Source organism: Orbaceae bacterium BiB (assembly GCA_036251205.1).
GTDB classification, from domain to species: domain Bacteria; phylum Pseudomonadota; class Gammaproteobacteria; order Enterobacterales; family Orbaceae; genus Orbus; species Orbus mooreae.
This window is the reverse complement of sequence record CP133958.1, coordinates 1,499,460-1,614,802: the sequence shown is the minus strand read 5'-3', so window position 1 is coordinate 1,614,802 and position 115,343 is coordinate 1,499,460. Positions and strand designations below refer to the sequence as shown.

Annotated in this window: 106 protein-coding genes, 3 tRNA genes and 1 pseudogene (2 of these 110 cut by a window edge); 64 read left to right on the top strand and 46 right to left on the bottom strand. The window is 35.5% G+C overall.

The window, feature by feature from the left end; all coding sequences use genetic code 11:
- The 13 genes from RHO11_07580 to RHO11_07520 form a co-directional block, all read left to right on the top strand.
- A protein-coding gene (locus RHO11_07580; GenBank protein ID WVD60365.1) for an oligosaccharide flippase family protein crosses the window boundary here: on the top strand, positions 1–85 show its 3' end. Its footprint begins 1,163 nt before the window's first position; 85 of the gene's 1,248 nt are visible here — the last part of the coding sequence; its start codon lies off the left edge, out of view; the stop codon is at positions 83–85.
- The gene (locus RHO11_07575) at positions 66–1,262 is read left to right on the top strand and encodes a hypothetical protein (GenBank protein ID WVD60364.1); all 1,197 of its coding nucleotides are present in this window, start codon (positions 66–68) and stop codon (positions 1,260–1,262) included. The genes RHO11_07580 and RHO11_07575 overlap by 20 nt, the downstream gene beginning before the upstream one ends.
- A gap of 533 nt (positions 1,263–1,795) precedes the next feature.
- Entirely contained in the window at positions 1,796–2,569 is a 774-nt protein-coding gene (locus RHO11_07570; protein WVD60363.1) for a hypothetical protein, read from the top strand.
- 5 nt (positions 2,570–2,574) lie between these two features.
- Entirely contained in the window at positions 2,575–3,636 is a 1,062-nt protein-coding gene (locus tag RHO11_07565) for a glycosyltransferase family 1 protein (GenBank protein ID WVD60362.1), read from the top strand.
- The gene (locus tag RHO11_07560) at positions 3,633–4,715 is read left to right on the top strand and encodes a glycosyltransferase (GenBank protein WVD60361.1); all 1,083 of its coding nucleotides are present in this window, start codon (positions 3,633–3,635) and stop codon (positions 4,713–4,715) included. The genes RHO11_07565 and RHO11_07560 overlap by 4 nt, the downstream gene beginning before the upstream one ends.
- A gap of 3 nt (positions 4,716–4,718) precedes the next feature.
- Positions 4,719–6,140 (top strand): mannose-1-phosphate guanylyltransferase/mannose-6-phosphate isomerase, encoded by a 1,422-nt coding sequence (locus RHO11_07555; protein WVD60360.1) that lies wholly within the window; start codon positions 4,719–4,721, stop codon positions 6,138–6,140.
- A gap of 4 nt (positions 6,141–6,144) precedes the next feature.
- Entirely contained in the window at positions 6,145–7,521 is a 1,377-nt protein-coding gene (cpsG, locus tag RHO11_07550) for a phosphomannomutase CpsG (GenBank protein WVD60359.1), read from the top strand.
- Positions 7,522–7,542: 21 nt separating this feature from the next.
- Positions 7,543–8,631, top strand: coding sequence for a dTDP-glucose 4,6-dehydratase (gene rfbB, locus RHO11_07545; GenBank protein ID WVD60358.1), 1,089 nt, complete (start codon positions 7,543–7,545; stop codon positions 8,629–8,631).
- Entirely contained in the window at positions 8,628–9,494 is an 867-nt protein-coding gene (gene rfbA / locus RHO11_07540; protein ID WVD60357.1) for a glucose-1-phosphate thymidylyltransferase RfbA, read from the top strand. The genes rfbB and rfbA overlap by 4 nt, the downstream gene beginning before the upstream one ends.
- 1 nt (position 9,495) lies before the next feature.
- Entirely contained in the window at positions 9,496–10,026 is a 531-nt protein-coding gene (gene rfbC / locus RHO11_07535) for a dTDP-4-dehydrorhamnose 3,5-epimerase (GenBank protein WVD60356.1), read from the top strand.
- Positions 10,026–10,883, top strand: coding sequence for a dTDP-4-dehydrorhamnose reductase (gene rfbD, locus RHO11_07530; protein ID WVD60355.1), 858 nt, complete (start codon positions 10,026–10,028; stop codon positions 10,881–10,883). Before rfbC ends, rfbD begins: the two co-directional genes overlap by 1 nt.
- Positions 10,884–10,941: 58 nt before the next feature.
- Positions 10,942–12,321, top strand: a complete 1,380-nt coding sequence (locus RHO11_07525) for an undecaprenyl-phosphate glucose phosphotransferase (protein ID WVD60354.1) — start codon at positions 10,942–10,944, stop codon at positions 12,319–12,321.
- 27 nt (positions 12,322–12,348) lie between these two features.
- A complete protein-coding gene (locus tag RHO11_07520) occupies positions 12,349–12,924 on the top strand; it encodes a DJ-1/PfpI family protein (protein ID WVD60353.1) in 576 nt (191 codons plus the stop codon).
- Positions 12,925–13,055: 131 nt separating this feature from the next.
- Here RHO11_07520 and thiI read toward each other — a convergent pair whose 3' ends face one another.
- Positions 13,056–14,510 carry a tRNA uracil 4-sulfurtransferase ThiI gene (thiI, locus tag RHO11_07515; protein WVD60352.1) on the bottom strand — a complete coding sequence of 485 codons (1,455 nt, stop codon included), beginning with the start codon at positions 14,508–14,510 and terminating at the stop codon, positions 13,056–13,058.
- A 224-nt stretch (positions 14,511–14,734) separates the two neighbouring features.
- On the opposite strand from thiI, the gene secG reads away from it, so the two are divergent.
- Both secG and RHO11_07505 read left to right on the top strand, forming a co-directional pair.
- On the top strand, positions 14,735–15,112 hold the full coding sequence (gene secG / locus RHO11_07510) for a preprotein translocase subunit SecG (GenBank protein ID WVD60351.1): 378 nt from the start codon (positions 14,735–14,737) through the stop codon (positions 15,110–15,112).
- An 11-nt stretch (positions 15,113–15,123) separates the two neighbouring features.
- Positions 15,124–15,208: transfer RNA gene (locus RHO11_07505), tRNA-Leu, on the top strand.
- Positions 15,209–15,958: 750 nt separating this feature from the next.
- Here the strand turns inward: RHO11_07505 and RHO11_07500 are convergent.
- Positions 15,959–16,798, bottom strand: coding sequence for an IS3 family transposase (locus RHO11_07500; GenBank protein ID WVD62866.1), 840 nt, complete (start codon positions 16,796–16,798; stop codon positions 15,959–15,961).
- Between the two features lie 14 nt (positions 16,799–16,812).
- On the bottom strand, positions 16,813–17,106 hold the full coding sequence (locus tag RHO11_07495; protein ID WVD60350.1) for a transposase: 294 nt from the start codon (positions 17,104–17,106) through the stop codon (positions 16,813–16,815).
- Positions 17,107–17,166: 60 nt separating this feature from the next.
- Between RHO11_07495 and RHO11_07490 the strand changes: the two genes are divergently transcribed.
- From RHO11_07490 to RHO11_07460, 7 genes are read left to right on the top strand one after another with little or no spacing between them, the layout of a single operon-like run.
- Complete coding sequence (locus tag RHO11_07490; protein WVD60349.1) at positions 17,167–19,953, top strand: invasin domain 3-containing protein; 2,787 nt, start codon at positions 17,167–17,169, stop codon at positions 19,951–19,953.
- Between the two features lie 35 nt (positions 19,954–19,988).
- A complete protein-coding gene (locus RHO11_07485; GenBank protein WVD60348.1) occupies positions 19,989–20,288 on the top strand; it encodes a transposase in 300 nt (99 codons plus the stop codon).
- Positions 20,234–21,133 carry an IS3 family transposase gene (locus tag RHO11_07480; GenBank protein WVD62865.1) on the top strand — a complete coding sequence of 300 codons (900 nt, stop codon included), beginning with the start codon at positions 20,234–20,236 and terminating at the stop codon, positions 21,131–21,133. Before RHO11_07485 ends, RHO11_07480 begins: the two co-directional genes overlap by 55 nt.
- 48 nt (positions 21,134–21,181) lie before the next feature.
- Complete coding sequence (locus tag RHO11_07475; GenBank protein WVD60347.1) at positions 21,182–21,436, top strand: hypothetical protein; 255 nt, start codon at positions 21,182–21,184, stop codon at positions 21,434–21,436.
- A complete protein-coding gene (locus tag RHO11_07470; GenBank protein ID WVD60346.1) occupies positions 21,417–21,800 on the top strand; it encodes a hypothetical protein in 384 nt (127 codons plus the stop codon). The genes RHO11_07475 and RHO11_07470 overlap by 20 nt, the downstream gene beginning before the upstream one ends.
- Before the next feature lie 47 nt (positions 21,801–21,847).
- Entirely contained in the window at positions 21,848–22,180 is a 333-nt protein-coding gene (locus RHO11_07465; GenBank protein ID WVD60345.1) for a hypothetical protein, read from the top strand.
- The gene (locus RHO11_07460) at positions 22,161–22,553 is read left to right on the top strand and encodes a hypothetical protein (GenBank protein ID WVD60344.1); all 393 of its coding nucleotides are present in this window, start codon (positions 22,161–22,163) and stop codon (positions 22,551–22,553) included. The genes RHO11_07465 and RHO11_07460 overlap by 20 nt, the downstream gene beginning before the upstream one ends.
- 293 nt (positions 22,554–22,846) lie before the next feature.
- Here RHO11_07460 and RHO11_07455 read toward each other — a convergent pair whose 3' ends face one another.
- Positions 22,847–23,035 carry a hypothetical protein gene (locus tag RHO11_07455; protein ID WVD60343.1) on the bottom strand — a complete coding sequence of 63 codons (189 nt, stop codon included), beginning with the start codon at positions 23,033–23,035 and terminating at the stop codon, positions 22,847–22,849.
- A gap of 451 nt (positions 23,036–23,486) precedes the next feature.
- On the opposite strand from RHO11_07455, the gene RHO11_07450 reads away from it, so the two are divergent.
- Positions 23,487–23,678, top strand: coding sequence for a hypothetical protein (locus tag RHO11_07450; GenBank protein WVD60342.1), 192 nt, complete (start codon positions 23,487–23,489; stop codon positions 23,676–23,678).
- 204 nt (positions 23,679–23,882) lie between these two features.
- On the opposite strand, the gene RHO11_07445 is transcribed toward RHO11_07450, so the two are convergent.
- From RHO11_07445 to pheA, 13 genes are all read right to left on the bottom strand, one after another.
- Complete coding sequence (locus tag RHO11_07445; protein ID WVD62864.1) at positions 23,883–24,146, bottom strand: AlpA family transcriptional regulator; 264 nt, start codon at positions 24,144–24,146, stop codon at positions 23,883–23,885.
- A 296-nt stretch (positions 24,147–24,442) separates the two neighbouring features.
- On the bottom strand, positions 24,443–25,717 hold the full coding sequence (locus tag RHO11_07440) for a tyrosine-type recombinase/integrase (GenBank protein ID WVD60341.1): 1,275 nt from the start codon (positions 25,715–25,717) through the stop codon (positions 24,443–24,445).
- A gap of 289 nt (positions 25,718–26,006) precedes the next feature.
- Positions 26,007–26,082: transfer RNA gene (locus RHO11_07435), tRNA-Gly, on the bottom strand.
- A gap of 63 nt (positions 26,083–26,145) precedes the next feature.
- Entirely contained in the window at positions 26,146–26,409 is a 264-nt protein-coding gene (locus RHO11_07430; GenBank protein ID WVD60340.1) for a DUF1145 domain-containing protein, read from the bottom strand.
- On the bottom strand, positions 26,409–26,978 hold the full coding sequence (gene rsmD / locus RHO11_07425) for a 16S rRNA (guanine(966)-N(2))-methyltransferase RsmD (GenBank protein WVD60339.1): 570 nt from the start codon (positions 26,976–26,978) through the stop codon (positions 26,409–26,411). The genes RHO11_07430 and rsmD overlap by 1 nt, the downstream gene beginning before the upstream one ends.
- Positions 26,979–27,017: 39 nt before the next feature.
- Positions 27,018–29,651 carry a transglycosylase domain-containing protein gene (locus RHO11_07420; protein WVD60338.1) on the bottom strand — a complete coding sequence of 878 codons (2,634 nt, stop codon included), beginning with the start codon at positions 29,649–29,651 and terminating at the stop codon, positions 27,018–27,020.
- Between the two features lie 142 nt (positions 29,652–29,793).
- The gene (locus tag RHO11_07415) at positions 29,794–31,161 is read right to left on the bottom strand and encodes a heavy metal sensor histidine kinase (protein ID WVD60337.1); all 1,368 of its coding nucleotides are present in this window, start codon (positions 31,159–31,161) and stop codon (positions 29,794–29,796) included.
- A gap of 46 nt (positions 31,162–31,207) precedes the next feature.
- Positions 31,208–31,903 carry a heavy metal response regulator transcription factor gene (locus tag RHO11_07410; GenBank protein ID WVD60336.1) on the bottom strand — a complete coding sequence of 232 codons (696 nt, stop codon included), beginning with the start codon at positions 31,901–31,903 and terminating at the stop codon, positions 31,208–31,210.
- Positions 31,904–32,187: 284 nt separating this feature from the next.
- Positions 32,188–33,288 carry a tRNA (uridine(54)-C5)-methyltransferase TrmA gene (gene trmA, locus RHO11_07405; GenBank protein WVD60335.1) on the bottom strand — a complete coding sequence of 367 codons (1,101 nt, stop codon included), beginning with the start codon at positions 33,286–33,288 and terminating at the stop codon, positions 32,188–32,190.
- A 33-nt stretch (positions 33,289–33,321) separates the two neighbouring features.
- Positions 33,322–34,401 carry a membrane-bound lytic murein transglycosylase MltC gene (mltC, locus tag RHO11_07400; GenBank protein ID WVD60334.1) on the bottom strand — a complete coding sequence of 360 codons (1,080 nt, stop codon included), beginning with the start codon at positions 34,399–34,401 and terminating at the stop codon, positions 33,322–33,324.
- Between the two features lie 25 nt (positions 34,402–34,426).
- Positions 34,427–34,696, bottom strand: a complete 270-nt coding sequence (locus RHO11_07395) for an oxidative damage protection protein (protein ID WVD60333.1) — start codon at positions 34,694–34,696, stop codon at positions 34,427–34,429.
- Between the two features lie 47 nt (positions 34,697–34,743).
- A complete protein-coding gene (gene mutY / locus RHO11_07390) occupies positions 34,744–35,799 on the bottom strand; it encodes an A/G-specific adenine glycosylase (protein WVD60332.1) in 1,056 nt (351 codons plus the stop codon).
- A gap of 16 nt (positions 35,800–35,815) precedes the next feature.
- Positions 35,816–36,958: a bifunctional chorismate mutase/prephenate dehydratase gene (gene pheA, locus RHO11_07385; GenBank protein ID WVD60331.1), complete on the bottom strand. Its 1,143-nt coding sequence runs from the start codon at positions 36,956–36,958 to the stop codon at positions 35,816–35,818.
- A gap of 233 nt (positions 36,959–37,191) precedes the next feature.
- On the opposite strand from pheA, the gene mutM reads away from it, so the two are divergent.
- From mutM to RHO11_07350, 7 genes are all read left to right on the top strand, one after another.
- On the top strand, positions 37,192–38,001 hold the full coding sequence (gene mutM, locus RHO11_07380; protein WVD60330.1) for a bifunctional DNA-formamidopyrimidine glycosylase/DNA-(apurinic or apyrimidinic site) lyase: 810 nt from the start codon (positions 37,192–37,194) through the stop codon (positions 37,999–38,001).
- Between the two features lie 211 nt (positions 38,002–38,212).
- Positions 38,213–39,583, top strand: a complete 1,371-nt coding sequence (gene purB, locus RHO11_07375; GenBank protein WVD60329.1) for an adenylosuccinate lyase — start codon at positions 38,213–38,215, stop codon at positions 39,581–39,583.
- Entirely contained in the window at positions 39,583–40,161 is a 579-nt protein-coding gene (locus RHO11_07370) for a GNAT family N-acetyltransferase (GenBank protein WVD60328.1), read from the top strand. The genes purB and RHO11_07370 overlap by 1 nt, the downstream gene beginning before the upstream one ends.
- The gene (locus RHO11_07365; GenBank protein ID WVD60327.1) at positions 40,161–40,958 is read left to right on the top strand and encodes an amino acid ABC transporter substrate-binding protein; all 798 of its coding nucleotides are present in this window, start codon (positions 40,161–40,163) and stop codon (positions 40,956–40,958) included. The genes RHO11_07370 and RHO11_07365 overlap by 1 nt, the downstream gene beginning before the upstream one ends.
- A 9-nt stretch (positions 40,959–40,967) precedes the next feature.
- Positions 40,968–41,639, top strand: coding sequence for an amino acid ABC transporter permease (locus RHO11_07360; GenBank protein WVD60326.1), 672 nt, complete (start codon positions 40,968–40,970; stop codon positions 41,637–41,639).
- A 9-nt stretch (positions 41,640–41,648) separates the two neighbouring features.
- A complete protein-coding gene (locus RHO11_07355; protein WVD60325.1) occupies positions 41,649–42,401 on the top strand; it encodes an amino acid ABC transporter ATP-binding protein in 753 nt (250 codons plus the stop codon).
- 10 nt (positions 42,402–42,411) lie between these two features.
- Positions 42,412–43,761 carry an MmgE/PrpD family protein gene (locus tag RHO11_07350; protein WVD60324.1) on the top strand — a complete coding sequence of 450 codons (1,350 nt, stop codon included), beginning with the start codon at positions 42,412–42,414 and terminating at the stop codon, positions 43,759–43,761.
- Between the two features lie 57 nt (positions 43,762–43,818).
- Here the strand turns inward: RHO11_07350 and RHO11_07345 are convergent, their stop codons facing one another.
- Positions 43,819–45,141, bottom strand: a complete 1,323-nt coding sequence (locus tag RHO11_07345) for an MFS transporter (protein WVD60323.1) — start codon at positions 45,139–45,141, stop codon at positions 43,819–43,821.
- Positions 45,142–45,290: 149 nt separating this feature from the next.
- Between RHO11_07345 and purL the strand changes: the two genes are divergently transcribed.
- Positions 45,291–49,175 carry a phosphoribosylformylglycinamidine synthase gene (purL, locus tag RHO11_07340; GenBank protein ID WVD60322.1) on the top strand — a complete coding sequence of 1,295 codons (3,885 nt, stop codon included), beginning with the start codon at positions 45,291–45,293 and terminating at the stop codon, positions 49,173–49,175.
- A gap of 112 nt (positions 49,176–49,287) precedes the next feature.
- Here the strand turns inward: purL and RHO11_07335 are convergent, their stop codons facing one another.
- Both RHO11_07335 and RHO11_07330 read right to left on the bottom strand, forming a co-directional pair.
- A complete protein-coding gene (locus RHO11_07335; protein ID WVD60321.1) occupies positions 49,288–49,530 on the bottom strand; it encodes a LysR substrate-binding domain-containing protein in 243 nt (80 codons plus the stop codon).
- Positions 49,527–50,189 (bottom strand): LysR family transcriptional regulator, encoded by a 663-nt coding sequence (locus RHO11_07330; protein WVD60320.1) that lies wholly within the window; start codon positions 50,187–50,189, stop codon positions 49,527–49,529. Before RHO11_07330 ends, RHO11_07335 begins: the two co-directional genes overlap by 4 nt.
- A gap of 108 nt (positions 50,190–50,297) precedes the next feature.
- Between RHO11_07330 and RHO11_07325 the strand changes: the two genes are divergently transcribed.
- Entirely contained in the window at positions 50,298–50,903 is a 606-nt protein-coding gene (locus RHO11_07325) for an NAD(P)H-dependent oxidoreductase (protein ID WVD60319.1), read from the top strand.
- A 51-nt stretch (positions 50,904–50,954) separates the two neighbouring features.
- Here the strand turns inward: RHO11_07325 and pflA are convergent, their stop codons facing one another.
- From pflA to focA, 3 genes are all read right to left on the bottom strand, one after another.
- Positions 50,955–51,731: a pyruvate formate lyase 1-activating protein gene (gene pflA / locus RHO11_07320; protein ID WVD60318.1), complete on the bottom strand. Its 777-nt coding sequence runs from the start codon at positions 51,729–51,731 to the stop codon at positions 50,955–50,957.
- 104 nt (positions 51,732–51,835) lie between these two features.
- Positions 51,836–54,118 (bottom strand): formate C-acetyltransferase, encoded by a 2,283-nt coding sequence (gene pflB / locus RHO11_07315; GenBank protein WVD60317.1) that lies wholly within the window; start codon positions 54,116–54,118, stop codon positions 51,836–51,838.
- A 68-nt stretch (positions 54,119–54,186) separates the two neighbouring features.
- A complete protein-coding gene (focA, locus tag RHO11_07310) occupies positions 54,187–55,038 on the bottom strand; it encodes a formate transporter FocA (GenBank protein ID WVD60316.1) in 852 nt (283 codons plus the stop codon).
- Positions 55,039–55,363: 325 nt separating this feature from the next.
- On the opposite strand from focA, the gene serS reads away from it, so the two are divergent.
- Positions 55,364–56,656, top strand: coding sequence for a serine--tRNA ligase (gene serS, locus RHO11_07305; GenBank protein ID WVD60315.1), 1,293 nt, complete (start codon positions 55,364–55,366; stop codon positions 56,654–56,656).
- An 83-nt stretch (positions 56,657–56,739) separates the two neighbouring features.
- Complete coding sequence (gene rarD / locus RHO11_07300) at positions 56,740–57,636, top strand: EamA family transporter RarD (protein ID WVD60314.1); 897 nt, start codon at positions 56,740–56,742, stop codon at positions 57,634–57,636.
- Between the two features lie 33 nt (positions 57,637–57,669).
- On the opposite strand, the gene RHO11_07295 is transcribed toward rarD, so the two are convergent.
- The 3 genes from RHO11_07295 to sugE form a co-directional block, all read right to left on the bottom strand.
- A complete protein-coding gene (locus RHO11_07295; GenBank protein ID WVD60313.1) occupies positions 57,670–58,749 on the bottom strand; it encodes a 3-deoxy-7-phosphoheptulonate synthase in 1,080 nt (359 codons plus the stop codon).
- Between the two features lie 191 nt (positions 58,750–58,940).
- Positions 58,941–59,294, bottom strand: a complete 354-nt coding sequence (locus RHO11_07290) for a DMT family protein (protein ID WVD60312.1) — start codon at positions 59,292–59,294, stop codon at positions 58,941–58,943.
- A gap of 131 nt (positions 59,295–59,425) precedes the next feature.
- A complete protein-coding gene (gene sugE / locus RHO11_07285) occupies positions 59,426–59,743 on the bottom strand; it encodes a quaternary ammonium compound efflux SMR transporter SugE (protein ID WVD60311.1) in 318 nt (105 codons plus the stop codon).
- A gap of 243 nt (positions 59,744–59,986) precedes the next feature.
- Here sugE and dcd point away from each other — a divergent pair, with 243 nt between their 5' ends.
- From dcd to RHO11_07265, 4 genes are all read left to right on the top strand, one after another.
- Positions 59,987–60,568: a dCTP deaminase gene (gene dcd, locus RHO11_07280; protein ID WVD60310.1), complete on the top strand. Its 582-nt coding sequence runs from the start codon at positions 59,987–59,989 to the stop codon at positions 60,566–60,568.
- Positions 60,569–60,592: 24 nt separating this feature from the next.
- The gene (gene asmA / locus RHO11_07275) at positions 60,593–62,512 is read left to right on the top strand and encodes an outer membrane assembly protein AsmA (GenBank protein WVD60309.1); all 1,920 of its coding nucleotides are present in this window, start codon (positions 60,593–60,595) and stop codon (positions 62,510–62,512) included.
- Between the two features lie 403 nt (positions 62,513–62,915).
- Positions 62,916–65,615 (top strand): DNA topoisomerase (ATP-hydrolyzing) subunit A, encoded by a 2,700-nt coding sequence (gyrA, locus tag RHO11_07270; protein WVD60308.1) that lies wholly within the window; start codon positions 62,916–62,918, stop codon positions 65,613–65,615.
- A gap of 92 nt (positions 65,616–65,707) precedes the next feature.
- On the top strand, positions 65,708–67,048 hold the full coding sequence (locus RHO11_07265) for a cation:dicarboxylase symporter family transporter (protein ID WVD60307.1): 1,341 nt from the start codon (positions 65,708–65,710) through the stop codon (positions 67,046–67,048).
- Between the two features lie 61 nt (positions 67,049–67,109).
- Here RHO11_07265 and RHO11_07260 read toward each other — a convergent pair.
- Positions 67,110–67,685 (bottom strand): annotated as a pseudogene (locus RHO11_07260) (IS3 family transposase).
- Between the two features lie 75 nt (positions 67,686–67,760).
- On the opposite strand from RHO11_07260, the gene RHO11_07255 reads away from it, so the two are divergent.
- From RHO11_07255 to RHO11_07245, 3 genes are all read left to right on the top strand, one after another.
- Positions 67,761–68,060 carry a transposase gene (locus tag RHO11_07255; protein ID WVD60306.1) on the top strand — a complete coding sequence of 100 codons (300 nt, stop codon included), beginning with the start codon at positions 67,761–67,763 and terminating at the stop codon, positions 68,058–68,060.
- 107 nt (positions 68,061–68,167) lie between these two features.
- Positions 68,168–68,518: an IS3 family transposase gene (locus RHO11_07250; GenBank protein ID WVD60305.1), complete on the top strand. Its 351-nt coding sequence runs from the start codon at positions 68,168–68,170 to the stop codon at positions 68,516–68,518.
- A gap of 27 nt (positions 68,519–68,545) precedes the next feature.
- Complete coding sequence (locus RHO11_07245) at positions 68,546–68,905, top strand: integrase core domain-containing protein (GenBank protein ID WVD62863.1); 360 nt, start codon at positions 68,546–68,548, stop codon at positions 68,903–68,905.
- 121 nt (positions 68,906–69,026) lie between these two features.
- On the opposite strand, the gene RHO11_07240 is transcribed toward RHO11_07245, so the two are convergent.
- Entirely contained in the window at positions 69,027–69,533 is a 507-nt protein-coding gene (locus RHO11_07240; protein WVD60304.1) for a helix-turn-helix domain-containing protein, read from the bottom strand.
- 139 nt (positions 69,534–69,672) lie between these two features.
- Between RHO11_07240 and RHO11_07235 the strand changes: the two genes are divergently transcribed.
- Positions 69,673–70,647, top strand: a complete 975-nt coding sequence (locus RHO11_07235) for an MFS transporter (GenBank protein WVD60303.1) — start codon at positions 69,673–69,675, stop codon at positions 70,645–70,647.
- 67 nt (positions 70,648–70,714) lie between these two features.
- Entirely contained in the window at positions 70,715–71,692 is a 978-nt protein-coding gene (locus RHO11_07230; protein ID WVD60302.1) for a hypothetical protein, read from the top strand.
- 37 nt (positions 71,693–71,729) lie between these two features.
- On the opposite strand, the gene RHO11_07225 is transcribed toward RHO11_07230, so the two are convergent.
- The 10 genes from RHO11_07225 to RHO11_07180 form a co-directional block, all read right to left on the bottom strand.
- Positions 71,730–72,524, bottom strand: a complete 795-nt coding sequence (locus RHO11_07225) for an ABC transporter ATP-binding protein (protein ID WVD60301.1) — start codon at positions 72,522–72,524, stop codon at positions 71,730–71,732.
- Positions 72,521–73,471, bottom strand: coding sequence for an ABC transporter permease (locus RHO11_07220; GenBank protein ID WVD60300.1), 951 nt, complete (start codon positions 73,469–73,471; stop codon positions 72,521–72,523). Before RHO11_07220 ends, RHO11_07225 begins: the two co-directional genes overlap by 4 nt.
- A 63-nt stretch (positions 73,472–73,534) precedes the next feature.
- Positions 73,535–74,521, bottom strand: a complete 987-nt coding sequence (locus tag RHO11_07215) for an ABC transporter substrate-binding protein (GenBank protein ID WVD60299.1) — start codon at positions 74,519–74,521, stop codon at positions 73,535–73,537.
- A gap of 145 nt (positions 74,522–74,666) precedes the next feature.
- The gene (locus RHO11_07210) at positions 74,667–75,650 is read right to left on the bottom strand and encodes an ABC transporter substrate-binding protein (protein ID WVD60298.1); all 984 of its coding nucleotides are present in this window, start codon (positions 75,648–75,650) and stop codon (positions 74,667–74,669) included.
- 70 nt (positions 75,651–75,720) lie between these two features.
- The gene (locus RHO11_07205) at positions 75,721–77,607 is read right to left on the bottom strand and encodes a tetratricopeptide repeat protein (GenBank protein ID WVD60297.1); all 1,887 of its coding nucleotides are present in this window, start codon (positions 77,605–77,607) and stop codon (positions 75,721–75,723) included.
- 35 nt (positions 77,608–77,642) lie between these two features.
- On the bottom strand, positions 77,643–78,566 hold the full coding sequence (gene fdhE / locus RHO11_07200; protein WVD60296.1) for a formate dehydrogenase accessory protein FdhE: 924 nt from the start codon (positions 78,564–78,566) through the stop codon (positions 77,643–77,645).
- Positions 78,567–78,694: 128 nt separating this feature from the next.
- Positions 78,695–79,372, bottom strand: a complete 678-nt coding sequence (locus RHO11_07195; GenBank protein ID WVD60295.1) for a formate dehydrogenase subunit gamma — start codon at positions 79,370–79,372, stop codon at positions 78,695–78,697.
- On the bottom strand, positions 79,362–80,330 hold the full coding sequence (gene fdxH, locus RHO11_07190; GenBank protein WVD60294.1) for a formate dehydrogenase subunit beta: 969 nt from the start codon (positions 80,328–80,330) through the stop codon (positions 79,362–79,364). Before fdxH ends, RHO11_07195 begins: the two co-directional genes overlap by 11 nt.
- 18 nt (positions 80,331–80,348) lie before the next feature.
- On the bottom strand, positions 80,349–83,411 hold the full coding sequence (gene fdnG, locus RHO11_07185; GenBank protein ID WVD60293.1) for a formate dehydrogenase-N subunit alpha: 3,063 nt from the start codon (positions 83,409–83,411) through the stop codon (positions 80,349–80,351).
- A 177-nt stretch (positions 83,412–83,588) separates the two neighbouring features.
- Positions 83,589–84,539, bottom strand: a complete 951-nt coding sequence (locus RHO11_07180; protein ID WVD60292.1) for a Kdo(2)-lipid IV(A) acyltransferase — start codon at positions 84,537–84,539, stop codon at positions 83,589–83,591.
- A gap of 448 nt (positions 84,540–84,987) precedes the next feature.
- Here RHO11_07180 and RHO11_07175 point away from each other — a divergent pair, with 448 nt between their 5' ends.
- Positions 84,988–86,091, top strand: coding sequence for an extracellular solute-binding protein (locus RHO11_07175; GenBank protein ID WVD60291.1), 1,104 nt, complete (start codon positions 84,988–84,990; stop codon positions 86,089–86,091).
- A 131-nt stretch (positions 86,092–86,222) separates the two neighbouring features.
- Complete coding sequence (gene bamE / locus RHO11_07170) at positions 86,223–86,597, top strand: outer membrane protein assembly factor BamE (GenBank protein ID WVD60290.1); 375 nt, start codon at positions 86,223–86,225, stop codon at positions 86,595–86,597.
- A 32-nt stretch (positions 86,598–86,629) separates the two neighbouring features.
- Here the strand turns inward: bamE and RHO11_07165 are convergent, their stop codons facing one another.
- From RHO11_07165 to RHO11_07155, 3 genes are all read right to left on the bottom strand, one after another.
- Complete coding sequence (locus tag RHO11_07165) at positions 86,630–87,046, bottom strand: NUDIX domain-containing protein (GenBank protein ID WVD60289.1); 417 nt, start codon at positions 87,044–87,046, stop codon at positions 86,630–86,632.
- Between the two features lie 2 nt (positions 87,047–87,048).
- Complete coding sequence (locus RHO11_07160; GenBank protein WVD60288.1) at positions 87,049–87,450, bottom strand: GFA family protein; 402 nt, start codon at positions 87,448–87,450, stop codon at positions 87,049–87,051.
- A gap of 281 nt (positions 87,451–87,731) precedes the next feature.
- The gene (locus tag RHO11_07155; GenBank protein ID WVD60287.1) at positions 87,732–88,793 is read right to left on the bottom strand and encodes an alpha/beta fold hydrolase; all 1,062 of its coding nucleotides are present in this window, start codon (positions 88,791–88,793) and stop codon (positions 87,732–87,734) included.
- 339 nt (positions 88,794–89,132) lie between these two features.
- Here RHO11_07155 and RHO11_07150 point away from each other — a divergent pair, with 339 nt between their 5' ends.
- The 3 genes from RHO11_07150 (at position 89,133) to RHO11_07140 (ending at position 91,847) form a co-directional block, all read left to right on the top strand.
- Positions 89,133–90,812, top strand: coding sequence for a hypothetical protein (locus RHO11_07150; protein ID WVD60286.1), 1,680 nt, complete (start codon positions 89,133–89,135; stop codon positions 90,810–90,812).
- 10 nt (positions 90,813–90,822) lie between these two features.
- Complete coding sequence (locus RHO11_07145) at positions 90,823–91,185, top strand: hypothetical protein (GenBank protein ID WVD60285.1); 363 nt, start codon at positions 90,823–90,825, stop codon at positions 91,183–91,185.
- A 269-nt stretch (positions 91,186–91,454) separates the two neighbouring features.
- On the top strand, positions 91,455–91,847 hold the full coding sequence (locus tag RHO11_07140) for a hypothetical protein (GenBank protein WVD60284.1): 393 nt from the start codon (positions 91,455–91,457) through the stop codon (positions 91,845–91,847).
- A gap of 182 nt (positions 91,848–92,029) precedes the next feature.
- Here RHO11_07140 and RHO11_07135 read toward each other — a convergent pair whose 3' ends face one another.
- Positions 92,030–93,115, bottom strand: a complete 1,086-nt coding sequence (locus tag RHO11_07135; GenBank protein WVD60283.1) for a site-specific integrase — start codon at positions 93,113–93,115, stop codon at positions 92,030–92,032.
- A gap of 160 nt (positions 93,116–93,275) precedes the next feature.
- On the opposite strand from RHO11_07135, the gene dusA reads away from it, so the two are divergent.
- From dusA to RHO11_07095, 8 genes are all read left to right on the top strand, one after another.
- Positions 93,276–94,256 carry a tRNA dihydrouridine(20/20a) synthase DusA gene (gene dusA / locus RHO11_07130; protein ID WVD60282.1) on the top strand — a complete coding sequence of 327 codons (981 nt, stop codon included), beginning with the start codon at positions 93,276–93,278 and terminating at the stop codon, positions 94,254–94,256.
- 3 nt (positions 94,257–94,259) lie between these two features.
- Positions 94,260–95,015, top strand: a complete 756-nt coding sequence (locus RHO11_07125; GenBank protein WVD60281.1) for a TatD family hydrolase — start codon at positions 94,260–94,262, stop codon at positions 95,013–95,015.
- A 186-nt stretch (positions 95,016–95,201) separates the two neighbouring features.
- A complete protein-coding gene (gene prfC, locus RHO11_07120) occupies positions 95,202–96,794 on the top strand; it encodes a peptide chain release factor 3 (protein WVD60280.1) in 1,593 nt (530 codons plus the stop codon).
- Between the two features lie 25 nt (positions 96,795–96,819).
- The gene (locus tag RHO11_07115; GenBank protein WVD60279.1) at positions 96,820–97,572 is read left to right on the top strand and encodes a CDP-alcohol phosphatidyltransferase family protein; all 753 of its coding nucleotides are present in this window, start codon (positions 96,820–96,822) and stop codon (positions 97,570–97,572) included.
- Positions 97,517–98,137 carry a lysophospholipid acyltransferase family protein gene (locus tag RHO11_07110; protein WVD60278.1) on the top strand — a complete coding sequence of 207 codons (621 nt, stop codon included), beginning with the start codon at positions 97,517–97,519 and terminating at the stop codon, positions 98,135–98,137. The genes RHO11_07115 and RHO11_07110 overlap by 56 nt, the downstream gene beginning before the upstream one ends.
- Positions 98,134–99,078 carry a phosphatidate cytidylyltransferase gene (locus tag RHO11_07105; GenBank protein WVD60277.1) on the top strand — a complete coding sequence of 315 codons (945 nt, stop codon included), beginning with the start codon at positions 98,134–98,136 and terminating at the stop codon, positions 99,076–99,078. The genes RHO11_07110 and RHO11_07105 overlap by 4 nt, the downstream gene beginning before the upstream one ends.
- 38 nt (positions 99,079–99,116) lie before the next feature.
- Entirely contained in the window at positions 99,117–101,978 is a 2,862-nt protein-coding gene (gene ptrA / locus RHO11_07100; GenBank protein WVD60276.1) for a pitrilysin, read from the top strand.
- A 122-nt stretch (positions 101,979–102,100) separates the two neighbouring features.
- Positions 102,101–102,943: an aldo/keto reductase gene (locus RHO11_07095; protein ID WVD60275.1), complete on the top strand. Its 843-nt coding sequence runs from the start codon at positions 102,101–102,103 to the stop codon at positions 102,941–102,943.
- A gap of 139 nt (positions 102,944–103,082) precedes the next feature.
- Here RHO11_07095 and RHO11_07090 read toward each other — a convergent pair whose 3' ends face one another.
- Positions 103,083–103,652: a hypothetical protein gene (locus RHO11_07090; protein WVD60274.1), complete on the bottom strand. Its 570-nt coding sequence runs from the start codon at positions 103,650–103,652 to the stop codon at positions 103,083–103,085.
- A gap of 133 nt (positions 103,653–103,785) precedes the next feature.
- On the opposite strand from RHO11_07090, the gene ffh reads away from it, so the two are divergent.
- Positions 103,786–105,165 carry a signal recognition particle protein gene (ffh, locus tag RHO11_07085; protein WVD60273.1) on the top strand — a complete coding sequence of 460 codons (1,380 nt, stop codon included), beginning with the start codon at positions 103,786–103,788 and terminating at the stop codon, positions 105,163–105,165.
- A 71-nt stretch (positions 105,166–105,236) separates the two neighbouring features.
- On the opposite strand, the gene RHO11_07080 is transcribed toward ffh, so the two are convergent.
- Positions 105,237–105,983 carry a M48 family metallopeptidase gene (locus RHO11_07080; GenBank protein ID WVD60272.1) on the bottom strand — a complete coding sequence of 249 codons (747 nt, stop codon included), beginning with the start codon at positions 105,981–105,983 and terminating at the stop codon, positions 105,237–105,239.
- Between the two features lie 184 nt (positions 105,984–106,167).
- Here RHO11_07080 and queA point away from each other — a divergent pair, with 184 nt between their 5' ends.
- From queA to RHO11_07065, 3 genes are all read left to right on the top strand, one after another.
- Positions 106,168–107,196 carry a tRNA preQ1(34) S-adenosylmethionine ribosyltransferase-isomerase QueA gene (queA, locus tag RHO11_07075; protein WVD60271.1) on the top strand — a complete coding sequence of 343 codons (1,029 nt, stop codon included), beginning with the start codon at positions 106,168–106,170 and terminating at the stop codon, positions 107,194–107,196.
- Between the two features lie 309 nt (positions 107,197–107,505).
- Positions 107,506–108,642, top strand: coding sequence for a tRNA guanosine(34) transglycosylase Tgt (gene tgt / locus RHO11_07070; protein WVD60270.1), 1,137 nt, complete (start codon positions 107,506–107,508; stop codon positions 108,640–108,642).
- Between the two features lie 191 nt (positions 108,643–108,833).
- Positions 108,834–108,910: transfer RNA gene (locus tag RHO11_07065), tRNA-Pro, on the top strand.
- 66 nt (positions 108,911–108,976) lie between these two features.
- On the opposite strand, the gene RHO11_07060 is transcribed toward RHO11_07065, so the two are convergent.
- On the bottom strand, positions 108,977–109,711 hold the full coding sequence (locus RHO11_07060; protein WVD60269.1) for a class I SAM-dependent methyltransferase: 735 nt from the start codon (positions 109,709–109,711) through the stop codon (positions 108,977–108,979).
- A gap of 356 nt (positions 109,712–110,067) precedes the next feature.
- On the opposite strand from RHO11_07060, the gene fsa reads away from it, so the two are divergent.
- From fsa to RHO11_07045, 3 genes are all read left to right on the top strand, one after another.
- The gene (fsa, locus tag RHO11_07055; protein ID WVD60268.1) at positions 110,068–110,730 is read left to right on the top strand and encodes a fructose-6-phosphate aldolase; all 663 of its coding nucleotides are present in this window, start codon (positions 110,068–110,070) and stop codon (positions 110,728–110,730) included.
- Positions 110,731–110,972: 242 nt separating this feature from the next.
- Positions 110,973–112,520: an alkaline phosphatase gene (locus tag RHO11_07050; GenBank protein WVD60267.1), complete on the top strand. Its 1,548-nt coding sequence runs from the start codon at positions 110,973–110,975 to the stop codon at positions 112,518–112,520.
- Between the two features lie 71 nt (positions 112,521–112,591).
- Entirely contained in the window at positions 112,592–113,737 is a 1,146-nt protein-coding gene (locus RHO11_07045) for a YibE/F family protein (protein ID WVD62862.1), read from the top strand.
- 4 nt (positions 113,738–113,741) lie between these two features.
- Here RHO11_07045 and RHO11_07040 read toward each other — a convergent pair whose 3' ends face one another.
- Positions 113,742–114,461, bottom strand: a complete 720-nt coding sequence (locus RHO11_07040) for an AraC family transcriptional regulator (protein WVD60266.1) — start codon at positions 114,459–114,461, stop codon at positions 113,742–113,744.
- Between the two features lie 475 nt (positions 114,462–114,936).
- Between RHO11_07040 and RHO11_07035 the strand changes: the two genes are divergently transcribed.
- Positions 114,937–115,343, top strand: the 5' portion of a protein-coding gene (locus RHO11_07035; protein ID WVD60265.1) for a DNA-binding transcriptional repressor. It continues 364 nt past the right edge of the window; only the first 407 of its 771 coding nucleotides appear in the window; its start codon is at positions 114,937–114,939; its stop codon lies beyond the right edge, outside the window.

The window sequence follows — 115,343 nt, the reverse complement described above, 5'->3', positions numbered from 1 at the left end:
TACTGCAGTTTCCTCGATAGTTTTAATTTTGAATTTATGTATAACTTATAGAATGGTTTTTAATTATGATCGTATTTATAATTGATTATATTGAACGTTTTTCTTTCTACTCTAGAATATTCCCAGAGTTATCTAAAAGATATGATATTGTTGTTGTTACTCCAGATCCATTGGTTCATTTATTATGTAAGTTGAATCACTACACTAGTATCTTAATTAAAAAAGATAGAAATCAAAATAATTTTGATCAAGATGTTATTGACTCTGACATAAAAACGTCAGTAGATGTATTAAATAATGATTTTTCATTTATTCAGGCAAAGGATAATTATATTTCTACAATAAACATCTTAGATCGTTTATTTAGCCGCGAGAAAATTGTTAAATGTGTAATATGGAATGGTGATACTTTGATAGCTAGAGCATCATCTATGGCATGCAAAAAACGGGATATTGATAGGGTTTATCTTGAAATATCAAATTTACCAAATAAAATGTTTTCAGATCCTTTAGGTACGAATGCTAAATCATCTGTATTTTTTCACCCAGAAATTATAGATAATTTAGAAAGTGTACCAAATGAATATCATACGAATTGGATCAAGTATTATGAACAAGGAAAAAAAGGTAAACTACCTCAAAGTCAGTTTAAGTTACGTATAAAAATGATGAGTGCAGTTAATTTAGCATTAAAATATTGTTATTCTAGTACATATAAAAAAAACTTTTGTACAATAAAAGTCAAAAGCAAACTTAATTTAGACAACCTTAAATTTGATAATTCTTTTTGTTCTACCCGTAGTGATGGATATATTTTTTTACCTTTGCAAGTATCGACAGATACTCAAGTAAAATTAAATTCAGATTATAGCAATCTTGATGCTATTGATTTTGCTTTAAAAAAAGCAAGTGAGCTTAAATTAAAATTAGTTGTTAAAATTCACCCAGCAGAAAGACAACAAATTGCTATTGATGAAATTGTTGTAAAACAAAAAAATAGTGATTTTATTTTAGTTAATACTAATACAATTGAATTAATAAAAAATGCAAAAGAAGTTATTGTTATAAATTCAACGGTTGGTCTAGAGGCGCTGATTTATAATAAGAAAATAACGGTACTAGGTCGGGCATTATACACAAATTTTAATCAAGAAAGGTTAAAAAAATATATACATCAATATTTGATTGAAGAAGTAAATTATTTTGGAAAAGATATTATTGGTATTGAGCAATCAGAAAAATTATTGCGTTTGAAATTATAAATTATAAGAATATGTATTTTAGTTATTTTTAGAAGAGTTTTTTAATAAAACCAAAATGAAGTAGATTGATGATGTTATACAGATTTTCTATTTAGTATGTATTTATTAAACTCTATCATCAGTTAGCCCATGAGATAATTGTGACATTTATTATGAATTGTTTATTATGCATTAGTAAAACAGAAAATTTTTATTTAAAAACGATTCGTTGGTTGATTGCAATTTTTTTAATAGCTCCCATACTAAGTCCATATTTCTTTGGTTTAACATTCTACTTGTGGATCCCGTTAGTTTTCTTAGATAAACGATATCTATTATTTTTATGCTATAACCTTAATAAAAAAATCTTATTAATTGTTTTATTATGGGGATGCTTAGCCTTATTTTGCTTTCGAATCGATTTATTTATCAAAATTAATATAATCACATTAGGATTAACCTATTTATATGCAGTTAGAGATTCGATTTTTCCTAAAATTTTTGTAGCTTTCTTATTTTCGGCGATTTTGTGCATTCTACAGTTTATCCTTTTCATGATTGATCCTAAATTGTCATTTTTACTAGGGCCTACCTCTATATCACAATTTGTTTGGGGAAATTTTGCTACTCTTACATATACGAATCAATATGAGGTATTTTTATTACCTCGTATGTCAGGATTGTCAAGAGAAGCTGGTTTTTTTGTATCGCTTTTATTAGTTATTTGGTTGCTAAGACTAAGGGAACAAAATATCAAAAAAGTTGAATGGATTATTTTTATATTAGCATTTTCATTTAGCTTATCTAAGGTTTCAATAGCAATAATTTTATTATTATTCTTATTAGCTTTTAGAAGAATAATAAAACTAATGCCTTTGGGGATAACATATATTTTTAGTTGCTTTTTATTCATTTTTTTAGCTAGTTATTTAGATATTGGATCTACGGGTTATTTATATGAAAATACATCCTTAGCTCACCGGTTTTCTTCTGCATATTTAGTTTATAATATGAATGCAGAACAGTTGGTGTTAGGATGTCATGAAGTGATTAGCTGTAGTATTGAAAATTCAAGATCGTTAACAAACTATTTAATGGTTGATAAAGACTACTCTGTTTCTATTGGAATCTTAGGCCTAGTTGTAGACTTTGGTATTTTAGGGATCATACTTTTTTTATTTACGTGTTATACATTAAAAATTCATAGTTTTGAGTTTTTGGTTATTATAGTATTTACTTCTACAGTGTACATGTTTTCGATTGATAGTTTTGTTATTTTTGCTTATTACTATGCAATTACAAACCCTAATTTTAAAAATATGATATAAGGTAAATGTATATGGAAGAGGTTGTATATATTAATGGTCGTTTTCTCACTCAAAATATGACAGGCGTACAACGTTTTGCATTAGAAATTTGCAAGGAACTTGTCAAGTTACGAAATGATGTTGTATTTCTTGTACCTCATTCAATCGATGTGAATTTGATACCAAAATCTTTTAATTTGCAGGTGATTGGTAAAAAGAATGGGCTTCATTGGGAACAAATTGAGTTACCTCGTTACCTAAAGACCCAAAAAAATCCTTTATTAATTAATCTTTGTAACCGTGCACCAGTATTTTATAAAAATAATATTCTCGTTTTACATGATGTAACATTTAGACGATATCCTAAAAGCGTTTCTTTTAGTTTTGGTGTTTTCTATAAATTAATGGTGCCATTACTAGTGAAACATGCTAAACAGCTATTAACAGTTAGTGAGTTTTCAAAGAACGAGATACAACATTTTTATCCTAATTGTAAAAATAATATTGAGATTATTTATAATGCGGTTGGTGAAAAATTTTCATCAAATGGAAAACTAGCATGTGAAGAAAATTATTTACTAGCTGTATCATCAGATTACTTACATAAAAACTTCCATAGGTTGGTTGAGGCTTTTATTCAACTTAATGACCCATCTATGAAATTAAAAATAGTTGGTAGTAAAGGTAAAATTGCTGAACAATATCAAGCTGTAAAAAATATAGATTTTATTGGTAGAGTTTCCGATGAGGAGTTAATCAAACTGTATCAAAATGCTTTTGCTTTTGTGTTTCCATCATTGTATGAGGGGTTTGGTATTCCACCCTTAGAGGCTCAAGCTTGTGGATGTCCAGTTTTATCATCTAATTTATCAGTGATGCCTGAGGTTTTGGCTGACAGCGTAATTTATTTCAATCCTTTTGATATCGATAATATAGTCAATGCTTTCAAAAAGGTTATGATGGATAAAAATCTATATAATGAATTAATCAATAAGGGCTATAAAAATGTAGCTCGTTTTTCATGGATTGATTCAGCAATAAAATTGAATGCGATAATTAGTTCTCATATTGGTTTAGATGAATTATGAAAATAATACATGTAGCAGAAACTATCAAAGGTGGGGTTGCATCAGTAATGAAGCAACTTGTGATTCATCAAACTATGAACAATGACGTTGAGATACTGATTCCTGATAGTCAATCTACAGAATTAGATAGTTTAGTTAATTGCTCACAATATACTTTTCGACGAACAGGACGAAATATTAGCTCATTTTTATCGTTATTTTGGAATTTCACTAAGTTAATTATTAGAAGCGATCCTAAAATAGTTCATATTCATAGTAGTTTTGCTGGCGTGATCTGTAGATCTGTTCTTATTTTATTATATCCAATTAGAAGACCTAAGGTCATATATTGTCCACATGCGTTTGCATTTTTAATTCCGAATAGTAGAAGTAAAAAATTTATTTATATTTTTATCGAAAAATTCTTACAGTGTATTACAGATAAAATAATTTGTACTAGTCAATATGAACAAGCTCAAGCAATTCGCGTAAAATTAAATAGAAAGAAGTTATGTGTTATTTATAATGGAATAAATTTTTCAGATGTAATTGCTCTATCGCCTTATACTTCAAATAAAATTCATTTGCTTTTTGTTGGTAGATTTGATTATCAAAAGGGGTATGATAATTTATTACATTTAATTGAAATGTTAGATCCCGATAAATTTGAATTTACGATTATCGGTGATACTGTTCATGATAAAGTTGAGATTATCTCAGCTAAGAATGTGAAATATTTAGGTTGGGTAAAGTTTGATAAAATCATTCCATATTTTCAATACGCCACTGTCTTAATTATGCCAAGTAGATGGGAATCATTTGGGCTTGTTGCCGTTGAAGCTCAAAGTTTTGGTTTACCTGTGATTGCCAATAATTGTAGTTCTTTACCTGAAGTTATTCAAAATGAAGTCACGGGATATTTATTTAATTTCGATAATGAGTTAGATAACGTAGTACAAATATTGAATAATAAGACTTTATCTGATTGGGGTTCAATGAAAACGGATTGTATTAAATTTGTTACATCTCGTTTTTCGGCTCAATCAATGAATAAATCTGTCGATATTGTATATAGTAATTTAATGAATAAGAGTAAGTAATCGATGAAAATTCATCCAATAATCATGGCCGGTGGTACAGGTAGTCGTCTCTGGCCTTTATCCCGAGAAACATACCCAAAACAATTTATTCGTTTGCATGGTGAAGACTCTATGCTACAAGCAACTATTAAGCGATTACATGGTTTAGCTGGTATTACAGATCCGTTAATCATCTGTAATGAAGAGCATCGATTTATTGCTGCGGAACAATTACGAGAGATTGGTCAATTATCGCATAATATTATTTTAGAGCCATTTGGCCGTAATACTGCACCAGCAGTTGCTTTATCTGCTATTCAAATTGCTAAACAAGATCCTGAGGGAGTTTTATTGGTATTGGCTGCAGATCACGTTATTAATGATGAAGATGCATTCTATACCGCAATTAAATCCGCCATTCTACATGCACAAACGAATAAATTGGTTACGTTTGGGATTGTGCCATCTCATCCCGAAACAGGATATGGTTATATTAAAAAAGGTCAGCCTCAAGGGAATAGTGCATTTTTTGTTGAGCAGTTTGTTGAAAAACCTGATCTTACAACGGCCACCGAATATCTATTATCTGGAAAATTTTTATGGAACAGTGGATTATTTATGTTCAAAGCTTCTTGCTATCTTGAGGAGCTTAAGAAATTTAGTCCAGATATTTTACAATGTTGCCAGTTAGCATTAAATCACACCGCATCTGATTTGGACTTTGTAAGACTAGATAAAGTTGAATTTGAAAAGTGTCCTTCTGATTCGATTGATTATGCGGTAATGGAACGAACCAAAGATGCGGTAGTCGTACCAATGGATGCAAAATGGAGTGATGTAGGTAGTTGGTCTTCTCTTTGGGATATCAGTGCTAAAGATCATGATAACAATGTTCTTCATGGCGATGTCATTGCTATCAATTCAACTAATAATTATATTCGTGCTGAAAATAAATTAGTGACTACTGTCGGTGTCAACGAACTAGTCATTATTGAAACAAAAGATGCCGTTTTAGTGATGGATAAGAACCAATGCCAGCAAGTTAAACAAGTTATCGAAGAGTTGAAAAAAAATAAACGTAATGAACATCAAGTTCATCGTCAATCTTATCGGCCTTGGGGACATATTGATTTAATTGATCGTGGAAATCATTATAAAGTTAATAATACGAAAGTTAAGCCTGGTGGTAAAATTTCATTACAGGTTCATCATCATCGTTCTGAACATTGGGTTGTTGTTTCAGGAACAGCGAAAGTGATTATTGGTGAAAAGACAAAGCTGCTGTCCCCAAATCAATCTGTCTACATTCCGTTAGGTGAAAAGCACGCTTTGGAAAACGTAGGTAAAATTGATCTTGAATTAATTGAAATCCAATCTGGTTATTATTTAGCTGAGGATGATATTATTCGTTTAGAAGATTACTACAACAAGCGCAATAAAGGATAGGCGAATGGAAAATAGTATAAAATTAACTTGTTTCAAAGCTTATGATATTCGTGGAAAATTGGGCGAAGAATTAAATGAAGATGTTGCTTATCGAATAGGTCGCGCCTATGGTGAATATTTACAAGCAAAAACAGTTGTGGTTGGGGCTGATGTTCGTTTAAGTAGTGAATCTCTTAAACTCGCATTAGCGAGTGGTTTACAAGATGCAGGTGTCAATGTTGTTGACATCGGTCTAGCTGGAACTGAAGAAGTTTATTTCGCAACTTTTCATTTATCGCTAGATGGTGGTATTGAGGTGACAGCGAGCCATAATCCTATTGATTATAATGGGATGAAACTTGTGAGAGATAACTCAAAACCAATTAGTGGTGATACTGGGTTGAACGATATCCAGAGAATGGCTGAAAAAAAACAATTTACCACGGTTAATGCTAGAGGAACTTATACCAAACAAAATATCATTGAACCGTATGTGAACCATTTATTGGGGTATGTCAATTTCGCTTACTTGAAGCGTCCTCTTAAACTCGTAATAAACTCAGGTAACGGTGCTGCTGGTCATATTATCGATGAGATTGAGTTGCGTTTTAAAAATGCTAAACTTCCTATTGAGATTATTAAAATTCATAATCAACCCGATGGTAATTTTCCAAATGGAATTCCTAACCCTTTACTACCCGAATGTCGAGACGATACAAAACAAGCCGTTATTCAGTATCAGGCCGATATGGGGATCGCTTTCGATGGTGATTTTGACCGTTGTTTTCTATTTGATGAAAAAGGTAACTTCATCGAAGGATATTATATTGTTGGTTTACTTGCTGAGGCTTTCTTATTAAAAGAAAAAGGTGCCAAAATTATTCATGATCCTCGTTTGACTTGGAATACTATTGAAATCGTGACTCAAAATGGGGGAGTGCCTGTTCAATCGAAAACGGGTCATGCCTTTATTAAAGAACGAATGCGTATAGAAGATGCTATTTATGGTGGTGAAATGAGTGCTCACCACTATTTTCGTGATTTTGCTTATTGTGATAGTGGTATGATTCCATGGCTACTTGTCACTGAGCTATTGAGTGTTAAAAATCAATCGTTAAGTGAGCTAGTTGAAGAGCGAATCAAAGCATTCCCTGTATCAGGTGAAATTAATCGAGTGGTGGAAAATTCTAAACATGCTATTGAAAAAATTAAAGACTATTTTATTTCTGAAGTTAAAGACATTGATATGACTGATGGATTAGGGATGGATTTTGATAACTGGCGATTTAATCTTCGAACATCTAATACTGAGCCAGTGATTAGGCTTAATGTTGAAGCAAAAGGTAATAAGAAGTTGATGGAAGAAAAAACTCAGCACATTTTATCTTTATTACAGTTATAAATAAGATTTGGGATACTTAGAATGAAAATCATCGTTACAGGCGGTGCTGGCTTTATTGGGTCAGCGGTTGTTAGGCATATTATTAATAATACTCAAGATGAGGTTATTAATGTTGATAAACTGACCTATGCGGGTAATTTACAGTCTTTAGATTCTATTTCGGGTAGTAATCGATATTATTTTGAACAAGTCGATATTTGCGATAGACAAGCACTGGATAAGCTTTTTCTGCACTATCAGCCTGACGCAGTAATGCATTTAGCCGCAGAAAGTCATGTCGATCGTTCCATTGATGGACCAGCTGCGTTTATTGAAACCAATATTGTGGGTACTTATACATTGCTGGAAGCTTCCCGTAGTTATTGGAACTCTTTACCAGAAGATCGTAAATCGGCTTTTCGTTTTCATCATATCTCCACTGATGAAGTATATGGTGATCTGCATGGTACTGATGATCTGTTTACTGAAACAACGCCATATTCGCCAAGTAGCCCTTATTCTGCCTCAAAGGCATCGAGTGATCATTTAGTTCGAGCTTGGCATAGAACTTATGGACTACCTGTTATTGTCACCAATTGTTCTAACAATTACGGCCCATATCATTTCCCTGAAAAATTGATTCCCCTAGTGATTCTGAATGCGTTAGAGGGTAAAGCATTACCTGTTTATGGTGATGGTTCACAGATCAGGGATTGGTTATATGTTGAAGATCATGCCAGAGCCTTATATAAAGTCGTCACAGAAGGTGAAGTCGGAGATACTTACAATATCGGTGGACATAATGAACGTAAAAATATTGATGTAGTCAGAACGATTTGTGCCATTTTAGATGAATTAGTACCAAATCACTCAAATAATATTAATAAGTATGCGGACTTAATTACTTTTGTAAAAGACAGGCCTGGACATGATTATCGTTATGCTATCGATGCAACTAAAATAGCACAAAAATTGGGCTGGAAACCACAAGAAACTTTTGAAAGTGGCATCTGTAAAACAGTTGAATGGTATCTGCATAATCAAAAATGGTGTAATAATATTAAAGATGGTTCTTATGCAAGAGAACGAGCGGGTTTAATCGAAAGTAGTCATAAAGAGAGTCAATTATGAAAGGTATCGTTTTAGCGGGTGGTTCTGGGACACGTTTACATCCAATTACTCGAGGCGTATCAAAACAATTATTACCAATTTATGATAAACCGATGGTGTATTATCCCATTTCAGTATTAATGCTTGCAGGTATTAAAGATATTTTAATCATATCGACACCTGATGACATATATGGTTTTAAACGTTTACTCGGTGACGGTAGTGAATTTGGTGTAAATTTTAGTTATGTTGTACAGCCAAGCCCAGATGGGCTTGCTCAGGCCTTTATTTTAGGTGAAGAGTTTATCGGTAATGATAACTGTAGCCTTGTTTTGGGGGATAATATCTATTTTGGACAAAGTTTTGGGCAAAAATTATCCCAAGCTGCTAGTCGTAAAGAAGGAGCAACAATATTTGGTTATCAGGTTAATGATCCTGAACGATTTGGTGTTGTTGAGTTTGATAAAGATTTTAAGGCGCTTTCGATTGAAGAAAAACCATTAAAGCCGAAATCAAATTGGGCGGTAACTGGACTCTATTTTTATGATAATGCAGTAGTTGAAATGGCTAAGCAAATTAAACCTTCTGCTCGTGGTGAGCTAGAAATCTCTACATTAAATCAAATGTATTTGGAAAAAGGTACGTTAAATGTTGAAATTCTTGGTAGAGGATTTGCATGGCTTGATACGGGGACTCATGATAGCTTAATGGATGCTTCTCAATTCATCCATACAATAGAAAAACGCCAAGGATTAAAAGTAGCCTGCTTAGAAGAGATCGCTTTTAAAAATGAATGGTTAAGCCATCAGCAGCTTAGTGAGTCAGCTAAAAGATTGAGCAAAACTGAATATGGCCAATATCTTTATAGACTGTTAGGAGAATAATATGCAAGTAATTGATACCGAAATATCTGATGTAAAAATTATTCAACCTAAAGTTTTTGGTGATGAAAGAGGTTTTTTTCTAGAAACGTTTGAAAAACGACGTTATCAAAAAATGCTAAATATTGATTTAGATTTTGTACAGGATAATCATTCTCGCTCTCAAAAAGATGTGTTGCGTGGACTCCATTTACAAAAAGAAAATCCTCAAGGAAAGCTGGTTAGAGTCGTCCGGGGTGAGGTTTTTGATGTTGCTGTAGATATTCGTAAAAGCTCGCCGACTTATGGTAAATGGGTCGGGGTAATTTTGTCAGAAGAAAATAAAACTCAATTCTGGATTCCGCCTGGACTAGCCCATGGTTTTGTTGTTTTATCTGAAATTGCTGATTTTGAATATAAGTGTACTGATTATTATAATCCTAAAGTTGAAGGATGTTTATTGTGGAATGATCCAACAGTAAATATCAATTGGCCAATATCAAATCCGATACTGTCGGAGAAAGATAAACTTGGTAAGTTATTGGGAGAACTATAATGAAAGTCTTATTAACCGGTGCTAATGGTCAGCTTGGACGCTGTTTTCAAGATATTTTCCCGAAAGAGTGGCAATTAATTGCAACAGATAGCGATGTATTGGATATTACTAATCGACAAGCGGTAGAATCATTTATAGTAACACATAAACCCGATATTATTGTTAATGCTGCAGCTTATACTGCAGTTGATAAAGCCGAAACAGAGTCGGAATTAGCAGAGAAAATCAATGCTCAAGGCACTTATTACTTAGCTTTAGCGAGCCATTCAATTGGCGCTCGTTTTTTTCATGTCTCAACCGATTATGTTTTTGATGGTACGAAGACAACGCCTTATTTAGTGACAGATCAAACGAATCCTTTAGGTGTATATGGTAAAACAAAACTTAAAGGTGAAATATTAAGTTTGCAAGCTAATCCTAATACAACGATTATTCGTACGGCTTGGGTATTTAGTGAGTATGGTAATAACTTTGTTAAAACAGTGCTCAGATTAGCGAAAGAGCGTAATGAGCTTAGAGTTGTCAATGATCAAATAGGTTGCCCAACTTATGCAGGCGATCTTGCTGCTTGTATTATTCAATTAATAAAACAGAATAACGAGTCGGGGATTTATCATTATTGCGGTAATGAATCAATGAGCTGGTGTGATTTTGCTAATAAAATTATTGATGTTGCGTTTGAGCAAGGAAAGATTATCAATAAACCAAAAATAGTCGGGATTCCATCTAGCGAATACCCAACACCAGCTAAAAGGCCTTTTTATTCTGTATTAGATATGAAAAAGTTAGAAAAAACTTATTCAGAAAAACAAAATATAGATCATATATTGAGTCAAATAATTTCGAAAATTGGTTAGTTTTAATAATTTATCGAATTGAAAAATATAGATAATATATAATTAGGATACTATTTTTATGCTTAGACATAAAGTTTCACGGTCTGCAATGCCTTCTTTTGCAATATTTCAAATTATTTTTGATATGGTGATTATTTTTGCTTCATCTATTACAGTATGCTATTTGTTTGATCATGAAAGTATTCAATTATATGTTCCATTCATATCGTTAGTCGTTATCTGCTTTTTACTCGTTGCGATTGTTCGGGATTTTTATCACTCTCTATTTTCCACTCGAGTGAATGCGTTGTTTATTGCATTATTGAAAGTTTGGAGTATTGGTTTTTGGAGTGCGGCAATAATTTATGAAGTTATTACGTTATTCTCTGTACCATTTTTATTTTTATGTTGCTGGTTTGTTGCGACTTGTATTATTTTTTATCTCTACCATCTCCTTTTTCACTATTTGGGTAAACATTTTTTTCGTAAAAGAGTACTAAATGTAGCATTTATTGGTCGCCAGTCTCAAGGACGATTATTAGCTAGAAATTTAAAAAAAATGTCTTGGACAAATTATAATATTGTTGGTTTTTATGATGAAAAAAAACACTCGGTCAGCGGAATAGAGCGTAAAGGTGATTTTCAGCAGCTGATAAAAGATGCTAAAGAAGGACTATTGGATCAGATTTATATTTCTGATTCCTCTGAGCTACATAAAGATATTGTTTATTTAATTAATCAATTAGCGGATACAACGTGCTCTGTTATGTTGTTACCTGATATATTTACCTTTAGTTTATTACGTTCACGTATTTATACTATTAATAATATTCCGGTTGTCTCTATTTATGATACGCCTTTTAAAGGGTTAAATGCTTTTATAAAAAGAGTCGAAGATATTATCGGATCTTTTATTATATTAGTAATGATTTCCCCTGTGTTGTTAATTATTGCTATCGCTATCAAATTAACATCAAAAGGACCTATCTTATTTAAACAAGATAGATATGGTGTTAATGGGAAACTGATTAAAGTTTTGAAATTCCGTTCAATGAAAGTGATGGAAAATGATAGCCAAGTAAAGCAAGCGACTAAAAATGATCCAAGATTGACCAAAATAGGTTCATTTTTGCGTAAAACTTCACTTGATGAACTTCCTCAGTTTTTTAACGTTTTATTCGGTGATATGTCGATTGTTGGCCCACGTCCGCATGCAGTTGTACATAATGAACAATATCGTTCAGAGATAATGGGGTATATGTTGCGTCATAAAGTTAAACCAGGTATTACTGGCTGGGCACAGATTAATGGTTATCGCGGTGAAACAGATACACTGGATAAAATGGAAAAACGAGTAAAATATGATCTCGAATATATTCATAATTGGAGTGTGACATTTGATATTAAAATTATTTTGCTAACAATAGTAAAAGGATTTATTAGTAAAACAGCTTATTAACGCTATTTTTTATTCAAGGAGCCCATTATGACAAATGCCCTAATCCTACTATCCACCGGCTGTGAAGAGACTGAAGCGGTAACGACTATTGATCTGCTTACTCGTGCTGGGATTGCCGTGACTTACGCGAGTATTACGGAAGAACGTGAAGTGTTGTGTTCTCGTGGAGTCGCTATTTTAGCGCAGAAAACCTTTTCGCAGGTGAAAGATCAACCGTTTGATGCGGTAATTTTACCTGGTGGGGTTAAAGGAGCCGAAAATTTCCGAGATGCTCCACAGGTTATTGCTAAAATTAAACAAACTCATCAAGCAAACAAGCTGGTTGCTGCGATTTGTGCAACGCCAGCGATGGTATTACAGCATCATACTCTATTTCCTAATGCTAATATGACCGGATATCCAAGTACAAAGTCTGCATTTAAAGATTGGCAAGATGTTCGAGTTTGTTATGATGATAAGCATCAGCTTATTACTAGCCAAGGTCCTGCGACCTCGATTGATTTTGCACTGAAAATTATCTCAGTATTAGTCGGTCATATAAAAGCAGCTGAGGTTGCTAGTGGACTCGTATTACCTGCAGGTATCGATAATTATAGCGATTGATTTGATTATGTTAAAAAAATAGGGATGTTGTTTGCATCCCTATGACTAAATTAACAAATCTCGGCCCATTTTTATACTATAATCATACTTTACAGTAAAAAAATAACGAAAATGGTCTCTCAAGTTTGTAATTAGGCTTTTTGTCGTTTGAAAATACTCACATTATTAAAGCCTTGTTCGATTAAATAAAGTGCTTGCAGTTTGCTCATAACACCGCGTTCACAGTAGAGTAAATAGTGCTTACTTTGATCTAAATCTGCAAATTGGGTTGCGAGTTTATAAAATGGAATGAGTTTGATATCCACATTCTCAATGGTAAGTGGGCTATCCTCTTGCTCATCAGGAGAACGTATATCAATAATTACATCACTGTTACCAAACTCATCAACCGTTTGTACTTGATGTATTTTTGTATCATTTTGTTTAGCAATTTCTCGAATATCTATATTTTGCGCTTCAGCGATTGCTTGCTCTAGAATAGCAAAATTGAAGTTAGCTTCTTCCGCTTCAATTTTTTCTTTGATGGCTTTAACTGTTGGACTTTTTGAGATAACCCCACAAAATTCAGGCATAGTTTTAGCAATATCTTCGGTACCAATTTGCCGAGCTAGTTGAATAATTAACTCTTTATCGTGAGTGATTAATGGTCGTAAAATCAGTGTATCCGTTGCATTATCAATTAGGCGTAAATTAGTTAATGTTTGACTCGATACTTGTCCTAAAGCCTCTCCTGTTACAAGCGCTTGTACGCCATATTTCTCAGCAATATGAGATGCAGCTCGTACCATCATACGTTTTAGGATTACACCCATTTGGCCATCATCTACTTTTTCTAAAATTTCGCCAACAACATTAGCAAAGTCGATCGTGATAAAGCGGACTTTATGGGAACTACTAAAACGGTTCCACAAGTAGTGTGCCATCTGTTTTACACCGATCTCATGAGTTGCTCCACCTAAGTTGAAAAAGCAGTAGTGTACGCGCGAGCCGCGCCGCATTAACATATAACTTGATACACCTGAGTCAAAACCACCAGAAATCAATGATAAGACATCTTCTTGGGTACCCAGAGGGAATCCGCCAATACCTTCATAGCGTCCTTTAATTAATAGTAATTTATCGTGATCAATCTCTAAATTAACCGTTACATCGGGTTTTGTTAGCTTAACTTTGGCACTTTCAACATATTGATTTAGTCCACCGCCTACATAACGTTCTATTTCTATTGAGGTGAAATCATGTTTACCACGACGTTTTACTCGAACACAAAATGTTTTATTCTCAATAATAGGTGCAAAGTAATCACGCGATTTTTCATAAATATCATGAATGCTTGTAAACGGCCGCTCATCAACAGCCAGAATATGGTGAATACCCGGGATACGAGATAAGAGATCAAGAACTTCATTTTCAATACCTTTAACTCTAGGTCTGACTTCAATATAATCCCAGTGCCGCATAACTGCAACATCAACATGTTGGGTTAAAATATTACGAATGTTACTTGTCAAAATTTTAATAAAACGTATACGGACAGAGTCACTCTTAATCGTAATCTCTGGGAATAACTTAATAATAAATTTCATATTTGCTTCAATTACTTTCTTAAAAACCCGACATTATACTGACTTATGGTGCTAATGCGTACTATTGTTTAATGGAAAATTGATAAAAAAGCTAAAATCTACTTGCTTGTTGGCTCAGGTTTCGATAATATTCGCCATCAATATTTTTTATTTTTCTTTCATAACAAAAAAATATTTTGAAATATAACGATATGGAAGAATAATTAAATTAACTGCAGGTTAAAATGTACGAAATTCTTATTATTGTTTTTTTAATTATCGCGATCGCTATCATTGGCTTAGTATTAATCCAAAAAGGTAAAGGCGCAGATATGGGCGCGTCTTTTGGTGCTGGTGCGTCAGCAACGCTATTTGGTTCAGCGGGTACGGGGAGTTTTCTAACTCGTACGACAACAATTTTAGGTATTCTGTTTTTTATTATTAGCATTGCATTAGCCAATTTAGGTAGCAGAAAAGGAAGTAATGATACTTTCTGGAATTTAGCTGATGGAACTGTACCAGCAGCAACTGCAGATGCGCCACTAACGAATGAAACACCTGCCGCTTCACAAAATGTTGTACAGCCGGAATCAACTAGCCCAACATCTGATATTCCGGAGTAATTAAGATTTTTGCCGTGGTGGTGAAATTGGTAGACACGCTATCTTGAGGGGGTAGTGCTCTAGGGCATGCGGGTTCAAGTCCCGCTCACGGCACCATTAATCTATCAATATGACAAGAAGTTTATCAACTTCTTGTTTTGATAAAAGTTTGACAAATGATCTCATCTTCCAATACCCAACTCAAATCACTTTATATCTATTTTTATTGAATAATTTTCTCTAAATCTAATGAATCACATTTGTAATTTTATTGCGAATTAAGTATAGAACAGCTCTTTTGTAGGCATATGCTCAATGCCCTTTACTTGATTTTTATCAAAATCTCCTAAAAAAACTCTTTATTATCATCGTAATTCTTTGAAAAGATTGAAATTAACTTAATCTTAACATTTGATGACAAAAATGTCATTGACGAAATCTTTGATTTTGTCTATTTTCCTCGTACTTTGTAAAAAAATCGTTCTTTTATTGTTAAGAATCACTCCTATTTGGTGATGATTCTTTACTATTTTTTTATATTCTATGTTTTTTGGTTTTTAAAGTAATTATTTTTAAACGGTAATGTATTAATTAAATTAACTATTTTAAAAAATAGGGATTGTATCGTTAATGATTCAGTTCTTTATTAATTCTTTACTGATTTTTTATTTACTATTTTTAACTGCACTTTGAATTTAAAAATAACAGCTTGGCTAATTGATATAAGGTTAGGGAATATAACATGGTAACGAAAACGTTATTGGGTCGGATCAAGTCACTATTTTTCTTATTAGGAATATGGTCATTATTTGCAGGGGCATTCAATGTGATCTGCCCACATTTTAGTGGAGAGTTATTTTCAAATTATTAAATCATTTTTTCTTCAAATTGAACAGGTGATAAATAGTTTAAATATGAATGTTTTCTTACTCGGTTATAGTAAACCTCAATGTACCACAAGATCATCGATTTAGCTTGTGCCATATTTTCTAGTTTGTGTCGGTAAATCCATTCTGTTTTTAAGGTATGGAAAAAGCTTTCAGCCACCGCATTATCCCAACAGTTACCTTTGCGACTCATACTACACGTTAAGCCATAAGCCGTTAATATAGCTTGGTAATCATCGGAACAATACTGGCCACCACGGTCACTATGAACAATCACTTTACTTGGATAGCCCCGATGAAGCAAAGCCATAGTTAAGGCTTGACAAACTAGCGAGCTTTCCATATGCGTATCCATCGCCCAGCCTATGATTTTACGAGAGTAGAGATCAAGTACAATCGCGAGGTATAACCACTGTCCGTTCACTTTAATATAAGTTATATCGCATACCCAAGCTTGATTAGGTGTGTCCATGGTAAAGTGCCTATCTAAAATATTTTCAGCGACCGGTTTGTTGTGGTTACTGTGCGTTGTTTGTTTATACTTTTTGCGTTGTTTTGCTTTAAGGTGAAGCTTGTGCATTCGTCGACGAACTCGTTCACGTGATAAACAATAGCCTTCCTCCAAAAGTTCGACATGTAAACGCCGATAACCATAGAGATGCCGATGATCTTCAAATAGTGTTTCAATCTTTTTGTCAAGCTGCTGATTAAACACTGTTCTCTGAGACGGTAATCGCTTTAAATAGGCATAGTAACCACTACTTGACACGTCAAATAGATGAAATAAACGACGCTTAGATAGCGTGTTTTGCTTTTTAATAAATTCGTACCTTGCTATTTCAGGCTCGCAAAGTACTGAGCGGCCTTTTTTAGGATATCGATCTCCTTTTTACGTAGCTCAAGCTCTTTTTTCATCGCTTTATTTTGACGCTCAAGTTCGTGATAGTCTGGTTTTTTATTTGATTTTATCGCTTGATGGGTTGGTTTATTCATCGTTTGGTACATCCAATTACAAAATGTTTTGTAATTTATACCTAAATCATTGGCTGTTTGTCGATAAGTTTGTTCGCTATTTAGGGCTAAATTGATCGCTTCTTGTTTAAATTGGGGATCGTATTTTTTACTCATTTGAGACTCCTTTTTTGTTACTAAAAAGTCTCCACTAAACTAGGAGCACATCAAGCTTCTGTGACTTATACAGTTGGTGAACCAGATGTAGGTTCTTCGGTGATCTCAGCTGAGCCTACAACGATTGTAGCTGATGGACAGACATCATCAGTCGTTAAAGTACAATTAAAAGATAAATTTGGTAACAATGTTACTTCTGGAACTAATCCTGCAACGGGTACAGCTTACGATTTAAAAATCGTGATTAAAAATACCCCAGCTGTGAGTAACGCAACAATTACCACAGTAAATAATGATGATGGAACATTTACTGCTAAAGTTACTTCAGAGAAAACGGGTACTGATACCTTTACCTTTGAATTAGATTCAGTACGTTCAAGTGCTGAAACTCAAGTTTCTTATACCCCAGGAGGTGCTGACTTAACTGTGTCGACAATTAATGCCGATCCAGCATCAATAACCGCTGATGGTATTGAAACGACAACAATTACAGTTCAGTTAAAAGATAAATTTGGTAATAATTTGACTACCCAATCGGGTGATGTCGTTATTACTGGTGTTAATGTTGCAACTCAAGCTGCATCAGCGATTACTGCATCATATATTGAGAATGGTAAATATACCGTTACGTTGAGTTCAACTAAAACAGGTACAGATGGAACAATCGGTTTTAAACTGGATAATAATGCCGGGAGCGATACAACTTCTGTAACTTATACTGCAGGTCTTGTTGACTTAGCTCAATCAACCATTTCAGTATCGCCTTCATCTATTGTTGCAAATAATACTGATAAATCTACTGTTACGATCCAGTTAAAAGATTCTAATGGTAATAATTTAACGGCAAGTTCTGGTTCTGTTGTTTTAGCCTTTAATACAGCTAACACTAATACTGCAATCGGTATTATAGATAAAGATATTGTTGATAATGGCGACGGTACTTACACCGCAGTACTTAAATCAACAAAAACAGGTAAAGATGATATTGGCTTTAGACTGGATAATAATTTAAGCCAAAATACTGCACCATTGACTTATACACCAGGTTCTGTTGATTTAACTAAATCAACAATTGTCGCATCTCCATCAACAATTGAAGCGAATGATTCTGATGAGTCAATTATTACAGTTCAGTTAAAAGATGCTTATGGTAATAATTTAACCACTAATGAAGGTGAAGTTAAATTATTCAATTATAACTTTGGTGAAGTTAATAAAGGAAATAGTGCAACTTTAACATATAAAGGAAATGGTTATTATCAAGGTTCTGTAACTTCAACCAAGACTGGTACTGATAGTTTTAGATTTACCTTAGCTGGTACTGAAAATGACCCTTCAATATTTGCAAATGTTACCTATAAAACAGGTGGAGCGAGTTTAACTCAGTCTACTATTACTGCAAGTCCAACTACAATCACAGCGGATGGCTCTGCTGAATCAACAATTACTGTACAGCTAAAAGATCAGTTCGGTAATAACTTGACTGCGCAGGAAGGTAATGTCTATTTTGTTAACTTAAGTACTGGTTATCCATCACTTGAAGATAATTTTGAATTGTCGTATATCAGTGATGGTCGCTATCAGGCAAAAATTAAATCGACTACGTCAGGTTCTGATAATATTGGTTATAAATTAGGTACTTCAGAAAGTTCAGCAAGTCAAGGTACTGCTCAAGTTACTGTTACCTATACGCCTGGTGATGTAGATTTTACTCAATCAACTATAGTGGCAAGTCCTGCATCGATTACTGCGAATAATGTAGCGAGATCAACGGTTACTGTACAACTTAAAGATAAGAATGGTAATAAGATCACGACAGATCAAGGTGCAATGGTTTTAACCGGCCTAGATATTGGTAAAGCAAATAATACAGATAAAAGCTTAACTTTCCAAAGTGATGGTAGTTATACTGCAACAGTAACATCAACCCAAACAGGTTCCGATGATGCTATTAGCTTTACATTAACTGGTAAAGGTGATGGAACACAAAAAACATCAATTACTTATACTGCGGGAACCGTTAATTTAGAAAATTCAACTATTACAGCCGCACCAGCTACAATTACAGCGAATTATAGTGATACTTCTATTATCACGATTCAATTCAAAGATGCGTTTGGTAATAACTTAGCCGGCGATGTGACTGGAACTGTTGCATTAACTGGAATTAATGTCGGTGTTGGTGAAACTAAAGTTGCTTTACATTCAATCGGTAATGGTGCTTATCAAGCTGAAGTTTATTCTAAAGTAGCAGGTGTTGATAATATCGGCTTTACATTAGATGGTGCTTCGGGCGGTAAAGGAACTACAGCAAAAGCGAGTGTAACTTATACATCAGGTACTGCTGATTTAACTCAGTCAACGATTGTGGCTAATCCAACAAAAATCGTGGCTAATGGAACGACTACATCAAAAATTACTGTTCAATTAAAAGATCAGTTTGGTAATAATCTAACTGCAGCTAGTCCAGAAGAAGTTAAAATTTTTATCTCTTCAGCATCAGCTTATGGAACATTAAAAGATATTACGAATAATAATGATGGTAGCTACACTGCTTTAGTTGCATCAACAACTACTGGTGAAGATACATTTGGATTTAGTATTAATGGTGTCGCTTCTTCTAATGAAGCAAATGTGACATACATCGCTGGATCTGCGAGTGCAACAAAATCAGAAATTGTTGCTAATCCAACTTCTATTATTGTTAATGATGTTGATACAACAGTTATCACTGTTCAACTAAAAGATGAAAATGGTAATAATCTTACAAGTAGTATTGGTAAGGCTGTATCAATTTCTACACCTGTTACAGGTGTAACGGTATACTTTTCTTGGAGACATACTTAGCGGTATGATAAACCATCAACTAAGGAGATTACCCCGTGACAAGACAACTAAGTAGTGAATTTAAACGAGAATGTGCAGAGCTCGTTCTTAATTATGGTTATGCACATAAAGATGCAGCAAAAACAATGAATGTGAGTATTTCATCAATTGGGCGCTGGGTAACACAATATAGAAAAGAACGACAAGGTATTACGCCTAAAAGTAGTGCGCTGACCGCTGAACAAAAACGAATACAAGCTTTAGAAAAACAAGTTAAGCAGTTGCAAAGTGATAATCAGTTATTAAAAAAGGCTTCAGCCTTCTTCGCCATCGAAATGACAAGCAGCAACAAATAGCGTTAATACTGAAGAAGGCAGGAAATGAAACCGCTCAAATCTGTCGGTGTTTATCATTAGCACCGAGTACTTTTTATTATCGAATTAAACATCGCGCATTTAAATTAATTAATGCTAGGCTTGAAATTGCCATGAAATCAATTCATAACGAAATGGACGGTATATATGGAAAAAGAAGAATGTTAGTTGAACTGGTTAAAAAAGGGTTTAAGCTTGGTTTAGATAAGGTCCGACGCTTAATGCGAAAATTAGGCCTAGTGGCTAAAAGGACTAAACAGCATTCCTATCCTCGTGGCGGTAAATCATCGCTACTGGCAGCCAATCATTTAAATCGACAATTTAATCCAGCAACGATTAATCGCTATTGGTCTGGCGATATTACCTATATTCGGACAAGGCAAGGTTGGCTCTATCTGGCTGTCGTGATGGACCTATGCTCTAGGCGTATTGTTGGATGGGCCTTTTCTGAAAAGCCAAACAGTTTACTGACGGTTAAGGCACTAAACATGGCGATACAGCGTCGAAAAGGAAAATGCCCTACCTTATTTCATTGTGATCAGGGGATTCAATATCGTAGTGAACAATTTCAACAGTTATTATCATATCATCAAATTACCTTTAGTATGAGTAGAGCTGGAAATTGTTTAGACAATGCCGTTACTGAACGATTTTTTAGATCATTAAAATCAGAAAGAATTAATTATCGAGATTATATAACAAGAGAGCAAGCGATGGGCGATATTATTGATTATATCGAACCGATTTATAATCAAAAAAGAAGACATTATAAACTTGGATTTATTTCACCAGCAGAATTTGAACATAATTTACTAAAAACTACCTAAGAAGCTCTCCAATTTTTGTTGACCGTTACAACGTTGATAGGTGCAGGGATGTTAGATGGAACAATGGATAGGAATACAGGGAAATACCCTTCTGCCTCAAAAGATCATTGGATTGTGTGGAATGGTAAAGTAACCTTACTAGATGGGACTAATATAACAGAGGCTACCCCCTTGACTGAAGAAATTAAATTAGAAGCATTTTCATGGGGTAGAGTAGAGAGTAATTATTTACGACCTAGTTTAACTTTAGAAATATTTTTAGGATATTTATTTGGAGGTTTCGTTGTTACTAAAATATGTTAATTTATTGTTATTGGGGTTGTTGCTATTAGCCTCCGGATGTTCGCCTATTCCTTGTGATGCCGGCTTTAGTGCAGATGAATTAGCAGAGGCCGCAGTTGGTCAACAATATTCAAAAAAAATAGAAATCCTAAAAGGAGCTATGCCTAATGAGAATAATATAAACTGGGATATTGTCCCTGAAAATACAGGTATAACTATAACCAGACTTATTGATGATAATAGTAGAAATAGTTTTTATAAAGGAGTTCTGATATCTGGCGTACCTAAATTTCAAGGAAATATAGCGATTAGGATTTATGGATTTAGTTACTCATCAAAAACTTGTGCTTTTGATAAGACTTTTACCCTCAAAGTAAATCCATGATTTTTTTGAGGGATAACGGCTTTAACTAATATTTTACGCCTTTGTGATTGCGATATTTTTTCGCTTATAATCAAGTATTAATTTTTTGTGAATCACGGGTTAATGTTATCGTATTAATCGGCGTTGGCATTTTTGGTGCAAAGGATGCTAATGGAAAATTGTTAAGTGCTTCAAAAGATCATTGGGTAGTATGGAACAGTAAAATAACTTTATTAAATGGCAGTCAAATAACTGATGAGGCTACACCTTTAACAGAAATAGTTAAACTAGAAGCATTTTCGTGGGGTACAGTTAAAACAAATTATATTAGATCAGGACTAACTCTAGCCGGTGTATTAGAGTATATATTTGGAGGCTTCGTTGTTAAAAAAATACTATAAATTTATATTGCTATGTGCATTTTTATTTATTTCTGGATGTTTTCAGGTTCTATCCTGTGAGTCAAAATTCAGTATAAACGAGTTACCAGATGCTATTTTCAACAAGCCGTATTATCAGAAAATTGAAATATCTGGAGGTGCTATGGCTAGTGAAAATAGCATAAATTGGGAAATCACTCCTGAAAACTCAGGTATTAATATAAAAAAGACCATTGATAAAAACTCTACTTTATATAGTGGCGTAGAAATATCAGGGATACCAATTTATCAGGGGGATATAAAAATTCGTCTTTATGGATATGGCTCGCCCCCATCAGGGTGTACTTTTGATAAAATAATGATACTTAAAATCATAAGTTCGTCAATTAAGTAGGCTCAATTATAATGTTCTAGCCTCAAGCCAAAGAGGGTATAAATAGAATATACTTAAAACCTTCAAAATAGTATTGAACTGCTAGGAAAAGTAAAGTAATTAATATTTTAATCCTTTGTGATTGCAATATTTTTTCGCTTATAATTAGGTATTAATTTTTGTGAATCACAAGTTAATGTTATATTTATACAGACAGAATAAGAGTATTCTTTTGATATATGAGCCATTTTATACAACTATTCCAAACTTAAAAGGGTTGTCAATTTCGACATAATATATACAAATGACTAAATTTATTCACCGTCGTTTTTATTAGAAAGAATCTCATCAAACACCTCATCCACTGAACGAGAGAGTCCTTGAGATCTTTGCTTTGCAGATATAACTAGGCGTTCTAGAATATTGATTGGCTCATTGACACTATTATCAATATCCATTAAAACGGATGAACAGTTATTCAGTAGCTTATCTTCTATTTTCAAGTCAATTCTCCCTAGTGTGCTCACATAAAACTAAAAAAACAGTGCAATATTACTCAATATAAATCAATTTTATTCGTTGCTCTATCTATAGAAACATTGTCATGGGATGGCAATATATCATTATTAATTCCTATCTTACCAAACAACCCACTCAGTTGATAATGGCTCTAGACAAGACAAACACCTATCCACCGATCAATAATGCACAATTGATCTAAATAAACGATTATAAAATACCCCATTAATTTGATATAACTAAGTGGCAGTTACTAACGATAGAACAGATGATTTAGTTTGTTCTTAACGAAACCCCGCTGTGCTACCAACACAACGAGGCTTCTAACCACAACATTACGGGAGGTAATGCGATGGCTACTCATCAGCATACAGGAACTTTATTATTTCGCAAATATCATTTCAGATCTAATCCTACCGCTAAGGCGGTGCAACCATGAAAAACCTAGCCGACTACATCACCCAAGCGCCCGATGAACTCATCATGCAATGCATAGCCATGACAAGGGCAGCTATTAACACCGACGAGGCGGGATTTCGTGAAACACTCCTATACGCCGTCTTCGACAAACAAATAAACCTTGCCAAAATACTCGGCGCTCTAGACGACAACGACCTGATAAACTAACAGCGTTCCATTGAAATTAACCATGACGCTTGGCAAACAAGCGTCATGGTTACAAGCCTTTTGCTTTTAATCCTTTTTTCTTTTACTTTACACCTTTTCCAGATAAACGCCATTTCGTCAGAAATGGAACCCTTTACTTAAACAACCCTTACTCCATTAAACAGTTAACTCCCTTAATCCTTTAAGACTATAGACACCTCCATCCTATTCACGTTGATTTAACCGCTCCTCAATCCATTGCTCAACCGCATACGAATCCCAACCCACCGAACGCACCCCAATACGCAAAGCTTGTGGAAACTTCCCCTCACGCATCAACTGATACACATAAGAACGCTTAAAACCCGTTCGCCTAATTACCTCCGGCAATCGTAAAATACACCGTGGTTGACTAGAAGAGAATGACTTAGAAATGTTAGTACCAAGTTCATTGACGGCAACTGATTTCGTGTTAACATCATTTTTCATAAAAAACCTCATAAAGATTAAAAAAAATAACAGCGAAATCATTCAACCGCAAAAACAAAACCCACATAACAAAAAATACAAAATACGTCATGTTTATTTTAATTTATTATTAAAAACAGAGTGTTACCAATAGTCGTTAAAATTGCCAAATCCACCTCAATACGGAAGATAGACGAATCTAAAAATCCGCTTTTCAGCCATAAAAAAACCGGCTTAAAAAGCCGGTTTAACGCTTGCGATAATCCTCAAAGGTTACAAAACATAATAAAAATACCAAAAGATATAAATAAAAAATACTATATTGCTTGCCGATGCTCAGATAGACTAACTCCTTCCTGCTGCCAACCATCCAACTTATCCGCCCATGCCTGCATCATCTCACGTCGTTGCTCCACATACAGCGCATGATTATAAGCAGCACGTACCTGATCCTTATCCGAATGCGACAACTGCGCCTCAATCCATTCTTTCGGATAACCAAGCTCATTCAAAGCTGTCGAAATCGTGGCTCGAATCCCATGCGTTGTCAGCCTATCCTTATACCCAATACGCCGTAAACACTGATTCAACGTATTCTCACTAATACAAAGCAGAGGTTCACTACGATGAGGTAACAAATACCGTTGTCCTTGATAGCGTAAACTCAATAACTCCTTGATGATCCTTATTGCTTGCTTAGGTAAAGGCACCACAAACGGCGGTACCGACCCTTTCGGCAACGACAACGCCAAACGTTGCAACTGCTTCACCTGTTCAGCAGGAATATTCCAGAGTCCCTTATCCAAATCAAAATGACAAGGCTCCGCATAACGCAGCTCACCGGGACGAACCGCCGTCAACAACAACAGCCGAATCCCCAACACAATCCGCCGGTCCCCCTGATAACCCGATAAAAGCCCCAACAACTCAGGCAAATCACCCATCCGCAAAAACGGATTATGACGAGGAGGGCGACAAGGCAACAACACCACATCCACATCATTCACTGGATTAACACCAATCAGCCCCTCCGCCATCGCATGTCGAAACAACTCATTCAACCACCCCCGACACTTCTCCGCAATCGACAACGCACCACGCGCCTCAATCTGACGCAAAACCCCCAACACCTCCCGTTGCGAAATCCTATCCAGAGGCAAATGCCCCAAATGCGGCAACAAATCCTTGCGCAAATACCGCTCAATCTGCACCCGCGTACTTTGGCGTTGTTTCAATTCTGTACCTAGCTTTAATAGCTTCAGAGCTTTCCACCGCTCAGCAAACTCACCAAAGGTGATACAAACTACCGAAGAACCAGAAGCCTCACCAACAGCCTCCACCAACCGCGGATCAATGCCCCGTGCCAACAACTCACGGGCCGACTCACGGCGCTCCCGAGCCAGACACAAATCCACCTCAGGAAAAGACCCAAACGAAATACGCTGCTGCTTACCTTGCCAATAAAACCGAAAATGCCACAATTTAGCCCCAGACGGTTCAATCCGCAAACTCAAACCACGACCATCACACAGCGAATACACCGACGACTTCGCCTTAGCACGGCGAATCCCTAAATCCGTTAAACGACTCATACTCATATCCTCTTGATAAAAGATAAAAACCAAAAAACAAAAAATGAAAAAAGAAAATAAAAAAAATAGAAAACATCAAGAGGTCGACCTACCACAAAACGCAGTAAAATCAGACTAAATTAGATAATGAGTACCGAAGTACTTAAATTGAAAAACGATGTACTTAAAGATGTACTTAAGCGTCGTACATTTGAGTACATTTCAATGGCTTTGCTTGGAAAGATGAGAGACGTAACGCCTTGATTATCTGGAACTTTCAGACGTCAATGGACGTCTGTAGATTAATATTTGGAGCGGGAAACGAGGTTCGAACTCGCGACCTCAACCTTGGCAAGGTTGCGCTCTACCAACTGAGCTATTCCCGCATTGTGAAGTGCTGTAAAACGTTGAGCATTATACAAAAAATATTTTTATAGGCAAATACTTTTTTATAATTTATTGTTCTTTTTCCAGCTTAATACTTCAAATACACCAAAAATAAACATTCGTAATGTTTTAAAACGGTCTTGTTGCTTTTCTTGACTAGATAATGTTGAACTTAATAACCAAGCCTGTAGGCCGTGAATAATCACAAATGCGGCTAATGCGATGTATGCGACAATATTTGCTGGTTTCGGATAGGGAACAATAAGGTTAAATACAAGGAATAACCAGATAAATAGATAGAGGATTTTGCCAAGTAGAATAAACACTATATTGTCTCTCTTATAAATAGATATGAATGAACCTGCCCGGTAACTTTTTCTCGATGAAGATACCAATTTTGAGGTATTTGACTATGCTGTAGGCTATTTTTTTCAGCTTCTACATAAATATAGGCTCCATCATTAAGCCAATTATTATTTTCCAGACACATAATAGATTTTTGTACTAATTGTTGATGAAATGGCGGATCTATAAATGCGATATCAAAAGATGGGGTATTACTATTACCTTTCTCTAACCAACTAAATAGATCAGTATTGAAAATAGCAATATTAGAAGCTTGAAGAATCTGGCCATTTTTACTTAGTTGTGTCGCTGCCATCTTATTTTTTTCAATTAAAACAGCTTGCTTTGCACCTCGAGAAAGTGCTTCAAAAGCCAATGAACCACTGCCCGAGAAACAGTCTATGCAACTTGCATCATGAATAATTGGCATTAACCAATTAAATAGCGTCTCTTTTACTCTATCGGTTGTAGGGCGCAGACCATCATGCTCTAAAACAGGAAGTTTTCGCCCTCGCCACTTACCACCAATAATTCTAATAAATCCATTCATTAATATATATCTACAGTTACTATTTTCTAAAAGAACTGTTTAAAACAGTTCTGATGTATTACCGTCAGCATCCGTTACTTTTGTTCCGACTTCAGTCGTTGGATATTTCGTTGGTTCAGTTCCTTCTATGAAGTATTCCATGATTGAGTCTGGGCCTGGTTGAGGTGCTAGTAATCCTGTCTTTCTATCTATAAGAACAGGAATAACTGACGCAGGTTTAATGTCCTGTTGTTCTGGAATATCTTTTAAAGCAACTTTCATATAATCATTCCAGACTGGGTTAGCCGTTACTGCGCCACCCTCGGCAGATATATAAGAGTTATCACTTAAAGTATCTCGTCTTGCTTTCCCCAGTTCACGTCGGTGATCATCAAAACCAAGCCAAACAACAGTAACAATATTGGCGCCAAATCCAGCAAACCAAACATCTTTTGATGCGTTAGTTGTACCTGTTTTACCACCAATATCTTTACGACCTAATGCTTTTGAACGCCATGCTGTTGCCGTCCAATTACCATTCGGTTCTCCCCAAACGGTTGATTTCATCGCATCTTTCATTATAAATGCAACTTCACTACTAATAACATGAGGAGCATAATTAGATTGATTATTTTTACTTTCATCAACAGGATGAGCTAGCGTCCCATCAGGGTTAATTAAATTTTCAAATTTAATATCAGAGCTTGGTAATAACATATTATCTTCAGCTTTCAATTTGGACTGTTCTGGCTCATCAGATCCTGTGGATTGAATCGCATTTTCAACATTCGCCAAATTAGCCGCTTGCGTATTGTCTTTTTTCTCATAAGAGAGATCAACAAGACAATCATGACAAGCAATTTCTGGAGTATGTTGGTAGATAGTTCCACCTTCACTATAATCAATACGTTCGATCAAATATGGTGTAATTAGATATCCACCGTTAACGATAGTCGCATAAGCTCTCGTCACTTGTAATGGTGTAAATGATGCAGAACCCAATGCAAGAGATTCATGACGTGAAATATTATCTTTCGGGAAACCAAATCGCTCAAGATAATCAGCTGCATAGTTAACACCAATCGCACGTAATGCTCTGACCATCATAACGTTTTTAGATAGGCTAAGACCAACGCGTAAACGCAATGGACCTTGATAAACAGCTGGTGAATTTTTAGGTCTCCATACTTCGCTTCCTGCGTTACTACGCATAATTGGGGCATCATTAAGCATAGTCGACATTGTTAGCCCTTTGTCCAAGGCTGCCGTATAAATAAATGGTTTAATTGTAGAACCAATTTGTCTAATCGCTTGAGTAGCACGGTTAAACTTACTAATATTATAATTAAATCCACCAATCAATGCTTTGATCTGACCATTATCTGCATTAATAGAAACTAATGCTGCATTAATGCTTGGAATTTGCGCAAGTTGCCATTGGTTATTATTTTTTCTAACCCAAATTTGTTGACCTTCTTTCACAACTGACGATACTGTTGTCGGTAAAGGTCCTTGTTGACTATCGTTAATATAGGCTCTAGCCCATTTAACTCCTTCATATGGAATGGTGATCTGCTCACCATCTGAGGTAATAGCCGTTGCTTTGGTATCATTTGAGTCTACAACAACAGCTGGGCAAAGCTCGTTATAACACATGTAATTGCCTAATGCTGACATGATTTTTTCTTTATCCCATGCCGTTTCATTTGCTTTCCATAGTGTTCTTTCTGGGCCTCGATAGCCATGACGAATATCGTAGTTTATTACGTTATTGGTGATTGCATTCGTTGCAGCCATTTGGTCAGCTTTAGTGATTGTCGTATAAACTTTGTACCCATCAGTATAAGCATTCTCACCAAATTTATCGTACATAAACTGTCGAGCCATTTCAGCAACATAAGGCGCTGAAAATGCAATTTGTGGAACATTATATGAAACATCTAAAGGATCTGCGATTGCTGCTTCATATTCTTGTTGATTAATAAAGTTTTGGTCTAGCATACGATGTAATACCCAGTTACGTCTTTGTAGCGCTTTTTCTGGGTGATATATCGGATTATAAGCCGAAGGTGCATTTGGTAAGCCTGCAAGCAGAGCTGCCTCACTTAGGGTTAAGTCTTTTGCATCTTTACCAAAAAATGTATAGGCCGCAGAGCCAACGCCATAGGCTCTAGAACCGAAATTAATCATATTGAGATACAACGCAATAATTTCTTCTTTGGATAACTCTTTCTCCATACGAATCGCAAGAATCATTTCGCGTATTTTTCGACCTATACTTTTTTCAGGGGTTAGGAAAAAGTTTTTAGCGACTTGTTGCGTGATGGTGCTACCACCTTGAGAAAAGCTATGATTTTTTAAACCGATATAAACCGCGCGCAAAATCCCGACGGGATCGACACCATAGTGATCATAAAAACGAGAGTCCTCTGTTGCGATTACAGCATTGAGAAGAACTGGAGGCATATCATCGTATTTTAGCGGCATTCTACGTCTTTCACCGAATGTGGCGATGAGTTCACCGTCGCTACTTAATACTTGCATTGGCGTTTGCAGTCGTACATCTTTTAATTGCACGACATCGGGAAGATCTTGTGAATAGTAAAAATAGCCAACAATAGCAACAACCATTCCTGACAAAATACAACCCACAATAAATTTTAAGATAAACTTAATAACCTTCAAAAACTTCACTCTTCATTCCTAATAGAATTGTTACCACCTATTGCATAATACAACATCTTTTGATAACCGTTTAAAAAGCGAATAGGTAATTTAGCACATAAACTGTTCGGCATTATACAACAAGTTAAACTATGAATAACCTAATTTTTATCTAATTATGTGGATTTTTTACTTTACTTAATGGTAGTGGAAAGATCATGATAAATCGCGTTGAATTATCATCTGATTCAGCAGTAATTTCGCCTTGATGAGCCTCAATGATCGATTTAACAATAGCGAGGCCAATGCCAGCTCCTTCACCATTACGTTGACGGGATTCATCGGTACGATAAAAACGATCAAATAGCAGAGGCAAATGTTTTGCTTCAATGGGTTGGCCTGGATTTGCTACGATGATTTTAATTGAATTAGGATTTAATCGACTGAGTGTTACCGTAATTGTTTCACCAACGGGTGTATGACGAATTGCATTTGAGAGTAAATTACTGACTGCTCGACTAATCATTAATTTATCGCCAAGAATATCAGGGCACGTACCTTTTAGTATTAATTTTATCCGCTTATCTTCACTAACATATTCATAATAATCAAACATTCTATTAAACATTTCAGTTAAATCAATTTTACCTAGTTTAGGGATAAGCAGCTTATTATCGGCTTGAGCTAAAAATAGCATGTCAGTAATGATTTGAGATAATTTTTCAAATTCTTCAAGGTTTGAGTATAATACTTCTTTATACTCTTCAGCGGTTCTTGCATTATTTAGTGCAATTTGAGTTTGTGTTGTTAAATTGGTAATAGGGGTGCGCATTTCATGAGCGATATCTGCCGTAAAATCTTGTTGTCTTTGAAAAACAGCATCCATTCTCGATATCATTTCATTAAAGGCATCTACTAGACTAGCATATTTTATTGGTACTAATTCTCGTGGGATCTTAACTTTTAGGCTTTTTGAATCGATTAAACTGATTTTTTTAATTAGTTGATTAATTGGTTTTTGGGTAAAGTAAATAGTAACAGAGGTTCCAATCAATATCAGAAAGCAGGCTAACGCCAATAATATTAATAAACCATTATGTAACCTTTCAATAAATTCTAGTTGCATATCTTGTTTAATTGCAACCGTGATAGTAAATGGTTCGTTATTGGCCGCATATATACGTGAAGAGACTATAAGATAAGATGAATTATCATAATTTACTACACCTGAATGACGGTCAGTTTTTACATCATTATTATCCAGTTTTTGAGAGGCCAGATATAAATTAAGTCCACGAGTTTTATATAAAATATTATTATCATTACCAATAATATTAACAAAAAGCTGATGGTGGCTCGCAAGAATAAGTAAAATATTTTGGATCAGTTCATTACGTTCTTGCTCAGGATCGTAATAGGATAGCTCTCTTTCAATTGAATCAATGACGGAATTTAGTTCTATAATATTTTGTGATATTGAATATTTTTCAAATGACTTTTTAATAATATAGCTTAAGCCATAAAGTAATAAACATGCCAAAAGACATGTAATTATAGGAACTTTTAGTATGTAAAAAAAACGAATTTTAGAGAAACATTTCTTCTTCAGTGACGACATCGAGTTTATAGCCCATACCACGAATCGTGTGGATTAGTTTAGGTTCAAAATTGGCATCAATTTTGTTACGTAGTCTACGTATAGCAACATCAATGACATTAGTATCACTATCAAAATTCATATCCCATACTTGTGATGCGATTAATGAACGAGTCAATACTTCTCCTTGATAACGTAAAAAATATTCTAACAATAAAAACTCTTTATTGGTTAAATCAATACGCTTACCGCTTCGTGTTACCATCCTTTTTGGCAGATCCATTGTTAGGTCGGCCGCAGTTAATATATTTAGATTAACTTGTGGAACATTGCGTCGTAATAATGAACGGATTCGAGCCAGTAATTCAGCAAATGAAAAAGGTTTTACTAAATAAGCATCAGCACCAAGATCAAAGCCTTTTACTTTATCTTCAACGCTACCTCTTGCTGTGAGCAAAATTATTTGAGTTGTCTTATCGCTACTGCGTAATGATTGCACTATTTTCCAACCACTAATATCGGGTAACATAACATCTAGAATAATTAGATCATAATCTTCAGTCATTGCACGATGATAACCATCCAAGCCATTATTGGCTAAATCAACAATAAAGCCTGATTCAATAAGACCTTGACGTAGGTATTCACCAGTTTTGACTTCATCTTCAACGACTAATAATTTCATTTTAGCTACCAATCCTTATTTAGCGCATTAAAACGTTCAGACAATGGTCGATTATATTAAAGAATAAATGAAAATTTGTTAACTAAATAATAATGACATCTTTGTCATATTTTTGTCATCTTATAGTTTGTGAGAGATTGCTATCTTTAACATTAATGAAACCCAATGTAGTTGTTTCATTGTTTTATTTCCTTTCATCCATTCCTTGCAATTTAATGCAGCCCTAATTCGTTAGGTTTTTTTTTATCAATTTTATCTCTGGTAACTTAAACTATGTCATTTATTTAGTCGATTTTCGATAAAATCATCCCGACTTCAAGATGTGAGGTATAAGGAAATTGGTCAAAAACAGCTGCATGCTTAATTTTATGAGTTTTTGATAACTCAGATAAATTATCTTTTAATGTCACTGGATTACATGAAATATAAATAATCGTTTTATAATTTGCAACCATAGCTAAAGTTTCGCTATCTAGGCCACTACGAGGCGGATCAACTAGGACAGTATTAAATTGATAATCAGCTAAATCAATGCCATCTAAACGTTTAAACGTCCTGACTTTATTTATCGCTTCGGTAAACTCTTCTGCTGATAAACGCGCAATTTTAAGATTATTGATATTGTTTGCTTCAATATTGTATTGCGCTGCTTTTACTGATGCTTTTGCAACTTCAGTCGCAAGGACTTGATTAAAGTTTTGTGCGAGCGCGATAGAAAAATTACCATTACCACAATAAAGTTCAAGTAGATCACCTGACATGCCTTTCGTTGCGCTAATGGCCCAAGAGAGCATTTCAATATTAATAATGGCATTCGGTTGGGTAAAACTATTTTCAACTTGGCGATAGATGTAATTTTTACCGAGCACATGTAAATTTTCATCAATGTAATCTTGGTCTAAGCAAATTTTTTGCCCAGATGCTCTACCGATAATGTGTACATTAATCCCTTGCTCGATAAGTGCTAGCTTAAGTTGTTTCGCTTCAATTAGCCAATCTTGATTTAATTTTCGATGGTAGATTAAGGAAATGAGTAGCTGATCACTTAGTGTAGATAAATAATCAATCTGGAATAAGTTGTCCCGTAAAATATCATTAAATTTTAACAATGGAATAATGGCTGTCATTGCCTGATTAATCAGTTTGGATGCAACCGGAAAGCTATCAATTCTCACTCGTTTCTGTGTTATTGGATCGTACATAACATGATAGATTTCAACTTTATTATGCCAAATTCGAAATTCTGCACGCATGCGATAATGGTTGGATGGTGATGGATAAAGTGTCACTTCCGGCAAGTCGAACTCACTAAATAGAGCTTTGACTTGCATAAATTTATTATCAAGTATGTGAAAATAGTCGTTTTCAGGTAATGATGTCATCATATCATTTAATTTTTTAGCTAATTGTTAATCTATTTATTTAGTTAATATTTTATTCACTTTAATTAAATAGTTTCGCGATTCTTGAGAAACATGTGAATTTACTAATTTATTATAGACTTGTTCTGGTGTCATTGAATTAATAACATCGACTGCTTTTTTGCGGTCTTTAGAAAAAGTCGTTAATACGCTGCCAGCACCGCCATTATAAGAGGTGATAATGGCATAACGCATTGATATTGGATTGTTGATTCCAGCGAGATAAGTATCGCGGAGCAATGCTAAATAGGCTGTACCCATATTAATATTATTTTTTGGATCGAGCAGATAAGATCGGCCTGGTTCGCCACTCTTACCCCAACGATTATAAAGATCTCGGCCGGCGGTATGTTGTTGAACTTGCATTAAACCTAATGCATCACTGCGGCTGACAGCAAATGGGTTGAAGTTAGATTCGACTTCCATTATTGCTAAAATTAATTTTTCATCAACATAGTATTGCGAAGCAGCATTACGAACGAGTGGGAGAAATTTATGTGCACGTTCGTTGACATGGTCAGCTACGAGATTAATGCTTACATAGCTAATTTGTCTATTACCGGATAATCGGGTTTTTAACTGATTATCAATTAAGTATTGTGCAAAATGGATCGCTCGCCATTCCCAGCGAATGGGTTCTCCATTTTCATCAACGATCTGTTTATATAAAAAAGGCTCTTTTTTGGGATCATAAGTAGATTGTGAAGATTTGATAATATCCTCAGGTTCAGGCATTAATAATGTGGCAACGATCTTTGATTTTAGTTGATTGATAGGATCATTTGATAGCGTCTCGATAGTTAATTTACCGGATACAAAGTTAATATGAACTCTTGTCTGCAAATTATCGCTATATTGTACATAATCTTTAGGGCCGGGAATTAAGACTTCATGGATCCCCCAAATTTGTTCAATATTATTGGCATATTGGCTCATTAAAATATTCAAGGCATTGGTATCTTTAACATAAGATGGCCTTTCTTGAGAGTTATTTTTTGAACTATTTGAGCAGGCAACCAATATTATAGTAAAAGCCAGCACAAAAAAGAGTTTGATACCAGTGATTGTTATTTTCATTAACTTAGCGGCCTATTATTAAAAATTACTCTTTAGGTTTATAACCAGCGATGTTGATATCTTGCCCTTCAAATAAAAACTTGACCATTTCTTGCTCAATTTGTTTACGATGTTCGGCGTTCATCATATTGAGTTTATTTTCATTAATCAGCATTGTTTGCTTTTTCATCCATTGGCTCCAAGCTTCTTTTGATATCTCGTTAAAGATTTGTTTTCCTAGTTCGCCGGGATAAAGCTGAAAATCAAGACCTGGTGCTTCTTGTTTTAGAAAGTGACAATAGATTACTCTGCTCATACAATGTTCCTTTTACTTCAAGTTGCGAAATTATAGCTTAAAAATAGCTAGCTCAAAAGGGCTGATTGAGTCTGACTTAATTGCTGCAATAAATTATTTACTGGCGTTGCTAACCCTATTTGTGGTGGCGTTGATAAATTATACCAACAACCGTTAGATTCATCTAAACAAGCGCGATAATGCGTTATATGACTATAAATTGGCACAATATCGAGATGAAAATGGCTGAAAGTATGTTTAAAAGCAATTAGTTGTGTTAGTTCTGTGGTTATAATATCTTGCTTTTTAAGCCAGTTTTTAAGGTCATCATAATGGGTAAATTGTGGAAAACAGTATAATCCCCCCCAAATGCCAGCAGGTGGGCGTTTCTCTAACCAAATCGCATTATCATGCTGCAATATCAAAAAATAAGCCGTTTTCGTTGGAATGGTCTGTTGCGGCTTTTTGGTTGGATAGGATTGCCAACTATCTGTTGCATAAGCAATACAATCCTTGTGCAGTGGGCATAATGTACATTTAGGTTTACTACGTGTACAGATCATTGCTCCAATATCCATCATGGCTTGATTAAATTGGTCGACGTCGTGTTGTGGGGTCACTTGCTCTGCTAATTGCCATAGTTGGTTTTCTACCGTTTTTACTCCAGGCCAACCATCAATAGCAAAATAGCGAGCCAGTACACGCTTACAATTACCATCTAATATTGCAAAGTACTGTTTTTGCGATAGTGATAAGATAGCCCCTGCTGTTGATCGTCCAATACCCGGTAGATTTAAAACATCTTCAAATTTTGTCGGAAATATTCCCACAAATTTTTCAGCAATAATCTGCGCGGTTTTATGTAGATTGCGTGCTCGAGCATAGTATCCAAGTCCCGTCCATAAATGGAGAACATCATCAAGCGGTGCATTTGCCAAATCAGTCACGGTTGGAAAACGTTCAATAAATCGGGTGAAGTATGGAATCACGGTTGAAACTTGGGTCTGTTGCAGCATTACCTCTGATAACCAAACATGATAGGGCGTTTTTTCTATTTGCCAAGGCAGTGTTTGACGACCGTATTGGCGATACCACGCCAATACATTGGTAGAAAATGTCTTCATATATTTATGTTACACGCTAAGAAATATTGTCACTAGGGTAGCAGCCAAGTACTTTTAAAAATAGCGTAATCGAGGATAACTCTTTCAAGGCTTGTTGCATTGTAATCGTATCTAGATTTGCTTGCATATCAATATAAAACATCTCTTCCCAAGGATTACCATGGATAGGTCGAGACTCTAATTTGGTCATTGCAATATTATGATTACGCAAAATTAATAACGCATCAACTAAGGCACCAGCTTGTTGCCCGGTTTTCATTAAAATCGTAGTTTTTGCTGAAATCTGATCTGATACTTCAATCGCTTTACGCGATAGAATAATAAAGCGCGTAATATTCTCTTTTTGGTTTGCAAAATTGCGTTCTAATACTTGCAGACCATACAGTTCACCACCATCTTTATTACCAATTGCTGCAATATTTGGTTGATTTAGTTTCGCGACGGTTTCCATTGCTGACGAAGTACTATCACAGTAAACAATTTTCCAATTTGGGTGGTTTTCAAGAAAATTAGTACATTGCTGAAAAGGTTGTGGATGGCTATAAACGGTATCAATATCTTCAAAACGAACCTGCTCATTGGCTAAGATACAGTGATCGATAGGTAACGATAGTTCACCGATAATATGTAAATTAGTTTTTTGTAATAAATCATAAACTTCGTTAATTGAACCTGAGCTAGTATTTTCGATAGGTAAGACACCGTAATCGACAGTACCATTCTCAACTTGTTCAAAAACATCTTTAAAGCTTGAACAGCTAAACTCTTCTAGCTGATCAAAATGTTTACTCGCATAACGACGTGTTGCTGAATGAGAATAGGAACCTTTCGGGCCTAAAAAGGCAATTTTAGCTGATTTTATCGTATTTATATTTAACTTTTCTTGTAAAATACGTTGTTGTAATAGCACCGAATCTTCGATGATGACTTGATAAAGACGTTTAATTAACATTTCATCAAGATGATCTTTTTTACCTTGTTCAATTAAAGTTTTAACCAGAATTCGCTCACGTTCAATATCTCGAACGGGAATATTGGCTTTAATTTTTGTATTAACAACTTCTGTTGATAGCTGACGACGTTGTGCAATCAGCTCTAAAAGTTGCTTATCAAGTGCGGTAATTTTATCTCTTAATGGTAATAGTGGATTATTCGTCATAGTATTTTAATTGCAGTAAAACGATGCCACATTATATACCAATAATTAATAAGTCGTAGAAAAAGTTTGTACTAAAAAATAAAGATTTTTTTACACTAAATTAATAGATTACAGCAATATTATAACGAAAGTATGTTAAAATTATCGAATAATATAATCGTTGATTCAGGCTATGGTGACAGCTGAAGATATGCTAGGATAATGGGTATATTATTTCTTATTTGGTCTTTGATATGCCAGAACTTCCTGAAGTTGAAACGAGTCGATTGGGGATTTTACCTCATCTTAAAAATCAAAAAATTCAAGATATCATTATTCGTCAGCCGAAATTGCGTTGGCCTATTCCAACAGAGATTTTTTTAGCGAAAGGGCAAAAGATTCTTGATGTAAAAAGACGAGCTAAATATCTATTATTACAATTAGAAGATGGTTGGATCGTCATTCATTTAGGTATGTCAGGTAGTTTGCGTATATTACTGGAACCTCAAGTAGAAGATAAGCATGATCATGTTGATTTGCTATTAAATAACGGCGTAACCTTGCGTTATACTGATCCGCGACGTTTTGGGGCTTGGTTATGGACGCCATTTTTAGAATGGTTACCACAACTAAAGAGTTTAGGACCGGAGCCCTTAACGGATGAATTTAATGTTGATTACCTTTCTAGGCAGATAAAAGAGCGTAAAGTACCGATTAAAACATTGATCATGGATAACCATATTGTAGTCGGTGTGGGTAATATCTATGCTAGCGAATCGCTATTTATGGCAAAAATATTACCGAGTCGGTTAGGTAATACTTTAAAGAAGAAAGAGATCAAATTGTTGGTTGAAGCGATTAAGCAAGTTTTAACTCGTTCGATTGAGCAAGGTGGCACTACATTAAAAGATTTTCTACAATCAGACGGGAAGCCAGGTTATTTTGTTCAGCAGTTGCAAGTGTATGGTCGAGAAGGTCTTGGTTGTTTCATTTGCCAGACGCCGATACAGGCAAAAAAAATTGCACAACGTAATACTTTCTATTGCCTCCACTGTCAAAAATAATTATTTTACTAAGAGTAGCATTAACTGGGTTGATGTTACTCTTGGCAGTCAATTCACTTAATTAGAAAATATTCGTTTATTCTCTAATTATCAAAATTTTCACTATTTACTTATAATTATTAGTTATATAAATAGAAAAACTTCGTATTAGACACATTTCAGATAAACGCCAATAATCTTACTATGATTCGTTAATTATTTGGTAAATATTATGGCGTCACATGTTATTGATTTTTTAATTTTAGGTAATAACTTTGGCACAGCTGAAATGCGACATATTTGGTCTGAGAATAATCGCTTACACCAACAAGTTGCTGTTGAGATTGCATTAGCAAAAGCAGAAGGTGAATATGGTGTCATTCCTCAGCAGGCTGCCGAGCAAATTGCTGAGAGGGCGGATGCAAGTCAACTTAGTGTCAGTGATATAGCAGCAGAAGTTGCTAAAGCTAAGCACTCCTTAATGCCGACCATTAATGCACTACAACAGCAGTGTGGTGAGGCTGGCGAATATATTCATTATGGCGTAACGACACAAGATATTGTTGATACTGCAACGGTATTACAGCTAAAAGAGTCTTTTGATATTGTGCAACGAGATACACAAGCGATTGCAGTAGAATTAAAAAAATTAGCGAAAACTTATCAACATACTCCAATGGTAGGCCGTACACATGGAATGCAAGCTTTACCGACAACATTTGGCTTTAAGTTGGCGGTTTGGCTTGATGAATTTATTCGTCACCTCTCTCGTCTTAACGAAATTAAAGAGCGCGTTTTAGTCGGTAACTTAAATGGTGCGATCGGGACCTATTCAGCGTTTGGTGAACACGGTGTTGCAGTAGAACGAAAAGCATTAGCCCTTTTACAATTAGGGGTTCCAAATATTAGTTGGCAATCGGCACGAGATCGCTTTTCTGAATATGCATCGGTGGTCGCATTAATTAGTGGAACATTAGGTAAGATTGGTAATGAACTCTATAACTTAATGCGGACAGAGATCAATGAGATTGAAGAGCCTTTTTCAGTAGGAAAAATTGGTTCAACCACGATGCCCCATAAACGTAATCCAGCTGCATTTGAAGGCTTGGCAAGTTTAACTGCGCCTATTTTAAAAAGTGTAGCTTTAATTCATGAGTCCATGAAAGTTGAACATGAACGCGATGCCATGAGTTGGCGAGCGGAGTGGATAGCACTACCTGAAATAAATATTTACCTTTCAGCGCAGCTACAAACGGCACTTTTTATTTTAAAGGGAATGAAAGTTAATCAAGCTCAAATGTTAAAAAATTTAACGTTACAGCAAGGACTCCTATTGTCAGAAAAAGTGATGTTTGAATTGGGTAAACGATTAGGTAAACAGACTGCACATCATATCGTATATGAACTTGCGATGCGTTCTTTTGAACAACAACAACCGTTTAGTGATTTATTGTTAAATCATCCTGAATTAAAACCTTTTTTAACCGAGGCTGAATTGTCTAATTGGTTAGATCCAGTTAATTATCTCGGACAAGCCATCGATAAAGTTGATCAGGTGATTAAATATGCGCAAGCTTCGGGTCTACTAGGCGAGGCAAAATAATGAGAATTAGACAGGTAGAACTTGCAGAAAGTGAACGCTTGGCTGGATTATTACGCAGCGCATATCAGGCAATAAATACGGCCGATATTCATTTTGCTGCATCGACAGTTGATCAAAAACAGACTTATCAACATTTAACGCATAATCTTAGTTATGTAATAGAGAAGGATGACCAATTTGTTGCTACCGTTAGTTTGCGATTACCGTGGGGGAATAATCCGGGTCCATTTGCTATACCGCATATTGGGTGGTTAGCAACACACCCCAATTACAGCAAACATGGGCTAGCAACATCATTACTTCTGTGGCTGGAGAGTCATATTCTAAATGAACAATTTAAGTTGCCAGCCGTAACTTTGGGTACAGCAATTAACCATCCATGGTTAACTCATTTTTATCAGCGACAAGGTTTTAAACCAATAGCAACGGCTGATTTAGGACTTGGACATATTACATTATATTTCGAAAAAATTATTGATCCTACGCGTTACGAACACTGGTTAGTAACACGTAATCGAATTATTGCTCAAGGATTTGAGCTTAATGGTAAACATATTGCAATTAAGGGGATTAACTGATGAAAATAAAAGCGACATTAGCAACACTATTATTATCTATATTGGTCTTAAGTGGCTGTGATAATTCATCTAATGAAGTTAATCAGGCACAAGAAAATAGTACTAAACCTGTGCTTAAGATTGGCACAACAGGGCAGAGTTATCCTAATGGTTTTAAACAAGATGGTAAATTAGTCGGTTTTGATATTGAAGTCACGGAAGCTGTTGCTAATCAACTTGGTTACCAAGTTGAGTGGGTAACGGCAGAATTTGGTGGCTTAATGGCACAATTAGAAGCTCATCGACTTGATACTGTTGCCAATGCTGTTGCGATGACCCCTGCTCGACAAGAGAAGTATGATTTTAGCGAACCATATAGTTATTATGGCAGCCAGATTGTGATTAATAGTAATAACCATGAGATTAAATCCTTAGAAGATTTAAAAGGAAAAACAATATCAGGTGTACTCGGCTCTAATCATATTAATATTTTGAAAAAAGCATTCCCTGATGATGATATTACGATTAGAACTTATGAGACTCGGGATGGGGCGATGTATGATTTAGTTTACAATCGAGTTGATGGATATATTAATTCTAAACCGATTTTATTGGCTGAAATTAAACGTAATAATTTACCATTTACCTTACTTGGTGAACCACTAGTGATTGAAAGCGTTGGCTATCCTTTTAATCGCGATGAAAATGGTCAAAAGTTACGAGTGCAGTTTGATAAGGCTCTCAGTCAGCTAAAAGAACAAGGTGTAATCAGCCAAATTGCTGAAAAATACTATGGTCAAGATATATCGCAAAAGTAGGATAATAATATGAATTTTAACATCGATTACTTTTTAAGTGTTTTCCCAGCTATCATTCCTTATGTACCGGTAACGCTATATTTAGCATTAGTATCGATGTTATTTGCAATGATTTTAGGGATATCAATTGCGTTGATACGGACTGCGGCATTGCCATTTATTGATAAATTAATTGCCTTATATATTTCGTTATTTCGAGGTATTCCATCGGTAGTATTACTATTTATTATCTATTATGGTTTACCACAATTATTTCCGGTTTTGACTAAAATGGGCCCGATGACAGCTGCTATCATCTGTTTTAGTCTAAAATTTTCTGCCTATTTAGCTGAGATTTTTCGTGCTGGTTTGGAGTCTGTTGATCACGGACAGAAAGAGGCTGGATTAACTGTTGGTTTATCAATAGTGCAAGTTTATCGACGGATTATTTTACCTCAAGCTTTTGTTAATGCACTTCCTGCAACAGGTAATACTTTTATTGCTTTACTAAAGGACTCTTCAATCGCTTTCTTTGTGGGAGTATTAGAATTACTTGCAGCAGGTAAACTACTGACAACAGAGTCTTATCGTTTTTTTGAAACCTATCTTGCCGTTGGCTTAGTCTATTGGGCAATGGTCGTCATTTACTCTTGGTTACAAAAAGTATTAGAAAAACGACTTAATGTTCCATATAAACGCTAGGAGAATCGAATGATCACAGTACAGCATTTAGCAAAAAAATTTGGTGATAATGTGGTGCTCTCTGATATTAGTTTACAAGTGAAAGAGGGCGAGGTCGTTGCAATTATTGGTCCTTCAGGATCTGGTAAATCAACACTATTACGCTGTCTAAATCTATTAGAAAAGCCACAATTCGGTATTATTCAAATTGGTGATGTCCGACTAGATTCTACTGATTATAGTCATAAACAGGAGAATAGTTTACGTCATCAATCAGCCATGGTATTTCAGCACTATAATTTATTCAAAAATAAGACAGCTTTAGAAAATGTTACGGAAGCCTTGATTACAGCACAGAAAATGCCTAAAAAACAGGCTAAGGATTTGGGTTTAACGCTACTTGAGCGGGTTGGTTTATTGCCCCAAGCGGATCAATATCCTATTACATTATCTGGCGGTCAACAACAACGTGTTGCCATAGCTCGAGCTTTAGCGGTTAATCCAAAAGTTATTTTATTTGATGAACCGACATCTGCACTTGATCCTGAAAGAGTTCATGAAGTATTACAAGTTATTCATCGATTAGCGAAAGAGAAGACGACGATGATTATTGTTACTCATGAGATGGAGTTTGCTAAACGTGTGGCTGATCGGATTATTTTTATGGCCGATGGAGTAATAGTGGAAGATCGTGCAGCCATTGATTTGATTGATTCACCACAACATGAACTAACTAAGCGTTTTTTAAGACAAATTTCGGAAACCATTGAATTTGAAATATAGAGATTAATTGATGCTAACAGTTGAGCTAGTAAATAAAATAATGCAGAGTCAGCCATTAGGTAATCCTAAAATAGTCGATATTGCATTAAATGGTATTACTGACTATTTTGCTGCCATTTTTTTAGCTAACCAACAACCCGAATGTTTACGATTATTAGGGATGATTCAACAAGAAGGGGGTTATCAACAGCATTGGTTAATCGGGTATGAACATTTAGCAACAGCTAAACAAGCTGCATTATTTAATGGTTTTCAAGCCCATCTTTTAGATTATGATGATGTGCACAGTCAGGTTAGAGGTCATCCATCAGCGGTCATTTTATCTGCTTTATTCAGTCAAATTAGCTTGCCAGATCAAAAAAGTTCATCGATTACAGGACGGCAATTTTTATCTGCTTATGTAGTGGGTATTGAGGTGATGGCAAGATTAGGAGAGGCAATTGGTGAAGAGCATTATTTAAAGGGGTGGCATAATACGGCAACTTTAGGTGGTATTGCTGCTACCGCTGCGATTTGTTATTTATGGCAGTACCCATTTACAGCTCAAGCGATGGCGATTGCCGCAAGCCAAGCAGCCGGATTACGATTACAGTTTGGTTCTAATATGAAGCCGCTACATGCTGGACTTGCCGCACAACAGGCGGTGCAATCAGTTGAGTTATGTTGCAATAGACTATCGGCTAATGATGATTTTTTAAATGAAAAAATAGGCTTTCTTGCATTATATGGCAAGGGGAATCAAGCACTTGACTTATCACAATGGGGAGACGTTTGGCGTATTGATTCACCCGGGTTATGGTTTAAAAATTATCCATACTGTTCGGCTAATTCCTATGTTGCTGACGCAGTTCAAACAATTTTAGCAAGCAATCCGATTACAATTGAGCAGATAGAATCTATTGATATTGCTTTTTCGACTGGCGGTGATGCTGCATTAATTTATCGACAACCACAAATACAGGCACAGGGTCGGTTTTCTGCTGAATATGTGATTGCTTGTCTGTTACAAGGTAAAGTTCTCAATGAGTACTGTTTTGCTGAGCAGCAGATAGATTCTGATACAGTTGAGTTGATGACAAAAGTACAGCGTAGCTATTTACCAAATGCTGAACATCGTTGTGTTAAATTAGAGATTGTATTACATGATAAACAACGTTTATCCGCTATTGTCACTCATCCTAAAGGGAGTCCTGAAAATCCTTATTCGCAACAAGAACTTTTTAGCAAACTATCAGATGGGATTGGCGCTATCGATAATGCACAGATATTTTATCAAGTTTTACATAAATTGAATTCAACTGCATCAGTGCAGACTGTGCTTGGTGAATTAAAAAATACCAGCTTAAATCATAAGCTATAAATATCCATATGATTTAAGCTATTAAGCACTTTATTTTTGCAGATATCATCTTAATAATTATCGGGTCGGTTCAGGTTCTATAACTGATAAAACGAGTACCAAACAACATAAGGAACCGATAGCAAGTGCAGCAAAAACCGCATTCCAGCTAAAATAATCCAAAATTATCCCGACTATTAAAGGAGCACTCATTCCGCCAAGTTGTCCGCCCATATTTACCATGGCAAAGGCAGTAGGATAACTCGCTTTATCAGCTCTTACCATCGGATAGACAATAAAGGCTGAATAGCCTAAAGATAGTAAAAAACCTGTTATAAAGAGTAAGCTAGCTAATAAATAGATATTTTCTGGCGCATAGACTAAACTATACATAGTTAAACTTGTGGATGCTGCACTAACTATCATTAATGGTTTTCGACGCTTTTGGAAAACATGATCCGATAAAAAACCACCTAAAAAGTTACCAACAACAGTACCAAGAAATGGCGATGCAGCAAGAAATGCTGAACTCATAATGGCAAACTGTTTTTCCTGTAGTAGATATTTAGGCAACCAAGCCATTAAGACACTCACAGTCCCAACCATAAAAAAGTAACCAATTGCGATACCATAAATATCCCAACATCTGAAAACTTGTCGGGTCGTTGTTAACGGTTGAACAGCTTGAGTACGAATAATATGATCTAGCCAATTATATTTAAAAGCTGTTGATTTTGTTTGGACTGTAGTTTGAGGGTCCTTCTTTTTATCATCTTGATGGATATGATCAAGTTCAGCTTGTGACACAAATGGGCTCTCTTCTGGCTTATTATGTACCATAAAGTACCAAAATATTGCACCAATTAATCCTGGAAGAGCAAAAAACAGGAAAATATAGTGCCAGCTAAAATGCATAATAATTAGAGCACATAGCGGTGGAACAATTAAAGGGCCGACTTTAGAGCTAGCTAAGTAGATCCCTGCGGCAGTACCTTTTTCTTTACTTGGAAACCAGTTATTTATTGTTACACTTGATCCTACTGCAACAGGTGCTTCTGATACCCCGACGAGTAAACGGCAAATTTTTATCGCCCAAATAGAGTCGATAATTCCCATAAAGAAAGTAAAAATAGAGGTTAAAAACATGCCGCCCGCATAAACTTTTCTAACACCTATTCGACTAGTAAGTATTCCTGATGGAATTTGATTAAGGGAATAACCTAAAAAGAAGATACTGACCAGTATACCAGCCATAGTATTGCTGAGTTTAAATTCATCTTGAATATAGGGTAAAGCGAAACCAATATTAGCTCTATCAGCATTAGCAATTGTGTAAATAACAAAGATAAATGACATTACCCACCAGCGATAATGTGACTTTTGCGGACGATGTTGGTTCATTGTTTATCCATTATTGTTTTTTTTCGATTATAGAGTGTAATTATTGATTACGCGATAAAAGATAAGATTCAAAAATTGAGCTGTTTAAGATATACTTAAGCTCCATTGTAGTGTTCCTGAATTTAATTTTGCCTAAAAAGAGAATTGTTATGGAAATTTTGTGTGGTTCCCCTGCATTATCTGCATTTCGTATTAATAAGTTACTTACCTTTTGTCATGAAAAAAATATTCCCATTACCTCAATTGAGACACGATATATCCATTTAGTTGATATTAATCAGGGTTTATCTGAGCATGAAAAATCTATTCTTACTAAGTTATTACAATATGGACCAAAAACAACGCAAACAACGAGTGATGGTCAGTTATTTTTAGTGACACCTCGAGCTGGAACAATCTCTCCTTGGTCATCAAAAGCCACTGATATTGCTCATAATTGTGGTTTAAGCAAAATTAAACGAATTGAGCGCGGAATTGCTTATTATGTACAGAGCGATAAATTAACTGCATCTGCAAAAACTGAGTTTAGTCATTTAATTCATGACCGAATGATGGAGATTGTATTAAGTGATTTTGCACAAGCTGAACAACTTTTTCAAAAGCAACAACCAGCCCCATTAACCGTAATCAATGTGTTAGAACATGGGCGGGTGGCATTAGAAAAAGCGAATATTGAACTCGGTTTAGCATTGGCAGTAGATGAAATTGATTACTTATTAGATAATTTTAAACAACTTAAACGTAATCCAAGTGATGTTGAGCTGTATATGTTCGCTCAGGCAAATTCTGAGCACTGTCGCCACAAAATTTTTAATGCTGATTGGATCATCGATGGTCAGCCAAAACAAAAATCACTGTTTAAGATGATTAAAAATACCTTTGCAGTGACACCCGATTACGTCTCATCGGCTTATAAAGATAATGCTGCAGTGATGGAGGGATCGACTGTAGGGCGTTTTTTCCCTGATCATGATGGTCGTCAATATGCTTTTCATCAGGAGTCGGCTGATATTTTGATGAAGGTGGAAACACATAATCACCCAACAGCTATCTCGCCTTGGCCTGGAGCGGCAACTGGTAGTGGTGGCGAAATTCGCGATGAAGGGGCGACCGGACGAGGTGCTAAACCGAAGGCTGGTCTAGTCGGTTTCTCTGTTTCTAATCTGCGTATTCCTGGATTTGAACAACCTTGGGAAGAAGATTTTGGTAAGCCAGAACGCATTGTTTCTGCTTTGGATATTATGACCGACGGACCACTGGGCGGTGCGGCATTTAATAATGAATTTGGCCGGCCAGCATTGTTAGGTTATTTCCGTACTTATGAAGAGAAAGTGAATAGCCATAATGGGTTAGAGCTAAGAGGTTATCATAAACCAATTATGCTCGCTGGTGGACTGGGTAATATTCGCCGCGAACATGTACAAAAAGGAGCGTTCCCTGCTGGCTCTAAACTGATTGTGCTGGGTGGACCAGCCATGAATATTGGACTGGGTGGCGGTGCCGCATCCTCTATGACATCAGGACAATCTGACGCAGATTTGGATTTTGCTTCTGTACAGCGTGATAATCCGGAAATGGAACGTCGTTGTCAGGAAGTGATCGATCGCTGCTGGCAACTTGGTGATGATAACCCGATTTTATTTATTCATGATGTTGGCGCGGGTGGTTTATCCAATGCGATGCCAGAACTAGTGAGTGATGGTGGTTGTGGTGGTCAGTTCGAATTACGTAAAATATTGAATGATGAACCTGGTATGTCGCCATTAGAAATTTGGTGTAATGAGTCACAAGAACGTTATGTGCTTGCTATTGCACCAGAAAACTTACCTTTATTTGATGAACTTTGCCGCCGTGAGCGAGCTCCTTATGCGGTGATTGGTGAAGCAACAGCTCAAAAAGATTTAGTATTGCATGACGAGCATTTCAGCAATAATCCAATTGATTTACCGCTTGATGTATTATTAGGTAAAACACCTAAAATGTTACGCGATGTTAAATCGCAAAGCGCATCAGGTGATCAATTCGATATCTCGAAGATTGATCTTGCAGATGCGATTAAACGTTTACTTCATCTTCCTGCGATTGCTGAAAAAACTTTTTTAATTACCATTGGTGACCGAACCGTAACAGGAATGGTGAGTCGCGATCAAATGGTCGGTCCGTGGCAAATACCCGTTGCTAATTGTGCGGTAACAACAGCAAGTTTAGACAGTTACTATGGCGAAGCTATGTCAATTGGTGAGCGAGCACCTATTGCGTTACTGGATTTCGCTGCATCAGCGCGCATGGCAGTAGGGGAAGCACTAACTAATATTGCCGCAACTCAAATTGGTGATATTAAGCGTATTAAATTATCTGCTAACTGGATGTCTGCGGCAGGTCATCCTGGTGAGGGAGCTGGATTGTATGAGGCCGTTAAAGCAATTGGTGAAGAGCTTTGTCCTCAGCTAGGTTTAGCAATCCCTGTCGGTAAAGACTCGATGTCGATGCAAACAGCATGGCAACAAAATGGTGAGCAAAAAACCATGACATCGCCACTCTCTTTAGTCATATCTGCTTTTGCTCGTGTTGAAGATGTTCGTAAAACAGTTACTCCAGAATTAAAAACCAGTACTAATCATCTGTTATTGATTGATTTAGGTTGTGGTAAAAAGTCCTTGGGGGCGACGGCATTAGCGCAAGTCTACCGTCATCTTGGTAAGGATTGCGCGGATGTGCGTGATGTATCCGTACTTGCTAATTTCTATCAAGCAATGCAGCAATTAGTCGATAAACAACAGATTTTAGCTTATCACGACAGATCTGATGGCGGGTTAATTGTGACTTTATTAGAGATGGCATTTGCCGGTCATTGCGGTCTCGATATCGATCTTTCTTCATTAGGTGTACCGGTTATTGAATATTTATTCACTGAAGAACTTGGGGTGGTTATTCAAGTTAGTGATGTACACATTGAATCAGTGAAAGCATGTTTAGCATCCTTTGGATTAATTAATTATGTGCATGATTTAGGTTGTGCAAAAGTCGGTAATGAGATTGTTATTCGCCATGATGGACAGGTTATTTATAATCAAGCGCGTAGTACACTCAGAACTTGGTGGGCAGAAACAACGCATCAAATGCAACGTATGCGAGATAATCCAGAATGTGCAGATCAAGAACATCGGGCAAAACAGCTTGAGCAAGATCCAGGATTAAGTGTCCATTTAACCTTTGATCCACAGCAGGATATCGCTGCTCCTTACATTATGAAAGGTCATAAACCTAAAATTGCGATTTTACGTGAGCAAGGGGTTAACTCTCATGTAGAAATGGCTGCAGCATTTTATCGTGCTGGTTTTGATGCATTTGATGTACATATGACCGATTTATTATCGGGCCAGGTCACGCTTGAACAATTTAATGCTCTAGTTGCATGTGGTGGATTCTCCTATGGTGACGTATTAGGCGCTGGAGAAGGTTGGGCTAAGTCAATTCTATTTAATCAGCGTGTTCGTGATGAGTTTTCAGCATTTTTCCACCGTGATAATACGTTATCACTTGGTGTATGTAATGGCTGTCAAATGATGTCTAATCTAAAAGATTTGATTCCTGGTGCTGATTTATGGCCACGTTTTGTACGTAATTTATCAGAACGTTTTGAGGCGCGTTTTAGTTTAGTGAAAATTGAAAAGAGTCCATCTTTGCTCTTTGATGGCATGATTGGTTCTCACATGCCAATTGCTGTATCTCATGGTGAAGGTCGAGTTGAATTTAAAGATAATAGTCAGCTAAGTCAGTTAGAATCATTAAATTTGATTCCTGTTCGCTATATTGATAATTTCGGTTCGGTCACTGAGCAGTATCCGGCTAATCCAAATGGTTCGCCAAAAGGTATTACTGCGGTCACTTCCAAAGATGGACGAGCGACAATTATGATGCCTCATCCTGAACGTGTGTTTAGAACTGTGAGTAACTCCTGGCATCCAGATAATTGGGGTGAAGATAGCCCATGGATGCGCCTTTTCCGTAATGCTCGTAAGCAGCTGGGATAAAAGTTATACTATTACTGATATGTTAATGGGAGCCAAAAGCTCCCTTTTTTTATATTCTATCGTAATCAAACCATGATGTTATTTTATTAATTGATAATTAGTTACATCATAATTAAGCCAAATGTTCAGGTAAATATTTACGTATTGCATCGATGATGATACGTGTTTTCAATGGCAGAGAATGGGCTTTTGGCCACATAACAGAGATAGGGTAATTGGTGCTTTGATATTCAGGTAGTAATTCTACCAAAAGTCCTTGTTGAAGTTGAGTTTTTATTAACCAACTTGGCAAGTATGCAATACCAAATCCTTTTAATACAGTAGACATGATCGTTTGTAAATCATTAATCATCATCCTACTATTTGGTAAATAGATAGTTTCTTTTTTTCCGCAGTATACAAATGCCATGGCATTACTTTACCTGATTGAGTATAAGCAATTAAACAGTGATTTTGTAATTGCTCAATAGTACAAGGTTTATCTCTAGTTATTAAATATGAAGGTGATGCACAAAGAATCATTCTATGGTTACCAATTTGATGAGCAATAAATTGGCTAGAATCTCTAATTTCACCGACACGGACTGCGACTTGAATTCCTTCGCGATGTAGATCGATGATATTGTCATTTAAGATTATCTCGATCTCTAAATCGGGATAATTTGCCATTAAATCAACTAATAGTGGTGTGATATATAAACTACCTAATAACTGAGGCAATGTTATCGATACTTTTCCTTTAACACATACTTTTCCACTCTCTAAATAGGATTGTACATCGGTTATTGACTCTAGAGCCTTGCAACTATATTCATAAAATGTCACTCCTTCATCGGTTAATATCTGATGACGGGTTGTGCGTTGAAATAGCGATACACCTAGGCTTTGCTCCAGTCGAGAAATACTTTTACTTACAGCTGAACGTGTTAAATGGAGTTTTTGTGCTGCTGCGGAAAAGTTACCATGTTCAATAACGGCAATAAATATAGGTAAACAATTAAGATCTAACTTCATAGCATTGTTGAATATTAGGAATCAATGATGGGAAATTATATCACTCATTGTGTCCTTTGTAATTTAGTTATACTTATTCCATTCAATATCGATAAGAGCATATTAAACATGAAAATATTAGTTATAAAATCAAGTACTAATGGTCATCAATCACAAACCAATACATTAATTGAGCATTATCTTCATAAAAGAAAATTACAAGGTTATATTGATGAGGTTATTGAACATGATTTAGAATCATCACCGTTACCGGTTCTTAATAATGAGCGATTTCATGCTTTAAGAGGTGGTAAAGTCGATAATGTAGGGCTGTTGTCTACTGTACAATTATCCGATCAATTAATTGCTGAGTTTAAAGATAGTGATTTATTAATTCTAGGTGCTCCTATGTATAACCTAAATGTGCCAACACAATTAAAAAATTGGTTCGATTTGGTTGTTCGACCAAAACAGACCTTTTTTTATACAGAAACTTATCCACAAGGGATGGTTAGTAATGTAAAAGCACTGATTTTTAGTTCTCGTGGAGGAGTTCATCAAGGGCAAGAAACTGATGCAATAACACCTTATTTAAAATCAGTGTTAGGATTAACGGGTATTACTGATACGCAATTTATTTATGCAGAAGGGTTAGATATAAAGCCTGAAGGGTATCTTGCAGGAATAGCACAAGCCAATAAACAGTTAGAACAATATATTAATATTGGGATTTAATAGCGTAAAATCACTTTGCTAATATGCTTAGCAAAGTGATTAAGCATTTAACTATTTACTAAAAGTTACTTCATGACCGTAGCTTTGGATAATGGCTTGAATTCGATCCATCGTTTCTTGAGAAGGTGGCTCAACGCCTTCTAGCATATATTTATCACCTAATGTTGCCCATTTATAGGCTCCCATTTTGTGATAAGGCAACATTTCGACTTTTTCAATATTACTCATGCCTTGAATAAATTGTCCTAACTGATGAGCGGATGCATCATCATCAGACCAACCCGGTACAACGACATAGCGAATCCATGTTCGTTTATTGATCTGTTGTAAATATTTAGCAAACTCTAAAACTCGCTTATTAGAAACTCCAACCAGTTTTTGATGCACTTCATCATTAATCTGTTTTAGATCTAACATGACCAAGTCTGTCTGTTCCATTAATGCTTCAATAGTATGATCAATGGAACGAGCATAGCCGTTAGTATCTAAACAGGTACCGATACCTTCTGCTCGACAGGCTTTAAACCATTCTGTTACAAATTCCGCTTGTAAAATTGCTTCTCCACCAGAGGCTGTAACTCCACCACCATTGGGGATGATAAAATGTTTATATGTCACTATCTCTTTCATTAGTTCTTCAACAGTGACTTCTCTACCTGCTTTTAGATCCCAAGTATCGCGATTATGACAATATAAGCAGCGCATTAAACAGCCCTGAAAAAATACGATAAAGCGAATACCTGGTCCATCGACGGTACCAAATGATTCAAAAGAGTGGATCCTACCCGTGATAGGTCCTTGAGTGGTCATAATAATTTCTTGATTCATTAACATTCTCTATCGATTGCGACACAATATTTTTATTATTATCTACTAATCAAATTAAAAAGAAAGGCTCCTTTAGGAGCCTTTATCTATTTTTTATTACAGACTTACATTGATTGTGTAAAGGTACGAGTAATTACGTCTTTCTGTTGCTCTTTAGTTAAAGAGTTAAAACGTACTGCGTAACCAGAAACACGAATGGTTAACTGAGGATATTTCTCAGGATTTTCCATCGCATCAAGTAATGTTTCACGATTTAACACGTTAACATTTAAGTGTTGACCACCTTCAACTGTTGCTTCGTGATGGAAATAACCATCCATTAAGCCAGCAAGGTTACGTTTACGAGCATCGTCATCTTTACCTAACGCATTTGGAACGATAGAGAATGTATAAGATATACCATCTTTAGCGTAAGCAAATGGCAGTTTAGCAACGGAAGTTAGTGATGCTACAGCACCTTTTTGGTCACGTCCATGCATTGGGTTTGCACCTGGTCCAAATGGTGCACCTGCACGACGTCCATCTGGAGTATTACCAGTCTTTTTACCATACACAACGTTTGAAGTAATAGTTAATACAGACTGAGTTGGAATTGCATTACGATAAGTTTTAAGTTTTTGAATTTTCTTCATAAAACGTTCAACTAAATCAACTGCGATATCATCAACTCGTGGATCATTATTACCAAATTGTGGGTATTCGCCTTCGATAGCAAAGTCAATTGCAAGACCATCTTCATCACGAATTGTTTTCACTTTTGCATATTTAATTGCAGAAAGTGAGTCAGCTGCAACTGAAAGTCCAGCAATACCACAAGCCATGGTACGAATAACATCACGATCATGTAACGCCATTAGTGATGCTTCATAGCTGTATTTATCATGGCTCCAATGGATCGCATTCAATGCAGTAACGTATTGTTTTGCTAACCAATCCATAAAGTGATCTAAACGATCAAATACAACATCAAAGTTTAGGTATTCATCAGTAATTGGTGCTGATTTTGGACCAACTTGGATTTTTAACTTCTCATCCACACCACCATTGATTGCATATAGTAATGTTTTAGCTAAGTTCGCACGAGCACCGAAGAATTGCATTTGTTTACCAACAATCATCGGACTAACACAACAAGCAATCGCATAGTCATCATTATTGAAATCTGGACGCATTAAATCGTCATTTTCATACTGTAATGAAGATGTATCGATAGATACTTTAGCTGAGTAATTTTTGAAACCTTGCGGTAACTGTTCTGACCAAAGAATAGTCATATTTGGTTCCGGAGATGGTCCCATTGTATAAAGGGTATTTAGGAAACGGAAAGATGTTTTAGTAACAAGTGTACGTCCATCAACGCCCATACCAGCTAATGATTCAGTAGCCCAAATCGGGTCACCAGAGAATAATTCATCATATTCTGGAGTACGTAGGAAACGAACCATACGTAATTTCATTACAAAATGGTCGATAATTTCTTGAGCATCTTTTTCTGTAATTAAGCCAGCAGCTAAATCACGAGCGAAATAGATATCAAAGAAAGTTGAAGTACGACCTAAAGACATCGCTGCACCATTTTGAGATTTAACAGCAGCAAGGTAACCAAAATAAGTCCATTGTACAGCTTCTTGTGCAGTTTTTGCTGGACCAGAAATGTCATAGCCATATTTAGCAGCCATTTCTTTAATTTGTCCTAGAGCACGGTGTTGTTCTGCGATCTCTTCACGACGTTGCATTGTCATTTGTAGATCAACACCATTTTCAAAATCTGCTTGTAATGAATTAAATTGAGCAAATTTGTCTTTCATTAGGAAATCGATACCGTAAAGTGCAACACGACGGTAGTCACCAATGATTCGTCCACGACCGTAAGCATCTGGAAGACCAGTGATTACACCTGATTTACGGCAACGAAGGATATCTGGAGTATAAATATCAAAAACACCCTGATTGTGAGTTTTACGATATTCAGTAAAGATTTTTTTGACTTCTGGATCAAGTTCACGATTATAAGCTTTACATGAACCCTCGATCATTTTAATGCCACCAAATGGAATCATGGCACGTTTTAATGGTTTCTCAGTTTGAAGACCAACAATTTTCTCTAAATCTTTTTCAATATAACCTGCATCATGAGCTGTAATTGTTGAGATTACACTTGTGTCAAAATCAACAGGGGCATGGGTTGCATTTTCAATTTTAATGCCTTCCATAACTTTATTCCACAATTTAGTCGTCGCATCAGTTGCACCCACTAAAAATGACTCATCTCCCTCATATGGAGTATAGTTCTTTTGAATGAAATCACGGACGTTAACATTACTTTGCCAATCCCCATCTTTAAAGCCTTTCCAAGCTGTTGCTTGTACTTCGTTTAAATTACTCATAAATTTTCACCTCAGATTTACTAAAATTATATTTACCCTTTATTTATATAAGGGCAAATAATCAAAAATCAATGTGCTTTACGCAAATAAAGTCCCCAATAAGATAAAGCGACAGCTAACCCACCTAATATATTACCAATTGTAACAGGTATTAAATTATTAAGCACAAAATGTTCAACCGTTAAACTACTAAATGTATCTGGCGACATTCCTGTCATCGTCCAAAACTCAGGTGTTGCGAAATGTTGAATCATAATTCCCATTGGGATCATAAACATATTTGCAATACTATGCTCAAAGCCGTTACCGACAAACATAGCAATTGGAAAAATCATTACTGACATTTTATCTAAAAGAGTACGACCAGCATAGCTTAACCATACAGCCAAGCACACCATTAAATTGGCTAAAAAGCCTAAACCAACAGCCTCAATGAAAGAGTGATGTAACTTGTGATCGGCTGTTTGCAAAATACTAATTCCCCATTGACCATTCATTGTCATATGCTGTGCTGAAATCCAGATAATTGCAACAAAAAACAGCGCACCAATAAAATTACCAATGTAGACTAAAACCCAATTTCGTATCATCTGATACCAGGTTATTTTGTGGGTCATTTTAGGTAGAATAGTTAATACTGTTGACGTGAATAGATCCGCACCACAAGCGACGACAAGCATTAGTCCTAATGAGAACGATGCACCCCCGACATATTTTAATACGCCAGAAGCCGCTTCGCCCGATGGGCTTGTGATAATGATAATATAAGAAACAAACCCTATAGAGATAAAAACACCAGCGGTAATCGCAGAAAACAGAGTAGTTAGTGGTGTTTTATTTACTTTATAAGTAGCAGTCTTTTCTGCAGTGATAGTCATTTCACTAGGAGATAAGGAAGAGACGATATTATCTGTACTCAAAACTAAGACCCTCAAAAAACTATGGTTTTATGAGACGCATAGTATACTCAAAATTTGAAGTAGATCACTATTTTTTTATCATAAAGAAATAACAAAATAATAACTTATTATTTTATTTATATTTTTACTAACTTTAATGATAATTTATGTTGAGGTAATTAGTAATAACTTGTTACCATATATTTTTTCATAATTTTAACTTATACTCATACCTACTTGGTTTTATTTGATTCTTATTCAAAACTGTACGATATGTTAAAATGGCGTATAATAGTAAGAGTCTCGTAATTGTGTATTTTTAAATAAAAAAAATAGGTTATTAATCATGTTAGATCCTAATTTACTTCGTACTGAGTTAGATCTGGTTGCCCAAAAATTGGCGCGTCGCGGGTTTAAATTAGATGTAGAAACAATTCGTCAACTAGAAGAAAAACGAAAAATTTTACAAGTTGAAACTGAAAACCTACAAGCGGAAAGAAATGCTCGTTCCAAATCAATAGGTGAAGCAAAAGCTCGTGGTGAAGATATTTCTGCAGTTCGCGAAGAAGTGAATAAATTAGGTGATAAACTCGACTCAGCTAAGAAAGCGTTAGAAGAGTTACAGACACAGATTAAAGATATTTATTCTGCTATTCCAAATATTCCTGACGATAATGTTCCAGATGGTAAAGATGATAGCGATAATGTTGAAGTTTCTCGATGGGGTACGCCAAGAACTTTCGATTTTCCTGTTCAAGATCATGTGGCATTAGGCGAAAAAATTGATGGACTAGATTTTGCTGCAGCTGTAAAACTTACTGGTGCACGTTTTGTTGTGATGAAAGGGCAAATTGCTCGTTTACACCGTGCTATTGCCCAGTTTATGTTAGATTTACATACTGAACAGCATGGTTATACTGAAATGTATGTCCCTTATTTAGTTAATCAGGCGACATTATTTGGTACTGGTCAATTACCTAAATTTGGTAAGGATCTTTTCCATACTAAACCGTTGGAAGAAGAAGCAGATACTAGTAATTATGGTTTAATTCCCACAGCAGAAGTACCTGTGACAAACTTAGTGCGTGATGAGATTGTTGATGAAGATTCTCTACCTTTAAAGATGACTGCACATACTCCATGTTTCCGTTCTGAAGCTGGCTCATACGGTAAAGATACTCGTGGTTTAATTCGTATGCATCAGTTTGATAAAGTCGAATTGGTTCAAATTGTTAAACCAGAAGACTCAATGCAAGCATTGGAAGAGTTAACCGGGCATGCAGAAAAAGTACTGCAGTTATTAGAGTTACCTTATCGTAAAATTGTTCTATGTACTGGCGATATGGGCTTTGGCTCACGTAAAACTTACGATTTAGAAGTTTGGGTTCCAGCACAAGATACTTATCGTGAAATTTCATCTTGTTCAAATATGTGGGATTTCCAAGCTCGTCGTATGCAAGCTCGTTATCGTAGTAAAGCTGATAATAAAGTTCATTTAGTTCATACATTAAATGGTTCAGGCTTGGCAGTTGGACGTACTTTAGTTGCGGTTATGGAAAACTACCAACAAGCTGATGGACGTATTAAAGTGCCAACGAAGTTAATTCCATATATGAACGGTGTTGAGTATATCGGTTAATTTTTTATCCTGTTACGAATAGCGTTAATTATTTAATTAACGCTATTTTTTTATTAAAAAATCGGTTATCTAGAGAGTAACGAATGTATAAAGGCATATTATTATCATTAAGTGCATCTTGCCTTTTTGGATTAGTTTATTATTATCCCGTTTTTTTAAAACCGTTATCGGTGATTGATATATTCTGTTGGCGTTTGCTTATGTCATTTCCTGCGATTGCTTTACTGGTTTGTATTGAAAGGCAATGGCAAACTATTATCGATTTATTTAAACGTATTTACCATCAACCTTTATTTTTATTCGCGTTAATTTTTTCCGCGTTATTACTTTCAGTACAAATGTTACTATTTGTTTGGGCTCCATTAAGTGGCAAAGCATTATCGACATCGCTGGGTTATTTTATGTTACCCCTAACAATGGTTATTTGTGGACGAATATTTTATAAAGAGCGTTTTAGTTTTTTACAAAAAATAGCCGTATTATTAGCATTTATTGGTGTTGCGATAGAAGTTTATATTACAGGCGCATTTTCGTGGGAAACCGCAGTAATTTGTCTTGGCTATCCGATCTATTTTATGTTTAGACGTTATATGAAAATCGATGGTATCGCTGGCACATTTTCTGACTTTTTCTTTTTAGCATTAGGCTGCCTAATCTATTTTATTATTCAATATGATAGTCAAAAAGTGATTGATGATATTGTTCATTTTCATCTGTTTATTCCGTTACTTGGTATTATTACTGCGATTGCTTTCGCTGCCTATTTTTCGGCAAGTAAATTGTTACCGTTAGGGATATTTGGTTTATTAGGTTATGTTGAACCTATCTTATTAGTTGTCGTCTCTTTGGTTTTTTTACACGAATCTATTTCATCAGAACATATGATTTCTTATGGATTGATTTGGGGAGCAGTATTGGTCTTGATCGTTGAAGGTACAGTATATTCAATACGAAATTTCAAACGTCGAAGAGTAAGATAGATCTTTATTGATTAAGATCTATCTTATCTAGAATTACTGTATCGCTTTTTGACGTTTAAGCAGTGGTGAAGCAATTTCAGTATTCATTTTTCTTAGTAAGTTTTCAGTTGTCTGCCAATCGATACAGGCATCAGTCACAGATACCCCATATTTTAGTTGCTCTATTGGCTGTTCAGATGATTGATTACCCTCGTGTAAGTTACTTTCAATCATGACACCAATAATAGAGTTATTGCCATTTTTTATCTGTTCAATAATTGAATCCGCGACAATGGGTTGTCTACGATAATCTTTATTAGAGTTACCATGGCTACAATCAATCATTAAGTTAGCCGGTAATCCTGCTTTAGTCATATGGGCTTCACAAATTGCTACATTCTCTGCATCAAAATTTGGAGCTTTACCGCCACGCAAAATAACATGCCCATGTGGGTTACCTTGGGTTTGTAAAACGCTAACTTGACCTTTTTGGTTTACGCCGACAAATCGGTGTGCCATTGATGCTGATTTCATTGCGTTAATAGCCACGTCAAGATTACCATCAGTACCATTTTTAAAGCCAACAGGCATTGATAATCCTGATGCCATTTCTCGATGAGTTTGTGATTCTGTTGTACGTGCACCAATAGCAGACCAGCTAATTAGATCACCAATATATTGAGGAGTATTTGGATCTAACGCTTCTGTTGCAATCGGTAAACCAATACGCGTTATTTCGAGTAAGAGCTTTCTTGCTGTTTTTAGACCATGTTCAATATCAAATGAACTATTCATATGGGGATCGTTAATCATCCCTTTCCAGCCAACAGTTGTTCTTGGTTTTTCAAAGTAAACACGCATGACAATAAAAAGGTGCTCACCGACTTCATCTGCTAATTTTTTTAGCTTATGGGCATACTCAATGGCGGCTTGTGGTTGATGAACGGAGCAAGGACCGCAGACAACTAAAAAGCGAGGGTCTTTACGTTCAAGGATATCAACAATGTGTTGTCTTGATTGGGATATTTGACTTTCTAATTCAGCATCAAGTGGTAATAATGTTTTTATTTCATCAGGTGTAATAAGTTGTTGTTCGTCAGATATTCTAACGTTATTAATTTTATCTTTTAACATGATATAAACCTTTAAATGATAGCTATTATATTTAAATTATTTATGAGTGTAAAAAAAAATGTACACTCAGTATGGTATCTATGTAAACATAAATTCAATCATTAGTAAATAGGTTTGTTTTGACAAGAGTTATCTATCTTTTTGTAATAAAAAGTTTACAGTTATTGTTGTGGTAATTTAAATTGAGCTATTTAGCCCATGATTTTATCGCGGAACATAAAAAATACTGCACCAAGTAAGCACAATCCAGCCCAAATATAATCCATTCTGAAAGGCTCTTTTAGTACAAATAGTGAGAAAGGAATAAATACACTTAAACTTAATACTTCTTGAATAATTTTGAGTTGGCCAGTCGAAGCAACTTCATAACCAATTCGATTGGCGGGTACTTGTAATAAATATTCGAATAATGCAATGCCCCAACTAACTAGAGCTGCAACAATCCATGTCTTGTCATGAAAATACTTTAAGTGTCCATACCATGCGAAAGTCATAAAAATGTTACTAAGCGTGAGCATACCGATAGTGATAAAAATAGGATTCATGATGAAAATACCAACAAGAGATAGAACTGCGGAGAATATACAATAAAGTTATCAACCATACAACAGAGATAACCTTTTTATTAATGAATGATAACTCGTTATTACGCCGTTACCATTCATTGACGTGTGTATTAACTTGCTGTTAATTTAAGTCCAATGACACCCATTAATATCATTAATAAACAAATAATACGAAGTGGTGTGATCGCTTCGTGAAAGAACATCACCCCGACTATTGCCGACCCCATAATACCAATGCTAGTCCAAACTGCATAAGATATTCCTAGCGGAAGTGATTTCATTGATTGTGCCAGAAGCAGAAAGCTACATATCATCGTGATGATTGTGATAATACTTGGTGTTAAACGGGTAAATCCATGACTATATTTAAGGCTAATTACCCAAATGACTTCAAACATTCCGGCAATAATTAGGTAAACCCATGCCATACTTTATTCCTTTATTTAAATAATGAGGGTCGTCCCTACGAAGAAAAAAACAGCATTAAGTCGTCTTAATGTGTGATTGGTGTGTATTTATAGAATAAATCGTATACTAACGCTTATTATTCTATCTCAGTTATTTTATGAAATATATATCATTGATGAGTTTGGTAGAATATATTTATCAAACAAGCGATTACCTGCTAAAATAGTAGCCAGTTAGATTAATTATTGCTTGGAGCAGAGCAAATGAGATTATGTGATCGTGATATTGAAGCCTATTTAGCGACAGGCAAGTTAAAAATAACCCCTCAGCCACCAGTAAGTAGTATCAATGGTGCTACCGTTGATGTAAGATTGGGAAATCAATTCAGAACATTTCGAGAGCATACTGCAGCTTATATTGATTTGAGTGGGCCAAAAGAAGAAGTCTCAGCATCTTTAGAAAGAGTCATGGGGGATGAGATTATTTTGGCTGATGGAGAGGCTTTTTATCTTCATCCTGGTGAATTAGCACTAGCAGTAACATTAGAGTCGGTTATTATACCTGATGATTTAGTCGGGTGGTTAGATGGTCGTTCTTCATTAGCAAGACTTGGCTTGATGGTACACGTAACAGCACATCGAATCGATCCAGGTTGGGATGGGCAAATTGTTCTAGAGTTTTATAACTCAGGAAAGTTACCGTTAGCGCTACGTCCGGGAATGACTATCGGCGCATTAAGTTTTGAAACATTGAGTGGACCTGCAGCAAGACCCTATAATCGTCGACAAGATGCTAAGTACAAAGGCCAACAAGGTGCTGTTGCTAGCAGAATCGATAAAGATTAAATAAAGAATTAAGGAAATCAGCCCATGCTAAAAAAAATATTGCTCACACTATTTATTTTAATTGTTCTACTTGTTGCAGGTGTTGTTGCTCTTATTGTATTTGTTGATCCAAATAATTTTAGAGGTTTTATCTCTGATAAAGTAAAAGAGCAAACGGGTTACGAATTGACTATTCAAGGTGATTTGCGTTGGCATATTTGGCCACAAATTAGCATTTTAACCGATTCAGTCCGTTTAGAAGATGAAGGTGCTAAAAAACCGATTTTAACGGCCGATAATATGCGTTTAGATGTTGAATTAATGCCGTTATTTTCAAAAGAGTTAGTTGTTAAAAATGTATTAGTTAAAGCGGCCGTCATTAATGTTACTGATGAGAGTAAAGGTAATGTCGCTAAAGGTAATAAAACAACCACAACAGTAAATCAGACGCAAAGCCAAACTAATAATGAAACTGATAAGTCAGGTTCAGGTTGGTCATTTGCGTTAAATCAGCTGGAGATCGCTGATAGTACGGTTGTTTATCAACAGAATAAAGATCTGATTAGCTTTAGAGATATCAATATTACGCTGCTGAAAAAAGAAGATAATAATGTCGCTCTCGACGTAAAAGGTAGTATTAATCGTGATCAACAGAATTTTATCTATGCATTAAATGCAGATATTAACCTTGCTAATTTCCCACAAAAGGCGCAGGTTGCATTACATAAATTCTCCTATGATTATACTGGTGTTGGTGTACCAAGTGGCGAACTTAAAGGTGATATTAAAGCCACTTTTGACTACCAACAAACACCATTAGTGTTAGATAGTAAAGATTTTCATTTGACTTTAAATGGTAATGTTATTGATGGTCAACTAATGGCTAATTTAGATAAAAAGCCTTATTTTGAAGCTTTACTAAAATCTGATAAATTTGATTTAACTCCGTTTTTAGCAACAAGCTCAGATGATAAGAGTAATTCAACCACTTCATCGTCACAAAGCCAACCAGTTATAACGAAACAAACTAAACAAGGTAACGAGTTAGCATTTTTGCAAAGTTTTAATGCAAAATTCAATCTTACTGTTAATGAAGTTGTCGCTAAAAATTTAGTTATCAATAATTTTATTCTTGATGCGAATAACCAAGATGGCGTTGCAAAATTGAATAAAGTGAATTTGGATATAGCCAATGGGAATGTTACGGCAAATGGTAGCGCTAATGGTAAACAGCCAGTGACTGCTATAGCATTAGATACGAATATCTCAAATATTGATCTAGGTACATTATTTACTCAGCTTGAATTTGTTAAAAATTTCTCTGGAAAATTTAATGCACAAGGACATATCGCGACTAATACGATTGATCCTGATAATATTATGAGTAGTTTAACAGGTGATTTAGCTGTAACAGTTAATAATGCAAAATTTGAGAATTTTAATGTTCAAAATATTATTCAGACTGCGGTATCACAATACTCTAAGGAACCAGTAACGGCTGATGAGTATCAAAAATATACAGAATTACATGAAATTAGTGCTAATGCTAAATTGGCTAGTGGTGATATGAATTTATCGTCAATTAAAGCCCTCTCATCAACCCTTGATATCGTAGGTAGCGGTAGAGTCGGTCTGGTTAAGAATGATTTAGATCTTAATTTGAATGTACAAATTCTGAGTGGTTGGAATGGCGAAAGTAAGACTATTCAAAAATTACAGCAAGTTGTCATCCCATTACGTATTTATGGTTCATTTGCTGAGATACACTATCGAGTTGATGCTGAAAAAATTGTCAAAGATTTGTTAGGTAATCAATTACAAAATAGTATTGATAAATTAAAAGAACGCCTAGGTGGACAAAGCAATACAGAAGAGTCTACTGAGCAAAAAGATTCATCGGATACAAGCGATGGTAAGATTAAAGCTAAAGATATCTTAGGTGGATTAATTAATAAAATTAAATAGGTTTAGCTAATTTTAGATAGCTTACTATTTTTACTGGAAAGGGGTCATGATTGACCCCTTTATTTTTTATTACTCTCTGTTTGTCTAATCTATTTAAATTAATTCTGGTAAGGCTGTTTTTAACAACTGATAATTTGGTTTGTTGATGAGTCTGATAGATAAAATAATATCCAATTTATAGTAAGTTAGTTCACGTCAATTTAGATAATTTTTTCACTATATTCAGCTATTACAGCAAAAATATAACGAAACCTTCTTTAGGTAACCAAAAACCATTTAATAACCATTCAAAATATTAAACATAACAGCAATTTATTTCATATTAAACTGCCTAAAATGTTAATTTTATGGTACAATTTCCTATAATTTTTGTTTACATTTTATCTAGTGAGAAAGTGGTTTTATGACCGATTTATCTAAAGTTGAACTTGCCAAAGAAATTACGCCTGTTGACATCGAAGAAGAATTAAAAACATCTTATCTTGATTATGCTATGTCAGTTATTGTTGGTCGAGCATTACCCGATGTAAGAGATGGATTAAAACCTGTTCATCGTCGAGTACTTTTTGCCATGAACGTATTAGGCAATGATTGGAATAAAGCTTATAAGAAATCAGCCCGTGTTGTGGGTGATGTTATCGGTAAATATCACCCTCATGGTGACACAGCAGTTTATGATACGATAGTACGTATGGCTCAGCCATTTTCGTTACGTTATATGCTTGTCGATGGACAAGGTAATTTCGGTTCTGTCGATGGTGACTCTGCAGCAGCAATGCGTTATACCGAAATTCGTATGGCTAAAATTGCTCATGAATTATTAGCCGATCTTGAAAAAGAGACGGTTGATTTTGTTCCAAACTATGACGGAACTGAGCAGATCCCTGATGTTTTACCAACTAAAATCCCGGCACTATTAGTTAATGGTTCATCGGGTATTGCTGTTGGTATGGCTACTAATATTCCACCACATAATTTAGCTGAAGTCATTAATGGTTGTCTGGCATTTATCGAAAACGATCAAATAACAGTTGATGGATTAATGGAATATATTCCAGGACCTGATTTTCCAACAGCTGCCATAATTAATGGTCGTAAAGGTATTGAAGACGCTTATAAAACAGGGCGTGGTAAAATTTATATCCGTTCAAAAGCTGAAGTCGAAGTTGATGAGAAAACGGGTCGTGAGACAATTATTGTTCATGAAATTCCTTATCAGGTTAATAAAGCCAAATTAATTGAAAAAATTGCTGAATTAGTTAAAGATAAAAAAGTTGAAGGGATTTCTGCACTTCGTGATGAGTCTGATAAAGATGGTATGCGAATTGTTATCGAAATTAAACGTGATGCAGTTGGTGAGGTTGTACTAAATAATCTTTATTCTCTTACTCAACTACAAGTTACTTTTGGTATGAATATGGTCGCCTTACATAAAGGGCAACCTAAATTATTAACATTGCGAGATATGATTGAGGCGTTTGTATTACACCGCCGTGAAGTTGTGACTCGACGAACTATTTTTGAATTACGTAAGGCTCGTGAACGAGCTCATGTTTTAGAAGGCTTAGCGATTGCATTAGCGAATATCGATCCTGTTATTGAATTGATTCGTAGTGCTGCAACTCCGGCTGAAGCAAAAGTGAAATTACTTGAGCGAGCATGGGAATTAGGAAATGTGGCATCGATGCTTGAAAAAGCGGGTAATGATGCGGCGAGACCAGAAGATTTAGCACCAGAATTTGGTATTCGTGATGGACACTATTATTTATCAGAGGCGCAAGCACAAGCAATTTTAGAACTTCGGTTACATCGCTTAACTGGCCTTGAACATGAAAAAATCTTAGATGAATATAAAGAATTATTAATTCAAATTGCTGCGTTACTACATATTCTTGCTAGCCCAGAGCGATTGATGGAAGTGATTCGTGAAGAGTTAGAAAGTATTAAAGCTCAATTCCAAGATGCAAGACGTACTGAAATTACGGCAAGTAGCGCAGATATTAATATTGAAGATCTGATTGCTCAGGAAGATGTCGTTGTGACTCTATCTCATCAAGGTTATGTAAAATACCAACCATTGTCTGATTATGAAGCGCAGCGCCGTGGTGGTAAAGGTAAATCTGCAACTAAAATTAAAGAAGAAGATTTTGTCGAAAAACTGTTAGTTGCAAATACTCACGATACTATTTTATGTTTCTCAAGTCGTGGTCGCTTATACTGGATGAAGGTGTATCAATTACCAGAAGCGAGCCGTGGAGCAAGAGGTCGCCCAATCATTAACTTATTGCCTTTGGAAGCAAATGAACGAATTACTGCTATTCTTCCAGTTAAAGAGTTTGATGATGAACATTGTATCTTTATGGCGACATCACAAGGTACGGTGAAGAAGACTTCTCTTATTGAGTTTAGTCGCCCTCGTAGTGGTGGAATTATCGCGATTAATTTACGTGATGATGATGAATTAATTGGTGTTGATTTGACGAGCAATGACAATTCTGCCAGCCCTGATGACGAAGAACTAAATGATGATATGCTGACTGATGAGATTGATTCGGAAGATGATGAATTAATTGAAGCCTCAACGACTGAAGATATTATGTTATTTTCAGCTAACGGTAAGGTTGTTCGATTCCCAGCTAATAAAGTGAGAAGTATGGGGCGTACTGCCGCTGGGGTTAGAGGAATTAAACTGGATAAAGATGATAAAGTGGTCTCTTTAATTGTTCCTCGTGGTGATGGCGCAATATTAACTGCAACTCAAAATGGTTATGGTAAACGAACTGAACAAGCGCTATATCCTACTAAATCTCGTGCAACAAAAGGGGTGATTTCAATCAAGGTGAGTGAGCGAAATGGTCAAGTAGTTGGCGCTGTTCAAGTTGAAGAAAGCGATCAAATCATGCTTATTACTGATGCCGGTACTTTAGTTAGAACCCGAGTTTCTGAGGTAAGTGTTGTTGGTCGAAATACGCAAGGTGTAACATTAATTCGTACTACTGAAAATGAAAAAGTAGTCGGTTTACAACGTGTTGCTGAGTCAGAAGTTGAAATGGATAGTGAGGAAGATACTGCTTCACCCTCGCAATCGACAGTAGAAGAGTAATATTATTTTATATATAAAGGATTAGCTAAAACTAGTCCTTTTTTTTGTCTAACCAAAATTGATTGTTGATTTGAATATTTATAGGACTAACTATGTCATTATTATTACGAAAATTTTGCCGAAGTTTAGCTTGGCAAATATTATTTGCTCTAATTTTGGGCGTTGCTGTTGGTGGGGGATTCCATCTATTATCATTTGAGGGGCACCCTTTACATTCTTATTATCAATTTTGGACAGTTAATGTTTTTAAACCAGCGGGTGATATTTTTATTAGCTTAATTAAAATGATTGTATTACCCATTATTTTAAGCACATTAACGCTAGGTATTGCAGGACTCGGTGGCTCAAAAAGATTAGGAACCTTAGGATTTAAAACAATCCTCTATTTTGAAATTATTACAACTATTGCTATTTTATTGGGGATTGTATTTGGTAATATATTTACTCCAGGTAAAGGATTGGATTCGACTAAATTAAGTCATGCTGATGTTTCAGGCTATATTGCTAAAAGTGAAGCCCTCAGTGATCAGCCACATGGTTTAGTCGTGATGATTCTTGATATGATCCCATCAAATATATTCAAAGCGATGAGTGATGGTGCGATTTTACCTGTGATTTTTTTCTGTGTATTTTTTGGTTTAGGTTTAATGCAGTTACCAGATAAACAACGTGAACCATTTCTTGATTTCTTAAAAGTTATTTCTGACACCATGTTCAAGGTGACCAATATTATTATGCGTTATGCACCTATCGGTGTATTTGCTTTAATGACTGTAACTATTGCTAAATATGGATTTGAATCCTTAATTCCATTATTAAAATTAGTTGGTGTTGTTTATGCCGCGATGATTGTATTTACAGTCGGGATATTAGGATTAGTGTGTAAAATATGTGGATTTAATATTTTCATGCTACTAAGAATTTTGAAAGAAGAGTTAGTTATCGCCTTTTCAACAGCAAGTTCAGAGACAGCATTACCAAGAATTATTGAAAAAATGGAAGCTTATGGTGCGCCAAAATCCGTGACGAGTTTTGTTATACCGACGGGCTACTCTTTCAATCTTGATGGTTCAACTTTATATCAAAGTATCACTGTTCTCTTCTTAGCTCAATTGTATGGTATGAATTTACCAATCATGGATCAACTTATTATTGTTATTACTCTAATGATTGCTTCAAAAGGTATTGCTGGTGTACCTGGGGCATCGATTCTTGTACTCTCTGCAACACTTGGTAGTGTGGGGATTCCACTTGATGGTATTGGTTATATCATGGGGGTTGAACGAATTTTAGATATGGGACGTACAGTGGTCAACGTCGTTGGTAATGCACTAGCAGCTATTGTTATTGCTCGTTGGGAAGGGTTATTCGATGATAAGAAAGCCCGTCAATATGAGCAAGATTATCTTCATCATCAACTTAAAGACTTATAGATCATTAAGTTTTAAATAAACCGATAATTTTGAAGTGACCCCATAAAGTTGGACACTTTAGTTAAGTAGCTCGTAAGGCTTGGTTTCGGTATGCTACCGGAGTCAGGCCTTTTAATTTAACTTTAATCCGTTTCGTGTTGTAGTATTCTATATATTCTTCTATTTTTTCAATCAATTCATCCGCATCTTTAAAATGTTGCCCATGATACATTTCTGATTTTAATAGTCCAAAAAAGTTTTCAGCAACAGCATTATCTAAGCAATTCCCTTTTCTTGACATACCTTGCTTTATACCATTATCAGCAAGTTGCTTCTGATAAATAGGATTTCTATATTGCCAGCCCTGGTCACTATGTAGCAAGGGGTTTTGTTTGTTTTTTAATCGTGATATCCCTTTTTTAAGCATATCGGTGACTAAAGTCAAACGTGCATTCTTAGCCACACTATAAGCAATCACCTCTTGGTTGTATAAATCAATAATGGGCGATAGATAAATTTTCTGTTCATTGACTTTAAATTCAGTGACATCGGTTACCCATTTTTTATTCGGTTTTGACACTTTAAATTTTCTCTTAAGACGATTGGGTGCCGTTTTACCCATCTCGCCACGATAAGAGCGATATTTTTTGGGTCTTACTGTTGATGTAACGGTATACTTTTCTTGGAGACATACTTAGCGGTATGATAAACCATCAACTAAGGAGATTACCCCGTGACAAGACAACTAAGTAGTGAATTTAAACGAGAATGTGCAGAGCTCGTTCTTAATTATGGTTATGCACATAAAGATGCAGCAAAAACAATGAATGTGAGTATTTCATCAATTGGGCGTTGGGTAACACAATATAGAAAAGAACGACAAGGTATTACGCCTAAAAGTAGTGCGCTGACCGCTGAACAAAAACGAATACAAGCTTTAGAAAAACAAGTTAAGCAGTTGCAAAGTGATAATCAGTTATTAAAAAAGGCTTCAGCCTTCTTCGCCATCGAAATGACAAGCAGCAACAAATAGCGTTAATACTGAAGAAGGCAGGAAATGAAACCGCTCAAATCTGTCGGTGTTTATCATTAGCACCGAGTACTTTTTATTATCGAATTAAACATCGCGCATGTAAATTAATGAATACTAGGCTTGAAATTGCCATAAAATCAATTCATAACGAAATGGACGGTATATATGGAAAAAGAAGAATGTTAGTTGAACTGGTTAAAAAAGGGTTTAAGCTTGGTTTAGATAAGGTCCGACGCTTAATGAGAAAATTAGGCCTAGTGGCTAAAAGGCCTAAACAGCATTCCTATCCTCGTGGCGGTAAATCATCGCTACTGGCACCCAATCATTTAAATCGACAATTTAATCCAGCAACGATTAATCGCTATTGGTCTGGCGATATTACCTATATTCGGTCAAGGCAAGGTTGGCTCTATCTGGCTGTCGTGATGGACCTATGCTCTAGGCGTATTGTTGGATAGGCCTTTTCTGAAAAGCCAAACAGTTTACTGACGGTTAAGGCACTAAACATGGCGATACAGCGTCGAAAAGGAAAATGCCCTACCTTATTTCATTGTGATCAGGGGATTCAATATCGTAGTGAACAATTTCAACAGTTATTATCATATCATCAAATTACCTTTAGTATGAGTAGAGCTGGAAATTGTTTAGACAATGCCGTTACTGAACGATTTTTTAGATCATTAAAATCAGAAAGAATTAATTATCGAGATTATATAACAAGAGAGCAAGCGATGGGCGATATTATTGATTATATCGAACCGATTTATAATCAAAAACGAAGACATTATAAACTTGGATTTATTTCACCAGCAGAATTTGAACATAATTTACTAAAAACTGCCTAAGAAGCTCTCCAATTTTTGTTGACCGTTACACTATTAACATGATAATAAAATACACTTTTTGCTAGCTGTATTACTGACAGCAAATGTTTTAAGGGATATTGAGATTTAAGCGCTAAAACAACTAACGTTTTTTCTTTGTTTGTTGTCGTTTCGTTTGTCTTAGCTCCTCCCACTTTTTTAGAACAGCGTTTTCCGCTTGTAAATAAGCTATCTCTTCTTTTAATTCTTCAACTGTTTTTTCATCATTACAATGAGTCGATACAATACGTGATGGTTTCATGGATGGTTTTCCTCTAGATTGATACTCAAGCCCGCTGAATCCTTTTTCACGATATCTATCAAGCCAAACGAATAAAAGCCCAGGAGAGGCTAAATTAAGCATAGCACTGGTGTGCCCGAGAGACCAATCATTTGTCCACATTAATTTTAGGGCCTGTAATCTGGCTTGTGCGTGACGTAAATGGGCTGTTGATTGAAAGGATTTATCACCATGAATCGCCACTACCTGCGACCAATACCTTATTTGGCGAGAAGAAATAGCATACCTTTTTGAAAGTGTTTCGGACGATTCTCCTGCTAAGAATTCATTAGCAATGATAATTTTTAAATCTCGACTGTATTTTGACATAAAAAGACCCCCTGTAATTGGTTGTCCAACTATTGGGGGTCTCTTCAAATTTATCGGTTTATTTATTAATAATAAAAATAAAGATAAAATTAACGATTAACTAAATGTTTTTTATATAAGGAAAAATAGGAATATTTCTATGGAAAATAATAATATTCGTTGGACGTGGGCCGATCTAGTCAGTAGCTATCGGTTTTGGGGCTTAATTATATTTACGATTTGTATATCGCCTACCGTCATGTTATTGTCATTTGTTTTACCGAATCTTAAGGAGGATCTCTATCTTTCCGCTAAGGAATCGGGGTTAATTTTTATCATTAGGGCTTTGGGTATTTTGTTTGGTATTGTTCCTGCATGGATAGCAAGTAGGGCAAAAAGCTATTATTCTCTTTATGTATTTGCACTCTTTATTATTCTTGCATTATTAATGGCCTATTTTACTACCAATTTTTTTGTTTTGCTGGTTTGTTCTTTTTTGATGGGATTATTTTTTAGTGCATCAGGTTTACTTATTGCAGCAAATATTGCTAAAGCAGTTAATAGTATTGAGTGTTTTGTTTTGGTATTTGGCCTTATATCTATCTCATCAGCAACAGTGATGATTATCCCCCCGCTACTTGTATATATTATTAGTACATTCGGATATAAAGATACGTTTCTTGTTTGTACGGGTATAATTGTTATAGCAGTACTATTTTTATTACCAACCAACAAATCATTATTCAATGAAGCTCCAAGAATAAGACAAGTAGAAGGGGGGATTAAACTCTCTCATGATCCTATTTTGACTTTTTTATTATTTGCTATTATTCCTTTCTATTTTATTTATTGGTGTATTCGGACACATCAATATATTCGTAATTATAGTCAATCAGCAAGTTTATTAACACCATTTGCTGCAGGTTGGTGTTCGTTGTTAGTTCCTTTTGCTATCCCTGTAATGTTGATTAATTTGAATGATGCTATTGATGATGCTTGTTTATTGGATAAGTGTAGTCGATGGAAACTTATTTTATTAACCATTTTTTTGTTACCTATTGCGGTTGCTATAGTGCAAGATAGATTAAATCAACTTATGAGTATTACAGATAATCGTCAACTCTCTCATGATTAGTCGCATAAATAAAAAAGTAATAACATTATTTGTAATCGTATTTATTATATTTATAAGGAAATTTTAAATGGAAAGCAGTGTTCGTTGGACTTGGGCTGATTTAGTGAGCAGTTATCGATTTTGGGGATTGATTATTTTTTCTTTCTCTATAGTGTCTTTTAAGTACTTTATTGCATCTTATCTACCAGTCTATATTAGACATACATATGGATATGAATTTTCAGAAATAGGGGTGATACTTTTAAGTAGCAATTTTTATATTGTTACTGTGTTATCAATTATTCCAGCTTGGATTGCTAGCCGAGAAAAAAGTTATTATTTTTTACAATTATATGCTAGCGTTATTATTATCGCATTACTGATTACATATTACTATATTGATAATTTGATGATTATTTCTATCACTATTTTTATTATTGGTATACTTGGTTCTGCAATAAGTTTATTAATTTCAGCAATATTAGCTAAAGCTGTAGATAGTGTCGAATTTTTTGTTTTATCGTTTGGTCTGGTATTATTTAGTAATTTTATATCTAACTTTTCATCTCCGATATCTGCATCATTGATTATGGAACGAACAGGGGATATCCATCCGATATTTTTCAATTTAATTATTCAAGTTATTATTGGTATGTTATTTCTTTTACCTGTGAGAAAAACACTATTCAATGAAGCTCCGCCTATTAGAAAAACGCCATGTATTAAAAAAGATCAACATAGTCTCATGAATCTTTTTCTGCTATCGGTATTTATTCCTTTTTATATTATTTATTGGTGCGTAAGGGCTCATCGTGATATTCGGAATTATAGTCAATCTGCACGTTTATTAACACCGAAAGCAGCAGGATGGTGCTCAGCATTAGTTCCTTTTGCTATCCCTGTTATGTTGATTAATTTGACTGATGTGACAGATGAGTATTTATTGCAAAAGAAGCGTAGTCGGTGGGCATTGATTTTATTAAGTTTCTTTTTTTTACCAATTGCTATTGTGATAGTTCAGAGTTATTTAAATCAATTATCAGATAATGTTCAACCATCAGTTTAAGTAAAACAACCGCGGTATTTACCGCGGTTATTTATTTCTATCCTAATAATAACGCATCATCAGTAACTTCTTCCCCTCGCGTTTTTTCAAACATCGAGAGTAAATCGGTAACTGTCATTTGTTGTCGCGTTTCACCTGAGACATCTAAAACGACCTTTCCTTGATGTAGCATGACCGTACGAGTACCATATTCTAAGGCTTGTTTCATCGAGTGAGTTACCATCATTGTAGTGAGTTTACTCTCTTCAACGATTTGAGCGGTCAGCTCCAGAACAAATTTTGCCGTTTTAGGATCTAACGCTGCGGTATGTTCATCAAGCAATAGAATTTTAGAGGGTTGTAGTGTGGACATAAGTAAACTTACTGCTTGTCGCTGCCCACCTGAAAGTAGTCCCATCATATCTGCAAGGCGATTTTCTAGTCCAAGATCAAGAATAGTGAGCTTTTCTTTAAATAACTCTCGCAGATGGCGGTTTAATGCTGGTTTCAGCGATTGCTTATTACCGCGGTTATAAGCTAGCGCTAAATTTTCTTCAATAGTCAAATTACCGCAGGTCCCAACCATCGGGTCTTGAAACACACGTGCCACCATGCCGGCTCGTTGCCAAGCAGGTAAACGAGAAACATCTTGATTATCAATGATAACGTAACCAGAATCAGCGATCAGATCACCACTAATGACATTGAGTAAGGAACTTTTCCCCGCGCCATTACTACCAATAATGGTAACAAATTCACCTTGTTTTATATTGAGGTCTAATCCTCGTAGTACGTGGTTTTCAATTGGTGTACCAGCATTAAAGGTAAGTTGTAACTCTTCAACTTTAATCATACCGCTTTCCCTCGCTTATATAGTAATTTTTTTACCTGTTTAGGTAAGACTAACGCCAGAACGACAAGGATTGCTGTTATTAAATTTAGATCTTCTGTACCGATACCAATATTCTGTAATAGTTCATTACCTAGCGCTACTGCTATAAATAAACGATATATAATTGAGCCGAAAATCACTGATAGGGTAATAACCCACATGCGTTTAGCCGGGAAGATACTTTCACCAATAATGATCGAAGCAAGACCGATCACAATGGTACCCACACCAATAGTAATATCTGCCCCTCCTTGTGTCTGTACAAATAGCGCTCCACCAAGTGCGATTAGCCCATTGGATATGGCCATACCTAAAATAATAGTTGAACCCGTCGGAATTCCTTGTGATTTAGCCATACGAGCATTGGTTCCTGTTGCTCTTAATGCTAACCCTTTTTGCGTACTTAAAAAACGATTAAGTAGTAACCAACATACAATCACAAAAACTAAAACCATCATTGGTTGTACGATATATTGATTGGTGTAACTGGCATTAATAAACGGTGAAAAAATAGTCTCAGCACCGAGTAACGGTAAATTAGGTGAACCCGCCATTCTTGAGGTTTCTCCCATAATATAAGGTGCTAGTCCTAAAATACGTAAGTTAACTGAGTACAAGGCAATCATAACGATAATACTTGATAGCAGTTGTAGAATATTGAGTTTGACATATAGCCAGCCTGTGATCATTCCAGCAATACATCCCCCGAGAGTACCAAATATAGTGGCAATCCAAGGATCAACGCCAATATATAAACATAATCCACAAATAGCCCCACCAAGAGGAAAGCTACCATCAGCGGTTAAATCAGGGAAGTCGAGTAGACGGAAGGAGATATAGACTCCAAGACTGACTAATGCATAAATAAGGCCAATCTCTAGAGAGCCTAAAAAAAATTCAAATGACATTTAATTATCCTAAATCTTTTGTACTACCACCTAGATTAAGCGGTAGTGTACTGGTATATAACGTTATTTATCTACAACTTCTGCTGCCATGCTTAGTATTTCATCTGACAATACGACACCTTGTCGTTCAGCTGCTTTAGTATTGATGACTAACTCAGTCGTATTTCCAACTTGTGGTGGTATATCGCCAGGGGCCTCACCATTTAAAATACGGATGACTATTTTACCAGCTTGTCGACCTAAATTATAGTAGCTCATGCCTAAGGCTGCAATTGCGCCTCGTGGTGCTGAATCGGGATCTGAGGCCACTAATGGTATTTTACTTTCATTCGCTACTTTTACTAGTGATTCATAAGCGGAAACAACATTATTGTCGGTAGTGGTATAAATTAGATCTACTTTACCTTTTAAACTTTTCGCGGCAGTTGGAATTTCAGCTGTTCGTTGAGCCGGGGCCGCAATAATTTTAATTCCTTTCGGTGTCAAAATTTCTTCAAGTTGTTTTAAGACAATTGTTGAATTGACTTCACCTGGACTATAAATATAACCAATGGTTTTTAAGTCAGGTTTTATTTTCATCATCATATCAATTTGAGTGTCTAATGATAAAGCATCAGAAACTCCGGTAACATTGGTTTTTGATGCTTCCCAACTTGGTGTTAATTTAGCAATAACGGGATCGGTAACTGCAGTAAATACAATCGGAATCGTTTTGGTTGTTGCTGCTAATGCTTGTGAACTAGGAGTGCCAATCCCGACAATAACATCAGGTTTATTCGATACAAATTGTTTCGCTATTTGAGAGGCATTAGCACTACTGCCTTGTGCGCTTTGATATTGTAGTTTTAAATTTTTACCTACAATATAACCATTATCTTTTAGCTCATCTTCGACCCCTTTTCTAACATTATCTAAAGCGGGGTGTTCAACGATGGCTGTAATAGCAACAAATTTGACTGGTTCTTCAGCCGCAAATAGTGTAAATGGCATTACTAATATAGTAATAGCCATCATCAATGATGACCACAGGTGTTTTTTTAAATCACGCATTTTATCTCCTGTAACGTTATAATTACAATAAAAAATGTAGAGTGATTAATATAAAACAAATTTTACTCTTTATCTAGTAACATAAATAAATAAGGGTGTAAATATTAATTTACACCCTTGAGTAGAAAGCAGTAACTAATGTCGATTATTTCTCGGGAATGATCTGCTGTGCAGAATTGATCACATCATCTGATAATGTGATACCCTGGCGCTTTGCCGCCGCAAGATTGATTACCAGGTGGCTCTCTTGACCCTTTTCGGGAGCAATGTTTCCAGGTTTTTCTCCATTAAGAATACGAATAGCAAGTTTACCGGATTGTCGCCCTACATCGTAATAACTCATTCCATATGCTGCAACAGCTCCACGCTCCACTGCATCAGGGAAAGACGCTAATAACGGAATTTTATTTTCATTAGCAAATTTAACTAATGATTCATAAGCTGACACGACATTATTGTCAGTTGTTGTATAAATTAAATCAACCTTACCTTTTAGCGCACTTGCTGCCGTAGGAATATCAGCTGTACGTTGCGCTGGGACTGCAATAATTTTGATGCCTTGCTCAGCTAATAGTTGTTCTAAGTTTTTTAGGACAATAGTTGAATTAACTTCACCTGGGCTATAAATGTATCCAACAGAACGTACGTTAGGCACTATTTTTTTCATAAATTCTATCTGTGGGGCTAGCTCAAGATAATCTGATACACCAGTAATATTTGTACCTGTAGGGGCAAATGATTTGATAAGTTTTGCCGCTACTGGATCCGTAATTCCGGCAAAAACAAGTGGGATAGTTTTAGTTGATGCGGCTACAGCTTGAGCACTTGGTGTCGCTATTGCAACGATTACGTCAGGTTTATTGGCCGCAAATTGTTTGGCAATTTGTGCCGCATTAGCACTGCTACCCTGAGCACTTTGATACTGGACAATAAGATCGTCACCTAATTTATAGCCCTGCGCAATTAGTTCATCTTTTACCCCATCTCTAATTTCATTAAGAGATGGATGCTCGACAATAGCAGTGATTGCAACGTATTTAACTTCTTTGGCGTAAGTCATAAATGAGGTAAAACTTGTGATAATAATAGTACTGACTAATATTATTGATTTTAACAATTTGTTTAACATTTCTTTGTATCCGTGAACTAGTACAACAATAATGCTATTGTAACTGAATAAAATAAAATGTTAAGTATTTTTATTCATTTTTATATTTTAAGTAATAATCTAATCCTCGTAATTTTGCCTGTTCTCGACCTTCTGTTGATAATTTTTTCCCGATTAGTTTTAGTAGTTCGGTTGCATCTTTATCGCCATTTTGTTCTGCTGTGTAAGCCCAAGCATAAGCTTCAATTAATTTATACTCTTTCTTATTTTGATAATAAAGTAGACTCGCTAAATTATATTGGGCTATTCTATCTTTGCTCTCAGCACCTTGTTGATACCAGTAAAGTGCTTTTACATAATCTTTTTTATCTTGATAAATCACACCAAGTTGATTGGCGCTGGATGTTTCACCTTGTTCTATGGCTTTCATATACCATTTGATAGCTTCGTTTTGATTGTGAAAATCGGTACTATAGAGATCGCCAATTGCGGTTGTTGCATATATATAACCGTTATCTGCAGATTTTTTATACCAGTATAAAGCTAGATTTTTATTTTTATCGACTAATTTACCGAACTGATAAAATAAACCTAGATTATATTGTGCTACGCTATCATTTTCATTTGCAGCCTGTTGGTACCAATATAAAGCTAATGATAAATCTTCTTTTACACCGAAACCATTTTCATATAAATAGCCAAGATTATTTTTTGATGCACTTTCACCTACATCAGCAGCTTTACTGTAGTAGTAAAAAGCGCGTTTATAATCTTGTACTAGGCCTAAATCACCATTTTCATATAAATAGCCTAATTTGAAGAGTGCTCTTGGATAATTTTGTTTAGCGGATAACGTATACCATAACAACGCTTTGTTTGGATTAATATTCGTCCCTCGACCATATTGATACATTAGACCAAGATTAAATTGCGCTTTGGCTTCTCCTTGCGTTGCAGATTTGCTATACCAATATAGTGCGGCTTCATAGTTTTCTTTAGTACCTTCACCGACCTCATAAGCGTAGCCAACACTATTCATTGCATCTAAATCACCATTTTCAGCTGCTTTTTTATACCAATAAAATGCCTTGGTAAAATCTATATCAGTTCCTTTACCATATTCATACATTAACGCTAAATTATATTGGCAATCAGGATTGTCTAATTCTGCTGCTTTTGTATACCATTGTATTGCTAGCTGGTAATCTTGAGGAACATTTTTACCAATATCATATTGGTATGCAATTCTAAACATCGCGTCAGCATAACCCTGTTCTGCTGATTTTTGATACCATTGAATGGCTTGTAAATAGTCGACATCTCTACCTTTACCATATTGAAACATTAATCCTAAGTTATATTGTGCAATACTATCTCCTAAATTAGCCGCTTTTTGGTACCAGAAAAAGGCTGTATTATAATCTGGTCCAATCTCTTTATTAGTTTCATAAAGATAGCCAAGAGAGTTCATCGCATTAACATAGCCTAATGTAGCTGCTTTCTCATACCAATATATGGCTTGCTTAATATCAATATCTTGTTTGTTCGTTCCTTCCTGATAAAGATAAGCAAGTCGGTATTGCGCATAGGCATAATCTTGCTGTGCAGCAGCTAAGTAATAAGGTAAAAAATTATATTGATCATTATTATCCGCAACAATTTTATCTGATGCTGATTTTTTATACCAAAATAGTGCTTTGTTAAGATTTTTTTCTGTTGCAATGCCATTTTCATAGAAATAGGCTAGATTAAATGCCGCTTGTTTATGACCCTGTTCTGCTGCCATTAAATAGCCATAGAACGCGATTTGATCATCTTTTTTAGATGAACTATGTTGATCATGCTGTAACGCAAATTCAAATTGAGCTTGAGCGCTCGTCATTGCATGTAATTCTGTCGGAATATCAATATCTTCCGCTTGAACGAAAAAAGCACAGGAACTCGTCATTAAAAATGCAAGGGCTAATCTTTTAAGCATAAGCTCTATTCACTTATATCAGATATTTATGGTTATTATGCTGAAAATAATAAAGGATTTATACCACTTTTAGCAAATTGTTGTTTTTCTGTTTCCATATCTAGCAGCAAAGAATCAATATCATCAGCAATAATATCTAGGTGAGGCTCTTTTTCTTGACTAAATATTTTTAGATAACTATGGCAGCGTTCACAACACTCAGTTTTGATTGCTGATAGTTCATTGTCTAGTGAGTAATAAGTGATATTTTCTAAGTTATCACAATTTGTGCATTGTGCTCTCGGTACATGCCATTCACTTTCACATAAGCTACAATGTAAATAACGCAAGCCAATATTATCTCCCATATGAATAACGCTAGCGACGGGACTACTTGCACAAACAGGACATAACCAGTTTTGTTGGCTTGATTGTGAAACAGCTTTACCGGGTAATTGACTTGCTAATTGGCAATAGTATAGGGAGAGAGCTGACCAGATAAATAGTGATTCCTTACTATCCACTGTAGCCAGTTGGTCCGTAAGTAATGCGGTTGCCTTATTAAGAAGCTCATCTTGAGTATTATTTTTTAAATCATGTATTGTACTATTTATTGCATCATTAACATCGATTACTGCATCCATAATCGGATACATATAGTCCATCCATTGCGTGGATAGCGGATAGTGGCTGATTGATAATGGCGCTAAATTATTGGCCGTTGCAGAGGCCACAGTGTCTGTTAAATCGATTTTTATCGGCTTTGTTTCAAGTAGTTTAGCTTGCGCTGTAACAATTTTTTCACAGAAGTCTAGGTAATTACTAAAAGGACTTGTTGCAGTTAATGTTTGTAAACGCTTAGCCCTATGGCTATACAGGGTCTGTGGATTAGGATAAAAAAGCAGTGGCGTTTGACGGATAATGCTGACTTTATTACTTTGCTTTTCAAGTTGTGCCTGAGGAATAATTTTTATGTTCATGTTCGACCTATTATTGTGAGTTAGTATTTAACAGGTTATATGACTAGATCTGTATTTTAACTGTTTAGAGTGGTAAGTAAGGAACAGATAACTGTTCCATACTATATACCAAATATGATATGACGATATTACTGTTTATCACTTTTGCTTGTAGTTGCCTGAGCATCTAGTTCTGCTTGATAAACTTTGTGCATCTCTTCTTTATACCATTTTGAATGATTTTTACGGGCCCAAGCTCTTGAAACATAGCCAGTAATCATTCCTTTAATCGATCCTTTAACCCAAATTGCCATATAAGCATGACCAATAATGAGAAGAATTAAACCGATTGCCGCAACTGAGTGAAAGAAAATCGCGATACGAATAATATCAATTGAAAAATATTCAGCAAAGTAACGACGCCACATGATTAATCCAGTAATAAGTAGGATTGAAATCAAGCTCATAATGCACCAGAATAAAAATTTCTGGCCAGCATTATATTTACCAATTGGAATATCTTCAGGTTCTTTTCCTGCAATCACTTTATTGATACTTTTCATCCACTTTACATCATCTCTATCTGGAATATTATGATGAGCAAGTTTTAATAACATAAACATCAATAGAACAAAGATGATGCACCCTAGGAAAGGGTGCAATTCTCTTACTAATTGTGGAGTTCCTAAAACTAATCCGAACGCCTTAATTGATGGAAAAAATAACGATAAGCCAGATAACGCCGTTAATATAAAAAGGATCACAATAAAGACATGACAAAATCGTACAATTAAAGGGGTTCTTAAAATCATATCTTTAGTGTTCATTATGATCATCCTTATTGTTTACTGATGTTTCTGATGATTTTTTTTCGATCGCTTTTTGGCGAGCTTCTTGATCAGCTATCTTTTCGTTTTCAATATCTTCTTCTTCAACTTGTACCGGACCAACTGCCATATAATGGAAGACTAAACCGGCAAATGTTGCAATAAAAGCGGCTGCTGAAAGTGGCTTCCAAGCGCCTTTCCAGAATTTCACTATCTCATTAATATGAGGCTCTTTTGGTAAGTTATGATAAAGATTTGGCTGATCTGCATGATGTAATACATACATAACATGAGTTCCGCCTACACCATCTGGATTGTACAGGCCTGCATTATGGTAACCACGACTATTTAAATCCATAATACGTTTTTCTGCATGACTAATCATATCCGCTTTGGTACCAAAGTGAATTGCTCCGGTAGGGCAAGTTTTTACACACGCAGGTTCTTGACCAACAGCAACTCGATCAACACACAGTGTACATTTATAGGCATGATTATCTTCTTTACTAATTCTTGGCACGTTAAATGGACAGCCTGCAACACAGTAACCACATCCAATACAATGTTCAGATTGAAAATCGACTATCCCATTAGCGTACTGAATAATGGCGCCTTCTGCAGGACAAGCTTTTAGACAGCCAGGATCACTACAGTGCATGCAACCATCTTTACGAATTAACCATTCGAATTTACCGTTAACTTCAACTTCTGAAAATCGCATAACGGTCCATGCTTTGGGTTCTAAATCTGCTGGATTATCATAAACACCAACTGTATTACCAATTTCGGGGCGTAAATCGTTCCATTCGTTGCAAGCTACCTGACAAGCTTTACAGCCGATGCAAGTTGTAACGTCAATGAGTTTAGCAACTTCTTGTTGATAATCTCGAGCTCTTGGTGCTGGCGTTAATGAATTGGTGCCAGATCGTCTTATAATGTCTTGTGTTTGTAATGACATAATTTGGTTTCCTATTAACTATGCTGAGACTTTTTCAACATTAACTAAAAAAGTTTTATATTCTGGTGTTTGTGAATTAGCATCACCAAGATGTGGTGTTAATTCATTAACTAAGAAACCTTTTTTGGTTTGTCCAGTGAAGCCCCAAACGATTGGAATACCAATTGTTTCAATCTCTTTACCATTAACGGTCAACGTCGGCATACGTTTTGTGACTACCGCTTTTGCCTTAATATAACCACGATTTGAGCTAATCTTGACTGTGTCACCAAGCCCAATCCCTTTTTGATTGGCTAAATGTTCACTAATCTCGATAAATTGCTCTGGTTGTATAATTGCATTTAAGCGTGCATGCTGAGTCCAAAAGTGGAAATGCTCAGTAATACTGTAAGTTGTACCCACATAAGGGAATTGATCAGCGTTACCTAAACGTTCTAAGTCCTCTTTAAACACTCTAGCTGCTGGGCTACTCACTTGTTGTGGATGTAGCGGGTTAGTACTAATTGGTGTTTCAAATGGTTCATAATGTTCAGGGAATGGTCCATCGACTAAACGATTTAAACAGAATAAACCACCTAATCCATCATTGTTCATGATGAATGCACCAGCGCCTTTTTCTGGAGATAACGTTGCAGTAAAATCAGGAATATCATTACCTGCCCAACTTGACCCATTCCACTCAATTAGCATTCTACTTGGATCGTATGGTTTACCATTGCGATCGGCTGAGGCGCGATTATATAGAACTCGACGGTTCATCGGCCATGCCCATGCCCAACCAGAATGTATACCTTTACCAGATGGATCCGCAGGATCTCGTCTCGCCATTAAGTTGCCTTCTTCTGTCCAGCAACCACAGAAAATCCAGATTCCGCTTGATGTTGAACCATCGTCTCTTAATTGTGAGAAGCCACTGAGTAACTGACCTTTTTTAACTAATACATTACCATTAGCATCTTTAAGATCGACTAATGCTCGTCCATTATAATCTTTAGCAAGCTCTTCAGCAGAAGGTTCTTCTGGTTTCTTATAATCCCATACTAGATTATGTATTGGATCAGAATATGCGCCGCCTTCTTCTTGGTATAACTCTTTTATTCTTAGGAATATTCGTGAAATAATTTCTGGATCATGTTTAGCATCAAATGGTGGCTCAGCAGCAGACCAATGCCATTGTAGCCAACGAGATGAGTTTACAATCGTACCATCTTCTTCAGCAAAGCAGTTGGCTGGAAGTCTAAATACTTCTGTCTGAATTGCAGTTGGATCAACGTCATTAGATTCGCCATAGTTTTTCCAAAATTCAGCTGTTTCCGTTGGCATTGGATCAATGCTAACTAAAAACTTAAGTTTTGATAAACCTTCACGAACACTATTTTTATCCGGGAATGCTGCAAGCGGGTTAAAGCCTTCGCAAATAAAGCCATTTGCATCGCCATCTCGCATCATTTTACTAAATTGTAATACATCGTAGGTTTTATCCCACTTAGGTAGCCAGTCAAATCCCCAGCTGTTGTCTTTAGTCGCCTTATCGCCATACATTGATTTCATAAAGCTAACAAAAAACTTAGGATAGTTGCCCCAGAAGTTAACTTCACTTGGTCCAAGTGGTTTTGGCGTTTTTTCTGCTAAATATTGTTCTAATGTGATTTGGCTATCTTTTGGTAAATCAAGATAAGCAGGTAAGCGATTAGATAATAGACCAACATCGGTAAGACCTTGAATATTAGAGTGACCGCGTAAGGCATTGATCCCTCCACCCATAACACCAATATTACCGAGTAGCAATTGGACCATTGCTGCTGTTCGAATAATTTGTGTACCATAGGTATGTTGTGTCCAACCTAAAGCATATAAAAATGTTGCAGCGCGATCATTCGTCTTTGTACTTGCTAATGATTTACATACATGTAGGAAGTCATCAGTTGGTGTACCCGTTATATTATTAACAACTTCTGGTGTATATCGGCTAACATGTTTTTTCAATAAGTTCCATACACAGTATGGGTGTTCTAATGTTTCGTCACGTAGTGCATAACCATTGGCATCAGTTTGATAAGCCCAACTAGATTGATCATATTTACGATCGTTTGCATTATAGCCACTAAAGAGGCCACTATTTTCATCAAAATTGAAATCTTCGCGAACAATTAAGCTAGCATTACTATGTGTTAATAGGTAGTCATGATTAACTTCATCATGGGTAATTAAGTAATTAATTACACCAAGTAGAAAAGTAATATCAGAACCTGAACGAATTGGTACGTATTTATCAGCAACAGATGCCGTTCGTTGGAAACGAGGATCAATGGCGATTAACTCTGCACCATTATTAATTTTGGCTTCGATTGCCCATTTAAAACCGACTGGATGCGCTTCAGCTGAGTTACCACCCATAACAATAACAACATTAGCATTTTTTATGTCATTCCAGTTATTCGTCATCGCGCCGCGCCCAAATGTTGCAGCTAAGCTTGATACTGATGGGCCATGACATACTCGAGCTTGAGTTTCAAGAGTTAACATCCCCATTGCTCGAGCTATTTTAAACGCTAACCAACCTGTTTCATTACTTGCAGCAGAGGTTACTAACCAACCTGTTGTCGTCCAACGATTAACGGTATCGCCTTTAGCATTTTTTTCAATGAAGTTTTTATCGCGATCGGCTTTCATTAATCGAGCTATACGATCAATTGCATCTTCCCAAGTAATTTTTTGCCATGTATCTGAACCTGGTGCTCGATACTCTGGATATTTGACTCGATTTTCACTTTTGATGTAATCCAATACTCCAGCACCTTTTGGACAAAGTGAACCGCGGCTTACTGGGTGATCAGGATCTCCTTCAACATGGAATATTGAAGAAATAGCATTTTTTGCACCATCACCTCGACTATATAATAACATGCCGCAACCAACGGAGCAGTATGTGCAGTTATTACGAGTTTCTTTGGATTTTAATAATTTGTATTGACGTGTTTGCGCAAGAGCAACATTAGGTGCAAAACCTAAGGTAGCTACAGTGGTTCCAGCCATACCACCCGCACAGATCTTAAAGAACTGTCTACGGTTAAATAGCATATGAACTCCTTAAAGAGAATGACATTGTTGGATTGCTTACTTTTTATTTTATTTTGGGGGAGAATCCCTTATCTAGATAATGATAATAGTTCTATGGAATAAAATAAAGTAAAAAAAGATTTAAAATTAGATTATTTGATTTGGATCAAATAATCTAATTATTCATATAAGTATAGGTTAATCATTTTGAACTTTATCTGAATAGAGTGATGGTTCACCCTCTGGGCGAGTTTTAAATCGGCGGTGTAACCACATATATTGTTCAGGTGCTTGTAAAATTTGTTGTTCAACCACTTTATTCATAAAAGTAGCTGCGGCATATTCATCATTATAAGGATAATCTTCAAGTGGTGGAGTGACCGAGACGGTATATTGCCCTTTAGGTTCGCGTTTTGGCGTAAATGGAATAATAGCAGGCTGTGCTAGTTTAACTAAAATAGAAGTACCAATTGTTGTAGCCGCTTTTTCTACAGCAAAGAAAGGGGCAAATACGCTATTTTTGGGACCATAATCATGATCGGGAGCATACCAAACGAGCTCACCTTTTTTCAAGGCTCGTATCATTCCTTTAGTATTGTAACGGTCTAACATATATTTATTCGATTTTAATCGCCCTTTTAATTGTACATAATCCATGACCAGATTATCATTAGGACGATAAACACCAACTCCTGGGTGGCTCATACCCAGTATTCTTGCTCCAAGTTCAAGAGTCAAAAAGTGAACACCGATCAGTAGAACACCTTGTCCGGCCTGTTGTTTTTGTGTGATATATTCATCACCAATAATCTTACAATATTTTTTTAGTCTTCTATTTGACCAAAACCAAGCCATACCTGTTTCAAAAACCGCCATTCCAGTTGATATAAAATTATCTCGTAATAGTTGTTCTTGTTCTGATTTTGACATATCAGGAAAGCAGAGTTTTATATTTTGTCTCGCTGTTGATAACCGTTTTGTCATTATTTTACTAGCGAGTAGTCCTAACCCTTTACCTAGCTGGTAAAGTATAGGATAAGGAAGCAAAACGATAATATACCAAACGCCTAGCCCAAACCACGTTAACCAATAACGAGGATGAAGTAGTTGCTTGCTAAACTTGGCGCGAATTTCTTGATTACTGCTCATGCTATTTTCTGTTGGTCTAAATAATTGAGGTTACTATTATATACATAATCCATAAAAAATAAATTATTGAGACGGTGACAACATTTATTGTGCAATTTTAAGTATCCTCATAAATGCGACTTGTTAGTTATTTAATATCCTAAATATTATCGAATAACATAATGATTTAAAAGGGAAAAAATATTTTCTATTTTGATGTAAAAAAGACTAGTAAAAACTGGAATATCAAAGTATTCTTTGCGATGTAAAGCGAGGGTGGTTCCCTTTTATCAAATATCTCTGCTATTTGGCTCGCGCTTACCGTGCCTTGTCTTACCATCAGGGTTTGGGTTTGATTTAATTACGATAATATCTTTAAGCGCTGTTGATAAAGCGATGGATTCGCTTTTTATCTATCGGAATAAAATCGAATTGTTATTCAATTTGCACACTTTTGAGGATCGTGCGGATGTTTAATATTTTTAATTGGTTAAAAGCTGCAATAGCTTTAATATTGTTTGTCATCTCTTTCATGGGCTCTGCCAAAGATCGTCAACTCTACATTTATAACTGGTCGTCTTATATTGCTCCTGATACATTAACTAATTTTGAGAAAGAGACCGGCATCAAAGTTGTTTATGATGTGTTTGACTCAAATGAAGTATTAGAAGGTAAACTTATGGCTGGAAATACCGGCTTTGATTTAGTGGTTCCTTCTGATAGCTTTTTAGATCGTCAAGCTAGGGTCGGTATTTTTGCACCATTAGATAAAAGTAAATTACCTAACTATCATAATCTTGATGAAAACTTACTTGCAATGCTTGCTAAGCATGATCCTGATAATCGCTATGCGATTCCTTATATGTGGTTAACAACAGGTATTGGTTATAATGTTGATAAAGTGAAAAAAATTCTTGGTGAGGATGCCCCTGTTGATAGTTGGGATTTAGTACTCAATCCTGATAATTTAAAAAAACTATCTCGTTGTGGTGTGGCATTTTTAGATGCACCAACTGAAATATTTCCGACTGTTTTAAATTACTTAGGTCTTGATCCTAACAGCCAAAATCCAGAGGATTATAAAGTAGCGACTGAGCATTTAAGTAAATTACGACCATTTGTCACTTATTTTCACTCTTCTAAATTTATTAATGACTTAGCTAATGGCGATATTTGTGTTGCGATTGGGTGGTCAGGTGACATCATGCAGTCAATTCAAGCTGCTAAAGATGCGAATAATGGTGTAAATGTTAAGTATTATATTCCAAAAGAGGGAGCGATTGCTTATTTTGATGTTTTTGCTATTCCTAAAGATGCTGAAAATATTGATGAAGCTTATGCTTTTTTAAATTATTTGATGGAACCTCAAGTTATAGCTAGTATCAGTAATTACGTCTTTTATGCTAATGCTGTTAAAAATTCACAGCCTTATTTAGACGAGCGAATCAAAAATGATCCAGCTATTTATCCGTCAGCTGAAACAATGAATAAACTTTTTTCATTGCAGGTTATGCCCCCTAAAATCGATAAGCTGATGACTCGTAGTTGGACAAAAGTTCTTACAGATCGTTAAGAATGTTAGCGTAAAAGTAGGATAAAAGCCGATCAAATAACGATCGGTTTTTTTGTATTAATTACAAGTGGCGTTTAGTTAAAATATCAGCGATAATATGCACTATTATCTGTAACAGTGGATTTTGATTAATGTCTTTACATCGTTCAAGTATTATATTTATTACTGCCGCTTTTTTATTAAGTGGGTGTTCATTTTTAGATAGCTGGGTTTATCGACCTGATATTAATCAAGGTAATTATATTACTCAGCAAGCTGTAGAGCAGTTAAAAGTGGGTCAAACGAAAGAACAAGTTCTTTATATTATGGGAACGCCAGTATTGGGTTCGTTGTTTGATGATAATGTTTGGTACTATGTTTTTCGTCAAAACCCACAACATGGGCCAATTAGCCAAGAAACATATACCATCATTTTTGATCAAAAAGGGATTGTGTCTGATATAAAAACGTCTGCTTATAAAGATTCGACTCTTGAAAAGATGGATAGTGTTGACTTGTCGCAATAACAACACTCAAGATACTTGTCATTACCCGCTATTTAAGCGGGTTTATTTTTTTCGATGAAAGGTAAAATAACTTCTTTAGTTAATGGCGCTAAAATAAGCGCTCTTGTTTGTTCAACACTATACCAACCAACCTCAGCTAATTCTGCTTGTGCAGTAAAAATAGTATTTTTTATTACGATACTAAATAAATGTGCTCTGATATGATAATTTGCTTCATTAGCTGCTGGCATTAAATACTCGCTAATGTATGTTAATTCGTTGGGTTTAGTGACTAACCCTAGCTCTTCATGCAGTTTACGGATAAGTGCTTGTATCGGTTTTTCTTCTCTCTCAATTTTTCCACCAGCTTGCATAAAGTAAATAGAATTTTGTTTCCTTACCAATAGCACTTGACCATCTTGATCGGTAATAATCGCGGCAGCAATATCAATAATCTTACTCAAATCCATTGCTATTTCATTCCCTCGTTAAATTCAATACCACCATCACAAATTGAATCCCATTCTGCTTTTGAACCAGTATAAATATGAATTTTTTTTATCGGATAAATTGGTGTATCAAGTGAACCAACTCGAAAACGATACACATTAGGCATATTGTCTCGAGATGTAAAGAGATTTGAACCACATTGCTCACAAAAATAACGGTTTACGCCATTAGTTGAGAATGCTTTAATATGTTCTTGCCCGGTTAATATTTGTAGCTTTTCTGCGGCAACTACCATGGCTGAATTAAATGCAGAACCATTCCATTTTCGACAACGCTGACAATGACAAAAAATCAGTTCATTAATATTGTTATCCATATCTATTTGGTAATGAATTTTGCTACATAAACAACTGCCCGTTAACATATCTGCACCCAACTAATTTGAATTGAATATCTGTGCTGTTAGCATATCGTCAAATATTATTTATGACTAGCTGTTTTATTTTGATATGACATTACTTAAACAAGGGGAGTGATCCCCATAATTTATGTTATCGCTATATGTCTTTTAGATAGTCAGTTTTCTATTCAATAATAAAAAGGTAAGTCTTTCAATACTGTTATTATATAGAGATTAACAAAATCGAAAGACTTATCTATAAATGATTAGTTTTAAATGAGCTTAAGCGATCGTTTTTATGAAAATTAATCGTTCGACGAGATCTCATTTAAAAATTGAGTCAACTGCCCCTTCCATAAATCAGCAGTCATTGTTGTACTGTGCCCACTGGTTTTATCGCTTGCCGGTATTAAATAGTACTTGGCATGTGGAATTTTTTCTATGGCTTTTTCCATTAGTTGAGTTGTTGGTGGATTTCTTTCATCATCAGCAGAATTGATCGCTAAAACGAATGCCTTTATTTTCATCAAATCATTGCTAGGATCAAATGTTCTCGCTGCATCCCACTGATATAAAAAATCATTGGTATCCATTACTACTCGATTCTGAAGTCGTTTATTCAAGATCTCTTCAGTAATTTCAGTATTATAAGCTTGATTTTGCCAAGCTATATCACCGCCATTGGTTGCTATATTATAATAATTATAGACAGTCTGAAAAGCTTCTGGTTGCTGGGTATAAAAACCATTATTCCATTGTGGATCATTTCTGATCGCATTAATAACCATTTTTCTCATAATCCAATTTCGACTAGACATTGGTGCTGGAGTTGCCGCCATTGGGACTGCTGCAGTCATATAATCAGGATACATGGTGACCCATTTCCAAGTGTTCATGCCGCCCATTGAATTACCTATAATCAATGTTAAATGCTCTATGCCTAAGCCATTTTTTAGTAGTTCATATTGAGCATTAACCATATCGGTATAGTCGTAATGAGGAAAATTACCTTGTAAACCATCCGATGGTTTTGATGATCCACCAGTACCAATAGAATCAGGTAGAATAATAAAATATTTCTCAGCGTCTAAAGGCATTCCTTTGTCAAACAATGCGTTTCCAAAGCTTTCATTTAGCATTGATTTACCATTACCAGTAGTTCCATGTAAAATTAATACTGGTTGCCCGTCAGGATTACCTATCGTCGTGTAATGTATTTTTAAATTATCAATAGTACTTCCATCATTAAATTTAAAATTCTTAATAACGTAGTCACCTTCCTTCATATTAGGAAAATCGGCTGCAAATCCAATTACAGGGATTATTGCTAATATAATAATTAAAAAAAGTTTTTTGATTGTTGCCATAATCTAAGATTCCTTTGTATTTATATCTTGTTTAATCGAGATAGAAACCGATTTAGCTATTTTTACGTCTGAGTACTTTAACTTAAAGGTAAAATCGTCTAAACCAAAGTAGAAGATGATTACATTGTGACACTAATCACGTTTTGTCGATGATGATAAATATCACTGTAGTAGTAGATATGGCTAGGATTAATATGACTAAAATAAGGATAATAATATTCATTATAATTAGTGAAAATTATTATATCTATTTAGTTAACGCAAATAGAATAAATAAACTTGATTTTATTACTTAAATTTCATAGACTTAATCAATCTAAAAATAATAACTCATCATCAATGAATGACAATAAATACTGGTTTATAAGTAGAAAGGAATGGATTGAAATTATCCGAGAGATTGATTCCCCAAATCCCTTTCGCTATCAAACCTTTTCTATTTCAGTTCGAAAAGCGAAACAGCTCCAACAGGTCAGTTACTTTGATGAAGATGATTATCAGTCGATTATTGACCATTGTTTAACGTATTCGGATAGTTGCCATGGATTATCACAAGTTTTTGATTTACTTGCTAATCAATATGGCGCGGGTCATTATCTAAAATCATTATCTGAGCAGCGTAAAGTACTGATTGACGGATTAAAAAATCAGCATATTGTCTTATTGCGTGAAACCGTGACACGTAGTGATTATGAGCCTGTCCAGCCTACGGTTATTCCTGAAAAAATGACCTATTTGACCGATGAGCAGTTCTTAGTGAGTTACATGGAAGACCCAACTAATTGGATTGAGTTTGAAGTTACTGGAGTTGCTAATGAGCCATTTACTTTATTCAATAGCAAAACAGGTGAAATAGTTACACAAGGTCAGCTTGATGCATTGGGTCATGCTTATGTTGAAATCCCAGAAGATACAGTTTTTCTGGTGGATGTGGCATTTTCTAAAACCCAAGAATACCGTTCATGGTATTATACACCTTTAGACTATCATAGTCAGATACTTGCGGGTAGCGTTGATGCGATGGAATCTTCCCTTGATGCAATAAATGATTTTCATCTGGCAGAAGTGGTGCCCATAGCAAAACTGTATCAGGTTTTAGGTCTGTCAAAATATTTCTCCCCTAATTCATCGGGTGGAAGTAAATTGATGCCAGCGAAGACACAAGGCGGCGAGCTAATTCGTTCAGTCAGTGCCTTTATCACTGGATTTTATTTACTCGATTTAGCCGGGTTCAGCTATATCAAACCGGTGTCAACATTTGGGCAATATAGTCGTGGCGTGGCTGCATTTGGTGTCGTCAACGCTACCGTAACGCCTGTTATGGAACATCGAATATCGGATCTTTTAGCGAAAGATGCTGGTTTAAAATCAGTGGTCCTTGACTATTTATCTGTTCATCCGGATGATAGCAATGCTGAGGCTAGGTTCAAAAATGGTCTGGAAGGATTGGCGTTAGGTTCGGTACTTGAACCGCTATTTATCGTGTTTCGGATTATTAAAAATACGTTAACTCGCACCTTAATCACCCGAATTCCAACACGGCGAACTTATAAACTTGAGGCTGAAAAGGTTGAAATTGAGCCAATAAAGCAAACTGAATCAACTGAGCAAAAAGAGATGAGTGGTTCTTTAACTGGTTTTCAGACTAAACTACCGTCAAATGCGACAGCAGAGAATATACGATCTTTAGTTAGAGAAAATGAGACAGCAAAGATACTTTCTCAGAACGGATATCATGTTGAACAAAATCCAATTACATCTGGAGCTAAAAATCCTGATTACAAAATTAATGGTGAAATATTTGATAATTATGCACCTAGTTCTAGCAATATCAGAAATATATGGAGAGAAGTAGATAAAAAAGTACAGAAAGGTCAAACAAACAGTGTTGTTATTAATCTAGCTGATTCGAAAGCGACAGTAATTGATTTACAAAGACAGTTCATAGATTGGCCAATAAAAGGATTAGATAAAGTTATTGTAATAGATCAATCTGGAAAAATAGTAAAAATTAAGTAAGGACAGTAAAATGGCAATAGATATTACATGTTATACAAAGTTGGATGGTAACTTATTACAATCTAAACTAAATGTAATTAAATCAAACTATAATTACATATTTGATCACTCATATCTTATATATACCGCTGATGAGGTTTTAACTCGCCAGCAGCTCGAGTTAATAGTTGATCCTCTCGAAAAATATCAAAAAGAATCTGATTTGTTAATTTGTGAGGAATTTGACTTTAAGGATCCAAAGTCATATTTTTTAATATCAGTGAATGATAAAAGCTTCCCTGAGTTGAATACATCAGAAATGGCAGATCTTTTAAGAAAAGAGTTGGGAAGAGAAAATATTATTGTATTACTTGATGGTGAAACATTAATTTAAAAAAACTACTGATAAATATACAAAAGTTGAATTGTTATTTTCCAAACCTAAATAAGTCTGTATTGTGAACGAAAATTAAGTATTAAAAATCAGTCAACTATTGTGGGCGTTAGAGCTGGAGAGAGCGGACATTTTTTAATTGTTGATTCATATCAAACAATTGATGGCGTTGGATATTATATGATCCGAGATCCGTATAATGGAGCGATGGAAGTAAGAGCTGATATTTTAGAAAGTAATCTAAATCATAATGGGGTTATTATTAAACGATGTCAGTAAAAGAATTAGTTAGTCATCCTGTTTATAATGAAATAATATTAGTAGAAGGATGCATCGTTATTATTGATCATGATTTATGGTTAATTGATTCAAATCATGTAAATGATTTTCCTAATTCAGTAAAAATTAGAATTAATAATTATAATCTTAAATCAATCCTTTTAAATAGTGTTGCATTATATAGTGGTGTAACCGCATTGTTTCATGATGCTCAAATAACTGGGTATATATCTAAGAATGATTTATTAAATCAGATAGGGGTTGATGTAATTGCATTAAGTATTAAAGATGATAATGAATGGAAACATATTGATCTAAATGCTATTGTTAAGGATAAAGAACAAGAAAAAAGTGAATCTAATTGGAATGATTTATTTAAATAGTTATTAGTAACTAACTGTAGTATTTCGGATTATTAAAAATCCACATGAAATTAAATTTCGGACGCAGGTTCAACTCCCTATTTTGGTGTTTTTTAAAAAAGTGTACGTATATTGCACGTGAGTATACCTAATGTTATTTTTATTTATAAAAAATAAGGTATTATATTTTTATTGACGCGGGTTCAACTCCCGCGATTAAGTTTTTCAAATTTATTATGTAATGAATTTGGAAATAAACTAATGTAAATATTCCAAAGTGTTTGTAAATTTTTATGGCCAGTTACTTGAGCTACCTCCTCAATAGAAAAGCCTTGTTCAAGTAAACGACTGGCTCCTTCTCGTCTTAAATCATGATACCTTAGATCTTGGATACCTAACTCATTTCTAACCCGTTGAAAGCCCGCGGTAACTGATCTTGGATTATACGGAAATATTAAATCATTATCTTTAGATTGAGTCTGTAATATGTCCCATGACATACCTAATAATGGTACCAACATATGATTGCCAATTTTCTTTCTTGGATCTTTTCTGTTTCTAACCAATATAGCTCTTTGGTTATAGTCAACGTCCTCCCAACGCAGAGAACACACCTCACCAATACGCATACATGACAATATAGAAAAATTTAATATATCAACGAAAGGTATATGTGCTGATTGATGTGATTGTCTTTCTTTCAACTTTTTTACAAGTAATTCAAGTTCATTATTAATTGGTCGCCTAGTTCTACGCTGGCTTTTACCTATTAAATTCATCTGTATCAACAAGGGTCTAGCATCTTTTACAACTGTATCATCAATTTCAATACCATAAATAGGCTTCGCTGCTTCTAAAACTGATCGCAAATAACTTATATCATGGCTTATAGTAGCTGGAGAAGTCCCCCCTATAGCACGGAGTCTACAGTGTTCTACAATATGATGAGTTTTCAATTCTGATAATTTTATATTGGCAATATCACTATCAATTAATAATTGAATAACATATTTTTTAGTTCGACCGGCTTTTTCACCTAAATTAGGATCTGATTGATATTTACTTAATAGGTCCCCAAGATTTAGCTTGGTTAGATCATTTTTTTGTGGGAACCCGAATTGTTCTATTTGGGATACTTGATTTATCCCCCAAGTTTTAGCAATTTGCTGCTTACTAAAGGTTCTTGTTTCACGATAAGTGATCTTACTGTTTTCTTTAACGAGAACGGTACAACGATATCTAGGTATTCCATCTGCACGAACACGTTTCTCTATGCTATAATACGCCATGGCTTATTCACCTTTATATTTGCTTATTAAATTTTGTCCGATACATGTGGGTACCTGCAAGGGAACCTGATAAGGAAAAAATATACCAAAATAGATAAAAATAAGCAAAAATAATATTTGAAAAAATCAAGAAAAAACTTAATTAAACACTGGTGTACCAATGAATTCAGTACTTAATAGATTTTCCGTTGCACCGATGCTCGATTGGACAGATCGTCATTGTCGCTATTTTCACCGAATTTTAACGAAACAGACATTACTTTATAGCGAAATGGTGACAACTGGAGCTATTTTGTTTGGGAAAGGTGATTATTTGGCATTTAGTGATGCTGAACAGCCAATTAGTTTACAGTTAGGTGGTAGTGATCCGCTGGCGTTAGCTAAATGTGCAAAATTAGCAGAACAACGTGGTTATAATGAGATTAACTTAAATGTTGGTTGCCCTTCTGATCGTGTACAAAATGGTATGTTTGGAGCTTGTTTAATGGGTAATGCCACTTTGGTTGGTGATTGTATTAAGGCAATGCAAGATCAAGTGAGTATTCCTGTTACAGTTAAAACGCGGATTGGTATTGATGAACACGATAGTTATGAATTTTTATGTCAGTTTATTGAAACCGTGATGCCCTATAGTTCTACATTTATTGTGCATGCTCGTAAAGCGTGGTTATCGGGATTAAGTCCTAAAGAGAATCGGGAAATTCCACCTCTTGATTACGAACGCGTTTATCAGCTTAAACAAGATTACCCTCAGCTCACAATTGCAATAAACGGGGGGATTAAGACGTTAGATGAGATTAAAGAGCACCTAAAACATGTAGATGGTGTAATGGTTGGTCGAGAAGCATACCAAAACCCTATTTTACTTGCGAATATTGATCAACAAATTTTTGATGCTAATAGTCCTATCATTGATCCTATTGATGCAATTAAACAACTTTATCCCTATATCGAAAAAGAACTAGCACAAGGTACTCAGCTTAAACATATTATGCGTCATACTTTAGGCATTTTTAATGGTCAAAAAGGGGCTAAACAGTGGCGGCGTCATCTTAGTGAAAATGCACATAAAAAAGGTGCAGGTATTGAAGTTGTTGATCGAGCCTTATCATTTGTACAATCGCAAAACTTAATTGATTAGTCTATGAAAAAAATCATCGATAACCATTGTCATTTTGAACAATTAACCAAAGCAGAGCAACAGCGTGCATTAGCCGATTATACTGTTGTTGGCGTCGCATCTGATTACCAAAGTTGCTTAGCACTAATTGATTTACAGCAATGCTCTGAGGGGCTTTTTATTTGCCTTGGCATCCATCCCGAACATTTTAATCACTATCATGAACTGCCACGAGTTATTGAACTTATTGAAAAACATCAACACCAGCTGGTTGGTATTGGTGAAATTGGCTTACCCTATTTTAGTTTGTGTAAGATGGCTAGTGATGAGCATAAACATATATTACAGCAAGGGTTAGTGATATTTGAACAATTTGTACAATTGGCTGCTAAACTCAACTTAGCAGTTAATCTACATTGTGTCGGAGAAAGTACTTGGCAAGCTATCGCCATTTTGCAACGTTATCAAATTAAACGCGCCTTATTTCACTGGTTTGCTGGCGATAGTAAGTTAGTACATACTATCTATGAAAATGGTTGGTTTATTTCAGTCTCACCGCAAGTTAATCATGATGCAGTTTATCAACATACTGTTAAAAAGATGCCTAAAGAGATATTGTGCTTAGAAAGTGATGGTCCTTGGTGCTATCAAGATATGCGCGGTGAACCTGCGATGATGAAAAACTCTGCCTTGCAATTGGCTCAGCTATTTGAGTGTAGTACGAACGATATTATTGAGACCAGTCAGCGTAATGGTAAAGCATTATGGCAGATAAGTTAGTACCTACTATTGTTGGGGCATTAAAATAGTTAACTAGTCACGATATCTCCCTATTTTTATTATTGAAATACAGATAACTCACTTTATTATAATAAGCGCAAACTATTCATTTTAGGTGATATCTATTTCAGCTAATTTCTGCTAAGATCAATCATTATTTTTTTGCACAGTTTATTATTCTACATCATGACAGAACAGGCTTATTTAGACGAAGTGGCAACTCGCCGCACATTTGCTATCATCTCTCACCCCGATGCGGGTAAAACCACCATTACCGAAAAAGTATTATTATTTGGTCATGCTATCCAGACTGCTGGAACAGTAAAAGGGCGAGGCGCTAATGCTCAGCATGCAAAATCTGACTGGATGGAGATGGAAAAACAGCGTGGTATTTCAATCACGACCTCTGTAATGCAGTTCCCATATGCTGATTGTTTAGTAAATTTACTTGATACCCCAGGCCATGAAGACTTTTCTGAAGATACTTATCGAACATTAACTGCGGTTGATAGTTGTTTAATGGTGATTGATGCAGCTAAAGGGGTTGAAGATCGTACCCGTAAATTGATGGAAGTTACCCGTTTACGCAATACACCAATTTTAACTTTTATGAATAAGCTCGATCGTGATATCCGTGACCCGATGGAGTTACTTGATGAAGTCGAAAGTGAGCTGAATATCATTTGCGCGCCAATTACTTGGCCAATTGGTTGTGGTAAATTATTTAAAGGGGTTTACCATTTAGCTAAAGATGAAACCTATTTATATCAATCAGGAAAAGGTCATACCATTCAAGAAGTTCGAATCGTAAAAGGGCTTAATAATCCAGAGCTTGATAAAGCTGTTGGTGAGGACTTAGCTGAGCAGTTACGTGAAGAGCTTGAGCTCGTGAAAGGTGCATCTAATGAGTTTGAGTTAGAAGCATTTTTATCTGGTGATTTGACTCCTGTATTTTTTGGGACGGCACTAGGTAATTTTGGTGTTGATCATATGTTAGATGGTTTAACTGAATGGGCTCCAACTCCTCAACCTCGTAAAACTGATAAACGAGAAGTGACAGCAACTGAAGAAAAATTTAGTGGTTTTGTCTTTAAAATTCAAGCCAATATGGATCCCAAACATCGTGACCGAGTCGCCTTTATGCGTATTGTGTCGGGTAAATACGAAAAAAGTATGAAACTACGTCATGTTCGTATCGGTAAAGATGTCACTATTTCTGATGCGCTAACTTTTATGGCAGGCGATCGTGAACATGTTGAAGAGGCTTATGCCGGTGATATTATCGGTTTACATAATCATGGAACTATTCAAATTGGTGATACCTTTACTCAAGGTGAAGATCTTAAATTTACGGGGATCCCAAATTTTGCACCAGAACTATTCCGTCGAATTCGTTTAAAAGATCCATTGAAACAAAAACAGCTATTAAAAGGCTTGGTTCAGCTTTCAGAAGAGGGTGCTGTGCAAGTTTTTAGACCGTTAATGAACAATGATTTAATTGTTGGTGCGGTTGGGGTGCTGCAGTTTGATGTGGTCGTTGCCCGTCTGAAATCAGAGTACAATGTTGAAGCAATTTATGAGACAGTTAACGTCACTACAGCTCGTTGGGTTGAGTGTAATGATGTAAAAAAACTGGAAGAGTTTAAGCGCAAATGTGAAGTAAACTTAGCATTAGATGGCGGTGATAACTTAAGTTATATTGCCCCAAGTATGGTGAATTTGAACTTAACACAAGAACGTTATCCTGAAGTTATCTTCAGAAAAACACGAGAACATTAATAGATTATCGTTATCGAGAGTTGATATGAGCGAAGAGATCAAAAACCGCCGCCCCCTACGTTCCCGTGATTCTCGTTGGGCGATTGGTGCGGCGAGTTGGCTTAAGCAAAAGAACGTTATACCCAATGATATTTCACTTTTTAGTATTATTTGTAGTGAAATTGCTGGTATTGCATTTTTACTAATGTTCTATTTTGATCATTATTGGGTATCGATACTGTTTTTTATATTAGCTGTGCTTGCTATTCAATCTCGACTTATTTGCAATTTACTTGATGGAATGGTTGCCATTGAAGGTGGTCAAAAAAGCCCTGTTGGTGCAATTTATAACGAATTACCTGATCGAATTTCTGATACTATTATTTTTTTAGGCGTAAGCTATGGTTTATGGATGTTTGATTGGGCGGCTTATTTAGGATGGGCTGCGGCATTATTTTCAGTGATGACAGCTTATGTGCGTTTATTGGGGGGAACTTGCGGACTTACACAACAATTCCTTGGCCCAATGGCTAAACAGCACCGAATGGCGGTCCTGACTGCGGGTAGTGCGGCATCAATATTTGTTCCATTTTATGGTCACTGGGTATTATACATTTGTTTATGGGCTATTGTGATTGGTTCATTACTAACGGTTATTTGGCGAACATATCATATTGCATTAGCTCTTAATAACCAACAACGGGATAATAACTTGCCGATTGAGCAAGAAGTGGATGGTCGTGATGATGAAGAGATTATTAGCGGGGATTTTCCGCGTATTTTTATTGATAAGCTGTAAATTAATTACGGGTGTTCAGGCTCGGTGGCTTAGTCCACCGACGAACCGAGTTAGAATTTATTATGCTAATCATTCAAGTCATCTTGATGGGATCGTTCTTTGGTCCTGTTTCCCTGCCAATTTACGTAATACTATCCATCCTGTGGCGGCTAAAGATTATTGGGGTAAGAGTCGACTTAAACGGTTTATTGCTGAGGATGTCTTTAATTCTATCTTGATTACTCGTAAGCCCCGCAGCCAAGATAACCCCCTTAATGTGCTCGAAAATATTTTATCTCAATATCAATCATTAATTCTGTTCCCGGAAGGTACTCGAGGTAGTGGCGAACAGATCGCTGATTTTAAATGTGGATTATTTTATTTAGCTAAGCAATTTCCACAAATAGAAATGGTTCCTGTTTATTTGAGTAATTTAAACCGAGTTTTGCCGAAAGGATCAAAGTTATTAGTACCAATTATTTGTTATGCAACATTTGGTGAACCGATTCAACCATTAAATGAAGGTGAAACTAAAAATAGCTTTTTGACTAGGGCTAAACAGGCGTTAGAGGAGCTAGCACCATGATTTTTACTGATCACGATTTACAATTATTACTTGCTTGTATTTTTGGTTTGTTAATTTTTGCTAGTATTGTCGGACAAATTATCGCTAAGGTCTGTCGTAATGATCGCAATCAAAAGACGATTGATAATTTGAATCAACGAATTAATGCTTGGTGGGTAATGAGTGTGCTGTTATTAATAGCAATACTTATTGGCACGATTGGAACCTTAATTCTATTTGTCTTTATCTCCTTTTTTGCTTTACGCGAATGTATCACTTTAACGCCGACTCAGTTAGCAGATCATCAAGCATTATTCTGGTGTTTTTTTATCTTTCTACCAATACAATATCTGTTAATTGGATTTAATTGGTATGGCTTATTTGCTATTTTTATTCCCGTTTTTGTCTTTTTATTTATTGCAACTCGTATTGCTATCAATGGTAATTCTATCGACTTTTTAGGTCGTGTTGCTAAAATTCAGTGGAGTATGATGATTGCTGTGTACTGTATCAGCTATATTCCAGCTTTACTTTTATTAAATTGCGGTAACGATCATAGCCAAAATATCAAACTAATTATGTTCTTAGTTATTGTGGTTCAACTGTCTGATGTTTTGCAATATGTCTTTGGTAAACTGTTTGGCCGCCATGCGATTGTACCTAAATTAAGTCCGAATAAAACAGTAGAGGGCTTTATCGGTGGTATTTTATCTGCAACATTGATTGGTTCACTATTGTGGTGGATAACTCCATTTACTTTTTGGCAAGCAGGATTGATTTCCGCATTACTGACATTACTTGGTTTTTGTGGTGGACTCTGTATGTCTGCTATCAAACGAGATCGCGGTGTAAAAGATTTTGGTGCTATTATTGATGGCCATGGTGGTATGATGGATAGAATTGATTCACTGTGCTTTGCTGCACCAGTTTTCTTCCATATTGTACGTTATTTTTGGTATTAACGACTTAATTGTAATCATCAACGTATCGGTAAGTTTTTATGAAAAATAAATATCTCTTTTTAGTTGTCTATTTTATTGGTGTGTTATTTAGTGTAAGCACTGTATATGCAAATGAAGTTAAGCCTTATACGGTTTCCAACGAAACAATTAATAAGAGCGAACGAGATGATCGCCAATATCAATTAATTACGCTGGCGAATCAGATGAAAGTACTACTAATTTCAGATAGTCATGCTGTTAAATCTTTAGCCTCTTTAGCATTACCTGTCGGTTCTTTACACGATCCTAAGTTGCAACAAGGATTAGCACATTATACTGAGCATATGGTGTTAATGGGCTCTAAGAAATATCCCGAACCATCTAGTTTTTCTGAATATTTAGCGCAACATTCAGGTAGCTATAATGCTAGTACGGCAGCTTATCGTACAGCATTTTATTTTGAAGTTGAAAATAATGCATTTAATGGTGCTTTAGATCGCTTAGCTGATGCGATTGCTGAACCATTACTTAATGAGATCAATGCTGATAAAGAGCGTAATGCAGTTAATGCTGAACTGACGATGGCACGTTCTAATGATGGTTTTAGAATTGGTCAAGTCGATTCCGAAACGATGAACCAAGAGCATCCAGCAGCGATGTTTTCAGGTGGAAATCTTGAAACATTGAGTGATAAACCAAATAGTAAATTACAAACTGGATTAGAGTCATTTTATAATAATAACTATTCAGCCAATATTATGGTCGGTGTTTTATATAGTGATAAATCTTTACCACAATTAGCTGAACTGGCTGTTGATACCTTTGGTAAAATCAAAAATAAATCAGTAGTTGTCGAGCAAACTTCACAAGTTGCATTAACGCCAGATACTTTAGGTAAATGGATCTATATGCAACCAGCTCAACCGAAAAAAATACTCTATCTGCAATTTTCAATAGAGAATAATCTAGCTAAATTTGCAGATAAAAGTGATGAGTATATTAGCTATATGATCAGTAATCGTAGCCAAAATACCTTATTTGATTTATTACAAAAACAGGGACTTATCGAATCGATTAGCGCAAGTAGTGATCCAATTCGCTATGGTAATAGTGGCGTATTTGGTATCTATGTCACATTAACTGATCGCGGTCTGGCAGAAAAAGAACAAGTCATTAATGCTATTTTTAATTATCTGCAGTTACTTGAAAATAATGTTGATTCACGCTATTACGATGAACTTCATAACGTTCTTGCTCTAGATTTTAAATATCCTGATATCACTCGAGATATGTCTTATGTCGAAGATCTATCTGATAAAATGCTATTTTATCCTGCACAGCATATTCTTGATGCTGACAATGTTGCTACTCACTTTGATAAAAAAGCGATTGAAGAACGATTAGCATCATTAAAGCCAAATAAGGCAAGGATTTGGGTAATTGCACCTAATCAACCTGCCGATAAAGTTGCTTATTTTGTCGATGCACCTTATCAGATCGAAAATATTAGCCAACCAGAGCTATTAGCTGCGAAAATAGTTGATAGCCAATTACAACTGCCAAGCTTGAATCGCTATATTCCTACTGAATTTATCATCCCAGAAGCTACGGCTGCGAGTAACAAGAATGGTCAATTTAATTCCCATGGTAACCATTTTCATTTCTTTAGTGACTACTTTGCGGATGAACCTAAGGCGGTTATTGCGCTATCGTTACGTAATGATTGGGCATTAAGCACTGGTAAGAATCAAGTGTTATTCAATTTACTTGATTATTTAGCCAATCGAGAGTTAGCTACATTCCGTTTTCAAACAGCTGTTGCGGGTATTAATGTGAGTACTCAAGCTGATTCTGGTTTAATGATTCAAGCAAGTGGTTTTAATCAGCATCTTACTGATGTCGTCGGCGATGTTATTAATACTTATCGAGAGTTTGACATTAACCAAGAAAAACTCGATTTAGCCAAATCGTGGTATTTAGAGCAGCTGGCAACGGCAGATCATGCTCGTAGTTATCAGTTAGCGTTACAACCTGTTAATGCGTTATCAACAGCACATTATGTGGAACGAGAACAACGAAGAGATGAACTTTCTTCAATAAGTTTGGACGATCTTATTCAATACCGGGATAAATTAATGGTTCATTCTGTACCATATATGTTATCGGTCGGTAATTTGCCATATTCTCAATCTTATGATTTTTATAAAAATGTCAAAGATAATTTAGATGCTACAACCAGCTATACAACTGATAAGCAGATTCAGATCGCGCAAGATCGTGATGTGCTGATTAGCCAAAATGCGAATAGTACCGATAATGCTTTATTAATGGGCTTTGTACCTAAAGGGTACGATAAAACAACGAGCCGAGTAGCAAGCTATTTACTTTATAAAATCATTTCACCTTGGTTTTATGATCAACTAAGAAGCCAAGAACAGTTGGGGTATGCGGTATTTTCATTGCCGGTTAATATTGGCGATAGCTCTGGAATTGGATTTTTAATTCAGAGTAATCAATATGATCCGGCTTATTTAAATGGTCGTTATAAAGCATTTTATCCAACGATTCTTGCTAAACTTAATGCACTTAGCAATAGTGAATTTGAACAGTATCGTAAAGCGGTCATTGATGAAATGCTCATGCCCCCGCAAACGCTAAATGAAGAGTTTGCTTCTTATTTTGTCGATTATTCTAATGATTTATTCAGTTTTGACTCAAGAGAGCAGAAGATTGCAAGACTATCACTTTTGAAAAAAGCAGAATTGATTGAATTTTATCAAAAAGCGGTTATTGATCAAGATGGTTTAGTTTTGGCTTCACAAGTCTTAGGTAATCAGCCGAATAATACTGTTAATTCCGTAACCGGTTTAACACAATATCAAGGTGCACAAGATTTACAAAATAGATTATTAACAGATTAATTGATGACCTTACTTCGTTATAATCTTGCTGTAGAGTATGATTATAGTGTAAAAATAGGGTTCGGATTGAAAAGGCCTTCGCTAGCTGTTACTGAATTATGCATATTGATTAGGAGATTGTTATGACATTATCATTATCTTCGATGATTAAGCTGAATGAATACGTTTCTTTACCTATGTTAGGTTTTGGTACCTATAAAATCGTTGAGCAAGCGGAAATGACTATTGCGGTTGATCAAGCATTAAAGGTTGGATTTCGTTCGTTTGATACGGCTCAATTATATAATAATGAACAAGCATTAGGTACAGCACTAAAAAATAGCGGTTATCAACGTCAGGACTATATGATAACGTCTAAAGTCAATAATACTAATCAAGGATATGATCAGACATTACGCGCTTTTGATCAGGTGCTGACAGATTTACAGATTGATTATATTGATCTATTTTTAGTGCATTGGCCACTCAGTAATAGCTTTTTTGAAACATGGCAGGCTTTAGAATATATTTATGAACAAAAAGCGGCAAAAGCGATAGGGGTATGTAATTTTACTATTTCTCATCTTGAACTCTTAGCGACTAAAGCCAATATTAAACCGATGATCGATCAGATTGAATTGCATCCCTATTTTACCCAAGAGCGTCAGGTGCAATATTTGCGCCAAGATAATATCGCAATTGAAGCATGGTCACCACTTGCGCAAGGTAAAGTCAACGAAGAACAACGATTAATTGATTTAGCTAAAAAATATCATAAAACCGCTAGCCAAATTACTTTGCGTTGGCATATGCAAAAAGGCTATATTGCGATTCCTAAATCGAGTAATCCTGCACGTATTACTGATAATGCCAATATTTTTGACTTTACATTAACTGACGCTGAAATACAAAGTATTGATGAGCTAAACCAAAATTTACGTCTTGGTCCAAATCCTGATCATGTATATAAGAAAAATGGTTTTTAACGGCGCTTTTTAATTGTTCTATTATCAAATTGATAACAGTCAGTGATATTTAATCAATAAAAAACCCCAATAAATGGGGTTTTTACTATTTCTTACTGTAATCGTTAAATGATAATAGTCTATTTTAGTTGTAATTTTATTATAGAATAATATCAGTACCACTAAGTTCTGCTTTTATTTGGTCTGTACTTTTTTCTAGTGCAGGAATCAAACTTTGTTCAACGATATCAATTTGTTCTTGTAGCTTTTTCACACCGTTTGGTACTGAGATATCACTTTTCGCGATACTATCATGCAATTTTGCAACTTCTCGATAAAACTGCTGTGCTTGACGTAATAGATCTGGCGGAGTTGAAAGTGTAGTACTTGAAAACTTCATGTTTTCCCATACTAAAGTATAAAAATCTAATGATTCATTACGCGCACCATAATAATTACCATTTTGAATCTTAGTCATGTAATCTTTTAAGATAGTTACATTATCTTGTAATTCATATTGTAGTGATTTTTGTAAATAGTAACCCTCTTTATAGCTAGTCATATTTTCAAATTGAATCGCTTGTTTATAACCTTGAGATGCCGCTAAATAGACCCCAACAACTGTTGCAATTATAATGAATAGTTGGCTAACCCAAAAACTTGCTTTTTTAATCTCGTTAACTCGTTCTACATCTACTTTGGGATTTGGCATTTGATTTTCTGACATCATTATCGTTCCTTAACATTATTATTTTTATTAAAATAGTGGAAAATATGTGATTGTTATACTAAATCACATCACCAATCATTATAAATTTCTGTTATCATTATACCAATACTTTTTTATATTTATTGAGAAAATTATGTTTGAAAATCTAACCGATCGATTGTCTCAGACTCTGCGTAATATCAGTGGTCGTGGTAGACTGACTGAAGATAATATTAAAGATGCTTTACGCGATGTCCGAATGGCGCTACTTGAAGCGGATGTTGCACTACCTGTTGTGCGTGATTTTATTAGCCAAGTTAAAGAAAAAGCTATCGGCTTGGATGTCAATAAGAGTTTAACGCCAGGCCAAGAGTTCATCAAAATAGTTCAACAAGAACTGACCACTGCAATGGGTGAACAGAATAGTTCGTTAAATTTAGCAACACAGCCTCCTGCTGTCATGTTAATGGCGGGCTTGCAAGGTGCTGGTAAAACGACGAGTGTTGCAAAACTAGCAAAATTTTTAAAAGAAAAACAGAAAAAGAAAGTATTAGTTGTATCTGCTGACGTATATCGTCCTGCGGCGATTAAGCAGTTAGAAACTTTAGCTAATGCAATTAATGTGGAGTTTTTCCCATCCGATATTAATCAAAAACCAATTGATATTGTCAATAAGGCGATTTCTCACGCTAAATTACAATTTTTTGATGTATTGATTGTCGATACCGCTGGACGTTTACATGTTGATGGCGAAATGATGGATGAAATTAAAGCATTACATCAAGCCATTAATCCAATTGAAACACTGTTTGTCGTTGATGCGATGACAGGTCAAGATGCTGCAAATACAGCGAAAGCATTTAATGATGCATTACCTCTCACGGGTGTTATTTTAACGAAAGTTGATGGTGATGCCCGAGGTGGTGCTGCACTCTCTATTCGTCAAATTACCGGAAAACCGATTAAGTTTCTTGGTATGGGAGAAAAAACGGACGCTTTAGAGCCATTTTATCCAGATCGTATTGCCTCACGTATTTTAGGGATGGGGGATGTACTCTCTTTAATTGAAGAGATGGAAAGCAAGGTTGATCGTGAAAAAGCCGAACGGATGGCGAAGAAGATCAAGAAAGGCGATAAATTTGATTTTAATGATTTCCAAGAGCAGCTTAAACAGATGCGTAATATGGGGGGGATGAGTGCTATGCTGGCTAAATTGCCAGGGGCGGGACAACTACCTGATCATATTAAATCGCAAATGGATGATAAAGTAACAGTTAAAATGGAAGCGATTATTAATTCCATGACTTTTAAAGAGCGTTTAAATCCAGAAATTATTAAAGGATCTCGTAAACGTCGCATTGCACAGGGATCCGGAACTCAAGTCCAAGATGTTAACAAATTACTCAAACAGTTTGATGATATGCAGCGCATGATGAAAAAAATGAAAGGCGGCGGCATGATGAAGATGATGCGTAATATGAAAGGCATGATGGGTGGTATGGGCGGTGGCTTTGGTGGATTACCAAAACGCTAAGTCGCTTGTTATGATTAACGTTATATTATTTATTGCACACTAAAATTTAGTGTGCAATTTTTTTAATTCATTTATTTGCTTTTATTCAGTTGTGCAATTTTAGTTCGGATATTGTTTGCACGATCACTTGATGCAGGGTGAGTACTTAATAGTGAGGCTTCACCACCACCTAATTTTTCAAAGGCAGTTGCAATTCCAATTGGATCAATACCTTTTTGTACTAAGAAATCGAACGAATAATTATCTGCGGCAGTCTCTTGTTTTTGTGAAAATTGAGCATTAATCACATTTTCGGCTAAATCCCCTAACTGGGACTGAGTCAGTGCTGCAATTGTTGAGTTAGATGAAGCGGCAATTGCACCTCTTGCGAGTTGTGCACCATAAGCAACTTGAATTGATTTTTTACTATGACCTAAAGCTACATGACCAAGTTCATGTCCAAGAACTCCTTGGATTTCATTATCAGTCATTTTATCCATTAAACCGCTATACACTCGAACGCAGCCATTAGCCATTGCCCATGCATTGACATCATTGGTCAAATAGACTTTATAATTTATTTTAGTTCCATTAATTTCATTACCAAGGCTTTGGGTAATTTTATTTAAACGCACGGTATAAGCATTATTACTTGGTGCAACAGTTGATTGAGCATCCATTTGTTCACATGACTGATCACTTAATGTTTTTACATCTGCATCACTTAACATTGCGATTTGTACTGATTGAGAACCAAGATCAAGTAAGTTAGAGCCATTCGTTTGGCAAGCTGACAAACTTAATGCAAATAGGCTAGCAGCGATAAATTTTAATTTCATTGTTTATATCCTTTGATTTTATCGTTATGAGTGGTAGATTTTTTATGCACTCATTCTAAATAAATTTATTGATTTATTAAATACAATTTTGTTAGCACAATAAGAAATTTATTCTTGCATGATTATAATCTGACTATTAGACTAGCCCGCAATTTCTACTTAATGATAGTTAAAGAGTTTGATTATGCAGCTTTCTGATTTCGCTTTTGAGTTACCCGATGAATTAATTGCACGATACCCAACTAAAGTCCGTAGTGAGTGTCGCTTACTCTCTTTAGATGGTAAAACGGGAAGTTTAACTCAAGGTGTATTTACTGATGTGTTAGATCAGCTGAATGCCGGTGATTTATTAGTATTTAATAATACTCGAGTTATTCCTGCACGTTTATATGGACAAAAAGCGTCAGGAGGAAAAGTCGAAATCTTAGTTGAGCGTATTTTAGACAACAATCGTGTACTTGCTCACGTGAAAGCCTCTAAGTCCCCAAAAGAAGGAACCGTGATTTTACTCGGTGATGAGGGGAATATTGAACTTACTATGTTAGCTCGTCATGATACGCTATTTGAATTACAGTTCCCAACAGATGTACTAACAATTTTAGATAAAATCGGGCATATTCCTCTTCCTCCTTATATCGATAGGGCCGATGAAGAGCAAGATCGCGAAGTCTATCAAACGGTCTATAATAAAGTTCCTGGCGCCGTTGCCGCTCCAACTGCTGGTTTACATTTTGATGAGCCTTTGCTTGCTGCATTAAAGAAAAAAGGTATTGAATTTGCTTTTGTGACTTTACATGTTGGAGCTGGAACATTTCAACCGGTTAGAGTTGATAGTATTGAAGAACATGTGATGCATGCTGAGTATGCACAGGTATCCCAAGATGTTGTTGACGCAGTGCAAGCTTGTAAAGCACGAGGTAACCGAGTAGTTGCCGTCGGAACAACATCTGTTCGCGCTTTAGAGAGTGCGGCACAACAGACTGGGCAAATTGCGCTGTTTTTTGCCGATACGCGTATTTTTATCTATCCAGGATATCAATTTAATGTAATCGATGTCCTAATTACTAATTTTCATTTACCCGAATCAACATTAATTATGTTGGTATCTGCCTTTGCTGGCTATGAACATGTTATGCAAGCTTATCATTTTGCCGTTGAACAGCAGTTTCGCTTTTTTAGTTACGGTGATGCTATGTTTATTACTAAAAAATAGTTGGTTACTCATTGTCGGTTTAGCCTATATTCGATAATGAGTACTTTCTGTTATTGATGATTTAAGCTATTGATTTTTCAAGTTTGAATCTTTGATGATTGTCGCTATTTTGTTGTTGGTATTTGGTAAACTTATTTAGTATATTGCTTGTTATTTAATCGAACTCTTTTTACTTTTTATTTCATCATTGAGCTATGCTATCATAGCCGCCTTAATTTAAGGTGTTTTTTAATATTACACCATATTCTATACATAATATTAGACTAAATAATAATAGCGCCAAACTGTTTATTTGGTTGCGAGGTAACTATGAAATTTAAATTAGATACAACCGATGGCCGCGCTCGTCGTGGTAGAATGACTTTTGATCGACGCGGTGTTGAGTGTCATGTTGAGACACCTGCATTTATGCCTGTTGGTACTTACGGTACTGTAAAAGGGATGACCCCCGAAGAAGTCGCTGCAACAGGGGCGCAAATTCTATTAGGTAATACTTTTCATCTCTGGTTAAGACCTGGTCAAGAGATTATGCGCCAGCATGGCGATTTGCATGATTTTATGCAGTGGCACGGGCCAATTTTAACCGATTCTGGTGGTTTTCAGGTTTTTAGTTTAGGCGACATTCGTAAAATCAAAGAAGAAGGTGTGCATTTTCGTAATCCTATTAATGGCGATGCGATCTTTTTATCACCTGAGATTTCTATGGAGATTCAGTACGATTTAGGTTCCGATATTGTCATGATTTTTGATGAATGTGCACCTTATCCTGCTGAATGGGATTATGTTAAGCGCTCGATGGAGATGTCATTACGTTGGGCCAAACGTAGTCGAGATCGTTTTGATGAACTCGGTAATAAAAATGCACTATTTGGTATTGTGCAAGGTGGTGTCCATCAAGAGTTACGTGATATTTCTGTCAAAGTATTAACCGAAATCGGTTTTGATGGCTATGCTGTTGGTGGTCTTGCCGTTGGTGAGCCTAAAGCTGATATGCATCGTATTTTAGAGGGAACTTGTCCACAATTGCCTGCTGATAAACCGCGTTATTTAATGGGGGTTGGTAAACCAGAAGATTTGGTTGAAGGGGTTAGACGTGGTATTGATATGTTTGACTGTGTGATGCCAACGCGTAATGCTCGTAATGGTCATTTGTTTGTTACTGAAGGCGTTATAAAAATTCGTAATGCTAAGTATAAAGATGATACATCACCACTTGATGCTGAATGTGACTGTTATACTTGTAAAAATTATACTAAAGCGTATTTACATCATTTAGATAAATGCGGTGAAATCTTAGGTGCACGCTTGAATACTATTCATAATTTACGTTACTACCAACGTTTAATGGCCGAGATTCGTCAAGCAATTGCTGATCATCGCTATGAAGATTTTGTGGTGGAATTTTATCAACGTATTGGTAAAACGCCGACTAAACTGAACGATTAGTAATTTTTTATTGGAATTTTTTACTGAGCTATTGACAGTTTAATCATAGCACAGTATTATTCGCATCCTAACGAAGAGAGCTAACTAATTAAATAAAGTCATGTAAATGGTTTATTTAATATGATGTCAGGATGATATTTGTTCTCTCGTTAAATCTATCTAAGTTGGGAACAGATGATAGTGAAAATTTTCGGCGAGTAGCGCAGCTTGGTAGCGCAACTGGTTTGGGACCAGTGGGTCGGAGGTTCGAATCCTCTCTCGCCGACCAAATATAGAAAAACCCTGCTCTTTGAGCGGGGTTTTTTTATGCCAAATAGATCACCAATCGAGACCGCTACTGTTTTTGTTTATCAATAATTGCAAATAGTGATATGCCAAAAGGCAGATTAATATAACGTAAGAGAAATTTTTCACTCGCAAATAATTTAGTTAATATATTATTGACTACTGGACTAGGCATTCCCTCTTGATCATGTCCTTTAATACCAAATAAATTATAAATACCCCGAATAACTGTAATAACAGGGAAAAGAAAAAAGTTGAAATAACTGATTCGCTTAACCTCTAATCCTGACTCTGCAAATACGCGCCGCAATGTGGATTTAGTGTAGCGACGAAAATGCTGATTAACCACATCATGGTGGCTCCATAACATCGGAAAGGCAGGAACCGAAAATAACATTTTCCCACCGGGTTTTAAGTGCTTTTGTAAGGCAACTAGAGCTTGATGATCATTTTCGATATGTTCTAAAACATCAAATAGCACAATCAAATCAAACTGTTTATTGCTTAATGCGGTGGTATCCGGTAAATATCCTTCAAGGATCGATACTTGATTTTTGGTGCGAAGGTATTTCAAGCCATTTGGATTGCCTTCAAGCACAGTAACATTACCGAAAGATTGTAACATTGATATATTACCACCAGTACCGGCACCAACTTCTAAAATTTCTGCATTAGGTGGGATATTCATTGATGTTAGTGTGCTATGTAATATCGCGCGGCGACCGACGGCCCACCAATGTTGCTCCTCATTTTCTGCTAATACATCGTAAACATTATCTTGCATAAGTGATATGTCTCAACTATTTTATTAACTTAATTTTTATATGCTAAACAGTTTAACTCAATTTACTGGTTAAAATAAACTCGATATTGGTATGTAGACGTAAATTATTTCTTTTATTATCAAATAATGATAATCCGTTTATATAAAATATTATTTAAAATTAAGTGATTAAGTTATTTTTTAAGTTTTACTAAAAAAAGCTTCTATTTTATTGGGGAATTGTAGCGAGAATTATACAAAGCAGTGAATAATATGTGACCATTATCATATTTTATAATAAAAAACAGGCAATATTTCCTTTTTAAATTATAGTTGTTTTTGAGCGAAAGTTAATTTTAGTTTGTTAGGAGAACATAATGGAATTTTATTTAGATACTGCTGATGTTAATGCTGTAAAACGTTTATTACCAATTTTACCGATTAAAGGGGTAACAACGAATCCAAGCATTATTGCTAAAGAGAAAAAACCGCTTTTTGAGGTATTAGCACAGTTACAAGATATTATTGGCCCCGATGGACAACTATTTGCACAGGTAATCGCCAATAATACTAAGGACATGGTTAATGAAGCTATAAAATTAACTAAACACTTTCCATCCTTAGTTGTAAAAGTGCCTGTCACATCAGAGGGACTAACTACGATAAAAATATTAACTGAACAAGGCATTCCAACTTTAGGTACAGCTGTGTATGGTGCCGTACAGGGATTGTTATCGGCCTTAGCGGGAGCTAAATACGTTGCGCCATATGTTAATCGTATTGATGCGCAAAGTGGTAGTGGAATTGATGTGGTTAATGAATTGCAAACATTATTAACATTACATGCCCCATCATCAATAGTGCTGGCTGCTAGCTTTAGAACACCAAGACAAGTATTAGATTGTTTACTGGCGGGATGCGGTTCGGTCACTGTTCCAGTTGATATTGCTGAACTGTTTATTGCAGATCCTGCTGTTGATGCTGCTATAAATAAATTTGAATGCGATTGGCGGCAGGCATTTGGTTCATTGATGATGTAGTTAACATCGGCCCTTTATTGTTTTGTGTTATTAAATAGTATTGCATTATTTTTATGGTGCAATACTTTTTTATTATGATCATTTAACCCTATTTCGACAATAACCATTATAAAGTTGATACAGATCTCATTTTTATTTTATTGGTACAAAAATCCATGAGATCGTATAAATATCCATTGTTCACCGTTCATACATTGCCTTTAATATAACGTACTAAAAATAAACATAAATAGGAGCAATGTATGAGTAAAAAAGTAGGTTCGAAATGGACACTCGTTGCCAAGGTTCTAACACTTTCGGCATTATGTCTGTCCACATATGCGATTGCAGCACCCACTACAACAGCATCACCGGCAGTACCTAAATATATTTTCTATTTTATTGGCGATGGAATGAGTTTTCCTCAAGCAACTTCTTTAGGTGTTTATCGCGGTACGATTGATAATAGTTTTGTCGGTACCCTCGCACAGCCCACTCCCGATAATCCACCAAAAGCGAGTATGCCTGTTTTTGCCTCTTTCCCTGTATTAGGCGCAGCAACAACTTATGACGCTTCAAAATTTATTACTGATTCTGCCGCCGCTGCAACGGCATTAGCAACGGGTTATAAAGCTCTTGATGGTGGCGTCGGTGTTGATGCATTTAATCGACCACATCCTTCAATTGCGACATTACTTAAAGAGAAAAACAATTATAAAGTCGGTATTATCAGTAGTGTTTCGATTGACCATGCAACCCCAGCAGGCTTTTATGCGCATCAGACTAGTCGAAATAAGTACTATGATATTGGTCTTGATCTGAGTAATAGTAACTTTGATTATTTTGGTGGTGGTGGTTTTAAAAAACCGACAGGCTATGATGGAACACAGAAAAATTTAGTTGATATCGCTAAACAAGCTGGTTATACCTATGTAAATTCTAAAGTTGATTTTGATGCTTTAAAACCGAAAGAGGGACAAAAAGTGTTAGCGATCAATGCAATACTTGATACCCCAAGTGATGCGGCTTTGGATTATTCGATTGATCGTAATAGTCAGGATTTGACATTGGCAGATTATACCAAAAAGGGGGTCGAATTATTGATGAATGATACTGGTTTTTTCATGATGATTGAAGGTGGAAAAATTGACTGGGCAGCCCATGCAAACGATGCTGCAACCTTAATTCATGATGTAGCTTCATTAGAAGATGCTGTCAATGTTGCATTGGATTTTTATGCCGCTCATCCGGATGAAACGTTAATTATTGTAACGGGAGATCATGAAACGGGTGGATTTGGTATCGGTTTTGGTGCAACAGGCTATGATACCTATTTTAATGTTTTAGCTAGTCAAAAAATTTCAGGGCAAAAATATTCTCGTGATTATATTACTAAATATCGTAATGAGCAGATTGGTTTTGAGCAAGTATTACAAGATATTGAATCTTTATTTGGTTTATATCAAGCAACTTCACCTCAGGCTAAAGATAATCCGAGAGCTGTTCTTTCTGAACGAGATATTGTCATATTGCATCAAGGTTATTTAGAAAGTTTAATTCCTTACGATAAACGCCCATATCGTAAAACTGATGGCTATCGTATCGAATATTCTTATTATGATCAGGAGCCACTACAGATTGCGGTAACCCATATTTTAAATGGCAAAGCGGGACTGGGTTGGACAACTACAGCTCATACTGGATTACCTGCGGCGGTTTATGCTAAAGGTGTTGGGCAAGAGTCATTCTCTGGTATTTATGAAAATACTGAAATTCCACGGAAGATGATGTCACTAACTTTAGTGGATTAATCTTAATCGTTATTTAAGTTTATTAATCCCATTGGTGAATCGATGGGATTAATAAAAACGAGTAATATGTGATGAAATTATCCACTTTATTATCAGATAATAAGATTATCCCGACTGCTATTGCTTTTGTTATTACACTTATTATGTTTTTTTTACCCAATCAATTTGAGAATCCAGTTTATGATAACCATATTCGCGCTAAAGCTACGGTTATTTCTGTCGATAACTCAATGGTTAATCATGTGGGTTTAATTACTTATGGTGATCAAGTCTGTGAAGTTGAGGTTGCGTCAGGTCTATATTCTGGTGAACGATTTATCGCAAGTAATATGTTACTAGGTAAACTTGAGTCAGATAAGTTATTTAATGTCGGAGATAAAGCTCTGATTGTTATGCAGCCAAATATAGAAAATAGTGAAATTATTAAAGTGACGATGGTTGATCATTATCGTTTAAATCTTGAATTAATTTTAGTTATTGCATTTGCTGTGTTATTAATTGCTTTAGCGGGTTGGCTAGGTGTGCGGGCGATTATCTCATTTCTGTTTACTGTATTAGCAATTTGGAAAGTATTAATTCCTGCATTTTTAATGGGTTATCATCCTATCATTGTTGGTATGATGTTTACTTTATTGCTAACAGTACTCATTACAATGCTTGTATATGGTTTTGGTCGCTGTTTTTTATCTGCTGTATTAGGATCTTTTTTAGGGATAATTATAACCGCTGGAATGGCTATCTATTTTGTTGATGTATTTAAAGTTCATGGTGCGATCATGAGCTTTTCCGAGAATTTATTGTATTCTGGATTCTCTACACTCAATTTGAATTATATTTTTATTGCTAGTATTTTTATCGCCTCAAGTGGTGCTGTCATGGATGTTGCTGTGGATATTACTTCTGCTGTGAATGAAATTGTTATCAAAAAACCTGATATTAGTAAAATGGAAGCAATTAAGTCTGGGTTAACTATTGGTCGAGCGGTAATTGGTACGATGACAACGACACTGTTATTAGCTTATTCTGGCGGATATTTAGCGCTTTTAATGGTATTTGTTGGTCAAGGAGTTCCCTTGGTTAATATTTTAAATTTTAATTATGTATCTGCTGAGATTTTACATACGATGATTGGTAGCTTTGGTTTAATTACTGTGGTGCCATTTACCGCGATAACCAGTGGATTTTTATTGACTAGATCAAAATCTAGCACTGAATGAGTCATTATTTTTTACCGTATCGATCTTTATATTCGGTTGGTGTACAACCGATTTTTTTTCTAAAAATACGTCGGAAATAACTATCATCCTGAAAACCAGCTGCAGTAGAAATATCTTTAATATTAAGTTGGTTATAGATTAATAATTTTTTAGCATGTCGTAATTTAGTTTGTAAAATATATTCATTTAGGCCAATTCCTTGTTCTTGATTGAAAGCGAATGATAGATAGTTAGGACTAATATGGAATAAATTAGCTAACTGTTCGCGAGTTACTGTTTCTTGAAAATGGATATCAATATATTGACGAATTAGTGTTATACGTAACTTTTTTGTTGTGTAAACGGTTGTTTGTACCGAGTTTGATAAAAGAATATTATTCAATAAGCCCAATATAAGAAAGCGATATGTTTTTGTTATTGCCTCATTATTTATATAGCGTAAAGATAGCTCACTGAGCGCTTGGATAATATATTGATTGGCATGATAATCTTTATAATTATAGTGAACCTCTTCAATGAGTGAGAAATCTTGTCCATCCCAATATAATAAATTGCAGTTTATATGCTGTTTTTCGAATAGGATACTCAGCAAGGTTACGGGTTTTAAGTAAATGTTAGTTGTGTAATCATTTGAGTGTGTAAAAAAGATATCATTTGCTGTGAGTGTTTTATATACAGTGTGATTTTTTTCACGACGAATAATTTTTAGTGAGCCGCTGATCATTATTTGAACGCAAGAGATGGGCGTAATATAATGACCTCGTTGCGTGGAAGACACAATATCTGTGCAATAGCAATTTTTTATTAATCGCTTTTCGTTGACTAGCTCTGCTAGTAAATTCTTAATTAGGTGTGCCATAGGGCTCCAATACTAAAAAAGGATGTCAACCATTGTATTTGTGACTTATTGAATAATGGCAATTGGTTAAAATATTAGCACTTTTTCAGTTTTTTACACAATGAAATAATCGGTTTTATATATTTATTATAATGAAATGATCTTTATAAAAATATGATCTTTCATTATGAAAGATAATTGATTGTTTTATGAAACTTACTATCTTATAATTACAGTAATTCTAATGATAAGTTATTGGCACGATTATCTCAGTGTATAACGTTCTTTTTGGTTAACTAAATGATCTTTATAGATTGATTAGCATTGATATTTATAGCCACACATAACATGAGTAAACATAATGAAAGTTAAAGAGAGACAAGCGGCGATTTTAGATTATTTGCAAATAAATGGGCATACTACTGTCGATGTTTTGGCACAAGTATTTAATACTACTGGCACGACAGTCCGTAAAGATCTTACTTTATTAGCTGATAATAATATGGTTATCAGAACTTATGGTGGGGCGATGTTAAATAAAGAGGTTGGTGATCAACCTGTTGATAATAAAACCTTTATTAATACCAATAAAAAGAAAAAAATTGCTGATGAGGCGGTAAAACTTATTCATGAAGGTGATTTTTTGATTTTTGATGCGGGAAGTACTGTTGCACAAATGATTCCTATGCTAGCAAAATTTAAGCATTTGACGATTATGACCAACAGTTTGCATATGGTGAATGAGCTTGTAAGTTTTGATAATGATCA

Excerpts from the sequence above, each read along its gene's own strand:
- RHO11_07575 (WVD60364.1), top strand. The coding sequence starts at position 66 with ATGATCGTATTTATAATTGATTATATTGAACGTTTTTCTTTCTACTCT.
- RHO11_07570 (WVD60363.1), top strand. The coding sequence starts at position 1,796 with ATGATTGATCCTAAATTGTCATTTTTACTAGGGCCTACCTCTATATCA.
- RHO11_07565 (WVD60362.1), top strand. The coding sequence starts at position 2,575 with ATGTATATGGAAGAGGTTGTATATATTAATGGTCGTTTTCTCACTCAA.
- RHO11_07560 (WVD60361.1), top strand. The coding sequence starts at position 3,633 with ATGAAAATAATACATGTAGCAGAAACTATCAAAGGTGGGGTTGCATCA.
- RHO11_07555 (WVD60360.1), top strand. The coding sequence starts at position 4,719 with ATGAAAATTCATCCAATAATCATGGCCGGTGGTACAGGTAGTCGTCTC.
- cpsG (WVD60359.1), top strand. The coding sequence starts at position 6,145 with ATGGAAAATAGTATAAAATTAACTTGTTTCAAAGCTTATGATATTCGT.
- rfbB (WVD60358.1), top strand. The coding sequence starts at position 7,543 with ATGAAAATCATCGTTACAGGCGGTGCTGGCTTTATTGGGTCAGCGGTT.
- rfbA (WVD60357.1), top strand. The coding sequence starts at position 8,628 with ATGAAAGGTATCGTTTTAGCGGGTGGTTCTGGGACACGTTTACATCCA.
- rfbC (WVD60356.1), top strand. The coding sequence starts at position 9,496 with ATGCAAGTAATTGATACCGAAATATCTGATGTAAAAATTATTCAACCT.
- rfbD (WVD60355.1), top strand. The coding sequence starts at position 10,026 with ATGAAAGTCTTATTAACCGGTGCTAATGGTCAGCTTGGACGCTGTTTT.
- RHO11_07525 (WVD60354.1), top strand. The coding sequence starts at position 10,942 with ATGCTTAGACATAAAGTTTCACGGTCTGCAATGCCTTCTTTTGCAATA.
- RHO11_07520 (WVD60353.1), top strand. The coding sequence starts at position 12,349 with ATGACAAATGCCCTAATCCTACTATCCACCGGCTGTGAAGAGACTGAA.
- thiI (WVD60352.1), bottom strand. The coding sequence starts at position 14,510 with ATGAAATTTATTATTAAGTTATTCCCAGAGATTACGATTAAGAGTGAC.
- secG (WVD60351.1), top strand. The coding sequence starts at position 14,735 with ATGTACGAAATTCTTATTATTGTTTTTTTAATTATCGCGATCGCTATC.
- RHO11_07495 (WVD60350.1), bottom strand. The coding sequence starts at position 17,106 with ATGAGTAAAAAATACGATCCCCAATTTAAACAAGAAGCGATCAATTTA.
- RHO11_07475 (WVD60347.1), top strand. The coding sequence starts at position 21,182 with ATGTTAGATGGAACAATGGATAGGAATACAGGGAAATACCCTTCTGCC.
- RHO11_07450 (WVD60342.1), top strand. The coding sequence starts at position 23,487 with ATGAAAAACCTAGCCGACTACATCACCCAAGCGCCCGATGAACTCATC.
- RHO11_07445 (WVD62864.1), bottom strand. The coding sequence starts at position 24,146 with ATGAAAAATGATGTTAACACGAAATCAGTTGCCGTCAATGAACTTGGT.
- RHO11_07440 (WVD60341.1), bottom strand. The coding sequence starts at position 25,717 with ATGAGTCGTTTAACGGATTTAGGGATTCGCCGTGCTAAGGCGAAGTCG.
- rsmD (WVD60339.1), bottom strand. The coding sequence starts at position 26,978 with ATGAATGGATTTATTAGAATTATTGGTGGTAAGTGGCGAGGGCGAAAA.
- RHO11_07410 (WVD60336.1), bottom strand. The coding sequence starts at position 31,903 with ATGAAATTATTAGTCGTTGAAGATGAAGTCAAAACTGGTGAATACCTA.
- trmA (WVD60335.1), bottom strand. The coding sequence starts at position 33,288 with ATGATGACATCATTACCTGAAAACGACTATTTTCACATACTTGATAAT.
- mltC (WVD60334.1), bottom strand. The coding sequence starts at position 34,401 with ATGAAAATAACAATCACTGGTATCAAACTCTTTTTTGTGCTGGCTTTT.
- RHO11_07395 (WVD60333.1), bottom strand. The coding sequence starts at position 34,696 with ATGAGCAGAGTAATCTATTGTCACTTTCTAAAACAAGAAGCACCAGGT.
- mutY (WVD60332.1), bottom strand. The coding sequence starts at position 35,799 with ATGAAGACATTTTCTACCAATGTATTGGCGTGGTATCGCCAATACGGT.
- pheA (WVD60331.1), bottom strand. The coding sequence starts at position 36,958 with ATGACGAATAATCCACTATTACCATTAAGAGATAAAATTACCGCACTT.
- mutM (WVD60330.1), top strand. The coding sequence starts at position 37,192 with ATGCCAGAACTTCCTGAAGTTGAAACGAGTCGATTGGGGATTTTACCT.
- purB (WVD60329.1), top strand. The coding sequence starts at position 38,213 with ATGGCGTCACATGTTATTGATTTTTTAATTTTAGGTAATAACTTTGGC.
- RHO11_07370 (WVD60328.1), top strand. The coding sequence starts at position 39,583 with ATGAGAATTAGACAGGTAGAACTTGCAGAAAGTGAACGCTTGGCTGGA.
- RHO11_07365 (WVD60327.1), top strand. The coding sequence starts at position 40,161 with ATGAAAATAAAAGCGACATTAGCAACACTATTATTATCTATATTGGTC.
- RHO11_07360 (WVD60326.1), top strand. The coding sequence starts at position 40,968 with ATGAATTTTAACATCGATTACTTTTTAAGTGTTTTCCCAGCTATCATT.
- RHO11_07355 (WVD60325.1), top strand. The coding sequence starts at position 41,649 with ATGATCACAGTACAGCATTTAGCAAAAAAATTTGGTGATAATGTGGTG.
- RHO11_07350 (WVD60324.1), top strand. The coding sequence starts at position 42,412 with ATGCTAACAGTTGAGCTAGTAAATAAAATAATGCAGAGTCAGCCATTA.
- RHO11_07345 (WVD60323.1), bottom strand. The coding sequence starts at position 45,141 with ATGAACCAACATCGTCCGCAAAAGTCACATTATCGCTGGTGGGTAATG.
- purL (WVD60322.1), top strand. The coding sequence starts at position 45,291 with ATGGAAATTTTGTGTGGTTCCCCTGCATTATCTGCATTTCGTATTAAT.
- RHO11_07335 (WVD60321.1), bottom strand. The coding sequence starts at position 49,530 with ATGATGATTAATGATTTACAAACGATCATGTCTACTGTATTAAAAGGA.
- RHO11_07330 (WVD60320.1), bottom strand. The coding sequence starts at position 50,189 with ATGAAGTTAGATCTTAATTGTTTACCTATATTTATTGCCGTTATTGAA.
- RHO11_07325 (WVD60319.1), top strand. The coding sequence starts at position 50,298 with ATGAAAATATTAGTTATAAAATCAAGTACTAATGGTCATCAATCACAA.
- pflA (WVD60318.1), bottom strand. The coding sequence starts at position 51,731 with ATGAATCAAGAAATTATTATGACCACTCAAGGACCTATCACGGGTAGG.
- pflB (WVD60317.1), bottom strand. The coding sequence starts at position 54,118 with ATGAGTAATTTAAACGAAGTACAAGCAACAGCTTGGAAAGGCTTTAAA.
- serS (WVD60315.1), top strand. The coding sequence starts at position 55,364 with ATGTTAGATCCTAATTTACTTCGTACTGAGTTAGATCTGGTTGCCCAA.
- rarD (WVD60314.1), top strand. The coding sequence starts at position 56,740 with ATGTATAAAGGCATATTATTATCATTAAGTGCATCTTGCCTTTTTGGA.
- RHO11_07295 (WVD60313.1), bottom strand. The coding sequence starts at position 58,749 with ATGTTAAAAGATAAAATTAATAACGTTAGAATATCTGACGAACAACAA.
- RHO11_07290 (WVD60312.1), bottom strand. The coding sequence starts at position 59,294 with ATGAATCCTATTTTTATCACTATCGGTATGCTCACGCTTAGTAACATT.
- sugE (WVD60311.1), bottom strand. The coding sequence starts at position 59,743 with ATGGCATGGGTTTACCTAATTATTGCCGGAATGTTTGAAGTCATTTGG.
- dcd (WVD60310.1), top strand. The coding sequence starts at position 59,987 with ATGAGATTATGTGATCGTGATATTGAAGCCTATTTAGCGACAGGCAAG.
- asmA (WVD60309.1), top strand. The coding sequence starts at position 60,593 with ATGCTAAAAAAAATATTGCTCACACTATTTATTTTAATTGTTCTACTT.
- gyrA (WVD60308.1), top strand. The coding sequence starts at position 62,916 with ATGACCGATTTATCTAAAGTTGAACTTGCCAAAGAAATTACGCCTGTT.
- RHO11_07265 (WVD60307.1), top strand. The coding sequence starts at position 65,708 with ATGTCATTATTATTACGAAAATTTTGCCGAAGTTTAGCTTGGCAAATA.
- RHO11_07250 (WVD60305.1), top strand. The coding sequence starts at position 68,168 with ATGAATACTAGGCTTGAAATTGCCATAAAATCAATTCATAACGAAATG.
- RHO11_07240 (WVD60304.1), bottom strand. The coding sequence starts at position 69,533 with ATGTCAAAATACAGTCGAGATTTAAAAATTATCATTGCTAATGAATTC.
- RHO11_07235 (WVD60303.1), top strand. The coding sequence starts at position 69,673 with ATGGAAAATAATAATATTCGTTGGACGTGGGCCGATCTAGTCAGTAGC.
- RHO11_07230 (WVD60302.1), top strand. The coding sequence starts at position 70,715 with ATGGAAAGCAGTGTTCGTTGGACTTGGGCTGATTTAGTGAGCAGTTAT.
- RHO11_07225 (WVD60301.1), bottom strand. The coding sequence starts at position 72,524 with ATGATTAAAGTTGAAGAGTTACAACTTACCTTTAATGCTGGTACACCA.
- RHO11_07220 (WVD60300.1), bottom strand. The coding sequence starts at position 73,471 with ATGTCATTTGAATTTTTTTTAGGCTCTCTAGAGATTGGCCTTATTTAT.
- RHO11_07215 (WVD60299.1), bottom strand. The coding sequence starts at position 74,521 with ATGCGTGATTTAAAAAAACACCTGTGGTCATCATTGATGATGGCTATT.
- RHO11_07210 (WVD60298.1), bottom strand. The coding sequence starts at position 75,650 with ATGTTAAACAAATTGTTAAAATCAATAATATTAGTCAGTACTATTATT.
- RHO11_07205 (WVD60297.1), bottom strand. The coding sequence starts at position 77,607 with ATGCTTAAAAGATTAGCCCTTGCATTTTTAATGACGAGTTCCTGTGCT.
- fdhE (WVD60296.1), bottom strand. The coding sequence starts at position 78,566 with ATGAACATAAAAATTATTCCTCAGGCACAACTTGAAAAGCAAAGTAAT.
- RHO11_07195 (WVD60295.1), bottom strand. The coding sequence starts at position 79,372 with ATGAACACTAAAGATATGATTTTAAGAACCCCTTTAATTGTACGATTT.
- fdxH (WVD60294.1), bottom strand. The coding sequence starts at position 80,330 with ATGTCATTACAAACACAAGACATTATAAGACGATCTGGCACCAATTCA.
- fdnG (WVD60293.1), bottom strand. The coding sequence starts at position 83,411 with ATGCTATTTAACCGTAGACAGTTCTTTAAGATCTGTGCGGGTGGTATG.
- RHO11_07180 (WVD60292.1), bottom strand. The coding sequence starts at position 84,539 with ATGAGCAGTAATCAAGAAATTCGCGCCAAGTTTAGCAAGCAACTACTT.
- RHO11_07175 (WVD60291.1), top strand. The coding sequence starts at position 84,988 with ATGTTTAATATTTTTAATTGGTTAAAAGCTGCAATAGCTTTAATATTG.
- bamE (WVD60290.1), top strand. The coding sequence starts at position 86,223 with ATGTCTTTACATCGTTCAAGTATTATATTTATTACTGCCGCTTTTTTA.
- RHO11_07165 (WVD60289.1), bottom strand. The coding sequence starts at position 87,046 with ATGGATTTGAGTAAGATTATTGATATTGCTGCCGCGATTATTACCGAT.
- RHO11_07160 (WVD60288.1), bottom strand. The coding sequence starts at position 87,450 with ATGTTAACGGGCAGTTGTTTATGTAGCAAAATTCATTACCAAATAGAT.
- RHO11_07155 (WVD60287.1), bottom strand. The coding sequence starts at position 88,793 with ATGGCAACAATCAAAAAACTTTTTTTAATTATTATATTAGCAATAATC.
- RHO11_07150 (WVD60286.1), top strand. The coding sequence starts at position 89,133 with ATGAATGACAATAAATACTGGTTTATAAGTAGAAAGGAATGGATTGAA.
- RHO11_07145 (WVD60285.1), top strand. The coding sequence starts at position 90,823 with ATGGCAATAGATATTACATGTTATACAAAGTTGGATGGTAACTTATTA.
- RHO11_07140 (WVD60284.1), top strand. The coding sequence starts at position 91,455 with ATGTCAGTAAAAGAATTAGTTAGTCATCCTGTTTATAATGAAATAATA.
- RHO11_07135 (WVD60283.1), bottom strand. The coding sequence starts at position 93,115 with ATGGCGTATTATAGCATAGAGAAACGTGTTCGTGCAGATGGAATACCT.
- dusA (WVD60282.1), top strand. The coding sequence starts at position 93,276 with ATGAATTCAGTACTTAATAGATTTTCCGTTGCACCGATGCTCGATTGG.
- RHO11_07125 (WVD60281.1), top strand. The coding sequence starts at position 94,260 with ATGAAAAAAATCATCGATAACCATTGTCATTTTGAACAATTAACCAAA.
- prfC (WVD60280.1), top strand. The coding sequence starts at position 95,202 with ATGACAGAACAGGCTTATTTAGACGAAGTGGCAACTCGCCGCACATTT.
- RHO11_07115 (WVD60279.1), top strand. The coding sequence starts at position 96,820 with ATGAGCGAAGAGATCAAAAACCGCCGCCCCCTACGTTCCCGTGATTCT.
- RHO11_07110 (WVD60278.1), top strand. The coding sequence starts at position 97,517 with ATGATGAAGAGATTATTAGCGGGGATTTTCCGCGTATTTTTATTGATA.
- RHO11_07105 (WVD60277.1), top strand. The coding sequence starts at position 98,134 with ATGATTTTTACTGATCACGATTTACAATTATTACTTGCTTGTATTTTT.
- ptrA (WVD60276.1), top strand. The coding sequence starts at position 99,117 with ATGAAAAATAAATATCTCTTTTTAGTTGTCTATTTTATTGGTGTGTTA.
- RHO11_07095 (WVD60275.1), top strand. The coding sequence starts at position 102,101 with ATGACATTATCATTATCTTCGATGATTAAGCTGAATGAATACGTTTCT.
- RHO11_07090 (WVD60274.1), bottom strand. The coding sequence starts at position 103,652 with ATGATGTCAGAAAATCAAATGCCAAATCCCAAAGTAGATGTAGAACGA.
- ffh (WVD60273.1), top strand. The coding sequence starts at position 103,786 with ATGTTTGAAAATCTAACCGATCGATTGTCTCAGACTCTGCGTAATATC.
- RHO11_07080 (WVD60272.1), bottom strand. The coding sequence starts at position 105,983 with ATGAAATTAAAATTTATCGCTGCTAGCCTATTTGCATTAAGTTTGTCA.
- queA (WVD60271.1), top strand. The coding sequence starts at position 106,168 with ATGCAGCTTTCTGATTTCGCTTTTGAGTTACCCGATGAATTAATTGCA.
- tgt (WVD60270.1), top strand. The coding sequence starts at position 107,506 with ATGAAATTTAAATTAGATACAACCGATGGCCGCGCTCGTCGTGGTAGA.
- RHO11_07060 (WVD60269.1), bottom strand. The coding sequence starts at position 109,711 with ATGCAAGATAATGTTTACGATGTATTAGCAGAAAATGAGGAGCAACAT.
- fsa (WVD60268.1), top strand. The coding sequence starts at position 110,068 with ATGGAATTTTATTTAGATACTGCTGATGTTAATGCTGTAAAACGTTTA.
- RHO11_07050 (WVD60267.1), top strand. The coding sequence starts at position 110,973 with ATGAGTAAAAAAGTAGGTTCGAAATGGACACTCGTTGCCAAGGTTCTA.
- RHO11_07045 (WVD62862.1), top strand. The coding sequence starts at position 112,592 with ATGAAATTATCCACTTTATTATCAGATAATAAGATTATCCCGACTGCT.
- RHO11_07040 (WVD60266.1), bottom strand. The coding sequence starts at position 114,461 with ATGATCAGCGGCTCACTAAAAATTATTCGTCGTGAAAAAAATCACACT.